103 protein-coding genes, 1 pseudogene and 1 riboswitch (1 of these 105 running past the window's edge) are annotated in these 113,573 nt (G+C 68.5%); of the genes and pseudogenes, 48 read left to right on the top strand and 56 right to left on the bottom strand.

All coding sequences use genetic code 11. The features are described 5' to 3' along the window. A protein-coding gene (dgoD, locus tag WS95_RS06445) for a galactonate dehydratase (RefSeq protein ID WP_059780571.1) crosses the window boundary here: on the top strand, window positions 1-784 show its 3' portion. The gene continues 365 nt to the left of window position 1, outside the view; the window shows 784 of its 1,149 coding nt (coding positions 366-1,149); its start codon lies off the left edge, out of view; it ends in the stop codon at window positions 782-784. 175 nt (window positions 785-959) lie between these two features. Here dgoD and WS95_RS06440 read toward each other — a convergent pair whose 3' ends face one another. Beyond that, window positions 960-1,892 (bottom strand): CopD family protein, encoded by a 933-nt coding sequence (locus WS95_RS06440; RefSeq protein ID WP_059822904.1) that lies wholly within the window; start codon window positions 1,890-1,892, stop codon window positions 960-962. 378 nt (window positions 1,893-2,270) lie between these two features. Here WS95_RS06440 and WS95_RS06435 point away from each other — a divergent pair, with 378 nt between their 5' ends. From WS95_RS06435 to WS95_RS06425, 3 genes are all read left to right on the top strand, one after another. Next, window positions 2,271-3,035: a c-type cytochrome gene (locus WS95_RS06435; RefSeq protein ID WP_034208313.1), complete on the top strand. Its 765-nt coding sequence runs from the start codon at window positions 2,271-2,273 to the stop codon at window positions 3,033-3,035. Between the two features lie 19 nt (window positions 3,036-3,054). Beyond that, on the top strand, window positions 3,055-4,353 hold the full coding sequence (locus WS95_RS06430) for a c-type cytochrome (protein WP_034208314.1): 1,299 nt from the start codon (window positions 3,055-3,057) through the stop codon (window positions 4,351-4,353). 137 nt (window positions 4,354-4,490) lie between these two features. Beyond that, window positions 4,491-5,936, top strand: coding sequence for a DEAD/DEAH box helicase (locus WS95_RS06425; protein ID WP_059822902.1), 1,446 nt, complete (start codon window positions 4,491-4,493; stop codon window positions 5,934-5,936). Here the strand turns inward: WS95_RS06425 and WS95_RS06420 are convergent. The 3 genes from WS95_RS06420 to WS95_RS06410 all read right to left on the bottom strand — a co-directional run bounded on the left by WS95_RS06420 (window position 5,930) and on the right by WS95_RS06410 (window position 9,301). Continuing rightward, the gene (locus tag WS95_RS06420) at window positions 5,930-6,436 is read right to left on the bottom strand and encodes a hypothetical protein (protein ID WP_059822901.1); all 507 of its coding nucleotides are present in this window, start codon (window positions 6,434-6,436) and stop codon (window positions 5,930-5,932) included. The genes WS95_RS06425 and WS95_RS06420 overlap by 7 nt on opposite strands. 70 nt (window positions 6,437-6,506) lie before the next feature. Beyond that, window positions 6,507-7,334 (bottom strand): ferritin-like domain-containing protein, encoded by an 828-nt coding sequence (locus WS95_RS06415; protein ID WP_034208317.1) that lies wholly within the window; start codon window positions 7,332-7,334, stop codon window positions 6,507-6,509. A gap of 326 nt (window positions 7,335-7,660) precedes the next feature. After that, entirely contained in the window at window positions 7,661-9,301 is a 1,641-nt protein-coding gene (locus WS95_RS06410; protein WP_034208318.1) for a gamma-glutamyltransferase family protein, read from the bottom strand. 211 nt (window positions 9,302-9,512) lie between these two features. Here WS95_RS06410 and WS95_RS06405 point away from each other — a divergent pair, with 211 nt between their 5' ends. Continuing rightward, a complete protein-coding gene (locus WS95_RS06405) occupies window positions 9,513-10,292 on the top strand; it encodes a DeoR/GlpR family DNA-binding transcription regulator (RefSeq protein ID WP_034208319.1) in 780 nt (259 codons plus the stop codon). 301 nt (window positions 10,293-10,593) lie between these two features. Further along, window positions 10,594-10,791 (top strand): hypothetical protein, encoded by a 198-nt coding sequence (locus WS95_RS06400; RefSeq protein ID WP_006477892.1) that lies wholly within the window; start codon window positions 10,594-10,596, stop codon window positions 10,789-10,791. A gap of 90 nt (window positions 10,792-10,881) precedes the next feature. Here WS95_RS06400 and WS95_RS06395 read toward each other — a convergent pair whose 3' ends face one another. Then, window positions 10,882-11,250 (bottom strand): hypothetical protein, encoded by a 369-nt coding sequence (locus WS95_RS06395; RefSeq protein ID WP_034208320.1) that lies wholly within the window; start codon window positions 11,248-11,250, stop codon window positions 10,882-10,884. A 162-nt stretch (window positions 11,251-11,412) separates the two neighbouring features. Between WS95_RS06395 and glpD the strand changes: the two genes are divergently transcribed. From glpD to WS95_RS06380, 3 genes are all read left to right on the top strand, one after another. After that, on the top strand, window positions 11,413-12,936 hold the full coding sequence (gene glpD, locus WS95_RS06390) for a glycerol-3-phosphate dehydrogenase (RefSeq protein WP_059822899.1): 1,524 nt from the start codon (window positions 11,413-11,415) through the stop codon (window positions 12,934-12,936). Window positions 12,937-13,040: 104 nt separating this feature from the next. Next, window positions 13,041-14,543: a glycerol kinase GlpK gene (gene glpK / locus WS95_RS06385; RefSeq protein ID WP_034208322.1), complete on the top strand. Its 1,503-nt coding sequence runs from the start codon at window positions 13,041-13,043 to the stop codon at window positions 14,541-14,543. 80 nt (window positions 14,544-14,623) lie between these two features. After that, window positions 14,624-15,340, top strand: a complete 717-nt coding sequence (locus WS95_RS06380) for an MIP/aquaporin family protein (protein ID WP_027785355.1) — start codon at window positions 14,624-14,626, stop codon at window positions 15,338-15,340. 201 nt (window positions 15,341-15,541) lie between these two features. Here the strand turns inward: WS95_RS06380 and WS95_RS06375 are convergent, their stop codons facing one another. From WS95_RS06375 to WS95_RS06365, 3 genes are read right to left on the bottom strand one after another with little or no spacing between them, the layout of a single operon-like run. Further along, on the bottom strand, window positions 15,542-16,795 hold the full coding sequence (locus tag WS95_RS06375; RefSeq protein WP_059822898.1) for an NAD(P)/FAD-dependent oxidoreductase: 1,254 nt from the start codon (window positions 16,793-16,795) through the stop codon (window positions 15,542-15,544). A 4-nt stretch (window positions 16,796-16,799) separates the two neighbouring features. Continuing rightward, window positions 16,800-17,108: a non-heme iron oxygenase ferredoxin subunit gene (locus WS95_RS06370; RefSeq protein WP_059780537.1), complete on the bottom strand. Its 309-nt coding sequence runs from the start codon at window positions 17,106-17,108 to the stop codon at window positions 16,800-16,802. Between the two features lie 34 nt (window positions 17,109-17,142). Then, window positions 17,143-18,225: a fatty acid desaturase family protein gene (locus WS95_RS06365; RefSeq protein WP_059822896.1), complete on the bottom strand. Its 1,083-nt coding sequence runs from the start codon at window positions 18,223-18,225 to the stop codon at window positions 17,143-17,145. 165 nt (window positions 18,226-18,390) lie between these two features. On the opposite strand from WS95_RS06365, the gene WS95_RS06360 reads away from it, so the two are divergent. The 5 genes from WS95_RS06360 to WS95_RS06340 all read left to right on the top strand — a co-directional run bounded on the left by WS95_RS06360 (window position 18,391) and on the right by WS95_RS06340 (window position 23,413). Continuing rightward, complete coding sequence (locus WS95_RS06360) at window positions 18,391-19,455, top strand: LacI family DNA-binding transcriptional regulator (RefSeq protein WP_034208326.1); 1,065 nt, start codon at window positions 18,391-18,393, stop codon at window positions 19,453-19,455. Window positions 19,456-19,598: 143 nt separating this feature from the next. Next, the gene (locus WS95_RS06355) at window positions 19,599-20,654 is read left to right on the top strand and encodes a hypothetical protein (RefSeq protein ID WP_059822895.1); all 1,056 of its coding nucleotides are present in this window, start codon (window positions 19,599-19,601) and stop codon (window positions 20,652-20,654) included. Continuing rightward, window positions 20,651-21,478, top strand: a complete 828-nt coding sequence (locus tag WS95_RS06350; RefSeq protein WP_059822893.1) for a TIM barrel protein — start codon at window positions 20,651-20,653, stop codon at window positions 21,476-21,478. The genes WS95_RS06355 and WS95_RS06350 overlap by 4 nt, the downstream gene beginning before the upstream one ends. A 72-nt stretch (window positions 21,479-21,550) precedes the next feature. Beyond that, window positions 21,551-22,537 (top strand): inositol 2-dehydrogenase, encoded by a 987-nt coding sequence (gene iolG, locus WS95_RS06345; RefSeq protein ID WP_059822892.1) that lies wholly within the window; start codon window positions 21,551-21,553, stop codon window positions 22,535-22,537. Window positions 22,538-22,726: 189 nt separating this feature from the next. Then, window positions 22,727-23,413 carry an HAD family hydrolase gene (locus tag WS95_RS06340; protein ID WP_059822930.1) on the top strand — a complete coding sequence of 229 codons (687 nt, stop codon included), beginning with the start codon at window positions 22,727-22,729 and terminating at the stop codon, window positions 23,411-23,413. Between the two features lie 91 nt (window positions 23,414-23,504). On the opposite strand, the gene WS95_RS06335 is transcribed toward WS95_RS06340, so the two are convergent. From WS95_RS06335 to WS95_RS06320, 4 genes are all read right to left on the bottom strand, one after another. Further along, the gene (locus WS95_RS06335; RefSeq protein ID WP_059780532.1) at window positions 23,505-23,735 is read right to left on the bottom strand and encodes a hypothetical protein; all 231 of its coding nucleotides are present in this window, start codon (window positions 23,733-23,735) and stop codon (window positions 23,505-23,507) included. A 187-nt stretch (window positions 23,736-23,922) separates the two neighbouring features. Then, window positions 23,923-24,633, bottom strand: a complete 711-nt coding sequence (gene ribB, locus WS95_RS06330; protein WP_034208331.1) for a 3,4-dihydroxy-2-butanone-4-phosphate synthase — start codon at window positions 24,631-24,633, stop codon at window positions 23,923-23,925. Between the two features lie 118 nt (window positions 24,634-24,751). Continuing rightward, window positions 24,752-24,900: riboswitch (FMN riboswitch) on the bottom strand. Between the two features lie 184 nt (window positions 24,901-25,084). After that, window positions 25,085-25,771: a helix-turn-helix domain-containing protein gene (locus tag WS95_RS06325; RefSeq protein ID WP_034208332.1), complete on the bottom strand. Its 687-nt coding sequence runs from the start codon at window positions 25,769-25,771 to the stop codon at window positions 25,085-25,087. 212 nt (window positions 25,772-25,983) lie between these two features. Further along, window positions 25,984-27,159: an MFS transporter gene (locus WS95_RS06320; RefSeq protein ID WP_059822928.1), complete on the bottom strand. Its 1,176-nt coding sequence runs from the start codon at window positions 27,157-27,159 to the stop codon at window positions 25,984-25,986. Between the two features lie 147 nt (window positions 27,160-27,306). On the opposite strand from WS95_RS06320, the gene WS95_RS06315 reads away from it, so the two are divergent. The 8 genes from WS95_RS06315 to lnt all read left to right on the top strand — a co-directional run bounded on the left by WS95_RS06315 (window position 27,307) and on the right by lnt (window position 35,638). After that, on the top strand, window positions 27,307-28,239 hold the full coding sequence (locus tag WS95_RS06315; RefSeq protein ID WP_059504496.1) for a LysR family transcriptional regulator: 933 nt from the start codon (window positions 27,307-27,309) through the stop codon (window positions 28,237-28,239). Window positions 28,240-28,453: 214 nt separating this feature from the next. Then, window positions 28,454-29,839, top strand: coding sequence for a tRNA (N6-isopentenyl adenosine(37)-C2)-methylthiotransferase MiaB (gene miaB, locus WS95_RS06310; protein ID WP_034208335.1), 1,386 nt, complete (start codon window positions 28,454-28,456; stop codon window positions 29,837-29,839). A gap of 33 nt (window positions 29,840-29,872) precedes the next feature. Continuing rightward, entirely contained in the window at window positions 29,873-30,919 is a 1,047-nt protein-coding gene (locus WS95_RS06305; RefSeq protein WP_034208336.1) for a PhoH family protein, read from the top strand. A 132-nt stretch (window positions 30,920-31,051) separates the two neighbouring features. After that, window positions 31,052-31,828, top strand: a complete 777-nt coding sequence (ybeY, locus tag WS95_RS06300; protein ID WP_059822890.1) for an rRNA maturation RNase YbeY — start codon at window positions 31,052-31,054, stop codon at window positions 31,826-31,828. Between the two features lie 12 nt (window positions 31,829-31,840). Further along, window positions 31,841-32,473 (top strand): gamma-glutamylcyclotransferase, encoded by a 633-nt coding sequence (locus tag WS95_RS06295; RefSeq protein ID WP_059780529.1) that lies wholly within the window; start codon window positions 31,841-31,843, stop codon window positions 32,471-32,473. A 73-nt stretch (window positions 32,474-32,546) separates the two neighbouring features. Next, entirely contained in the window at window positions 32,547-32,696 is a 150-nt protein-coding gene (locus tag WS95_RS35300; protein ID WP_164728356.1) for a hypothetical protein, read from the top strand. 301 nt (window positions 32,697-32,997) lie between these two features. Next, window positions 32,998-33,885, top strand: coding sequence for an HlyC/CorC family transporter (locus WS95_RS06290; protein WP_034208339.1), 888 nt, complete (start codon window positions 32,998-33,000; stop codon window positions 33,883-33,885). Window positions 33,886-33,937: 52 nt separating this feature from the next. After that, a complete protein-coding gene (gene lnt, locus WS95_RS06285) occupies window positions 33,938-35,638 on the top strand; it encodes an apolipoprotein N-acyltransferase (RefSeq protein ID WP_059822888.1) in 1,701 nt (566 codons plus the stop codon). Between the two features lie 54 nt (window positions 35,639-35,692). On the opposite strand, the gene WS95_RS06280 is transcribed toward lnt, so the two are convergent. After that, window positions 35,693-37,366 carry a hypothetical protein gene (locus WS95_RS06280; protein ID WP_059822887.1) on the bottom strand — a complete coding sequence of 558 codons (1,674 nt, stop codon included), beginning with the start codon at window positions 37,364-37,366 and terminating at the stop codon, window positions 35,693-35,695. A 320-nt stretch (window positions 37,367-37,686) separates the two neighbouring features. On the opposite strand from WS95_RS06280, the gene glyQ reads away from it, so the two are divergent. From glyQ to WS95_RS06255, 5 genes are read left to right on the top strand one after another with little or no spacing between them, the layout of a single operon-like run. Then, on the top strand, window positions 37,687-38,691 hold the full coding sequence (gene glyQ, locus WS95_RS06275; protein WP_006477868.1) for a glycine--tRNA ligase subunit alpha: 1,005 nt from the start codon (window positions 37,687-37,689) through the stop codon (window positions 38,689-38,691). 22 nt (window positions 38,692-38,713) lie between these two features. Beyond that, complete coding sequence (glyS, locus tag WS95_RS06270; protein WP_059822885.1) at window positions 38,714-40,813, top strand: glycine--tRNA ligase subunit beta; 2,100 nt, start codon at window positions 38,714-38,716, stop codon at window positions 40,811-40,813. A gap of 10 nt (window positions 40,814-40,823) precedes the next feature. Then, window positions 40,824-41,387 carry a D-glycero-beta-D-manno-heptose 1,7-bisphosphate 7-phosphatase gene (gene gmhB / locus WS95_RS06265; protein WP_034208343.1) on the top strand — a complete coding sequence of 188 codons (564 nt, stop codon included), beginning with the start codon at window positions 40,824-40,826 and terminating at the stop codon, window positions 41,385-41,387. Window positions 41,388-41,430: 43 nt separating this feature from the next. Continuing rightward, complete coding sequence (locus tag WS95_RS06260; protein WP_034208344.1) at window positions 41,431-42,195, top strand: lysophospholipid acyltransferase family protein; 765 nt, start codon at window positions 41,431-41,433, stop codon at window positions 42,193-42,195. A gap of 45 nt (window positions 42,196-42,240) precedes the next feature. Continuing rightward, window positions 42,241-43,128: a M48 family metallopeptidase gene (locus tag WS95_RS06255; protein ID WP_059822883.1), complete on the top strand. Its 888-nt coding sequence runs from the start codon at window positions 42,241-42,243 to the stop codon at window positions 43,126-43,128. Window positions 43,129-43,236: 108 nt separating this feature from the next. On the opposite strand, the gene gloA is transcribed toward WS95_RS06255, so the two are convergent. Next, window positions 43,237-43,620 carry a lactoylglutathione lyase gene (gene gloA, locus WS95_RS06250; protein ID WP_006477863.1) on the bottom strand — a complete coding sequence of 128 codons (384 nt, stop codon included), beginning with the start codon at window positions 43,618-43,620 and terminating at the stop codon, window positions 43,237-43,239. Window positions 43,621-44,062: 442 nt separating this feature from the next. Here gloA and WS95_RS06245 point away from each other — a divergent pair, with 442 nt between their 5' ends. Beyond that, entirely contained in the window at window positions 44,063-44,998 is a 936-nt protein-coding gene (locus WS95_RS06245; protein WP_034208346.1) for a DMT family transporter, read from the top strand. Between the two features lie 86 nt (window positions 44,999-45,084). Here WS95_RS06245 and rsmA read toward each other — a convergent pair whose 3' ends face one another. The 4 genes from rsmA to WS95_RS06225 are packed head-to-tail and all read right to left on the bottom strand — an operon-like array spanning window position 45,085 to window position 50,730. Beyond that, entirely contained in the window at window positions 45,085-45,912 is an 828-nt protein-coding gene (gene rsmA, locus WS95_RS06240) for a 16S rRNA (adenine(1518)-N(6)/adenine(1519)-N(6))-dimethyltransferase RsmA (protein WP_034208347.1), read from the bottom strand. 46 nt (window positions 45,913-45,958) lie between these two features. Beyond that, window positions 45,959-46,948 carry a 4-hydroxythreonine-4-phosphate dehydrogenase PdxA gene (pdxA, locus tag WS95_RS06235; RefSeq protein ID WP_059822882.1) on the bottom strand — a complete coding sequence of 330 codons (990 nt, stop codon included), beginning with the start codon at window positions 46,946-46,948 and terminating at the stop codon, window positions 45,959-45,961. 11 nt (window positions 46,949-46,959) lie between these two features. Then, window positions 46,960-48,318, bottom strand: a complete 1,359-nt coding sequence (locus WS95_RS06230; RefSeq protein WP_059822880.1) for a peptidylprolyl isomerase — start codon at window positions 48,316-48,318, stop codon at window positions 46,960-46,962. Between the two features lie 51 nt (window positions 48,319-48,369). Continuing rightward, window positions 48,370-50,730 (bottom strand): LPS-assembly protein LptD, encoded by a 2,361-nt coding sequence (locus tag WS95_RS06225; RefSeq protein ID WP_034208350.1) that lies wholly within the window; start codon window positions 50,728-50,730, stop codon window positions 48,370-48,372. Window positions 50,731-50,951: 221 nt separating this feature from the next. Here WS95_RS06225 and WS95_RS06220 point away from each other — a divergent pair, with 221 nt between their 5' ends. Together WS95_RS06220 and murU are read left to right on the top strand one after the other, a co-directional pair. After that, entirely contained in the window at window positions 50,952-52,001 is a 1,050-nt protein-coding gene (locus WS95_RS06220; protein WP_059780520.1) for an aminoglycoside phosphotransferase family protein, read from the top strand. A gap of 22 nt (window positions 52,002-52,023) precedes the next feature. After that, on the top strand, window positions 52,024-52,746 hold the full coding sequence (gene murU / locus WS95_RS06215; RefSeq protein ID WP_059822878.1) for an N-acetylmuramate alpha-1-phosphate uridylyltransferase MurU: 723 nt from the start codon (window positions 52,024-52,026) through the stop codon (window positions 52,744-52,746). A gap of 208 nt (window positions 52,747-52,954) precedes the next feature. Here the strand turns inward: murU and WS95_RS06210 are convergent, their stop codons facing one another. Further along, window positions 52,955-54,826 carry an ABCB family ABC transporter ATP-binding protein/permease gene (locus WS95_RS06210; RefSeq protein ID WP_059822877.1) on the bottom strand — a complete coding sequence of 624 codons (1,872 nt, stop codon included), beginning with the start codon at window positions 54,824-54,826 and terminating at the stop codon, window positions 52,955-52,957. Window positions 54,827-55,000: 174 nt separating this feature from the next. On the opposite strand from WS95_RS06210, the gene WS95_RS06205 reads away from it, so the two are divergent. Further along, on the top strand, window positions 55,001-55,396 hold the full coding sequence (locus tag WS95_RS06205; protein WP_027789162.1) for an acyl-CoA thioesterase: 396 nt from the start codon (window positions 55,001-55,003) through the stop codon (window positions 55,394-55,396). Between the two features lie 36 nt (window positions 55,397-55,432). On the opposite strand, the gene WS95_RS06200 is transcribed toward WS95_RS06205, so the two are convergent. Further along, a complete protein-coding gene (locus WS95_RS06200) occupies window positions 55,433-55,915 on the bottom strand; it encodes a nitrate reductase associated protein (RefSeq protein ID WP_059822875.1) in 483 nt (160 codons plus the stop codon). Window positions 55,916-56,029: 114 nt separating this feature from the next. Here WS95_RS06200 and fdhD point away from each other — a divergent pair, with 114 nt between their 5' ends. After that, complete coding sequence (fdhD, locus tag WS95_RS06195; protein WP_156444441.1) at window positions 56,030-56,884, top strand: formate dehydrogenase accessory sulfurtransferase FdhD; 855 nt, start codon at window positions 56,030-56,032, stop codon at window positions 56,882-56,884. Between the two features lie 51 nt (window positions 56,885-56,935). Here the strand turns inward: fdhD and WS95_RS06190 are convergent, their stop codons facing one another. The 18 genes from WS95_RS06190 to WS95_RS06105 form a co-directional block, all read right to left on the bottom strand. Then, window positions 56,936-57,703, bottom strand: a complete 768-nt coding sequence (locus tag WS95_RS06190; protein ID WP_059780516.1) for an enoyl-CoA hydratase — start codon at window positions 57,701-57,703, stop codon at window positions 56,936-56,938. Window positions 57,704-57,794: 91 nt separating this feature from the next. Beyond that, a complete protein-coding gene (locus tag WS95_RS06185) occupies window positions 57,795-58,994 on the bottom strand; it encodes an acetyl-CoA C-acyltransferase (protein ID WP_059822873.1) in 1,200 nt (399 codons plus the stop codon). Window positions 58,995-59,025: 31 nt separating this feature from the next. Then, window positions 59,026-61,473 carry a 3-hydroxyacyl-CoA dehydrogenase/enoyl-CoA hydratase family protein gene (locus WS95_RS06180; protein ID WP_059822872.1) on the bottom strand — a complete coding sequence of 816 codons (2,448 nt, stop codon included), beginning with the start codon at window positions 61,471-61,473 and terminating at the stop codon, window positions 59,026-59,028. Between the two features lie 113 nt (window positions 61,474-61,586). After that, window positions 61,587-63,374 carry an acyl-CoA dehydrogenase C-terminal domain-containing protein gene (locus tag WS95_RS06175; RefSeq protein WP_059780513.1) on the bottom strand — a complete coding sequence of 596 codons (1,788 nt, stop codon included), beginning with the start codon at window positions 63,372-63,374 and terminating at the stop codon, window positions 61,587-61,589. Between the two features lie 58 nt (window positions 63,375-63,432). Next, window positions 63,433-64,032 (bottom strand): TetR/AcrR family transcriptional regulator, encoded by a 600-nt coding sequence (locus WS95_RS06170; RefSeq protein WP_006485742.1) that lies wholly within the window; start codon window positions 64,030-64,032, stop codon window positions 63,433-63,435. Window positions 64,033-64,231: 199 nt separating this feature from the next. Further along, window positions 64,232-65,506 carry a cardiolipin synthase ClsB gene (clsB, locus tag WS95_RS06165; RefSeq protein ID WP_059822870.1) on the bottom strand — a complete coding sequence of 425 codons (1,275 nt, stop codon included), beginning with the start codon at window positions 65,504-65,506 and terminating at the stop codon, window positions 64,232-64,234. After that, window positions 65,503-65,997 (bottom strand): dihydroneopterin triphosphate diphosphatase, encoded by a 495-nt coding sequence (nudB, locus tag WS95_RS06160; protein WP_034208361.1) that lies wholly within the window; start codon window positions 65,995-65,997, stop codon window positions 65,503-65,505. Before nudB ends, clsB begins: the two co-directional genes overlap by 4 nt. A 157-nt stretch (window positions 65,998-66,154) precedes the next feature. Beyond that, window positions 66,155-67,957, bottom strand: a complete 1,803-nt coding sequence (gene aspS / locus WS95_RS06155) for an aspartate--tRNA ligase (RefSeq protein WP_006485737.1) — start codon at window positions 67,955-67,957, stop codon at window positions 66,155-66,157. A gap of 67 nt (window positions 67,958-68,024) precedes the next feature. Then, window positions 68,025-68,675 carry a DUF502 domain-containing protein gene (locus tag WS95_RS06150; protein ID WP_012329208.1) on the bottom strand — a complete coding sequence of 217 codons (651 nt, stop codon included), beginning with the start codon at window positions 68,673-68,675 and terminating at the stop codon, window positions 68,025-68,027. A gap of 61 nt (window positions 68,676-68,736) precedes the next feature. Then, entirely contained in the window at window positions 68,737-69,087 is a 351-nt protein-coding gene (locus WS95_RS06145; protein ID WP_059822869.1) for an FmdB family zinc ribbon protein, read from the bottom strand. Between the two features lie 95 nt (window positions 69,088-69,182). Next, window positions 69,183-69,809, bottom strand: a complete 627-nt coding sequence (locus tag WS95_RS06140) for an SAM-dependent methyltransferase (RefSeq protein WP_034208363.1) — start codon at window positions 69,807-69,809, stop codon at window positions 69,183-69,185. A 17-nt stretch (window positions 69,810-69,826) separates the two neighbouring features. Further along, the gene (ubiB, locus tag WS95_RS06135) at window positions 69,827-71,404 is read right to left on the bottom strand and encodes a ubiquinone biosynthesis regulatory protein kinase UbiB (RefSeq protein WP_059822867.1); all 1,578 of its coding nucleotides are present in this window, start codon (window positions 71,402-71,404) and stop codon (window positions 69,827-69,829) included. A 12-nt stretch (window positions 71,405-71,416) separates the two neighbouring features. Continuing rightward, window positions 71,417-72,043, bottom strand: coding sequence for a ubiquinone biosynthesis accessory factor UbiJ (locus tag WS95_RS06130; RefSeq protein ID WP_059822865.1), 627 nt, complete (start codon window positions 72,041-72,043; stop codon window positions 71,417-71,419). 163 nt (window positions 72,044-72,206) lie between these two features. Continuing rightward, a complete protein-coding gene (locus WS95_RS06125) occupies window positions 72,207-73,238 on the bottom strand; it encodes a Tim44 domain-containing protein (RefSeq protein ID WP_059822864.1) in 1,032 nt (343 codons plus the stop codon). Between the two features lie 41 nt (window positions 73,239-73,279). Further along, the gene (gene ubiE, locus WS95_RS06120; RefSeq protein ID WP_011546189.1) at window positions 73,280-74,011 is read right to left on the bottom strand and encodes a bifunctional demethylmenaquinone methyltransferase/2-methoxy-6-polyprenyl-1,4-benzoquinol methylase UbiE; all 732 of its coding nucleotides are present in this window, start codon (window positions 74,009-74,011) and stop codon (window positions 73,280-73,282) included. Between the two features lie 52 nt (window positions 74,012-74,063). Beyond that, entirely contained in the window at window positions 74,064-74,477 is a 414-nt protein-coding gene (locus tag WS95_RS06115; RefSeq protein WP_034208367.1) for a gamma-butyrobetaine hydroxylase-like domain-containing protein, read from the bottom strand. Continuing rightward, a complete protein-coding gene (locus tag WS95_RS06110; RefSeq protein ID WP_034208761.1) occupies window positions 74,474-74,917 on the bottom strand; it encodes an HIT family protein in 444 nt (147 codons plus the stop codon). The genes WS95_RS06115 and WS95_RS06110 overlap by 4 nt, the downstream gene beginning before the upstream one ends. Window positions 74,918-75,002: 85 nt before the next feature. Further along, window positions 75,003-79,022: a DUF3683 domain-containing protein gene (locus tag WS95_RS06105; protein WP_059822862.1), complete on the bottom strand. Its 4,020-nt coding sequence runs from the start codon at window positions 79,020-79,022 to the stop codon at window positions 75,003-75,005. A 584-nt stretch (window positions 79,023-79,606) separates the two neighbouring features. On the opposite strand from WS95_RS06105, the gene ilvA reads away from it, so the two are divergent. Continuing rightward, complete coding sequence (ilvA, locus tag WS95_RS06100; protein ID WP_034208369.1) at window positions 79,607-81,130, top strand: threonine ammonia-lyase, biosynthetic; 1,524 nt, start codon at window positions 79,607-79,609, stop codon at window positions 81,128-81,130. Between the two features lie 12 nt (window positions 81,131-81,142). Further along, window positions 81,143-81,967 (top strand): NADPH-dependent 7-cyano-7-deazaguanine reductase QueF, encoded by an 825-nt coding sequence (gene queF, locus WS95_RS06095; RefSeq protein ID WP_059822860.1) that lies wholly within the window; start codon window positions 81,143-81,145, stop codon window positions 81,965-81,967. Window positions 81,968-82,018: 51 nt separating this feature from the next. Here the strand turns inward: queF and WS95_RS06090 are convergent, their stop codons facing one another. From WS95_RS06090 to WS95_RS06075, 4 genes are all read right to left on the bottom strand, one after another. Further along, window positions 82,019-82,438, bottom strand: coding sequence for a bleomycin resistance protein (locus WS95_RS06090; protein ID WP_034208371.1), 420 nt, complete (start codon window positions 82,436-82,438; stop codon window positions 82,019-82,021). A 170-nt stretch (window positions 82,439-82,608) separates the two neighbouring features. Then, complete coding sequence (locus WS95_RS06085; RefSeq protein WP_006497391.1) at window positions 82,609-82,995, bottom strand: RidA family protein; 387 nt, start codon at window positions 82,993-82,995, stop codon at window positions 82,609-82,611. A gap of 125 nt (window positions 82,996-83,120) precedes the next feature. Next, a complete protein-coding gene (locus WS95_RS06080) occupies window positions 83,121-84,602 on the bottom strand; it encodes an N-acyl-D-amino-acid deacylase family protein (RefSeq protein ID WP_059780507.1) in 1,482 nt (493 codons plus the stop codon). Window positions 84,603-84,604: 2 nt separating this feature from the next. Then, window positions 84,605-85,543, bottom strand: coding sequence for a MurR/RpiR family transcriptional regulator (locus WS95_RS06075; RefSeq protein WP_059822859.1), 939 nt, complete (start codon window positions 85,541-85,543; stop codon window positions 84,605-84,607). 119 nt (window positions 85,544-85,662) lie between these two features. Here WS95_RS06075 and WS95_RS06070 point away from each other — a divergent pair, with 119 nt between their 5' ends. Beyond that, on the top strand, window positions 85,663-86,943 hold the full coding sequence (locus tag WS95_RS06070) for an amino acid deaminase (RefSeq protein ID WP_059822857.1): 1,281 nt from the start codon (window positions 85,663-85,665) through the stop codon (window positions 86,941-86,943). A gap of 156 nt (window positions 86,944-87,099) precedes the next feature. Beyond that, window positions 87,100-87,681 carry a DJ-1/PfpI family protein gene (locus WS95_RS06065; protein ID WP_006487930.1) on the top strand — a complete coding sequence of 194 codons (582 nt, stop codon included), beginning with the start codon at window positions 87,100-87,102 and terminating at the stop codon, window positions 87,679-87,681. A 68-nt stretch (window positions 87,682-87,749) separates the two neighbouring features. On the opposite strand, the gene WS95_RS06060 is transcribed toward WS95_RS06065, so the two are convergent. Both WS95_RS06060 and WS95_RS06055 read right to left on the bottom strand, forming a co-directional pair. Further along, window positions 87,750-88,196, bottom strand: a complete 447-nt coding sequence (locus WS95_RS06060) for a MarR family winged helix-turn-helix transcriptional regulator (RefSeq protein ID WP_034208375.1) — start codon at window positions 88,194-88,196, stop codon at window positions 87,750-87,752. Window positions 88,197-88,254: 58 nt separating this feature from the next. After that, window positions 88,255-89,850 carry an MDR family MFS transporter gene (locus WS95_RS06055; protein WP_059822855.1) on the bottom strand — a complete coding sequence of 532 codons (1,596 nt, stop codon included), beginning with the start codon at window positions 89,848-89,850 and terminating at the stop codon, window positions 88,255-88,257. Between the two features lie 107 nt (window positions 89,851-89,957). Between WS95_RS06055 and WS95_RS06050 the strand changes: the two genes are divergently transcribed. Next, complete coding sequence (locus WS95_RS06050) at window positions 89,958-90,800, top strand: EcsC family protein (RefSeq protein WP_034208377.1); 843 nt, start codon at window positions 89,958-89,960, stop codon at window positions 90,798-90,800. Here the strand turns inward: WS95_RS06050 and WS95_RS06045 are convergent. Both WS95_RS06045 and WS95_RS06040 read right to left on the bottom strand, forming a co-directional pair. Then, window positions 90,770-91,732, bottom strand: a complete 963-nt coding sequence (locus tag WS95_RS06045) for an alpha/beta hydrolase (RefSeq protein WP_059822854.1) — start codon at window positions 91,730-91,732, stop codon at window positions 90,770-90,772. The two genes, WS95_RS06050 and WS95_RS06045, sit on opposite strands and share 31 nt — an antisense overlap. 89 nt (window positions 91,733-91,821) lie before the next feature. After that, complete coding sequence (locus WS95_RS06040; RefSeq protein ID WP_059822852.1) at window positions 91,822-92,256, bottom strand: CHRD domain-containing protein; 435 nt, start codon at window positions 92,254-92,256, stop codon at window positions 91,822-91,824. 505 nt (window positions 92,257-92,761) lie between these two features. On the opposite strand from WS95_RS06040, the gene WS95_RS06035 reads away from it, so the two are divergent. Next, the gene (locus WS95_RS06035) at window positions 92,762-93,763 is read left to right on the top strand and encodes a hypothetical protein (RefSeq protein WP_059822850.1); all 1,002 of its coding nucleotides are present in this window, start codon (window positions 92,762-92,764) and stop codon (window positions 93,761-93,763) included. Window positions 93,764-93,796: 33 nt separating this feature from the next. Here WS95_RS06035 and WS95_RS06030 read toward each other — a convergent pair whose 3' ends face one another. The 7 genes from WS95_RS06030 to WS95_RS06000 form a co-directional block, all read right to left on the bottom strand. After that, window positions 93,797-94,570, bottom strand: coding sequence for a class II aldolase/adducin family protein (locus WS95_RS06030; protein ID WP_034208381.1), 774 nt, complete (start codon window positions 94,568-94,570; stop codon window positions 93,797-93,799). Between the two features lie 246 nt (window positions 94,571-94,816). Further along, window positions 94,817-96,439 (bottom strand): phospholipase D family protein, encoded by a 1,623-nt coding sequence (locus tag WS95_RS06025; RefSeq protein WP_059780501.1) that lies wholly within the window; start codon window positions 96,437-96,439, stop codon window positions 94,817-94,819. 352 nt (window positions 96,440-96,791) lie between these two features. Beyond that, window positions 96,792-97,553 (bottom strand): M48 family metalloprotease, encoded by a 762-nt coding sequence (locus WS95_RS06020; protein ID WP_059822848.1) that lies wholly within the window; start codon window positions 97,551-97,553, stop codon window positions 96,792-96,794. 204 nt (window positions 97,554-97,757) lie between these two features. Beyond that, complete coding sequence (locus tag WS95_RS06015) at window positions 97,758-98,540, bottom strand: glycosyltransferase family 2 protein (RefSeq protein WP_034208384.1); 783 nt, start codon at window positions 98,538-98,540, stop codon at window positions 97,758-97,760. A gap of 125 nt (window positions 98,541-98,665) precedes the next feature. Further along, on the bottom strand, window positions 98,666-99,907 hold the full coding sequence (locus tag WS95_RS06010) for a chorismate transformation enzyme, FkbO/Hyg5 family (protein WP_080747816.1): 1,242 nt from the start codon (window positions 99,905-99,907) through the stop codon (window positions 98,666-98,668). A gap of 85 nt (window positions 99,908-99,992) precedes the next feature. After that, a complete protein-coding gene (fabG, locus tag WS95_RS06005; protein ID WP_059780499.1) occupies window positions 99,993-100,709 on the bottom strand; it encodes a 3-oxoacyl-ACP reductase FabG in 717 nt (238 codons plus the stop codon). Window positions 100,710-100,833: 124 nt separating this feature from the next. Continuing rightward, window positions 100,834-101,094: a phosphopantetheine-binding protein gene (locus WS95_RS06000; RefSeq protein ID WP_034174668.1), complete on the bottom strand. Its 261-nt coding sequence runs from the start codon at window positions 101,092-101,094 to the stop codon at window positions 100,834-100,836. A gap of 573 nt (window positions 101,095-101,667) precedes the next feature. On the opposite strand from WS95_RS06000, the gene WS95_RS05995 reads away from it, so the two are divergent. From WS95_RS05995 to WS95_RS05950, 10 genes are all read left to right on the top strand, one after another. Further along, a complete protein-coding gene (locus WS95_RS05995; RefSeq protein WP_034208386.1) occupies window positions 101,668-102,321 on the top strand; it encodes a membrane protein in 654 nt (217 codons plus the stop codon). A gap of 58 nt (window positions 102,322-102,379) precedes the next feature. Continuing rightward, on the top strand, window positions 102,380-104,131 hold the full coding sequence (locus tag WS95_RS05990) for an acyl-CoA synthetase family protein (RefSeq protein WP_059822847.1): 1,752 nt from the start codon (window positions 102,380-102,382) through the stop codon (window positions 104,129-104,131). Further along, window positions 104,128-105,105, top strand: coding sequence for an LpxL/LpxP family acyltransferase (locus WS95_RS05985; protein WP_034208388.1), 978 nt, complete (start codon window positions 104,128-104,130; stop codon window positions 105,103-105,105). The genes WS95_RS05990 and WS95_RS05985 overlap by 4 nt, the downstream gene beginning before the upstream one ends. Continuing rightward, window positions 105,102-105,743: an outer membrane lipoprotein carrier protein LolA gene (locus WS95_RS05980; protein WP_059780495.1), complete on the top strand. Its 642-nt coding sequence runs from the start codon at window positions 105,102-105,104 to the stop codon at window positions 105,741-105,743. Before WS95_RS05985 ends, WS95_RS05980 begins: the two co-directional genes overlap by 4 nt. Next, window positions 105,743-108,214, top strand: a complete 2,472-nt coding sequence (locus WS95_RS05975) for an MMPL family transporter (protein ID WP_059822845.1) — start codon at window positions 105,743-105,745, stop codon at window positions 108,212-108,214. The genes WS95_RS05980 and WS95_RS05975 overlap by 1 nt, the downstream gene beginning before the upstream one ends. After that, window positions 108,211-109,095 (top strand): polysaccharide deacetylase family protein, encoded by an 885-nt coding sequence (locus WS95_RS05970; protein WP_059822843.1) that lies wholly within the window; start codon window positions 108,211-108,213, stop codon window positions 109,093-109,095. The genes WS95_RS05975 and WS95_RS05970 overlap by 4 nt, the downstream gene beginning before the upstream one ends. A 63-nt stretch (window positions 109,096-109,158) precedes the next feature. Continuing rightward, the gene (locus WS95_RS05965) at window positions 109,159-110,370 is read left to right on the top strand and encodes a beta-ketoacyl-[acyl-carrier-protein] synthase family protein (RefSeq protein WP_059822842.1); all 1,212 of its coding nucleotides are present in this window, start codon (window positions 109,159-109,161) and stop codon (window positions 110,368-110,370) included. Between the two features lie 8 nt (window positions 110,371-110,378). Next, window positions 110,379-111,197: a beta-ketoacyl synthase chain length factor gene (locus WS95_RS05960; RefSeq protein WP_059780491.1), complete on the top strand. Its 819-nt coding sequence runs from the start codon at window positions 110,379-110,381 to the stop codon at window positions 111,195-111,197. Then, entirely contained in the window at window positions 111,194-111,697 is a 504-nt protein-coding gene (locus WS95_RS05955; protein ID WP_059822840.1) for a hotdog family protein, read from the top strand. The genes WS95_RS05960 and WS95_RS05955 overlap by 4 nt, the downstream gene beginning before the upstream one ends. Further along, window positions 111,694-112,023, top strand: a complete 330-nt coding sequence (locus WS95_RS05950) for a hypothetical protein (protein WP_034208395.1) — start codon at window positions 111,694-111,696, stop codon at window positions 112,021-112,023. Before WS95_RS05955 ends, WS95_RS05950 begins: the two co-directional genes overlap by 4 nt. Before the next feature lie 140 nt (window positions 112,024-112,163). On the opposite strand, the gene WS95_RS05945 is transcribed toward WS95_RS05950, so the two are convergent. From WS95_RS05945 to WS95_RS32760, 3 genes and pseudogenes are all read right to left on the bottom strand, one after another. Continuing rightward, window positions 112,164-112,370 (bottom strand): hypothetical protein, encoded by a 207-nt coding sequence (locus tag WS95_RS05945; protein WP_059822838.1) that lies wholly within the window; start codon window positions 112,368-112,370, stop codon window positions 112,164-112,166. A 106-nt stretch (window positions 112,371-112,476) separates the two neighbouring features. Next, entirely contained in the window at window positions 112,477-113,220 is a 744-nt protein-coding gene (gene phbB / locus WS95_RS05940) for an acetoacetyl-CoA reductase (protein WP_059504379.1), read from the bottom strand. 219 nt (window positions 113,221-113,439) lie between these two features. Continuing rightward, window positions 113,440-113,573: pseudogene (locus WS95_RS32760) on the bottom strand (acetyl-CoA C-acetyltransferase); the annotation flags it as partial.

The following is a 113,573-nucleotide window of genomic DNA, read 5'->3' as shown; positions in this document are numbered from 1 at the left end:
CGACCGGCCGAGCGACGTCGCGAACAATGCGCGCGCGGTCGTCGAGCGCGGCTTCAAGGCCGTGAAGATGAACGGTTCCGAAGAGCTGCAGATCGTCGACACCTACGACAAGGTCGAGCAGGTGATCGCGAACGTCGCGGCGGTGCGCGACGCGGTCGGCCCGCACGTGGGAATCGGCGTCGACTTCCACGGCCGCGTGCACAAGCCGATGGCGAAGGTGCTCGCGAAGGAGCTCGACCCGTACAAGCTGATGTTCATCGAGGAGCCGGTGCTGTCGGAGAACGCCGAGGCGCTGCGCGACATCGTCAACCAGACCGACACGCCGATCGCGCTCGGCGAACGGCTGTACTCGCGCTGGGACTTCAAGCACATCCTCGCGGGCGGCTACGTCGACATCATCCAGCCGGACGCATCGCACGCGGGCGGCATCACCGAATGCCGCAAGATCGCGACGCTCGCGGAAAGCTACGACGTCGCGCTCGCGCTGCACTGCCCGCTCGGGCCCATCGCGCTCGCCGCGTGCCTGCAGCTCGACGCGGTCAGCTACAACGCGTTCATCCAGGAGCAGAGCCTCGGGATCCACTACAACCAGGGCAACGACCTGCTGGACTACCTGCGCAACCCGGAAGTGTTCCGCTACGAAGACGGCTTCGTCGCGATCCCGCAGGGCCCGGGGCTCGGCATCGACGTGAACGAGGAGAAGGTGCGCGAGATGGCGAAGACCGGCCATCGCTGGCGCAACCCGGTGTGGCGCCACGCGGACGGCAGCGTCGCCGAGTGGTGAGTGCGATGCGCATCGCGCGCGGCTGCGGCCGGCGCGGTACGCATCGACTTGAGTACGGCCGCCCGATGAACTGACAGGCGGCCGTTTTTACATGCGCGGCGAGCATGCCATGCATGGTGCACGCCCTTCGCGTCCCTGCATCGCGCTCTTGCATTGCGCCGCGTAGAAGCTGCCGTCAGCCGAGCGCCGCGAACCCCGGCACGCTGAACGACAGCACGGCCGCCGCGACGAATACGCCGATCATCGTCATCCCTTCGAGATGCAGGATGTTGCGGAACGTGTGCGCGTCTTCGGTCGATGCGGTGCGGCGCAGGCGCGGCAGCGCCGAGAAGCGGTTGAGCCCGCCGAGCACGAGCGCGAGCGCGACGAGCAGCAGCTTCAGCAGCAACACGCGCCCCCACGTGCTGCCGTCGAGCGGCGCGAGCGAGCCGCCGAGCCCGCGGATCGCGTTGAGCACGCCGGTGCCGAGCACGAAGACGACCGCGACGATCGACGTACGCGACAGCTGCTGGCCGATGCGGATCAGCGCGCCGCGCGCGACCGACGATCCCAGCGCCGGCAGCACCGCGAGCCCGCCCGCGAGCACGAGGCCGCCCCATACGGCGGTGGCCAGCAGGTGCAGCGTCTGCACGCCAACCGCCGCGGACAGCACGCCGCTATCGGCCGCATGGCCGAGCGACGCCTTGCCGGCCGCGACCACGATCACCGCGAGCCACAGCACCGCATGCGCGAGCGGTCCGTCCGGCTTCGCGAGCGCGACGATCGCGAGCACCACCGCGCCGGCGAACGCGACGCTCCACGCGAAGCCCGTATGCGTCTGCATCAGCATGACGGGCATCGCGGCGAACGCGCCGCCGAGCCCCGCGCCGCTCATCGCCGCGGCCTCGTAGACGAGCCAGCCGAGATCGGCGAGCACCAGCGCCAGCGCCGCCGCGACCAGCGAATGTTGCGCACGCAGCCATGCGGGGTGCGACGGCGCGACGACCGGCCGCGCGCCGTCCTTGCCGAGCCACGCCTTGAGCAGCGCCGAGCCGACCGCCATCGCGAACGCCGCGTCCATCAGCGCCGCGAGCGCGACCTGACCGATCCACAAGCTGTCGAACTTCATCGCGCATGCCCTCCCGCAAGCGGCAGGCCGGCAGTGCGGCGGCAACGGGACGGACGGCGTGAGGCAGGCAACGGCACGGTAAGAAACGTCATCGATGAATCCGGAAACGGGAGAAATGACTGGACCTGCGGCGGAGGCGGCGCCGCGCGACCCGCGAGTGTACGGTCTTCGAGGGTGAAAGCGCACGCCGGTTCACTCGCGCGCGGCGCAATGCGCGTCAAATTGTCGCAAGTCGCAAACAGACAGGAACCGATGTCCTTTCGTCAAATAGCCGTCATTACCCATCGATGATAGAATGCCGCGTCGCAGCAGCCCGGCTGTCCTGCCGTCCATGCGCCGAGCCGATCGTAGCCCGGACAAGGTCCCCGACGAATAATCATGGAGTCTCGTGTGTCTTCAAGACGCCTCTTCCGTCCGCTGCTCGCCGTTCTGATGATCGGCGGCGCGGGCCTTACGAGCGCTGCCCAAGCGCAGACCAAGCCCACGGAGCAAGCGCACGCCCAGCAGGCGCCGCTCAAGGCACCCGATACCATGGCCGAGCGCGTGCGCGGCTGTACCGCATGCCACGGCGTTCACGGCCAGGGCACGGACAACGACTATTTCCCGCGGCTTGCCGGCAAGCCGGCCGAGTACCTGTACAACCAGCTCGTCAACTTCCGTGACGGCCGGCGCAAGTACCCGCCGATGAATTACCTGCTGACGTACCTGAACGACGACTACCTGCGCGAAATCGCCGAGCACTTCTCGGCCGAGCGTCCGCCGTACCCGACGCCGGCGAAGCCGACGCTGCCGGCCGCGACGCTCGCGCGCGGCAAGCAGCTCGTCACGCAGGGCGACCCGTCCCGCAAGCTGCCGGCCTGCGTGGCCTGCCACGGCGCAGGGCTGACCGGCATGCAGCCGGCGATCCCGGGCCTCGTCGGCCTGCACGCCGATTACCTGAGCGCGCAGCTCGGCGCATGGCGCTCGGGCAACCGCCACGCGAAGGCGCCCGATTGCATGCACGACATCGCCGCGAAGCTTTCCGACGAAGACGTGACGGCCGTGACCGCATGGCTCGCCGCGCAACCGGCGCCCGCCAACCCCGTGCCGGCTCCGGCGCGTTCGATGAAGACTCCGCTCGCCTGCGGCAGCGAACCGCAATAAGGCAAGGGAGACAGACACAATGAAACGCAAGTCCCTGTTTGCACTCTCGGCCGTCGCGATCATCGCGGCCGCCGCCCTCGTGCCGGTTCTGTGGCCGGGCAACGACACGCTGCACGGCGCCGCCGCCGTCGCGGCCACGCCGGCCGACCAGGCCGCGCTGATCAAGAAGGGCGAATACCTCGCGCGCGTCGGCGACTGTATCGCGTGCCACACCGTGCGCGGCGGCAAGCCGTTCGCGGGCGGCCTGCCGATGGCGACGCCGTTCGGCACGATGTACACGCCGAACATCACGCCGGACGACAAGGACGGCATCGGCAAGTGGACGTCGGACGACTTCTACCGCGCGATGCACACCGGCCGTTCGAAGGACGGCAGCCTGCTCTATCCGGGCTTCCCGTTCGCGAGCTACACGAAGGTCACGCGCGCCGATTCGGACGCGATCTACGCGTACCTGCGCTCGGTGGCGCCGGTGTCGGTGCCGAGCCGTCCGCACGAACTGAAGTTCCCGTTCAACAACCGCAACCTGCTGATCGGCTGGCGCACGCTGTTCTTCAAGGAAGGCGAGTACAAGCCGGATCCGACGAAGTCGGTCGAATGGAATCGCGGCGCGTATCTCGTCGAAGGCCTCGGCCACTGCTCGATGTGCCATACGTCGATCAACATGATGGGCGGCCCGGTGAACTCGTCGGCATTCGCCGGCGGCCTGATCCCGCTGCAGAACTGGTATGCGCCGTCGCTGACGAACGACAAGGAACTCGGCCTCGGCGACTGGCACGTGCAGGAGCTGTCCGACCTGCTGCAAGCCGGCGTGTCGCAGAAGGGCGCGGTGTTCGGCCCGATGGCGGACGTGGTCCACAACAGCCTGCAGTACATGACCGACGAAGATACGCGCGCGATGTCGACGTACCTGAAGTCGATCCCGCAGAAGGCCGAAGCGCCGAAGAACATGCAGTACGAGCCGTCGAAGCAGTTCGGCAACGCGCTGTTCGACCAGGGCAAGAAGATCTACGCGGACAACTGCGCGACCTGCCACGCCGAAAACGGCGCCGGCAAGCCGCCGGCCTATCCGCCGCTCGCGGGCAACCACTCGATCATGATGGAATCGGCCGTCAACCCGATCCGCATGGTGCTGAATGGCGGCTACCCGCCGAGCACGTTCAAGAATCCGCGTCCGTATGGGATGCCGCCGTTCGCACAGTCGCTGTCGAACCAGGAAGTCGCGGCGGTCGTCACGTATATCCGGATGTCTTGGGGTAACAACGGTACGCCGATCTCGCCGCAACAGGTGAGCGATCTGCGTTCCGCGCCGCTCGACTAAGAAGCGGCTCACACACACGGGGCGCGGCTGCGGGAAACCGCGGCCGCGCCCTTTTGCTTTTTGGCTGTTTTGCGATGCAGGTTTGCCGCGCGGGCCGCGCGACGCATCGCCGATCATAAAACTCAAGAGTGGTATCTATGTCTTTCGAATCTCTCGGCTTGGCCGAACCGCTGGTCAAGGCGGTCAACGAGCTCGGCTACACGTCGCCGACCCCGATCCAGCAGCAGGCGATCCCGGCCGTCCTCGGCGGCGGCGACCTGCTCGCCGGCGCACAGACCGGCACCGGCAAGACCGCCGGCTTCACGCTGCCGATCCTGCAACGCCTGCACACGTTCTATGCCGAGCACCGCGGCGCGAAGCGCGCGGTGCGCGCACTGATCCTCACGCCGACGCGCGAACTCGCCGCCCAGGTCGAGGAAAGCGTGCGCGCGTACAGCAAGTACCTGAAGCTGCGCTCGACCGTAATGTTCGGCGGCGTCAGCATCAATCCGCAGATCGATGCGCTCAAGCGCGGTGTCGACATCGTCGTCGCGACGCCGGGGCGCCTGCTCGACCACATGCAGCAGAAGACCATCGACCTGTCGGATCTCGACATCCTCGTGCTCGACGAAGCCGACCGGATGCTCGACATGGGCTTCATCCACGACATCAAGCGCGTGCTCGCGAAGCTGCCGCCACAGCGCCAGAACCTGCTGTTCTCGGCCACCTTCTCCGACGAGATCAAGGCGCTTGCCGACAGCCTGCTCGACTCGCCCGCGCTGATCGAGGTCGCCCGCCGCAACACGACCGCCGAGAGCGTCGCGCAGAAGATTCACCCGGTCGACCGCGACCGCAAGCGCGAGCTGCTCACGCACCTGATCCGCGAACACAACTGGTTCCAGGTGCTCGTGTTCACGCGCACCAAGCACGGTGCGAACCGGCTGGCGGAGCAACTGACGAAGGACGGCATCAGCGCGATGGCGATCCACGGCAACAAGAGCCAGTCGGCCCGGACGCGCGCGCTGGCCGAGTTCAAGAACAGCACGCTGCAGGTGCTCGTCGCGACCGATATCGCCGCGCGCGGGATCGACATCGACCAGTTGCCGCACGTCGTCAACTTCGACCTGCCGAACGTGCCCGAGGATTACGTGCACCGGATCGGCCGCACGGGCCGCGCGGGCGCGACCGGCGAAGCCGTGTCGCTCGTGTGCGTCGACGAGAAGCTGCTGCTGCGCGACATCGAGCGGCTGATCAAGCGCGAGATCCCGCAGGAAGTGATCGCGGGCTTCGAACCCGATCCGAACGCGAAGCCGGAGCCGATCCAGCAGCGCCGCGGGCAGCAGCCGCGCGGCGGCAACGGTGGCGGCGGAGGCAATCGCCAGCCGCGCGCAGGCGGCTCAGGCCAGCCGGCCGCGAAACGCGACGGCAACGCGCAACCGAAGGCGGCACCGCAGAAGGCCGCGAAGCCGCGCACGCAAGGCGGCGCCGGTGGTAACGGCGGCGGACGTCCGGCGGGCGGCGGCAACGGCGCCCGGCCGGCGAGCGGCAACGCCGCGCACGCGAACCGCAACCGTTCGTCGCGCAGCGGCCAGCGCGGTCACTGAAGCCGCGCGGCCGCGCGCCGCAGGTGCTCGATCTGGCGCTGCCAGCGTGCGAGCACCGCGACGCGCTCCCCTTCCAGCGTGAACGTGACACCCGTCGCGAGACGCGCATAGCCGACCCGCTGCGCATCGCCGTGCGCGATCGTCGCAGCGAATCCGGCCAGTCCGCCGAAGTCTCCTTCGAGCGGCGCCATCTCCAGTTGCGCCTGAAAGAACGCACCGTCCGCGACGAGCGTCAACGCGGCCGTGCGCCGTTGCGCGATCGCGCGCGCCGCTCGCGACTGCGGCCAGAGCGCGATCAGCAGCGTGCGCGCATCGTGCGCATAGATCTCGCCGACGCCGAGCAGCGTCGTGCGCAACTGGCCGTCGTCGGTCGCGACGATCAGCGACGCGGCGATATCGGCATGACGTTCGAGTGCGGTGCCGTCGAACAACGACACGACGGCGGACGGCCACGCGTCGAACGTCCATTGTTCGAGCGCGTGGCGATGGGTATCGGTCATGATGGCGTGGCCCCGGTGCGGGTCGGATGAGGATGCGCCAGCCTGCGCGCGACGGGCCGCGCCGCGGCGATCAGCGCAGGAAAACGTGCCGCGTGATCTTCGTGAGCGGATAGTGGACGCCCGGCTGGATCTTCGCGGGCAGATCGAGCGGCTTGAGCAGCATCTTCACGCACATGTCGGCCGACAGGTTGCGCCGCACGAGCCTGCTGATGCGCGCGGCGCGCTCGCGGTTGTATTGGCTGTCGCCGACGCGGTCCGGATAGCGGATCGCGAAGACGTGGCGCAGCGCGATCTCGGAATCCTCGTTCTTGATTTCCATCACGCGGCGCGCGAGGGCCCCGAGCACCGCGAGCCGGCCGTTGCCTTCGACCTGGTTGTACTTCTTGAAGAATTTGAAGAAGTGCTTGTAGTGGCGCACTTCGTCCGTGCGGATGTTGTCGGTGATTTCCTTCAGCACCGGCTCGTCCGAGCATTCGTTGATCGCGCGATAGAGCGTGGCCGTGCCCGTCTCGACGACGCAGCGTGCGACCATTTCGAGTGCGCGGGTTTTTTCGAACGCCTCGACCGAGCAGGTCTTCGAATACTCGGCAAAGAAATTCGCGAAGGCGGTATCCCAGTCGAACTCGGGCCACACGTGCGCGATGTACGCTTTCAGCGCGCGGCCGTGCTGCAATTCTTCGTGCTCCCATGCATTGTTGAGCCATGCGGAGACTTCCGGATCGTCATTGAAGAATTCGCTCAGATTGCTCGTATAGAGATCCGAGCCGCTTTCGATGAACGACGATGCGCACAGCAGCAACAACAGATCCTCGTTCGCGGCGGCACGCTGACGATCGATCCGGTTCAGGTCGATGTCCTCGATACGCCACGGCATCACATGCGTCGTTTTGGTGTCCATGGTGGTGCGCTCCCAGTCGTCGCGCGGAGGCCGGCCCATGCCCGGGGCACAGGCGCCAGCCGATCCGCAGGCGGCGTTTTACATGCGTTTATAGTGAGTCGGTCCGGCCGAACCATCCTGGCATCTTAGCCGGACTTTGACGTTCGTGCTCCAAAGCACTGACCATACCCGACAGGCGCAGTTCCACGGCGTCCGTTGCCGTTCGTTAGACGAGGCCTTCGAACCGCTTGCGCGCGTGCGACGGTATCCGTCGCACCAAACGAAACGGGCGGCCGTCGGGCCGCCCGCGATGCATGGAAATTGCCGGTAACGCTGGAAGCGATCCGTCAGAAACCGGCCGCGAGCCCGTCGCGCCGGCTGTCGCTCGCGGCCACGTAGCCGCGCTCCGGATCGTCGGGATCGAGGCGCCAGACGAACTGCCCCGAACCGAAATCCATGTAAGGATCGTCAATCGACTTGATCGTGTGGCCGCGGGCGGCCAGCGCGTCGACCGTCGCGCGGTTCATCGTCGCCTCGACGTCGAGCGTGAAGTCGCGGTTGACCTTCCAGCGCGGCGCGCAACATGCGGCCTGCGGCTGCTGGCCATAGCCGAGCATCCGCACGACGGTCTGCAGGTGGCCCTGCGGCTGCATGTCGCCGCCCATCACGCCGAAGCTCATCACGGCCTCGGTGCGGCCGTTGGCTTCCTCGGTGACGAACGCCGGGATGATCGTGTGGAACGGCCGCTTGCCGCCCGCGACGACGTTCGGCGAAGCCGGGTCCATCGAGAAGCCGTGCCCGCGGTTCTGCAGCGCAATGCCCGTGCCGGGCACGACGAGCCCCGAACCGAAGCCCATGTAGTTCGACTGGATGAAGCTCACCATCATGCCGCGTTCGTCGGCCGCCGACAGGTAGATCGTGCCGCCCGAATGCGGGCGGCCGGCGGCGAAGTGCGTCGCGCGTGCAGGATCGATCAGCTTCGCGCGTTCCGCGAGATAGGCGTCGTCGAGCATCTGTTCGGGCGTGACGTCCATCGCGCGCGGATCGGCGACGTAGCGATAGACGTCCGCGAACGCGAGCTTCATCGCCTCGATCTGCAGATGCTGCGAATCGACCGAGTCGACCGGCCATTCGGTCGCGCCCGCGTGCTCGGCGATGCCGAGCGCGATCAGCGCGGCGATGCCCTGCCCGTTCGGCGGGATCTCGTGAATCGTGTGGCGGCCGAAGCGCTTGCCGATCGGCTCGACCCATTCCGGCCGGTACGCACGCAAGTCGGCTTCGGTCAGCGCCCCGCCGCCTTCGCGCGCGAACGCGGCGATACGCTCGGCGAGCGCGCCTTCGTAGAACGCACGCGCACCGTCCTTCGCGAGCGTGCGCAGCGTCTGCGCATGACCGGGCAGGCACATGCGTTCGCCGACGAGCGGCGCGCGGCCGCGCGGCATGAAGGTGTCCGCGAAGCCGGGCAGGCCCTGCAGTTCCGGAACGGCCGCCGCCCACTTGTGCGCGACGATCGGCGACACCGAATAGCCGCGCTCCGCGATCTCGATCGCCGGCTCGAGCAGGTCCGCGAACGGCAGCGAACCGAACTTCGCGTGCAGCGCTTCCCAGCCCGCGATCACGCCCGGCACGGTGACCGTGTCCCAGCCGCGCGTCGGCTGGTTCGCGATGCCGCGCGCGTTGGCGCCGTGGCGCTTGCGGAAGTAGTCGACGTTCCACGCGGCCGGCGCGACGCCCGATGCATTCAGCCCGGACAGCCGCTCGCCGTCCCACACGAGCGCGAATGCGTCGCCGCCGAGCCCGCACGACACGGGCTCGACGACCGTGATCGCGGCGGCCGCGGCCAGCGCCGCGTCCACCGCGTTGCCGCCCTTCCACAGCATCCGCAACCCGGCCTGCGCGGCAAGCGGGTGCGACGTCGACACGACGTTGCGCGCGAACACCGGGATGCGGGTCGACGGATACGGGTTGTGCCAGTTGAAATCAGTCATCGATACCACCTCGTCGAAAGCCGGTTGAACGCGCCCGCGCGAGCGGGCAATCCGCCATTGCAGCGCGATCGGCGCAATCGCACAAATTCATTTGTCACATGAATCCATGCAATTTCTACATGAATCATGTGCGACGACGGCCGGCTGGCCGGCCGAACGCCGTTGCCGCCCTTACAATACCCGCTCCGTCTCACGACCCGACCATCGAGCCATGACCCGAGATCCCCGCCTCACCCTCAACGCGCGCCAGCAGGAACTGCTCGAATGGGTGCAGCGCGACGGCTTCGTGACCGTCGACGATCTCGCCGCGCACTTCGCGGTGACGCCGCAGACGATCCGCCGCGACGTGAACTGGCTCGCCGACCTGAACCTGCTGCGCCGCTACCACGGCGGCGCGAGCCTGCCGACCAGCTCGGAGAACGTGTCGTATACGGCGCGCCAGCGGATGTTCCACGACGAGAAGCGGCGCATCGCGGCGCTCGCGGCGTCGCACATCCCCGACCAGGCGTCGCTGTTCATCAACCTCGGCACGACGACCGAGGAAGTCGCGCGCGCGCTGAACCGCCATCACGGGCTGCACGTGATCACGAACAACCTGAACGTCGCGTCGATGATGAGCGGCTACCCCGACTGCGAGGTGCTGATCACGGGTGGCATCGTGCGGCCGTGGGACAAGGGTATCGTCGGCGAGCTCGCGATCGACTTCATCCGCCAGTTCAAGGTCGACTACGCGATCATCGGCACGTCGGCGATCGAGGCCGACGGCACGCTGCGCGATTTCGACACGCGCGAGGTGCGCGTCGCCGAGGCGATCATGCAGCACGCACGCACGGTCTACCTCGTGACCGACCATTCGAAGGTCGGCCGCCCGGCGCTGGTGCGCCAGGGCCATCTGAGCCAGGTGCACGCGCTTTTCACCGACAAGCCGCTGCCGCCCGACATGGCCGACACGGTGGCCGCCGCCGGCACCCAGGTGTACGTCGCGGAATGACGCTCGCGATGCTGCAGCGCACCTGAAACTTCAAGTGAAATCAAGAAGTTGACGCCGCGCGCGGACCGCTCGCGGCGGGCCCTTCTGTCAAACGGAAAATTAACGGGGCACGATTTGTCGTTGCCTGCGCACTCGACTAGACTCCAGTTCCCCGGCCCGTTCGCCGATCCGCCTGTGCCAGGGCGGTGCGAATCGCAGGCCGGCGAATGCAGCTTTTCCCCCCAAGCCATACCCTCGCGGGGTATCGCGCGGCGGCGTGTGCGCCGGCCGCGCGGGCAGTCCGATTGCCATGGAGAGAACGATGCTGAGTCCGCATGAATTCGCCACGCTCTTGCTTGTGAAGGACGCGCCTGATCAGCGCGACATGGATCGGGATGAACTGGACATCCTGCTCGAACAACAGCTCGTCCGCCTGGAAGGCCTCGGCTCGGGACGCAAATACTGCGTGACCGAGACCGGCGACGCCGCGCTGCGATCCATCAAGTACCGCTATTCGTAAGCCCCGCCGCTTTGACCCGAACGCGCGGCCGGACTCCGGCCGCGCGTTCGTTCCGGCCTCCCGCCTGCCCGCCGTTCGCCGCCGCCGGCATCAGCCGCCGCGCAGCGTCGGATCGACCGCCGCCCGCCAGCTGATGGCCTGCGCGCGCGCCCCGTTGAAATAGGCGATCCAGCCGGCGCGCGCCGCCGCGTCGGGCGCCACATAGTGAGTCGAAAGTTCGTTTACGAACGCACAATAGTTCGCCTCGGTCAGCCCGCGATACCGTTTCGCGACGTACGCGTCGTACAGCGCCGAGTAGACCGGCTGCGCGTCCGCGCCCCAGTCGCGCGCCGCGCCGCCGCACGACGTCTGCAGGTCGACGAACGACGGCGCCCGCCAGTTGCCGGCGAGCGGCGGCATACCCGCGCTGCACCCCGCCAGAAGGACGGCGCCCACGCCGGCCCACATCCCAATACGCATGATTCACCTCGCGAAACGGTCGATCCCGCCAGTATCGTCCGGGATCGGCGGACGCGCTACTGGCCCCGCTTTTTCGAACTTTACTTTTTCGATTTCGTTCGTTAAATTTCGAATTCGAACATTTCATGTTCGCCCCATTTCAACAGACGATAAGGACAGCAGGTGACCCAACCGAATCGCTACGATCTGCTCGTCGTCGGCGGCGGCATCAACGGCGCGGGGATCGCGCGCGATGCGGCCGGCCGCGGCCTGTCGGTCATGCTCTGCGAGCAGGACGACCTCGCGTCGCACACGTCGTCGTCCAGCACGAAGCTGATTCACGGCGGCCTGCGTTACCTCGAGTACAACGAGTTCGGGCTGGTGCGCAAGGCGCTGCAGGAACGCGAAACGCTGCTGCGCGCGGCGCCGCACATCATGTGGCCGCTGCGCTTCGTGATGCCGCACATGCCGAACCTGCGCCCGGCCTGGCTGATCCGCATCGGCCTGTTCCTCTACGATCACCTCGCGAAACGCGAACTGCTGCCCGGCTCGCGCGGCATCGACATGCGCCGCCATGCGGCCGGCGCGCCGCTGATCGACTCGATCAAGCGCGGCTTCGTGTATTCCGACGGCTGGGTCGACGACGCCCGCCTCGTCGTGCTGAACGCGATGGATGCAAAGGAGCGCGGCGCCGAGATCCTGACGCGCACGAAGCTCGTTTCCGCCGAGCGCCGCGGCGACGCATGGGAAGCGCGGCTGCAGCAGGCCGACGGGTCGATCCGCGTCGTGCATGCCCGCGCGATCGCGAACGCGGCCGGCCCGTGGGTCGGCGAAGTGCTGCACGGCGCGCTCGGCCGCGGCGCGCATCACAGCGTGCGGCTCGTGAAGGGCAGCCACATCATCACGCGCCGCCTGTTCGATCACGACCACGCGTACATCTTCCAGAACCCGGACAAGCGGATCATCTTCGCGATTCCGTACGAGCACGATTTCACGCTGATCGGCACGACCGACGTCGAATACACGAACGATCCCGCGAAGGTCGCGATCGATCGCGACGAAACGCAGTACCTGTGCGATTCGATCAACCGCTACTTCAAGCGCAAGATCTCGCCGGCCGACGTGCACTGGACCTATTCGGGCGTGCGCCCGCTGCTGGAAGACGAGAACGCGGCGAACGCATCGGCCGTCACGCGCGACTATCGCCTCGAGCTCGACGACGGCGCGGGCGCCCCGCTGCTGTCGGTGTTCGGCGGCAAGATCACGACGTTCCGCAAGCTCGCGGAAGAAGCCGGCGACATGCTGTGCCGCGCGCTCGGCCGCGACGCGAAGACCTGGACTGCCGGCGTCGCGCTGCCCGGCGGCGACATCGCGAACGCGAAGTTCGACGAGTTCGCCGGCGCGTTCGCGAAACGCCATCCGTGGCTGCCCGCCGCACTCGCGCGCCGCTATGCGCGTGCGTACGGCACCCGCGCGGAGCGCGTGATCGACGGCGCGAAGTCGCTGGCCGATCTGGGCGCCGAAATCGCGCCGGGCATCCACGACGCGGAACTGCGCTACCTGCGCGACGCCGAATGGGCGACCTGCGCGCAGGACGTGCTGTGGCGACGCTCGAAGCTCGGGCTGCACGTCGCGCCCGGCACGCTCGATGCGGTGACCGCCGCGGTCGACGCATGGTTCGCCGCCGCGCATGCGCCGCACGCCTGATTCGAATGCTGTTGCAGTTGCCTGACCGACGTTGACTCACCGACGCGCCGCCCACATGCGGCGCGCATCACAACTAAGCCAATCCACGGATGGAGATGAGAGACATGCAGGACCAGTACATCCTCGCGCTTGACCAGGGCACCACGAGTTCCCGCGCGATGCTGTTCGATCGCCAGGGCAATATCGTATCGATCGCCCAGAAGGAATTCGAACAGATCTACCCGCAACCCGGCTGGGTCGAGCACGACCCGCAGGAAATCTGGTCGACGCAAGCCGGCGTCGCCGCGGAAGCCGTCACGCGCACGGGCCTGAACGGCACGTCGATCGCCGCGATCGGCATCACGAACCAGCGCGAAACGACGATCGTCTGGGATCGCGAGACGGGCCAGCCCGTCTACAACGCGATCGTCTGGCAGGATCGCCGCACGGCCGACTTCTGCGATTCGCTGAAGCAGCAGGGCCTCGAAGCGAAGGTGCGCGCGAAGACCGGCCTGCCGATCGACGCGTACTTCTCCGCGACGAAGATCCGCTGGATTCTCGACAACGTGCCGGGCGCGCGCGACAAGGCGCGCCAGGGCAAGCTCGCGTTCGGCACCGTCGACAGCTGGCTCGTGTGGAACTTCACGAAGCACGAGCTGCACGTGACCGACGTGACCAACGCGTCGCGCACGATGCTGTTCAACATCCATACGCGCGAGTGGGACGGCGAGCTGCTCGAACTGCTCGACATCCCGCGCAGCATGCTGCCGGAAGTGAAGGCGTCGTCGGAGATCTACGGCCACACGAAGACCACCGTGTTCGCGTCGAAGATCCCGCTCGCCGGGATCGCCGGCGACCAGCACGCCGCGCTGTTCGGCCAGATGTGCACGACCTCGGGCATGGTGAAGAACACCTACGGCACCGGCTGCTTCCTGATGATGAACACCGGCGACAAGCCGATCGAGTCGAAGAACAACCTCGTCACGACGATCGCGTGGCAGATCGGCGACGACGTGCAGTACGCGCTCGAAGGCAGCATCTTCATCGCGGGCGCGGTCGTGCAGTGGCTGCGCGACGGCGTGGGCCTCATCAAGACGGCCGCGGAAATCGAGGCGCTCGCAGCCAGCGTGCCGCATACCGACGGCGTCTACCTCGTGCCCGCCTTCGCCGGCCTCGGCGCGCCGCACTGGAACGCACGGGCGCGCGGCTCGGTGTTCGGCGTCACGCGCGGCACGAGCGCCGCGCATCTCGCCCGCGCGGCGCTCGATGCAATCGCGTACCAGTCGCTCGACGTGCTGGCCGCGATGGAAGCCGACTCGGGCATCAGCATCGGCGAGCTGCGCGTCGACGGCGGCGCGAGCGCAAACAACCTGCTGATGCAGTTCCAGGCCGACCTGCTCGGCGTCGACGCGGTGCGTCCGCAGATCACCGAGACGACCGCGCTCGGCGCGGCCTACCTCGCGGGCCTCGCGATCGGCTACTGGAAGAACCTCGACGAAGTGCGCGACCAGTGGCAGCTCGATCGCCGCTTCGCGCCGTCGATGCCGAAGGAGCAGGTCGAGCAGCGCATGGCCGGCTGGCAGCGTGCGGTGCGCGCCGCGAAGGCATGGGCCGACGACACGCAGTAACCGCAACACCGTCGAACGAAATACAACAACACCGGCGGACCGCGCAGCGCGCGAGTCCGCCGCACTCTACGAGAGACAACATGTCACCTTATATTGCGGAATTCATCGGCACGGCGATCCTCGTGCTGCTCGGCAACGGCGCGGTCGCGAACGTGCTGCTTGCGAAGACCAAGGGCAAAGGCGCGGACCTGATCGTGATCGTGATGGGCTGGGCGATGGCGGTATTCGTCGCCGTCTACGTGACCGCGTCGTTCAGCGGCGCGCACCTGAACCCGATCGTCACGATCAGCCTCGCGCTCGCGGGCAAGTTCGCGTGGTCGAAAGTCGGCGGCTACGTGCTCGCGCAGATGCTCGGCGGGATGGCAGGCGCGTTGCTCGTGTGGCTCGCGTATCGCCAGCACTTCGCGAAGGAAGCGGATGCGGACCTGAAGCTCGCAGTGTTCTGCACGGCGCCGGCGATCCGCAGCGTCACGCACAACGTGCTGACCGAAGCGATCTGCACGTTCGTGCTGATCCTCGGCGTGCTGTACCTCGCGTCGCCGCAGGTCGGCCTCGGCGCACTCGACGCGCTGCCCGTCGGCCTGCTGGTGCTCGGCATCGGCATCTCGCTCGGCGGCCCGACCGGCTATGCGATGAGCCCCGCGCGCGACCTGTCGCCGCGCATCATGCATGCGCTGCTCCCGATTCCCGGCAAGCGCGACAGCGACTGGCGCTATGCGTGGGTGCCGGTCGTCGGCCCGCTGCTCGGCGGCGCCGCGGCAGCCGGCCTGTATCTGCACCTGCACGCGACGATCTGATCGCGGTTTCGCCCGAGCTGGCGCGCGGCAGCGGTTGCCGCGCGCTGCCGCGCTCTCCGCTTCTTCCCCCGCTTCATTCTCACGTCGTCGTCGGCGGCTGTCGCCGCTCGTCGGTCGTCGTCGGATGCCTGTCGTCGGCCATCGCCGTCTTCGTCGCTGTCGACCCGCCTGAGGCCGCGCTCGGGCCGGCACCGCAGCGCGTCACCGCCGATCGCTCGCGGCCGATACCAGCGACTTCAGCTTCACCGCCGCATCCGCGACTGCGCCCGGCGTCACGTCGATCCCGCGCTCGACCAGCATGCGCGCGACGCGCATTTCCTTCGCGAATCCCGCTGCACGGCCGAAGCCGCTCGCCGCGACGAGCCGCTCGCTCGCGTCGAAGTGGAAATGAATCTCGACGTCCTCGCCGAGCATGCGCGCGACCGTGCGCTCGCCGAGTGCCGGTTCGCCGGCCACCTGCAGCTGCGCGTCGTATTGATCGGACCAGAACCACGGCGTGTCGCGATACGGTTCGTCGGCACCCAGCATGTTGAGTGCGGCGACGCGTGCCTGCGTTTCGGCGCCGTGCCAGGTTTCCTGACGCACGAGCCGCCCGGACGACCCGCTCGGGAACACCGCGACATCGCCGGCCGCATAGATGCCGGGCGCCGACGTCTCGAGCCGCGCATTCACGACGATCCCGCGATCGACAGCGAGGCCCGCCGCACGCGCCAGCTCGTCCGCGGGTTCGATCCCGATGCCGGCGACCACGGTATCGGCGATCAGCGTGTCGCCGTCGTCGAGCACGACGGCCAGTGCGCCGTCCGGCCTGCGGGCAATCGCGACGGGCCGGCGGTTCAGGCCGATCGCGACGCCCCGCTGCACATGCAGCGCATGCACGCGTGCCGCGATCGGCTCGGGCACCGCGCGGCCGAGCAGACGCGGCGCCGCATCGAGCACGGTCACGCGGCAGCCGCGCTGCCGCGCCGACGCCGCGACTTCGAGACCGATGAAGCCGCCGCCGATCAGCACGATCCGCGCGTCGGGCACGAGCCGCGCGCCGAGCGCGGCCGCATCGTCGAGCGTGCGCAACGCGACTACGCCGTCGAGCGCCGCGCCCGGCACGCCCAGACGGCGCGCGCGGCCGCCCGTGGCGAGCAGCAGCGCGTCGTAGCCGAACACGTGCCCGCCCGACAAGCGCACTTCGCGTGCGCGCGGATCGATGCGCTCGACGGTCGCGACGATCCGCTCGATACGATCGGCCGCCCATGCGTCGGCATCGCGCAACCGACATTGCGCCGCGCTGCGCTCGCCGGTCAACACGCCCTTCGACAACGGCGGCCGCTCGTACGGCCAATGCGGCTCCGCGCCGATCAGCACGATGCGCCCGCGCCAGCCGGACGCGCGCAGCACCTGCGCCGCGCGGCCGCCCGCATGGCCCGCGCCGACGATCGCCATCACCCGGTCGCCCGTCATCGCGTCATACCTCGATCAGGATGCGGCCGTCTTCGATCTTCGCGCGGTAGGTGCGCAGCTTCTCGCACGCAGGCGCCGACAGCGGCCGGCCGTCGCGCACGTCGAAGCGGCCGTTGTGCTTCGGGCATTCGATCACGTGATCGATCACGAGCCCGTCCGCGAGATGCACGTGCTCGTGCGTGCACAGGCCGTCGCTCGCATAAACCTCGCCGTCGATCCGGTAGATCGCGTACGTGCGGCCGGCATGATCGAAGCGCGCGACGTCTTCGTCGTCGATGTCGTCGAGCGCGCCGGTGTCGATCCATTGCGTCATGGTGTGTCTCCTTCGTCGGGATAGTCGATCACTGCTAGGCGCGCGCGGCACCGGGCACCGGCCGCACGACGTAGTCGGACGGGTCGCGCGTCTGCCGGACCAGCGCCGGCACGATCTCCGCATACGCGGCCAGCGTGCTGCGGTACGGCGGCGGCATGTCGGCCTTCACGGCTTCGTGCAGCTTCGGCAGCGCATGGAACGGCACCATCGGGAACATGTGGTGCTCGACGTGATAGTTCATGTTCCAGTACAGGAAGCGGAACACCGGATTCATCATCACGGTCCGGCAGTTGCGCCGGTGATCGAGCACGTTCTCCGGCATGCCCGCGTGCTGCGTGAGGCCGAAATACAGATACAGCCATGCGCCGTAGAGGCTCGGCAGCCCGATGTAGAGCAGCGGCAGGATCGTGCGCCAGTACACCGCGGCGCCCGTCACGAGCACGTAGATCGCGAGATGAATGCGCGACTCGCGCACGACCTTCGGCCATTCCGATTCGGGCACGTAGGTGCGCTCCTCGTCGTCGAGCCGGCCGGTGACCGACACCGCGAGCATCTTGCGCAGCTCGCCGGCCACGTGCTTCAGCGCGACGACGTTCAGCGCGAGCGCGAGCCAGTCGGTCGGCTTCGGCGCGGCGATTTCCGGATCGCGCCCGACGACCAGCGTGTCGGTGTGATGGCGCGCATGACTCCAGCGCCATGCGGTCGCGCGGCGGAACACCTGGAACGACGCGACCTGGTACAGCACGTCGTTCATCCAGCGCGTGCGGAACGCGGTGCCGTGCCCGCATTCGTGCCAACGCGAATCGGCGGGGCTGCAGTAAAGCGTGCCGTACACGAAGAACGCCGGGATCGCCCACGCCGAATGCGCACGCCACGCCAGCCACGCGAGCGCGCCGCTGATCGCGATCGCCGCGTACCAGATCAGCGTGTCGCGAATCGCACGCGCATCGCCGCGCTGCACCAGCTGCTTCATCAACGGCCGCGGCACCGCGCAGCGGTACCACGCGGCGTTCACGAGCCCGGCCGCGTGCGCGCGCTCGCCGGCGCCGCCGATCATTCGGTATTCCTGACGGCGCGCTGCCGTGCGCGCGCGTGCCGGGTCGTCGGTATGGGCCACTTCTGTCTCCTCGGGTTCTCGTGCGCGGCAAGCGCTTCGCAACAAGACCGAAATTAGGCGAGCGGCCGCCCCGCCTCAATCGAAACGTTGACGAAATTTCGCCATCGCTTTAGCGTTCCCGACAACGCCACGCGATCGATGGCGCCCCCCACGATGGAGACGACCATGGCAGGTGAATCCGGGCCGCGCTGGCGCAAGCGCACCGCGCGCTTCGACGAGATCGCGGCGCTCGCCGGCGTCAGCACGACGACCGTCGACCGCGTGCTGAACGAACGCGGCAGCGTCTCCGCGCAGGCGCGCGAACGCGTGGTGGCGGCCGCTCGGCAGCTCGGCGTGCCGCGGCAACTGCCCGACACGCGGCACGGGCTGATCCACGTCGACGTGCTGCTGCCGGATACCGACGCGCCGTTCTTCCGACGATTGCAGCAGGCGCTGCAGCGCTCGCTGCAGATGCTCGACCGACGCGTGGTCGTGCACCGGACGATCCTGCCCGCCGCCGACGACGAGCGCGCCGCCGCGCTGATCGAACGGCCCGCGTACCGGCGCGCGGCGCTGATCGTCACCGCGCACGACACGGCCCGCATGCGCGACGCGCTCGCCGGCGCGATCGCGCGCGGCGAGACCGTCGTCACGATGGTCACCGACATCGGCGGCATCGACCGCGCGCACTTTGCCGGCATCGACAACTATCGCGCCGGACGCACGGCCGGCTACTACATCGGCCGACTCGCGGCGCGCCCCGGCCGCGTGCTGCTGCTCGGCGGCCGGATGGGCTACCGCGCGCACGCCGACCGGATGGCCGGCTGCCGCGACCAGCTCGCCGACGCGTTCGCCGCCGTGCGCTGCGACGACGCGCCGGTCGAGACGCTCGACCAGGACGACCGTTGCTACCGCGCGGTGTCGAAGGCGCTGCAGGCGCACGACGACGTGGTCGCGATCTACAACAGCGGCGCCGGGTCGGCCGGGATCGAAGCGGCGCTGCGCAAGGCCGGTGCGATCGGGCGCGTCGTGTGGATCGGCCACGAGATGATCGACCTGCACCGCACGTTCATCGAAGCCGGCGCGATGGATCTCGCGATCGATCAGGATCCCGACGGGCAGGCGCTTTCCGCGCTGCAGCACGTGCTGCATGCGTGCGGCATCGTCGAACAGCCGCCACCGGACGACCCGGTCGAATTCCGCGTGTTCTGTCCGGCGAACGTGAGAACGAGCGCGTACCTGCACGCGTGAATCGCGCCGCACGGCGTGCCGCAACCTCGCGACGAAAAAATCGATCGCCGCATTGGCGATATTTCGTCAACGTTTGTCATGCGGCTCGCGCCGCGCATCCGTACAGTGATCAGCCATCAACAGACGACGACGGACAGGAGACGATGGCTGAACCGATCCTCATCGGCGTGAACCTCGACGGCGTGCTCGAGCACGACGGGCTGCCGCCGCCCACGCCCGCCGAGCGCTTCCGGATGGTCGCCGCCGCCGGCGTGTTCGATTACGTCGAAAAGAACCCGGTGCGCGGCGAGGACCTGTCGCCGTATTTCGCGCTGGTCGACCGCCACGCGCTGCCGATTCGCGTGATCGGCGGCATCTGGCGCGCGGGCCGCGACGAAGCGCATGTCGCCGAGATCGTCGCGGCAGGCGCCCGCTTCGGCAGCACGGTGCTCAACTGCCAGTTGTTCGCGCACCACGCGGACGGCCATCCGCTGTCGGATCGCGAAGTCGCCGATTTCTACCTGCGCGCCTACGCATGGGGCGAGCCGGTCGGCTGCCTGCCGAGCCTCGAAGTGCACGTCGACATGTGGAGCGAGCATTTCGCGCGCGTGGCGCGCGTCGCACGGCACGTCGAGCAAGCCGGCGCACCGTTCCGGATCACGCTCGATCATTCGCACCTGCTGTTCAAGATCGGCAATCGCGCCGAACTCGACGCGGCGGGCCTGCGCGAGTCGGCCGACGGCGGCCGCGCGATGCTCGACCCGGCATCGCCCGCCGCGATCTACGCCGACTGGATCGCGCGCGGCTGGGTCGGGCACGCGCATGCGCGCAGCGTGACGCCGAACAACCCCGACAACCGCTGGATGCGCCGCGCGGACGGTAGGCCCGGCCGCGGCATCCAGTATCCGTTCGTCGCACCCGCGCCGGGCGCCTATCACGGCGAATGGCGTGCAGAGGAGCTCGATCCGTGGAAGACCGCGCTGCATCAGTTGCTGCAAGCGCAAGCGCAGGCTCCCGCTGGCGCCCAGCCGGCACGACTCGAACAGATCAGTTGCGAATTCATTCCGTTTCCCGACTACGGAGGCGGTGCACGCTATTCGATCTTCGACAACAACGTCGCGTGCGCGCAATGGCTGCGCGACGCCTGGCAAGCGCTTGCCGCGCATGCCGACACCCGATCCGGACCCTGCCCCACTCGAGCCCCAAGGACAGAACGATGACGCAAGCCTTCCACTTTTCGCTGAACCGGATGAGCGCGCCGCGCTTGCCGCTCGACCGCTACGTCGCGCTGTGCCGCCGCCTCGGCGTCGATGCCATCGAGATCCGCAACGATCTCGATGGCGTCGAGCTCGCCGACGGCACGCCGGCGGCCGCCGTACGCGCAACGGCCGAAGCTGGCGGCGTGACGATTCTGACGATCAACGCGCTGCAGCGCTTCGAGCAATGGAACGCCGAGCGCGCGGACGAGGCGACCGCGCTGGCCGACTACGCCGCACAATGCGGCGCGCGTGCGCTGGTACTGTGCCCGACCAACAGCCGCGGCGACACGCGCGGCGCGGACGCGCGCCATGCGGATCTCGTGACGGCGCTGCAGGGGTTGAAGCCGATCCTTGCGGCCCGCGGCCTGCTCGGCTTCATCGAGCCGCTCGGTTTCGAGGAATGCGCGCTGCGCCGCAAGTCGGACGCGGTGAAGGGCATCTACGCGGCGGCGGGCGAATCGGTGTTCCGGCTCGTGCACGACACGTTCCATCATCACCTCGCCGGCGAAGACATTTTCTTCCCGAACCTGACGGGCCTCGTGCACCTCTCGGGCGTCGAGGAAACCGACCTGCCGGTCGACCGCATGCGCGACGGCCACCGCGTGCTGGTCGGCGGCGCCGACCGGCTCGGCAACATCCGGCAACTGCGCGCGCTGCTCGCGCGCGGCTACCGCGGCGCGTTGTCGTTCGAGCCGTTCGCGAGCGAGATCGCCGAAGCCGGCGACATCGAGGACCGGCTGCGGGCGAGCATCGACTATGTGCGCGACGCGCTGGCGGATCGCTGAGCGGACGGTCGTGACGGTGCGCGGCCCACGCCGGCGCGTATCGTGAAAAAGCATCATCCCAAGGAGCACGAAATGATCGAATTCGCTTTGTTCGGCGCGGGCAGAATCGGCAAGATCCACGCGGCGAACCTCGCGCGCCATCCGGGCGCGACACTGAAGTACGTGATCGACCGGCATGCGCCGTCGGCGGAAGCCCTCGCCCGCACGCATGGCGCTCGAGCCGCCGACATCGAGCGCGCGCTCGGCGATGCGTCGGTGCGGGCCGTCGTGATCGCGTCGAGCACCGACACGCACGCGGACCTGATCGTCGCGGCCGCGAACGCGGGCAAGGCGGTGTTCTGCGAGAAGCCGGTCGACCTCGCCGTCGAACGCGCGCGTGCGTGCGCGGACGTCGTGCGGCGCACCGGCGTGACCTGCATGATCGGCTTCCAGCGCCGCTTCGATCCGACCTTCGCGGCACTGAAGGCGCGCGTCGAGCGCGGCGAAATCGGCGCGCCGGAAATGCTGGTCGTCACGAGCCGCGATCCGGGCGCGCCGCCGGCCGACTACATCCGCAGTTCGGGCGGCATTTTCAAGGACATGCTGATCCACGACTTCGACGTGTTCCGCTGGCTCCTCGGCGACGAAGCGCAGATGCTGCACGCGACGGGCAGTTGCCTGACCGATCCGGCCGTGCGCGACGCCGGCGACATCGATTCGACCGCCGTGACGATCCGCACGCGGCGCGGCTTGCTGTGCCAGATCAACACGTCGCGGCGCGCGGCCTACGGCTACGACCAGCGCTTCGAGCTGCTCGGCAGCCACGGGATGCTGCAGGCCGGCAACGTGCGGCCGACCGAGGTCAGCGCATGGCTCGCGGGCGGCATCGCGACGGACGTGCCGGAGCCGTTCTTCCTCGAACGCTACCGGCACGCATACGCGGCCGAGATCGCGCATTTCGTCGACGCGCTGCGCGACGGCACACCGGTCCGGACGACGATCGACGACGGGCTCGCCGCGCTCGAACTGGCCGAAGCCGCGACGACGTCGTGGAAAACGGGGCACGCGATCGAGCTGTGACGCGGCACACGACGGCGGCGATCCGGGCAAGCGGGCCGCCGCCACGCGATCGGCGGCACGACCGGCACGGCGTGCCGCACCGGCACGGCCGCATCGGGCAAATTTGCCGCTACGTCGCGCGGCCTGCGCGCGAAAGCACGTATGATGGCGAATCGATCGGCGTCGCCGATCTCCCGCGTTTTCATCACCATGCTCGATCACCTCATCTGCGACTGCGACGGCGTGCTCGTCGACAGCGAAGTCATCGCCGACCGCGTGCTGCTCGACACGCTATCCGCCACGTTCCCGAACCTCGATTTCGAAGCCGCCGCGAAGTCGGCATTCGGCCAGCAGACGTCGCGCTTCCTCGCCGGCATCGAATCCCGCTTCGGGATCGAGATGCCCGCCAACTTCATCGAGACCGTCGAGCACAACATCGAAGTCGCGCTCGCGCAATCGCTCGCGCCGATCAGCGGCGTGCGTGACGCGCTGCTGAAGGTCGCGCTGCCGGCCGCCGTCGTGTCGAACAGCCGGCTCGTGCGCGTGCGCAGCTCGCTGAAGCGCGCATCGCTCACCGAGATCTTCGGCGAGCGCGTGTTCAGCTCCGAACAGGTCGCGCGGCCGAAGCCCTACCCCGACGTCTACCTGCATGCGGCGCACACGCTCGGCGTCGCGCCGGCGCGCTGCATCGTCGTCGAGGACAGCATTTCGGGGTTGAATGCCGCGCGGGCGGCCGGGATGAAGACGATCGCGTTCGTCGGCGCGAGCCACATCCCCGACAACTACGCGGACGCGCTGCGCGCGATGGGCATCACGCGGATCATGCGCAGGATGGACGAACTGCCGGCGCTCGTCGAAGCCGGCATGCGCGGCGAATTCGGCGACGTGCCGTGGTGACGGGCGGCGCAGCCGCGGGAATGGCGACCGCGCCGTAATGTAAAGGCGATGGGCGGAACGCGGCAGCGCATTCCGCGTGCTGTGCCGATGGCTATTGGCCGAACGGACGCAGCCAGTGCTCCGGCACCCCGTCCCATTCGGTCACGAACGGCATCGGCGTCGGACGGGCATTCTCGCGCCAGCCCCCCAGCCAGTTGGCAAGCAGGTTCAGGAGCGTGCCGGGCTTGCAAGCGGGCAGGCTCGGCATCGGCATCGGCTTCCCGTTCGACCAATCGAAACCGCCGCTCACGTGACCGCATTCGACCGCATTGATTTCACGCATCTGGTATTTCCTCCGTTGATTGACTGACCGCCCCGCCCGGATAGGGCGCCGGGCGGATCCAGGCCCGAAGCAGGCCGGACAATCGACGGCCGGCATGCTTCGGAGTCCGGTAGTCTAGGAGGTCGCCCTCATGCCGGACATCGGAGAACGTCCATTTCCGCAGGGTCGCGTGCGCGGTGCGGCGTCGTCACGCCGGCTCGCAGCAGCGTTCGCGCGCCGCCGCCAGCGCCTCGCGGAACTCGACGAGTTCCGCGATCGTCAGCATCGGCAGCCCGTGCCGTTGCGCGAAGCGCTCGACGTCGTCGCCGCGCGTCATCGTGCCGTCCGGATTCATCAGCTCGCACAGCACGCCGGCCGGTTTCAGTCCCGCGAGAATCGACAGGTCGACCGTGCCTTCGGTGTGACCGCGGCGCGCCAGCACGCCGCCCGGTTGCGCACGCAACGGAAACACGTGGCCGGGGCGCACGATGTCGTACGGCTTCGCATCGTCGGCGATCGCCGCGCGGATCGTCGTCACGCGATCGGCCGCCGACACGCCGGTATGCACGCCTTCGCGCGCCTCGATCGACACGGTGAACGCGGTGCCGTTGCGGCTTTCGTTGGTCTGCACCATCGGCGGCAGCTCGAGCGCGCGCACCGTGTCGTCGGTCAGGCACAGGCACACGATGCCGCTGCACTCGCGAATCAGCAGCGCCATCGTCTCGGGCGTGATGCGCTCGGCGGCGACGATCAGGTCGGCTTCGTTCTCGCGGTCGTGGTCGTCCTGCAGCACGACCGCGCGGCCGGCGCGCATCGCGTCGAGCGCAGCGGCGATGCGCGGCGGCACCGGTTCGGAATCCAGCAACGGGAGATCGGCAAAGGCGTCGGCAGGCGCCGACGAAACGGACATCAAGGACATGTGAAACGCTCCTCGCAAATACGATTTGGGCGAAAAACGTTTCAGGGCATTGCAAACAGACAGAACGACAACCCGCTTCGCATGCAGCGCGAAGCGGCCCTGACGGACATGACTATCTGCACATCTTCTCTCATCCGGACTGTGACCGTCGGCTCTGGCATTCGACCAGATCTGCTGACCCCGCGCGGATGCGCGGGCGCTCGCGGGCTCGCCGGCTTACGCCGGCCTACCGCCGGTGGGGAATTTCGCCCCGCCCTGAAGACGCACTGATTGCCGGACGGGAACGCCCCGTCATCGGCGGGCCAAGCATACAACAGCCGCGCGCGACGCGCAGCGAACGACCGGTAAAACCTTACTGACGACTCCGTCTAACGGCCTCGTCCGAACGGCCGGCGGACCCACCCGCGACGCCGCGACGGCGGGAAACGCAGTCGCGCCGCGCGGCGCGCGATCAGTTGGCGGCGGCGTGCGCCGCGTCCGGCACGAGCCAGCGCGGCGGCACCTCGGGGCTCACCGTCACGCGGAACGCACGCGCTTCGCTGTCGCCCGGGTTGCGCAGGCTGTACGGCTGGTCGGCATCGAACACGATCGCATCGCCGGTCGCGAGCAACTGGCGGCGGTCGTGCACGCTGACCTCGAGCGTGCCTTCGCTGACGACGAGGTTGACCGTCGTGCCGGGTGCGCGGCGCGTGCCGGGCTCCGTATGCAGCGGCGCGATCCGCAGCTCGTGGAATTCGGCCGCGGCCGGCTCGCCTTCCGGGTACAGCGCACGTGCCGAGAAGCGGCCGTTCGAGCTGACCACGCGCGACGCGCGCTCGGCCGCCAGATGCTCGAAACCGTTCACCGCATGGCGCCGCAGGAACGCGGCGACCGACACCTTCAGCGCCGCCGCGATCTTGCAGAGCACCTTGATCGACGGCACGCTGCGCGCCGATTCGATCTGCGCGAGCATCGCGCGCGACACGCCGGACAGCCGCGCGAGCGCATCGAGCGACAGTTGCCGCTCGGCGCGCAAGCGCGCCAGGTTCACGCCGACGACCTGCTCGAGCGCGTCGAGCGACGCGGACGCGCGCAGGTCGGCGGCATTGCCGGACTCGAAGGAAGACACGTCGCGCACGAGCGCCAGGGATGAAGACATAGCATGGCCTCCGGGCCGCCGCGCGGCCCTGCATAGGGGGTAAGCCGGAATCGGGTTGCGCCGGTCGTGGCGCGTATCGAGACGCTATCACCCGCCCTTGCACGGGCAAACGAAGTTATCTTCACACCGTTATCAGCATCGCGGAGGAATGCGTTTCTCGCGAACCTTTTCCTGCCGCCATGGCGTCGCCGCGCAAGGCGCCGCGGCGCCGCTCACTGCGCCGCCTGCGCCGCGCCGCGCGCCGGGCCGCGCGCATCGAGCCGCATCGCGAGCCACGTGACGACGAGCGCCGCGAACGTCACCGCGACCGCGACCCACGGCAGCGCATCGAGCGCGAAGCCGTGTTCCAGCGCGAGGCCGCCGAGCCATGCACCGCCCGCATTGCCGACGTTGAACGCGCCGATGTTCAGCGTCGACGCGAGATGCGGCGCGCTCGCGGCCTTCTCGACCACGCGCGCCTGCAGCGGCGGCACCGTCGCGAACGCGGCGATCCCCCAGACGAATACGGTGACGGCGGCCGCGACCGGCAGGTGGCTCGTCTTCGCGAACACGGCCATCACGGCCATCAGCGCGACGAGGATCGCGATCAGCGACGGCATCAGCGCGCGGTCGGCGAGCTTGCCGCCGATCGTATTGCCGATCGTCAGCCCCGCGCCGAACAGCACGAGGATCAGCGCGACCGCGCGCGGCGAATAGCCCGACACGGTCTCGAGAATCGGCGCGATGTAGGTGAACACGACGAACACGCCGCCGAAGCCGAGCACGGTCATCAGCAGCGCGAGCCATACCTGCGGCTCCTTCAGCACGCGCACTTCGTGGCCGAGGCCGACCGGCCCGCTGTCGTGGCGGTTCGGCACGAGCGCGGCCACGCCGCCGAGCGCGAGCACGCCGAGCGCGGCGACGATCCAGAACGACGCGCGCCAGCCGAGCAACTGGCCGACGAACGTGCCGAACGGCACGCCGAGCACGTTCGACAGCGTGAGCCCGGTGAACATCAGCGCGATCGCGCTCGCGCGCTTGTCGGCCGGCACGAGCGACGCGGCGACCACCGCGCCGATGCCGAAGAACGAGCCGTGCGCGAACGACGTGACGACGCGCGCGACCATCAGCATCGCGTAGCCGGACGCGGTCGCGCACAGCACGTTGCCGACGATGAAGATCGCCATCAGCACCTGCAGCGCGGCCTTGCGCGGCATGCGGCTCGTCAGCACCGCGAGCAGCGGCGCGCCGACCGCGACGCCGAGCGCGTAGCCGGTGACGAGCAGGCCGGCAGACGGCAGCGACACGGCCAGGTCGTGCGCGACGTCGGGCAGGAGGCCCATGATGATGAATTCGGTGGTGCCGATGGCGAAGGCGCTGATCGCGAGCGCCAGTAACGGAAGGGGCATGACGTTCTCCGGAAGGCGGCGGCCGCGGCGCCGGTTCGGTGCCGCACCGCACAAGAAAGCGGGATGTGCGCGCATTGTCCCGAAGACGCCTATATTTGATAATTGGCGTGGCATTTGAACCATTTTCAAATATCTCTGGAAAATCGCATGGACCGACTGGGCGACATCCGGCTGTTCGTCGAGGCGGCGGAACTGGGCAGCCTGTCCGCCGCCGGGCGCAAGCTGAACCTCACGCCGGCTGCCGCGAGCGCGCGGCTCGCGAAGCTGGAGGCGAAGATCGCGACGCGGCTGTTCGAACGCTCGACGCGGCAATTGCGGCTCACCGACGAAGGCAAGCTGTACCTGAACTGCTGCCGCCAGGCGCTGCAGGCGCTCGACGACGCGGACGCGATGCTGCAGGAAGGCCGCAACGTCGTGAGCGGCAAGGTGCGGCTGTCGTCGACGTCCGATTTCGGCCGCCACCAGCTGCTCGACTGGCTTCACGAATTCACGACGCTGCATCCGGGCGTCACGTTCTCGCTGACGGCGTCCGATTCGTCGTCGAACCTGTGGCAGGACGAGATCGACCTCGCGATCCGCTTCGCCGCCCCGCCCGACGGCGCGCTGATCGCCCGCCGGCTCGCGACCAACCGGCGCGTGCTGTGCGCGGCGCCGTCGTTCGTCGAACGTCATGGCGTGCCGGCCGATCCGCACGATCTGGCCCGCTTTCCGTGCAACGTGATCACGATCGCGTCCGGTCCGATGAACACCTGGCACTTCACGCGCGGCGACGAAGTGCAGATCCACACGGTGCCCGTGTCGACCGCGTTCGAGACCAACGACGGCGGCCTCACGCGCGAATGGACGCTGCGCGGCCACGGCATTGCGCTGAAGTCGCTGTGGGACATCGCCGACGACGTCCGCGCGGGCCGGCTGCGCGTGCTGCTGCCCGACTGGCGGCACCAGGATGCGCCGCTGCACGCGATCTATCACAGCAAGCGCTACATGGCGCCGCGCGTGCGCGTGCTGCTCGATTTTCTCGCCGAACGCTTCGCGCGCGAGGAAGCGGCGCTCGACGACTTGCTGAACGCGTGCCGCTGACGGCCGTCCCGTCGCTATGTAGGGGTCGGAACCCCCGAGCCGGCGTCGCGCGCCCGCAACCGGGCGGCCGTCCGTCGCGGCGTGAAAAGCTATAATGGAAGGCTTTCCCGACGGCCTTTCCTGCTCGCAGCGCGCGGTTCGCGTGCCGCGCACGGCCGTCCCGACTCACTCTTGACGACGCCCCCAGGTCAACCACTGCGAACGGCGAATCCCCATGACTAAGAAAGTTTACGTAAAGACCTTCGGCTGCCAGATGAACGAGTACGACTCGGACAAGATGGTGGACGTGCTCAACGCGGCCGAAGGCCTCGAAAAGACCGACACGCCGGAAGACGCGGACATCATCCTGTTCAACACGTGCTCGGTGCGCGAGAAGGCGCAGGAGAAGGTGTTCTCCGATCTCGGCCGCGTGCGCGAGCTGAAGGAAGCGAAGCCGGGCCTGCTGATCGGCGTCGGCGGCTGCGTCGCGAGCCAGGAAGGCGCGTCGATCGTGTCGCGCGCGCCGTACGTCGACCTCGTGTTCGGCCCGCAAACCCTGCACCGCCTGCCGCAGATGATCGACGCGCGCCGCGCGAGCGGCCGCGCGCAGGTCGACATCACGTTCCCCGAAATCGAGAAGTTCGACCACCTGCCGCCCGCGCGCGTCGAGGGGCCGAGCGCGTTCGTGTCGATCATGGAAGGCTGCTCGAAGTACTGCAGCTACTGCGTGGTGCCGTACACGCGCGGCGATGAAGTGTCGCGCCCGCTCGACGACGTGCTGACCGAAATCGCCGGCCTCGCCGACCAGGGCGTGCGCGAAGTCACGCTGCTCGGCCAGAACGTGAACGCTTATCGTGGAAAATTCGGCGGCGCGCTGACGGCCGGCTCGTCGGACATCGCCGATTTCGCGACGCTGATCGAATACGTCGCCGACATCCCCGGCATCGAGCGGATCCGCTACACGACGTCGCACCCGAAGGAATTCACGCAGCGCCTGATCGACACCTACGCGAAGGTGCCGAAGCTCGTGAGCCACCTGCACCTGCCGGTCCAGCACGGCTCCGACCGCATCCTGATGGCGATGAAGCGTGGCTACACGGTGCTCGAATACAAGTCGGTGATCCGCAAGCTGCGCGCGATCCGCCCCGATTTGTCGCTGTCGACCGACATGATCGTCGGCTTCCCCGGCGAGACCGAGGAAGATTTCGACAAGATGATGGCGCTCGTGCACGAGATGAGCTACGACACCAGCTTCTCGTTCATCTACAGCCCGCGCCCGGGCACGCCGGCCGCGAACCTCGCCGACGACACGCCGCGCGAGGTGAAGCTCAAACGCCTGCAACATCTGCAGGCGACGATCGAGGAGAACGTCGCGCGCATCAGCCGGTCGATGGTCGGGAAGGTCGAGCGGATCCTCGTCGAGGGCCCGTCGCGCAAGGACCCGAACGAACTCGCGGGCCGCACCGAGAACAACCGGGTCGTGAATTTCCCGGCGCCGCTCGCGTCGCACCCGCGCCTGATCGGTCAGATGATCGACGTGAAGATCAACCATGCGTACCCGCACTCGCTGCGCGGCGAGCTCGTGCTCGTCAGCGACGACGCGAGCGCGGCCACCCACTGACCGACCGACGCCCGACAGGAGCCCGACGCTACTTTGAAGACCGTCCAAGCACTGGAATTCACGGCCCCGCGCGACGACAACGCGCGCCTCGCCAACCTCTGCGGCCCGCTCGACGAAAACCTGCGGCAGATCGAACAGGCGCTCGACGTCACGCTCGCGCGGCGCGGCCACCGGATCACGATCCGCGGGCGCGGCGCCAAGCTCGCGCTCGCCGCGCTCGAAAACTTCTACAACCGCGCGCGCGATCCGCTGTCGGTCGACGACATCCAGCTCGCGCTGGTCGAAGTGCGCCACACGGCCGGCAACGGCCGCCAGGAACCGCTCGACGTGCGCTTTCGCGGCGACCCCGACCATCCGTTCGACGAACCCGTCGTGCAGATCGACGCGGACGAGCCGGACGAAGAACCGGCGCCGAAGCTCTACACGCGGCGCGCCGACCTGCGCGGCCGCACGCCCGCCCAGCGCGAATACCTGAAGCAGATCCTGTCGCACGACGTGACGTTCGGCATCGGGCCGGCCGGCACCGGCAAGACCTATCTCGCGGTCGCGTGCGCGGTCGACGCGCTCGAGCGCGACCAGGTCAAGCGGATCGTGCTGACGCGCCCGGCCGTCGAGGCCGGCGAGCGGCTCGGCTTCCTGCCGGGCGATCTCGCGCAGAAGGTCGACCCGTACCTGCGGCCGCTGTACGACGCGCTGTACGACCTGCTCGGCTTCGACAAGACGGCCAAGATGTTCGAGCGCCAGATGATCGAGATCGCACCGCTCGCGTACATGCGCGGCCGCACGCTGAACCACGCGTTCATCATCCTCGACGAGGCGCAGAACACGACGCCCGAGCAGATGAAGATGTTCCTCACGCGGATCGGCTTCGGCTCGAAGGCGGTCGTGACCGGCGACACGAGCCAGGTCGACCTGCCGCGCGGCCACAAGAGCGGCCTCGTCGAGGCGCAGCAGGTACTCGGCGGCGTGCGCGGCATCGCGCTCACGCGCTTCACGAGCGCGGACGTGGTGCGCCATCCGCTCGTCGCGCGCATCGTCGAGGCGTACGACGAATTCCACGCGCAGCACCAGGACGGCTGAGCGGCGGCGCGCTGCCCCGGCCTGCCGGCCCGGCCCGCCAGACGGCGCGCCGGGCTTTTTTTCGCCCGGGCGAATTCGGGCGCGATCGGCCGTTTGGTGTATCCTCAACGCGTCCCAATCGCCGCACGCGTCATGAAATCCTCTCGTTCCCGCAAATCCGGCCGCACCTCGTCCGCCGCGTCCGACTCCCCCCGCCTTTCGCTGTTCGACGCGAAGGGCAAGGCCCGGACCGTCAACGCACAAGGGCTGCGGATCGACTTCCCGGACGGCCGCAGTCTGATGTTCGACCTGTCGGGCAGCTCCGGCGACGCGGCGGTCGCGATCGTCGCGCAGCACAACGATCCGGCGATGCGCGCGAAGCTCGCGCTGCAGCCCGAGCACTACGACAGCGTGACGCTGCACGTCGGCGCCGAATTCGCTCCGCGCGAGGACGACCCCGAAGACGAGCCGCGCGCGCTGGAATTCGACCTGTCCGTGCAGTACGGCGACGAGATCACGAGCGAGCTGCGCAAGACGCTGCCCAAGCGCAAGCTGATCGCCGAATGGATCGAGCCGGCGCTGTTCGCGAGCGCGCAGTTCACCGTGCGCTTCGTCGGCGAAAACGAAGGCCGTACGCTGAACGCCGGCTACCGCCACAAGGACTACCCGACCAACGTGCTGACCTTCGCGTACGACCCGGCGCCCGACGGCACCGTGATCGGCGATCTCGTGCTGTGCTGCCCGGTGGTCGAGAAGGAAGCGCACGACCAGGGCAAGCCGCTCATGGCCCATTACGCGCACCTGCTGGTGCACGGCGCGCTGCACGCGCAGGGCTACGATCACGAGACGAGCGACGAGGACGCGGCCGAAATGGAAGCGCTCGAAGTCGACATCCTCGCGAAACTGGGTTTCCCGAACCCGTACCAGTAAGCGTTCCGCCCGATGCGTCACGCCGCGATGCTGCCGCCCGCCTACCCGCCGTCGATCGGCGAAGGCCGTCTGCTGACGGAAGACGAGCTCGCGGCGTCGCTCGCGCATACGATGCGCGACTGGGACGGCCGGCAGGATCTCTGGCTGTTCGGCTATGGCTCGCTGATCTGGAACCCCGGGCTGCCGACCGTCGCCGCCGTGCGCGGCAAGGTGCACGGCTATCACCGCGGGCTCTACCTGTGGTCGCGCGTGAACCGCGGCACCCCCGAACGGCCGGGCCTCGTGCTCGCGCTCGATCGCGGCGGCTCGTGCGCGGGCATCGCATTCCGGCTCTCTGGGCCGACCGCGCAGCCGCACCTCGAGACATTGTGGAAGCGCGAGATGCCGATGGGCTCGTACCGGCCCGCGTGGCTGCCGTGCTCGCTCGAGACCGGCGAACGCGTGACCGCGCTCGCGTTCGTGATGCGCCGCGACGCACCGACCTATACGGGCAAGCTGACCGACTCCGTCGTGAAGGAAGTGTTCGGCTGCGCGGCCGGCCGCTACGGCACGACGCTCGACTACGTGAGCCGCACGGTCGACGCGCTGCGCGCGAGCGGCATCCCCGACCGCGCGCTGGAAGGGTTGCTGGCGCGATGCCGATGATTCGACCCGACATCCGGGCTGCCGCGTGCATGCGACACCGCGCCGCCCACGCTTTCGCACGAGGACACTGCCGATGAAACCGTCACGCCGGTCACGTTGCAGGATCGCCGCGCTGCTCGTCGCCGCGAGCGTCGCGCTGTCCGGCTGCGGAATACTCGGTTGCGGCGGCGCCGCGACCAACGGCGCGGCCGCCGGCGGCTGCTCGGCCGGCATGCGGTTCTGAACCGCGCGCCGGCGGCGCCCGTCTGCGGCGGAATGCCGCCGTCACGGCCGTTTCCAGCGTCGGGCCGCGTCGCCCTTCCCGCCGCCGTTTTTTGGCCGCCGCGCCCCGCCGGCTCTTTCTGCGATAGGATGAGCCCGAGGACGCCGCCGCGCCCGGCGCGGCCGGCGCGACCGTCCGCGAGCGGGGCAGCGCGAGCCGCCCGTCCTGGCCGTGCGGCCGGGTGACACGGCCGCGTCGTGCCCTTGGTGTATCCTTGCCTACTCCGTGACCGCGCGCCCCGGCATGACCCGGGCGCACCACCATGAACGATTCGTATCCCAGTCGTAAGCCAACCGACAAACCGCAAGAAAAGCGCTCGCTGCTCGAGCGCCTGACCGACTTCATCTCGCCCGAGCCCGAATCCCGCGGCGAGTTGCTGGAAATCCTCCAGGACGCCCACGAACGCAACCTGATCGACGCCGATTCGCTGTCGATGATCGAAGGCGTGTTCCAGGTATCCGATCTGTGCGCGCGCGACATCATGGTGCCGCGCGCGCAAATGGACGCGATCAACATCGCCGACAAGCCCGAGGATTTCATCCCGTTCGTCCTCGAAAAGGCGCACTCGCGCTATCCCGTGTACGAGGAGAACCGCGACAACGTGATCGGCGTGCTGCTCGCGAAGGATCTGCTGCGCTTCTACGCCGAGGAAGAGTTCGACGTGCGCGGGATGCTGCGCCCGGCCGTGTTCATTCCGGAATCGAAGCGCCTGAACGTGCTGCTGCACGACTTCCGCGTGAACCGCAATCACCTGGCGATCGTCGTCGACGAATACGGCGGCGTCGCGGGCCTGATCACGATCGAGGACGTGCTCGAACAGATCGTCGGCGACATCGAGGACGAGTACGACTTCGACGAGGAAGCCGGCAACATCATCTCGGGGCCGGACGGCCGCTACCGCGTGCGCGCGCTCACCGAGATCGAGCAGTTCAACGAGGTGTTCGGCACCGATTTCTCCGACGACGAAGTCGACACGATCGGCGGGCTGATCACCCATCATTTCGGACGCGTGCCGCACCGCGGCGAGAAGCTGCAGCTCGGCAACCTCGTGTTCGAAATCCAGCGCGGCGATGCGCGCCAGGTTCATGTGCTGCTGGTGCGCCGCAACCCGCTCGCCAGCCGTCGCGCCGAAACCTCGCACGAAGACTGACCGCCCCGCGCCAGCCGCGCTTCCTTCAACCGCTCGCCCTCTTCCGCTTCACATGGACGATCCGATCCCGTCCCGCCCGGCTGGCGGCCTTCTCGCGCCGGCGCCCGGCCGCGCGCTGCCGCGCTGGCACTATCCGGCCGCGCTGCTCGCCGGTGCGGCCAATACGCTCAGCTTTGCACCCACGCCGCACGGCGGCTGGCTGCAGCTCGTCGTATTCGTCTGGTTTTTCGCGCAACTGACGCGCACGTCGAGCTGGCGCGGCGCCGCGCTCACCGGCGGCGCGTTCGGCTTCGGCAACTTCATCAGCGGCGTCTGGTGGCTCTACATCAGCATGCACGTGTACGGCGAGATGGCCGCGCCGCTCGCGGGCGGCGCACTCGTGCTGTTCTCGCTGTACCTGTCGCTGTACCCGGCGTTCTCGGCCGGGCTGTGGTCGTTCTGCGCGGGCCATGCGTGGCAGCGCCGCGAGCCCGACCCGCGGCCGTTCTCGCCGACCTGGCACGGCGCATTCGCGTTCGCGAGCGCGTGGGCGCTCGGCGAATGGCTGCGCGGCACCGTGTTCACCGGCTTTCCGTGGCTCGGCAGCGGCTACCCGCAGGTCGACGGCCCGTTCGCGGGCTTTGCGCCGGTGGTCGGCGTGTACGGGATCGCGTGGGTGCTCGCGCTGTTCGCCGCCCTGGTCGTGCAGGCGCTCGCCGCCGCGCGCCCGTCGCCGCTGCGCGTCGGCGGCGACGGCGCATCGAACGGCAACGCGCGCGTGCGCATCGCCGCGCCGGCCGGCATCGCCGTCGCGCTCGTCGCGGCCGGCCTCGCGCTGTCGCAGGTCACGTGGACCGTACCCGCGAACGCGCCGCTCACCGTGCGGCTGCTGCAAGGCAACGTGAAGCAGGACATCAAGTTCGAGCAGGAAGGCATCGACGCGGCGATCAAGATGTACCAGCAGATGATCGTCGAGAAGCCGGCCGACCTGATCGTCACGCCCGAGACCGCGATCGCGGTGATGATCCAGGAACTGCCCGAACCGTTCGCCGTCGCGATCCGCAAGTTCAGCGACACGACCGGTTCGGCGGTGCTGTTCGGCGCGGTCGGCGCGTCGGTGACCGAGGACGGCCGCTACGTCGATTACACGAACAGCCTGTACGGCGTGACGCCGAACTCGCGCGACATCTATCACTACGACAAGCATCACCTCGTGCCCTTCGGCGAATTCATTCCGTGGGGCTTCCGGTGGTTCGTCAATCTGATGAAGATGCCGCTCGGCGACTTCGCGCGCGGCGCACCCGTGCAGAAGCCGTTCCTCGTGCACAACCAGCCGGTGATGGCCGACATCTGCTACGAGGATTTGTTCGGCGAGGAAATCGCCGCGACGATCCGCGACAATCCGCAGCCGCCCGGCGTGCTCGTCAACGTGACGAATCTCGCGTGGTTCGGCGACACGATCGCGCTCGACCAGCATCTGCAGATCGCGCGGATGCGCTCGCTCGAAACGGGCCGGCCGATGCTGCGCTCGACCAATACGGGGATGACGGCCGCGATCGACGCGCACGGCCGCGTGCTCGGTCAGTTGAAGCCGTTCACGATCGGCTCGCTCGACGTGCGGATCGAAGGCACGAGCGGCTTCACGCCGTACGTGACGAGCGGCAACAACATCGTGCTCGCGGTGTCGTTCGTGCTGCTCGCGTTCGGCTTCACGTTCGGGCCGGGGCTGCGCCGGCGCAACGGCCGACGCCACGGCGACGACGAAGCGCAATGACGCAATGGGCCGCCGTCGAGCGCGGCGGCCCGTGAGCGCGAGCGGGCCGTCGGGTCAGGCCCGCCGGGCCGACTGGTCCGATTGGTCCGATCGATCCGATGGTTCCCATTGCGCGGCGACGCGCCGAAGGTCGCGGCTCACTTCCTCCATCACCGGCGCCCACGCGCCGAACGTCGGTTGCCGGTACAACGTCGCGGTCGGATACCACGGGCTGTCCCGGCGATCGAGCAGCCACGGCCAGTGCGGATTCACGTCGAGCAGCACCCAGGTCCGCGCGCCGAGCGCGCCGGCCAGGTGCGCGACCGACGTGCACACGGTGATCACGAGATCCAGCGCGCCGATGAACGCCGCCGTATCGTCGAAGCTCTTCAGTTCTGCCGTGTAGTCTTCGATCGCGAAACCCGTCGCGCGCGCGGCGGCGACATCCGCGTCCGCGCCCGGCTGCAGCGAATAGAACGCGACGCCGTCGATGTCGCGAAACGCGTCGGCATAGCGCTCGAGCCCGACGCGCCGGAACGGATTGCGCTGATGGCCCGCGCTGCCCGTCCACACGAGCCCGACCTTCGGCCGGCCGTCGCCCGCGAGCCGCGCACGCCATGCGTCGCATGCGCCCGGCTCGGCGCGCAGGTACGGCACCGACTCGGCGAGCGTCGCTGCCTCCATGCCGAGCATCAGTGGCAGGCCGATCAGCGGCACTTCGTAATCGAATGCCGGCAGCGCGTCGACGCCGCCGCCCGCGCTGAACGTGTCCGCGTGCGCGCCGAGGCTGCGCTGCATCAGCGTGCCGAGCGCCGGGAACGTATTCCACGCGAGCCGACCGCCCTCGCGATGCACGCGTTCGGCGAGCGGCGCGACGAAGCGGCAGAACTGCAGCACGTCGCCGAGCCCCTGCTCGCCCCACACCAGCAGCGTCTTGCCGGCGAGCGGCTCGCCCTGCCAGCGCGGGCCCGGCAACGCCGGCCGGCGGCCGCGCAACTCGCCCGCGCCGTCCCAGCGCGCCTCGTGGCCGCGCCAGCCCGCCGCGTGGTTGCCGCGCACCAGCTGGATGATCGCGAGGTTGAAGCGGAACGACGCATCGTCGGGCGCCAGCTCGCACGCCCGCGCCGCATGGCGCTCGGCATCGTCCCAGCGCTGCGCCTCCTTCATCGCCATCGCGACGTTGTTCATCGCGAGCGCGTTGTCGGGCGCGAGCTCGGCGAGCCGCGCGGCGCACGCGAGCGCACCGTCCAGATCGTGCGTCGCGATCCGCGCGACGACGAGGTTGGTCCACGCCTGCACGTCCTGCGGATCGTGCTTCACGGCCGCGTCGAGCAGCGCGATCTCGTCCGCGCGGTCGCCGCCCGACAGCCGCAGCGCGATCGCGAGGTTGTTGCGCAGCGACGGCAGGCCGGCATCGAGCGCGAGCGCCGCGCGGTACGGCGCGACGGCGTCCGCGTGACGGCCGGCCATCTGCAGCGCGTAGCCGTGGTTGAAGTACGCGTGCGCGCCCGGCTGCGCACGCGCCGCGCATTCGGCAAGCGCAACCGCATCGTCCATGCGCTGCCGCGCGGCGAGCGCGGCCGTGAGCTGCGCGATCGCCGCCGCATCGACCGCGTGCAGATGGGCGGCGGCGGCGAGCCACAGATCGTGCGCGGGGCGCTCGCCGCGCGCCTGCGCGTCGGCGGCGCGCTCGAGCAGCGCGAGGAACGGCGGAAGCAGCGGAATCAGGATGTCGGTCGGTTCGTCCATGCAGTGAGCGTCGGCAAGCGGTGACGCGGCACGCATGGCGCGCGCCGCAATACGCGCATCTTACCCCCCGCGCGACGCGCGGCGGCACGCCCGTCGCAAAGGTCCGCACGCGGCCGCGCGGCGCATGCGGGCCGTGGACGCGCAGGCCGCCGGAAACGGCCCGACAGTGCCCGCATCCGCCTTCCGGCCGCATCCGGTCGCCGATCCGGTAAAATTACGCGTTTCAGCACACTAACAAGCCGCGCCGCCGCGCGAGCCGACCCTCCGGGCCCGCCCGGAGCGCCGTCCGCAACGGAGCGCCAGCGCCACGAAGGCTCTTCATGCTTACGTTTCAGCAAATCATCCTGACGCTGCAGTCCTACTGGGACAAGCAGGGTTGCGCCCTGCTCCAGCCCATCGACATGGAAGTCGGCGCGGGCACGTCGCACGTCCACACGTTCCTGCGCGCGGTCGGCCCCGAGCCGTGGCGCGCCGCGTACGTGCAGCCGTCGCGCCGCCCGAAGGACGGCCGCTACGGCGAAAACCCGAACCGCCTGCAGCACTACTACCAGTACCAGGTCGTGCTCAAGCCGGCGCCCGAAAACATCCTCGACCTGTACCTCGGCTCGCTCGAAGCGCTCGGCTTCGACCTGAAGCAGAACGACGTGCGCTTCGTCGAGGACGACTGGGAGAACCCGACGCTCGGCGCGTGGGGGCTCGGCTGGGAAGTGTGGCTGAACGGGATGGAAGTCACGCAGTTCACGTATTTCCAGGAAGTCGGCGGCCTCGAATGCAAGCCGGTGCTGGGCGAGATCACGTACGGCCTCGAGCGCCTCGCGATGTACCTGCAGAAGGTCGAGAACGTGTACGACCTCGTGTGGACCGAGTGGGAGGAGCAAGGCCCGAACGGCCCCGAGCTGCGCCGCCTGTCGTACGGCGACGTGTACCACCAGAACGAGGTCGAGCAGTCGACCTACAACTTCGAGCACGCGAACGTCGACCTGCTGTTCACGTTCTTCAACAGCTACGAAGCCGAAGCGAAGAAGATGATCGACGCGCAGCTCGCGCTGCCCGCGTACGAGCTCGTGCTGAAGGCCGGCCACACGTTCAACCTGCTCGACGCGCGCGGCGCGATCTCGGTCACCGAGCGGGCGGCGTACATCGGCCGCATCCGCGCGCTGTCGCGTCTCGTCGCGCAGGCTTACTACGACTCGCGCGAGAAGCTCGGCTTCCCGATGCTCGGCAACCCGCCGGGCGTGCCGGGCCTCACCACCGACGCCCAGGACGCCGCGCAGCCGGCATGGGCGCCGCCGCTCAAGGTCGAACGCAAGATCGATCAGGACTGACGAGACGAGATTCATTCCAACCATGACGCATAATCATCCCGCCCCCCTGCTCGTCGAACTGCTGACCGAAGAGCTGCCGCCGAAGGCCCTCGCGCGCCTCGGCGACGCATTCGCCGAAGGTCTCGCGCAACGCCTCGCGGCGCGCGACCTCGTCGAAGGCGAACTCGTGTTCGAACGCTACGCCACGCCGCGCCGCCTCGCGGTCGTCGTGCAGAACGTGCGCGCCGTCGCGCCCGACCGGCAGGTCCGCGAAAAGGTCCTGCCCGTGTCGGTCGCGCTCGACGCCGAAGGCAAGCCGACGGCCCCGCTCGCGAAGAAGCTCGCGGCGCTCGGCCACCCGAACCTGTCGATCGCCGATCTCGAGCGCGCGCAGGACGGCAAGGCCGAAGCGTTCTTCATCAACTATTCGGCGGCCGGCGTCACGCTCGCCGACGGCCTGCAGGCCGCGCTCGACGAAGCGCTCGCGAAGCTGCCGATCCCGAAATTCATGACGTACCAGCGCCCGGACGGCTCGGACGTGAAGTTCGTGCGCCCGGTGCATCGCCTGACGGTGCTGCACGACGACCGCGTCGTGCCCGTCACCGCGTTCGGCGTCGACGCCGGCGACACCACGCTCGGCCACCGCTTCCTGTCCGACGGTCTCGTCGCGATCCAGCATGCGCGCGCGTACGCCGACACGCTGCGCGACAAGGGCCGCGTGATCGCGCACTTCGCCGATCGCCGCGAAACGATCCGCACGCAGCTGAACGAACATGCGAACGGCGACACGGTCGTGATGCCCGAATCGCTGCTCGACGAAGTGACGTCGCTGGTCGAATGGCCGGTGGTCTACCCGTGCCGTTTCGAGGACGAATTCCTGCAGGTGCCGCAGGAATGCCTGATCCTCACGATGCAGACGAACCAGAAGTATTTCGCGCTGACCGACGTTAGCGGCAAGCTGCGCTCGCGCTTCCTGATCGTGTCGAACATCGAGACGAAGACGCCGGGCGAGATCATCGAAGGCAACGAGCGCGTCGTGCGCCCGCGCCTCGCCGATGCGAAGTTCTTCTTCGAGCAGGACAAGAAGAAGCCGCTCGCCGAGCGCGTGCCGCAGCTCGCGAACGTCGTCTATCACAACAAGCTCGGTTCGGCGCTCGCACGCGTCGAGCGCCTCGAGGCGCTGGCCGGCGAGATCGCCCCGGCGATCGGCGCCGACACCGCGCACGCGAAGCGCGCCGCCCGTCTCGCGAAGGCCGACCTGCTGACCGACATGGTCGGCGAGTTCCCCGAACTGCAGGGCACGATGGGCACGTACTACGCGCGCCACGACGGCGAAGCCGACGACGTCGCGCTCGCCTGCGCCGAGCACTACCAGCCGCGCTTCTCCGGCGATGCGCTGCCGACCACGCCCGTGTCGACCGCCGTCGCGCTCGCCGACAAGCTCGAGACGATCGTCGGCATCTGGGGCATCGGCCTCGCGCCGACCGGCGAGAAGGATCCGTTCGCGCTGCGCCGCCACGCGCTCGGCGTGCTGCGCCTGCTGCTCGAAAAGCAGCTGCCGCTCGATCTCGTGGCGCTGCTGCGCACGGCCCACGCACGCTTTGACGACGTGCCGGGCGTCGCCGAATCGACCGACGCGATCTTCGCGTTCTTCATGGATCGCCTGCGCGGCCTGCTGCGCGAGCGCGGCTATTCGGCCGGCGAAATCGACGCGGTGCTGAGCCTGAACCCGACGCGCATCGACGATCTCGTCGCGCGCCTCGACGCGGTGCGCGAATTCACGCGCCTCGCGGAAGCCGAAGCGCTCGCGGCCGCGAACAAGCGGATCTCGAACATCCTGAAGAAGTCGGAAGGCGTCGCGAACGGCGCGGTGCAGTCGACGCTGCTCGTCGAGGCCGCCGAGAAGGCGCTGCACGAACAGCTCGCGGCCGTCACGCCGCGCGTGCAGTCGCAGCTCGAGGCGCGTGCGTACACGGGCGCGCTGTCGGCGCTCGCCGCGCTGCGCGCGCCGGTCGACACGTTCTTCAACGACGTGATGGTCAACGCGGAAGATCCGGCACTGCGCGCGAACCGTCTCGCGCTGCTGTCCGCGCTGCACCAGCAGATGAACTGCGTCGCCGACATCTCGAAGCTCGCCGCATAAGGGCCGCACGATGCCGATCAGCCCCAACCGAAAGCTCGTCGTCCTCGACCGGGACGGCGTGATCAACGTCGATTCGGACGCGTTCATCAAGACGCCCGACGAATGGATCGCGCTGCCCGGCAGCTTCGAGGCGATTGCGCGGCTCAACCACGCGGGCTACCGCGTGGTCGTCGCGACCAACCAGTCCGGCATCGGTCGAGGGCTGTTCGACATGGCCGCGCTCAACGAGATGCACCTGAAAATGCATCGCGCGGCGGCCGCGGTCGGCGCGCGCATCGACGCGGTGTTCTTCTGCCCGCACACGGCCGAGGATCGCTGCGACTGCCGCAAGCCGAAACCCGGCATGATGCAGATGATCGCCGAGCGCTTCGAGATCGATCCCGCCAACACGCCGGTCGTCGGCGATTCGCTGCGCGACCTGCAGGCCGGCGTCGCGGTCGGCTTCCAGCCGCACCTCGTGCTGACCGGCAAGGGCAAGAAGACGCTCGCCGCCGGCAATCTGCCGGACGGCACGAAAGTCCACGACGACCTGCGCGCCTTCGCGCTCGATTTTCTTTCACACGAACACGAGTGATGCGGCTGCCGCGCGCATCCTCCCCAACGCCAGACTCACGCCGATGCGCTTCGTCCGCTCCCTGCTGCTGCTGATCTACTTCATCCTGTACACGGTGCCGTACGCCACCGCGTGCTTCATCGCGTTTCCGTTCATGCGCCCCGACGCGCGCTACTGGATGGCGGCCGGCTGGTGCAAGTCGACGCTGTGGGTCGTGCGCTGGCTGAACGGCATCCGCTACCGGATCGAAGGGATGGAGAACCTGCCCGACGGCCCGGCCGTGCTGCTGTCGAAGCACCAGTCCGCGTGGGAGACGCTCGCGTTTCCGGCGCTGATGCCCAAGCCGCTCTGCTACGTGTTCAAGCGCGAGCTGCTGTACGTGCCGTTCTTCGGCTGGGCGCTCGGGCTGCTGCACATGGTCAACATCAACCGCAAGGAAGGCAAGAACGCGTTCGCGTCGGTGATCCGCCAGGGCAAGAAGCGCCTGTCGGAAGGCGCATGGATGATCATGTTCCCCGAAGGCACGCGCACGCCGGTCGGCAAGCAGGGCAAGTACAAGACGGGCGGCGCGCGTTTCGCGATCGAAACCGGCACGCCGGTCGTGCCGATCGCGCACAATGCAGGCCATGTGTGGCCGCGCAATTCGTTTACGAAATTCCCGGGCGTCGTCACCGTGTCGATCGGCAAGCCGATTCCGGTAGAAGGCAAGACGCCCGATGCATTGAACTCGCAGGTCGAAGCATGGATCGAAGCGGAAATGCGCCGCATTGATCCCGATGCGTATCGTCCGGCGGGCAACGCCGGCACCCGCGATGCCGCACGCGCCTGAAGCCCCGGATTGCAGCCGTTGCGTACGACAAAAAGAAGCGAACTGATGAAACAGCGTCCGCGGCCACGGCCTGCCGTCGTGGCCCTCGATCATCGCCAGATGGATCTGCCGCTCTTCGACGGGCCGGCCGCCGCCCCGTCGGCGCCTGCCGCGCCGCCGGCGCCGCCCGAAGCCGCGCCCGCCGCGCCGCTCGATCCGGGCCCGGTGCGCGATCGCTCGCGCGTACGCACGTTCGCGCTCGACAGTCGCGTGCTCGAATACCGGCTGAAGCGCTCGGCGCGCCGCACGATCGGCTTCACGATCGACGGTAGCGGGCTGTCGATCACCGCGCCGCGCTGGGTCACGCTCGCCGACATCGAAGCGGCGATCGCCGAGAAACAACGCTGGATCTTCGCGAAGCTCGCGGAGTGGAAGACACGCGCCGAGCAGCGCGCGCTGCCGCAGATCGACTGGCGCGACGGTGCGCAACTGCCGTATCTCGGCAAGACGGTGACGATCGCGCTCGGCGCGGGCGCCGTCGGCTTCGATGCCGATGCGCTGCGGCTGTCGCTGCCACTGCCCGTGCAGGCCGACATGCAGCAGATCAAGGATCGCGTGCAGGGCTGGCTGCAAGGCGAAGCGAAACGCATCTTCGGCGAGCGCCTCGCGGTCTACGCGGAAAGGCTCGGCGTCACGTATTCGATGTACGCGCTGTCGTCGGCCGCGACGCGGTGGGGCAGTTGCTCGAGCGACGGCAAGATCCGCCTGAACTGGCGGCTGATCCATTTTCCGATGTCGATCATCGACTACGTCGTCGCGCACGAACTGTCGCACCTGCGCGAGATGAACCACAGCCCGGCCTTCTGGCAGACCGTCGAATCGATCTTCCCCGAGTTCCGCGAAGCCCGGCACACGCTCAAGCATCACCCGCCCGAGCTGCTGCCGTCGCTTTGACGCGCACGGCTTCGCCGCCAACGAAACAGGGCGGTGCGGGTTACCCCGCACCGCCCTGTTTCGCTGCTGCGGCAGGCATCGCATGCCGCAGCGCCGCTCATCGCGCGCTTACTTCTTCTGGATGAACTCGATCTTGTAGCCGTCCGGATCCTCGACGAACGCGATCACGGTCGTGCCGTGCTTCATCGGGCCCGCCTCGCGCGTGACCTTGCCGCCTTGCGCCTTGATCTTCTCGCAGGCCGCGTACGCATCGTCGACCGCCACCGCCAGATGGCCGAAGCCGTTGCCGAGATCGTAGGACGGCGTCTCCCAGTTGTGGGTCAGCTCGATCACGGTGCCCGTGCTCTCGTCTTCGTAGCCGACGAACGCGAGCGTGAACTTGCCTTCCGGATAATCCTCGCGACGCAGCAGCTTCATGCCGAGCAATTCGGTGTAGAACTTGATCGAGCGGTCGAGATCGCCGACTCGCAGCATCGTATGCAGCAAACGCATGTGTTGTACTCCTGTGGGGACTTTCCAGAGCCGGAAATTCTACCGGAGTCGGGTGAATTTCGCCGGGGACGCCTAGTCGGGGACGCCTAGTCGGGGACGCCTAGTCGGGGGCGCCTAGTCGGGGGCGTCCGGTCGGGGACACCTAGCCGCGAGCGCCTGGCCCGATGCACCTGGCCGGGGCGCGGCCGACGCGGTGCATCGGTTGCCCGCTCGCGAGCACGAGCGCCGCGGCGAAAAACGGTACGATCCGGCTCACCGGCCACCGCGCCGATCGGGTAACATCCTTCCACTTCGCACCAAAATCGGGCATGCATCCTGCCCCGACCGCGACCACCTACTCTTCCGTACGCCCCACTGCCGTGCGAAACCGCCGATTCGAGCGCGCCGGGCGCGCCGCCCACCCGAGCGCGCCGCTACCGTACCGCCTCCGCGAGGTGCGCCGATGACCGCGCTCGCCGCCGCCCCCGTGCGCCGCGCACTCGATACGCGCGCCGTCGGCCTGATGCTGCTGCTGTGCGCGATCTGGGGTTTCCAGCAAGTCGCGATCAAGAGCACGAACGCCGCGATCGCGCCGATGTTCCAGGCCGGGCTGCGCTCGGTGATCGCCGCGCTGCTGCTATGGGGCTGGGCGCGCACGCGCGGCACGCCGCTGTTTCGGGCGGACGGCACGTTCGGCGCGGGGCTCGCGGCCGGCGCACTGTTCGCCGGCGAATTCGTTTGCGTGTTCTTCGGATTGACGCTGACGAGCGCGTCGCACATGGCGATCTTCCTGTACACGGCGCCGTGCTTCACCGCGCTCGGCCTGCACCTGTTCGCCCCGGGCGAGCGGCTGCAGCGCACGCAATGGGCCGGCGTCGGCCTCGCATTCGCCGGCATCGCGCTCGCGTTCGCCGACGGCTTCCTGAAGCCGCGCGCGCCCGGCGCGTCCGTGCTGGCCGGGCTCGCCGGCGACGCGCTCGGGATCCTCGGCGGCGCGATGTGGGCCGCGACGACGGTCGTCGTGCGTTCGACGACGCTCGCGCGGGCGAGCGCAAGCAAAACGCTGTTCTACCAGCTCGCGGTATCGGCGGTCGTCCTGGTCGCGCTCGCCGCGCTGCTCGGGCAGATGTCGTTCGCGCAGGTCACGCCGCTCGCGATCGCGAGCCTCGCGTACCAGTCGGTGATCGTCGCGTTCGTCAGCTACCTGTCGTGGTTCTGGCTGCTGACGCGCTACAGCGCGTCCCGGCTGTCGGTCTTCACGTTCCTGTCGCCGCTGTTCGGCGTCGCGTTCGGCGTGCTGCTGCTCGGCGAAACGGTCGGCTGGCGCTTCCTGTCCGCGGCCGCGCTCGTGCTGACCGGCATCGCGCTCGTCAACGCGCCGCCGCGCCGGCGGTCGTGACGACCGGCGCAGGACGCGCGGGCAACAAAAAAGCTGCCGGTCGGGCAGCCTCTTCGATACGGCCGGCGGGGCTTGCGCCACGCGCGTCATCCGGCCTGGCGCCGCGCCGCGAGCGCCTGCGCGACGCCGACGTATTCGGCCACGCTCACGTCCTCCGCACGGCGCGCGAGATCGAAGCCGAGCGCATCGAAATCGATCGTCTCGCGATAATCGCCGAGCGTATTGCGCAGCATCTTGCGGCGCTGCGAGAACGCGGCCGTGACGATTTCGCCGAGCAGCACCGGATCGACGTCCGGCAGTTCGTGCGGCTCGTACGGGATCATCCGGACGATCGCCGAATCGACCTTCGGCGGCGGCTGGAACGATTCCGGCGGCACGTCGAGCATCTTTTCCATCACGTAGCGGTACTGCAGCATCACCGACAGCCGCGAGAACGCCTTCGTGCCCGGCTCCGCGACCATCCGCTCCACGACTTCGTTCTGCAGCATGAAATGCTGGTCGATGACCGCATCGGCGAACGTCATCAGGTGAAACAGCAGCGGGCTGGAAATGTTGTACGGCAGGTTGCCGACGATCCGCAGCGATGGCTTGTCGCCGGGCGCCGCGAGCGAACGGAAGTCGAACGCGAGCGCGTCGCCCGCGTGCAGCTCCAGCAGCGCGCCGAAGCGTTGCTGCAGGCGCCCGATCAGGTCGCGATCGAGCTCCACCGCATGCAGCGGCGACTCGGGCGTCGCGAGGCGCTCGATCAGCGGCTCGGTCAGCGCGCCGAGCCCGGGGCCGATCTCGACCATCCGCTGGCCGCGCGCGGGGCCGATCGTCGCGACGATCGAGTCGATCACGCCGTGATCGACGAGGAAGTTCTGCCCGAAGCGCTTGCGCGCGAAATGGCCTTGGTGCTGTCTGCTGTTCGACATCGACTGAGTAAAACGAAAAATACGACGAATGGGGTAAGCCGCAGCGTCAGGCTGCGCGACGATGGCACGCCATCGTGACGGCCGTATCGAGCGCGGCGATCATGCTGCCCGGATCCGCGCGGCCCGTGCCGGCCAGATCGAGCGCGGTGCCGTGATCGACCGACGTGCGGATGATCGGCAGCCCGAGCGTCACGTTGATGCCCTCGCCGAACGTCGCGTACTTCAGCACGGGCAGGCCCTGATCATGGAACATCGCGAGCACGCAGTCGGCATCGGCCAGATGGCGCGGCTGGAACAGCGTGTCGGCCGGATACGGGCCGCGCGCGTCGATGCGTTGCGCGTTCGCGCGGGCCAGCGCCGGCGAGATCACGTCGATCTCCTCGCGGCCGAGATAGCCGTTCTCGCCCGCATGCGGGTTCAGGCCCGTCACGAGGATGCGCGGCGCGGCGAGACCGAAGTCGCGCCGCAGATCGCGATCGACGATCGCGAGCGTCTCGACGAGCCCGTCGATCGTCAGCGCGGCCGATACGTCCTTCAGCGGCAGGTGCGTGGTCGCGAGCGCGACGCGCAACGGCCGGTCGCCGATGCCCGCCAGCATCATCACGACGCGCGGCGTATGCGTGCGTTCGGCCAGGTATTCGGTATGGCCGGTGAACGGCACGCCCGCGTCGTTGATCGTGCTCTTCTGCAGCGGCGCGGTGACGATCGCGTCGTACCGGCCCGCCAGCGCGCCGTCGATCGCCGCATCGAGCAGCCCGAGCACGTAACGGCCGTTCGCCGCGTCCAGCTTGCCCGCCTGCGCCGGCACCGCCAGCGCATGATGCGCGACCGACACCTGCGTGCCGCCGGCCCACGCGGCCGGGTCGGCGCCGACCGCCGCCGCCCGCGCGTCGAGCAGCGCTGCATCGCCGAGCACGGTGAAATGCGCGTCGGGCCAGCGCTGCGCGGCGTCACGCAGCGCCTGCACGGTCAGTTCCGGGCCGACCCCCGCGGGTTCGCCGGTCGTGATCGCGATCTGCAGCGCGGGCGTGGTCATTCGATGCTCGCTCAGTTCGCCGGGCCGACGCCGCCGATCTTGTACTGCACGTACGACGAATCGCGCAGCTCGCGCAGCCAGTCGGCATATGCCTGTTCCGCCTTGCGCTGGCCGATCGCCTGACGCGCGATGTCCATCTGCTGCTGCACCGACCCTTCCGCCTCGCGGCGGTTCAGCACCTGAATCAGGTGGTAGCCGTACTCGGTACGAATCGGCTGGCTGATCTGGCCGTCCTGCAGGTTGTTCATCGCGCGCTCGAATTCCGGCACGGTCTCGCCCGGGCTGATCCAGCCGAGGTCGCCGCCCTGCGATGCGGAACCGTCCTGCGAGTAGGTGCGCGCGAACTTCGCGAAATCGCCGCCGGCCTCGACCTGGTTGCGGATGTCGATCAGTTGCTGACGCGCCTGGCCTTCCGACTTGCCTTCGCCGACACGCAGCAGGATGTGGCGCACGTGCGTCTGCACGATCTTCGGCGCGGCGGCGCTCGCGCCCTGGCTCTGGCGGCGATCGACCAGGCGCACGATCTCGAAGCCGTCCGGCACGCGGATCAGCGTCGGGTTGACCTGGCCCGGGCGCAGCTTCGACGCGGCGTCGACGACGTCGGCCGGCAGCGCGCTCGGCGCCTTGAAGCCGAGATCGCCGCCCTTCTTCGCGTCGTTCGCTTCGGAGTTGTTCTTCGCGAGCCGCTCGAAATCGGCGCCCGACTTCGCCTGCTGCAGCAGCGCCTCGGCCTTCTTCTGCGCGGCTTCGATGTCGGCCTGCGGCGCGTTGGTGGGCGCCTTGATGAAGATGTGCTGGAAGCGCAGGTCCTGCTGCTGCGACGCGTTCGGCCCGCGCTGGCTCGCGATGTAGTTCGCGACTTCGGCGTCCGACACCGTGATCTTGCCGTCGACCTCGCGCTCGCGCAGCTTCGACAACATCAGTTCGGTGCGTGCGTCGTTCGTGAAGATGCTCCAGGGCACGCCCTGCGCCTCGAGACGCGCGCGGTACTGGTCGAGCGTCATCCCGTTCGCCTGCGCGAGCCGCTGCAGCGTGGCCTGCACGGTCGCGTCGTCGATGCGGATCCCGTCGTCCTTGGCCTTCTGCACCTGGATACGTTCGAGCACCATCTGGTTCAGCACTTGCGCGCGCAACTGGTCGGCCGGCGGCACCGGCGCGTTCTGCTGCTGCAGCCGGCGAGCGATCAGGCCCACGCGCTGGTCGAGTTCGCGGCCCGTGATCACGTCGTTGTTGACGACCGCGACGACTTCGTCGGCGAGCTGCGCACCTTGCGAACCGAGTGCCTGCGCCGCGGCCGGCGCGGCGGCGAGCAGCGCGGCGGACGCGGCGAGGCTGGACACGACTGCCGCGAAACGAAGGGTTTTCTTCATTGCCACTGAAACTCCATTGAAATCGTGCTGACCGGTGCAGACATGCCGGCGTTACTCGTAGTTGCTGAAGCGGGACATCGGCGGCGGCGGCGGCGGCAACGGCGTATAGCCCGGCACCCCGGCGCGGAATGCGGACACGAGGCCGTTGTCGATGGTCGACAAGCCCTTGAGCGTCAGCTGCATCATGAATCGCGTCGACGAGTTCTGCTGTCCCGACGAATTGATGCCGTTCGCGGCCCGCTGCACCCCGACCCCGAGCGCCCAGCAATCCGCGTCGTATTGTAAGCCGACCAGACCGTCGACCACGCGATCTCCGGCGAGGTCGTAGTTGAAACGGCCGATCGCATACAGGCGGCGCGTGAGCGGCCATTGCGCGGACACCAGGAACTGGTTGATCGGCTGGTTGTCGAGCGTGGTGTTCGCGCGCGTATAGCGGTAGCCGACGTTGATCACGCGGCGCTCGCCCGGGCTGTAGCCGAAACCGACGCTCGACTTCACGAGCTGGTTGTTGTTCTGGTTGTACTGGAACGCCGTTTCCGACATGAAGCCCGAGCCGAGCTTCAGCGCGGCGCCGACGATCAGGTCCGAGTGGCGCGCCAGCACGGCGCTCTGCCCGGGGTTCAGCGTGACGCGCTGATCGGCGAAGTAATACTGCTGCGCGATCACGAAGCGCGCGCGCTCGTCGCCGGTGCGCGGATCGATGAAGCGCGACGTGAGGCCGGCCGTGATCCGGTTCGCATCGGCGATCCGGTCGTTGCCGACGAACGTGTTCGGCTGGTAGATCTCCGCGAGGCCGAAGTCCGATTCCGCGGTGTCGAACAGCGGCGCGTTCGACTGATCGCGATACGGCGTGTACACGTAGTACAGGCGCGGCTCGAGGGTCTGGATGAAGTCCTGGCCGAACAGGCGCACCGAACGATCGAAGATCAGGCCCGAATCGAAGCTCACGGTCGGGATCGACTCGGTGAAGCGCTTCGGGTTGTTCGGCGTGGTCGACGACAGGTAGTTCAGGTCGTACGACGCGAAGTGATACTGGACCTTCGGCACGACGAAGTAGCCGGGGCCGTACACGCCGTACGCGATGTACGGGTTGAAGACGATCCGGTCGCCTTGAGTCGCATCGGCGGTCGTGATGCGGAACCGCGAATAGTCGGCTTCCGCGCCGAAGTCGAAGCCGCCGACGTTGTACTTCGTGTACTTCACGTTCAACTGCGGCTCGCGGCTGTACGGCGCGATCGACGGCGGCAGCGTCTGCCAGTGCTGGTAGCGCGCGAGCACCGACCATGGGCCGTTGTTGTACGTGAGGCCGGCTTCCTGCTGGTACAGCGTCTGCGTGCCGTTGATGAACTGGTTCGACGACCCGAGGTCTTCGGGATACGTGTTGTCCGAGACCTTGTTGAAGTAGACGTAACCGCCGAAACCGCCGCCGAAGTTCTGCTGGTGCTGCCAGTAGATCGCGTAGCGGTTGCGGTGCGCGAGCCGGTCGTCCGGCAGGTAATTGGCCGTAAACGTGCCCGAATACGACGGCGACAGGTAGCGGAACGTCGCTTCGGTCATCACGCCGCGCCGCGAGATGATGCGCGGCGTGAGCGTGAGATCGCGATTCGGCGCGATGTTGAAATAGTACGGCAGCGTCAGCTCGAAGCCGTTGCTCGAGTTCATCGAGAACGTCGGCGGCAGCAGGCCGCTGCGCCGCTCGCCCGACAGCGGGAACGTCATCCACGGGCTCGCGAAGATCGGCACGCCCTGGAAGAAAAGCACGCCGTTGCGCGCGGTGCCCTCGTCGGCGCCCGTGTCGAAATCGAAGCGGCTGCCCTTGATGTACCACGCGGGGTTCGTCGAGCACTGGCACGCCGTATACGTGCCGTTGACGAACACCGAGCGCTCGTTGTCGACCATGTCGACCCGCTCCGCGCTGCCCGACCCGCCCGTCACGTTGAAGTGATACTTCGGCGCGGTCATGAAGCCCTGGTTCGCCTCGATCTTCAGGTGCGCCTCGGGGCCCGCGAACGACGTACCGCCGTTGATCACCTTGACCTGGCCGTACGCATCGGCCATGTCGGTATCCTGATCGTAGTGGATCGCGTCGGCCTTCACGACGGCGTCGCCGCGCCGCAGCTCGGCCGAACCCTTCGCGGCGAGGTCCTGCTCGGCGGTGCCGCTCGTGTGGTCGGCGATCACGAAAGCGGCCGGCTTCGCGCCGTCCTTCAGCGGATGATCCTCGAGCTGGGGCGCGAGACGCAGATCCCACGGCGAGTCGAGCGGCTGCGGCTGCGCAGCCGCACCCGTCAGCTGCGCGTACGACACGGCCGGCACGAGGCCGGGCACGGCCAGGAGCGCGAGCGCGAGCCGCCGTTTGCGCGGCGCCCCGTCACCGGGGAAAACATTCGGGAATAGCGGTTTGGGCGGCATCTATCGTTTGGCGAATCGCCCCTTGTCAACCGCGCCTGCGCGGCACCGTCGCGCGGCGGGCCGCGCCGTCGAGCCGCGACTGCGGCTCTTCGCAAACCGGGGAGGCGATCGCACGGGCGGCGCGACAGGCGGCGAGCCTGCACGGCGGAAGCTGACGCGGGGCGCGTCAAAAAAGTCGTGGGGTATTATATGGCAAGACGTTCCCCCCTCCGCCGAGTTTCATGACGCCCCCATCCGCCGCATCCCAGCCCGACGCCCGCCTCGAAGCGCTCACCGCGTGGCTGCGCCCGCTCGCCGAGCGCTACGCGCTCGATCTGTCGACCCTCGCGCCCGCGTCGTCGGACGCCAGTTTCCGCCGCTATTTCCGCGTCGCATCGGCCGCCAGCGCCGGCGGCACGCTGATCGCGGTCGATGCGCCGCCGCCCGAGAAGTGCCGCGAGTTCGTCCAGGTCGCGCAGTTGCTCGCCGCGGCCGGCGACCACGTGCCGGACGTGCTGGCCCACGATTTCGACGCGGGCTTCATGCTCGTGACCGACCTCGGCCGCACGTCGTACATCTCGGTGCTCGATCCGGCCGATCCGGCCGCCGCGCGAACGCTGATGCGCGCCGCGCTCGATGCGCTGATCCGCTTCCAGCTCACGTCGAAGCCGGACGTGCTGCCGCCGTTCGACGAAGCGTTCCTGCGCCGCGAAATGGAGCTGCTGCCCGAATGGTTCGTCGGCCGCCACCTCGGCAAGCCCGTCACCGACGCGATGCGCGGCACGCTCGACCGCACGTTCGCGCTGCTGGTCGCGAGCGCGCATGCGCAGCCGCAAGGCTTCATGCTGCGCGACTTCATGCCGCGCAACCTGATGGTGTGCGAGCCGAACCCGGGCGTGCTCGACTTCCAGGACGCCGTGTACGGGCCGCTGACGTACGACGTCGTGTCGCTGCTGCGCGACGCGTTCATCAGCTGGGACGAGGAATTCGAGCTCGACTGCTTCGCGTACTACTGGGAAAAGGCGAAAAAGGCCGGCTTGCCGGTCGATCCCGACTTCGGCGAGTTCTACCGCCAGCTCGAATGGATGGGGCTGCAGCGCCATATCAAGATCCTCGGCCTGTTCGCGCGCATCAACTACCGCGACGGCAAGCCGCACTATCTGAACGACCTGCCGCGCTTTCTCGCGTATGCGCGCAAGGTCGCGCTGCGCTATCGCCCGCTCGTGCCGTTCGCGAAGCTGCTCGACGAGCTCGAGGGCAACGCGCCGGCCGACGTCGGCTATACGTTCTGACCGTCCTCACGCCTCGTCGAACATGAGCCCTACCCTGACCACGGCGATGATCTTCGCCGCCGGACGCGGCGAGCGGATGCGCCCGCTGACCGACACCTGCCCGAAGCCGCTGCTCGAAGCCGGCGGCAAGCCGCTGATCGTCTGGCAGATCGAGGCGCTTGCGCATGCGGGCATCGAGACGATCGTGATCAACCACGCGTGGCTCGGCGAGCAGATCGAGGCCGCGCTCGGCGACGGTTCGCGCTGGGGCGTGCGGCTCGCGTATTCGGCCGAGGGCGACGCGCTGGAAACCGCCGGCGGCATCGCGCAAGCGCTGCCGCTGCTCGAGCGCGACGGGCAGCCGGCCGTGTTCGCGGCCGTCAGCGGCGACGTGTACTGCGCGTTCGATTACCGGACGCTCGCGCCGCGCGCCGCCCGGATGGCCGCGCTCGACACGCCGGCGATGCACCTCGTGATGGTGCCGAACCCGCCGTTCCATCCGGCCGGCGACTTCGCGCTCGGCGACGACGGCCGTCTCGCGCTCGACGGCGCCGCGCGCTTCACGTTCGGCAACATCGGCCTGTACGACACGCGGATGTTCCGCGACCTCGCGCCCGGCACGCGGCGCGCGCTGACGCCGTACTATCGCGCGGCGATCGAAGCCGGCCGCGCGAGCGGCGAGCTGTACGAAGGGATCTGGGAGAACGTCGGCACGCCCGCGCAGCTCGGCGAACTCGACGCGCGGCTGCGCACCGCCGCCGGTTGATCGTTTCGCGGCCGGCTACCGGCTTGCCGGCGCGGCGGCCGATGAGGTGACGGGCCGATGTGGCGGCCGGTCGACCGACCGCGAACCGGTCCGGGATCGAATGTCGGGAACGCCCCGCCGGCTCACCCGGTGGTGACAACCCCACGCTGCCCGACAGCCGGCACACAGCCCGGCTCCCGCCGTACGCCGCGTCGTGCGACACCCGCGCTCACGCGGCCTCGGCCTCTTCCCCGCCTGCCGCCGCGCGTTGCTGCTGCAACGCCCACATCTGCGCATACAGCCCGTCGGCGCGCACGAGTTCGTCGTGCGTGCCGCGCTCGACGATCCGCCCGTGGTCCATCACGAGAATCTGCTGCGCGTGCACGACCGTCGACAGCCGGTGCGCGATCACGAGCGTCGTGCGATGCCGCGCGATCTGGTCGAGTTCGTGCTGGATCGCGCGTTCCGAGCGCGAATCGAGCGCCGACGTCGCTTCGTCGAACAGCAGCACCGGCGGATCCTTCAGCAGCGTACGCGCGATCGCGACGCGCTGCTTTTCGCCGCCCGACAGCTTCAGCCCGCGCTCGCCGACCGGCGTGTCATAGCCCTTCGGCAACCCCTCGATGAAATCGTGGATGTGCGCGGCGCGCGCGGCCGCGATCACTTCGTCGCGGCTCGCCGTCGGCCGGCCGTACGCGATGTTGTAATAGATCGAATCGTTGAACAGCACGGTGTCCTGCGGCACGATCCCGATCGATGCGCGCAGCGATTCCTGCGTGACGTCGCGGATGTCCTGGCCGTCGATGCGGATCGCGCCGCCCGCCTGCCGGTCGAGATCGTAGAAGCGGAACAGCAGCCGCGACAACGTCGACTTCCCCGAACCGCTGTGGCCGACCACCGCGGTCGTCGTGCCGGCCTCGATCGTAAACGTCACGTCGTGCAGGATCTGCCGCGACGGCTCGTACGCGAAGTTCACGTGCTCGAAGCGCACCTGCGCGCCGGCCACTGCGAGCGGCGGCGCATCGGGCCGGTCGGCCACTTCCTTCGGCGCCGACAGCAGCCCGAACATCCGGTCCATGTCGGTCAGGCTCTGCTTCAGCTCGCGATAGACGACGCCGAGGAAGTTCAGCGGAATGTACAGCTGCAGCATGAACGTGTTGATCAGCACGAGATCGCCGAGCGTCAGCTTGCCCGCGAGCACGCCCTGGGTTGCGCGCCACAGGATGAACACGAGCCCCGTGCCGATGATCGCCTGCTGGCCGAAGTTCAGCACCGACAGCGAGTTCTGCGAACGGATCGCGGCCTTCCGGTAGCGCTTCAGGTTTTCGTCGTAGCGTTGCGCCTCCCACTCCTCGTTGCCGAAGTACTTCACCGTCTCGTAGTTGATCAGCGAGTCGATCGCCCGCGAGTTCGCGCGCGAATCGAGTTCGTTCATCGTGCGGCGGAAATGCGTGCGCCAGTTGGTGACCTTCACGGTGAACACGATGTACGTGACGAGCGCCGCGAACGTCACGTACGCGTAGTAGGCCTCGTACTTGACCACGAAGAAGCCGAGCACGAGCCCGACTTCGACGAGCGTCGGCAGGATGCTGTACAGCGAATACGAAATCAGCTGCTGGATGCCGCGCGTGCCGCGCTCGATGTCGCGCGACATGCCGCCCGTCTGGCGTTCGAGGTGAAACCGCAGCGACAGCCCGTGCAGATGCCGGAACACCTGCAGCGCGAGCTGGCGCACCGCGCTCTCGGTGACTTTCGAGAACAGGATTTCGCGCAGCTCGGTGAACAGCGACGTCGACAGCCGCACGAGCGCATACGCGACGACCAGCAGCCCGACGCCGCCCGCGAGCACGATCCCGGCCGACTGCTCGGCGCGGCCGAGCGCGGTGAGCTGCTGCACGGCGGACAGATGATCGACGATGCGTTTCATCACGACCGGCACGCCGAGGTTCGCGACCTTCGCACCGATCAGGCAGCCGAGTGCGAGCGCGACGCGCCATTTGTAGGTGGTCAGGTACGGCAGCAGCGACCGGATGGTCTGCCAGTCGTTGCGAGGCCCGGTCGAAGCCGGCGCGGGCTCGCCGGAAGCGGGAAATCGGCGCATGGGGGAAGGGTTGTGCGGCGGTACGGGACGCGCGTATCGGCGGCCGGCTCGCGCGCTTTCTCGTACAATTTGCGAACGTTGTATTGTCGCAGAAGCCGCTTCGCGCCGCTGCCGGCGCCCTCGCCGGCCACGCTGCGCGCGGCGGCCCATTTATTACAGGATGAAAGCCCCGCCATGACCGATTCGACCCTCGAACTCCCGCAGAAGCAGCCCGCGCTGCGCGTCGTCCCGCAACCGCACGACGCGAACGTCCACGGCGACGTGTTCGGCGGCTGGATCATGTCGCAGGTCGACATCGCCGGCTCGATCCCCGCGAGCCAGCGCGCGAACGGCCGCGTCGCGACGGTCGCGGTCAATTCGTTCGTGTTCAAGCAGCCGGTGTTCGTCGGCGATCTGCTGAGCTTCTACGCGACCATCATGCGCACCGGCAACACGTCGATCACGGTCGACGTCGAGGTGTATGCGCAGCGCATGCGCCTGATGGGCGAAATCGTGAAGGTCACCGAAGCGACGCTCACGTACGTCGCGACCGGCCCCGACCGCAAGCCGCGGCAACTGCCGCCGCTCTGACGGGCACGCGCCGCGCCGCAGCGCGGCAGACGGCCGTCAATGCGCGGCCGTCAGCCCGAACTCCCGCATCGCGGGCACGAAATCGTGATTCAGCGTCGGCTTGCGCGACAGCTTGACGAGCACGTAGCGCTGGAACGGCGCGAGCCGCTGCCACTGCGCGAGCGCGGGCGCCGGCAGCCCGGCCAGCGCGCTTTGCTGCACGAGCGACTCCGGCACCGTGTCGACGGCGCGCCAGGCCGGCTGCTCGTCCGGCTGGAACCATGACGGCTCCAGATCGGCGTGCGTGCGCAGCATTTCGAACAGCGCGTGATCGAAGTTGGGCTCGATCGCGGTGTCGTCGTCGGCCGGAAAGCGCGCGAGCAGCTTGCGGTCCTCGAGCGGCAGCAGCTGCCACTGTTCGAGCGAAATCCGCAGCCCGAAGCGGTCGAGATTGAAACGCACGATCATCGGGATGTACGTGAAGTTTTCCGACGAATCGTGTTCGAAGTTGAAGAGCAACGGAGCGTCGCTGAGTCCCATGGTCGTTACCTGACGTGGCGGATGCCGGCGCGGCCGGCTTGCCTGGGGTATTTTAGAACCTCTGCGCGCGGGCGGCGGCACGATCGTCGCCGGCCGTGCTTCGAATCAACGGGAGTGCTCGTGAATCCGACCCAATCAGACACACCGCGCGACGAACTTCGCGACGAACCGCGCGGCGCGATCGAGCTGCCCGTGAGCCGCACGCGCGGCGGCGCGGTCGAGGCCGCGCACGACTTCGTCGGCCAGGAGTGGCCGGTCGCCCTCGTCTTCAACGGCATCTCGCACGCGGTGATGATGTGTACGCCGTGCGATCTCGAAGCGTTCGCGGTCGGCTTCGCGATCTCGGAAGGGATCGTCGCGCGCGGCAGCGACATCAAGGACATCGAGGTGATCCTGCACGCCGACGCGCCGCTGCCGCATGCGGAAGTCCACCTGGAAGTCGTCCAGCAGGCGTTCGCCGCGCTGAAGGACCGGCGCCGCGCGCTCGCGGGGCGCACCGGCTGCGGCGTCTGCGGAATCGAAAGCATCGACCTGCTCGACCTTGCGCCCGAACGCGTGCCCGATACCGGCTTTCTCGCGCGCCTCGCGCCCGACGCGCTGGCGCGTGCAGCGCATGCGCTGCCGGCACACCAAGCGCTCACGAAACTGACCGGCGGCCTGCATGCGGCCGCATGGTGCGACGCAACAGGCGCGATCCGGACGGCATTCGAGGACGTCGGCCGCCACAATGCGCTCGACAAGCTGATCGGCTCGCTCGTGCTGTCGCGTGCCGATCCCGCCGACGGCTTCGTATTCCTGTCGAGCCGCGCGAGCTACGAGCTCGTACGCAAGGCCGCGCGGGTCGGCATCCCGCTGGTCGCGACCATCTCCGCGCCGTCGTCGCTCGCGATCGAGATCGCGAAGGCGGCCGGCTTGCGGCTCGTCAGCTTCTGCCGCGAAACGGGTTACGTCGACTACGGCACGGCCTGATCGCGGTCGCGGCCGCGCAACGGCGATGCACCGCCGCGCGGCCTGCTCCGTTCAGTCGAACTGACGGAAATCCGGCTTGCGCTTCTCGAAGAACGCCGTCATCGCCTCGCGTGCCTCCGGCGCGCGCAGCATCTCGGCGAAGTGGCGCGCTTCCTCGGCCATCCGCGCGGGCGTCGCCACGCCGCCCGTCTCCTTCAACAGCGCCTTCGTCACACGCAGCGAAGCCGCCGGCAACGCCGCCAGCTTCGCCGCCTGCTTCGCCGCGAATGCGTCGAGTTCGGCCGCCGGCAGCACGCGATTGACGATGCCGATCCGGTGCGCTTCCAGCGCGTCGAACGCCTCGCCGAGCAACAGCTTCTCGGCGGCGACCTGATGGCCGGCCAGGCGCGGCAGCAACGCGCTCGAGGCCGCTTCCGGACACAGCCCGAGCTGCACGAACGGCAGCGAGAACGTTGCGGTGTCGGCCGCGTAGACCAGATCGCAGTGCAGCAGCATCGTCACGCCGACCCCGACCGCGATGCCCGGCACCGCCGCCACGATCGGCTTGCTCGCGCCGCTGATCCGCGCCAGAAACTGGAAGACCGATGCGGTGTCGTCCTTCGGCGGCGACTTCAGGAAGTCCTCGAGATCGTTCCCCGAGCTGAAATTGCCGTCGCTGCCGCGCAGCAGGATCGCGCGGACCGCCTTGTCTTCCTGCGCGTCGGCGAGCGCATCGGCCATCGTCTGGTACATCGCCGCCGTCAGCGCATTCTTCTTCGCCGGGCGCGCGATCGTGATCGTCATCACGCCGTCGGCGCGTTCCACTTGAATGTCCGCCACAACCGTCTCCTTGAACTGTCCTCTACCGGAATGAAAAACGGTGCGCGAGCTCGTGGCCCGCGCACCGTCGTCGTTTTTCGTCGCGTCCCGCTTACAGGCGTTCGATGATGCCCGCCGCGCCCATGCCGGTGCCGACGCACATCGTGACCATCCCGTATTTCAGGTTGCGGCGGCGCAGGCCGTGCACGACGGTCGCCGCGCGGATCGCGCCGGTCGCGCCGAGCGGGTGGCCCAGCGCGATCGCGCCGCCGACCGGGTTGACCTTCGACGGATCGAGGCCGAGATCGCGGATCACCGCCAGCGACTGCGCGGCGAACGCCTCGTTCAGCTCGATCCAGTCGAGATCGTCCTGCTTCAGGCCGGCGGCCTTCAGCGCGGCCGGAATCGCTTCCTTCGGGCCAATGCCCATGATTTCCGGCGGCACGCCGCGTACCGCGAAGCTCACGAAGCGCGCGAGCGGCGTCAGGTTGAATTCCTTGAGCACCTTCTCCGACACGACGAGCAGCGCACCCGCGCCGTCCGACGTCTGCGAGCTGTTGCCGGCCGTGACCGAACCCTTGTTCGCGAACACCGTGCGCAGCTTCGCGAGGCCTTCGAGCGACGTATCCGCGCGCGGGCCTTCGTCGAGCTTGATCTCGCGCGTCTTCACGTCGACTTCGCCGGTCGCGAGATTCGGGAAGCGCTCGGTGATCGTGTACGCGGCGATTTCGTCGCCGAACTCGCCGGCCTGCTGCGCGGCGAGCGCCTTGCGGTGCGACTCGACCGAGAACGCGTCCTGGTCCTCGCGGCTCACCTTCCACTGTTCCGCCACGCGCTCGGCCGTCAGGCCCATCCCGTATGCGATGCCGAAGTCTTCGCTACGATCGAAGATGTGCGGCGACATCGACGGCTTGTTGCCCATCATCGGCACCATGCTCATCGATTCGCAGCCGCCCGCGAAGATCGCGTCCGCTTCGCCGACGCGGATGCGGTCGGCCGCCATCGCGAGCGCGGTGATGCCCGACGCGCAGAAGCGGTTGACCGTCACGCCGCCGACCGTCTGCGGCAGGCCGGCGAGCAGCGCGCCCATGCGCGCGACGTTCAGGCCCTGCTCGGCTTCGGGAATCGCGCAGCCGATGATCGCGTCCTCGATCACCTTCGTGTCGAGACCGGGCACCTGCGCGACCGCCGACTTGATCGCGTGGACCAGCAGCTCATCCGGCCGCGTGTTCTTGAAGACACCGCGCGGGGCCTTGCCGATCGGCGTGCGGCTGGCGGCGACGATGTATGCGTCTTGCAATTGTTTGCTCATTTCAGACTCCTTGTCCGCTCTGTCCGCTCGCTCAGTTACGCACCGGCTTGCCGGTCTGCAACATGCCCATGATCCGTTCCTGCGTCTTCTGCGTGCCGAGCAGCTCGACGAACGCGCGGCGCTCGAGCGCGAGCAGCCACTCTTCGTCGACGAGGCTGCCGGCTTCGACGTCGCCGCCGCACACGGCTTCGGCGATGCGGCTCGCGATCAGGAAGTCGTGGTCGCTGATGAAGCGGCCGTCGCGCATGTTGACGAGCTGCGCCTTGATCGTCGCGATCGCCGAGCGGCCCGCGACCGGCACGTCCTTCGCGCGCAGCGGCGCGCGGTAGCCGGTGTCGGCCAGCGCACGGGCTTCCTTCTTCGCGGTGTCGAGCAGTTCGAACACGTTGAAAACGATCGTGTCGGACGGCTTCACGTAGCCCATCGCACGTGCGTCGTGCGCGGACGACGACACCTTCGCCATCGCCGCGTTCTCGAACGACTTCGTGACGAACTTCAGGATGTCGGTGGTCGCATTCGCGGCCGTCGCCGCTTCCGCCGCGCGCAGCGCCGCTTCCTTCAGGCCGCCGCCCGCCGGCACGAGGCCGACGCCCACTTCGACGAGACCGATGTAGCTCTCGACGTGCACGACGCGCTTCGCGCTGTGCAGCATCAGCTCGCACCCGCCGCCGAGCGCGATGCCCGATACGGCCGCCACGACCGGCACGTTCGCGTACTTCACGCGCAGCATGCCTTCCTGGAACTTCTTCACGAACGGCTCGATGCCCTTCGCGCCGCCCATCATGAACGCAGGCATCGCCTCCTCGAGGTTCGCGCCGGCCGAGAACGGGCCGCCCGGCGTGCCGAGCTTCAGCGAAGTCGGCTGCCAGATCACCACGCCCTTGTAGTCCTTCTCCGCGAGTTCGATGGCCTGCACGAGGCCGTCGATCACGCTCGGTCCGATCGTGTTCATCTTCGACTTGAACGACACGATCACGACGTCGTCCTCACCCGCACGGTCGTCGACCCATGCACGCACCGCGTCGGTTTCGAACAGCGTCTTGCCGTACGTCTTCGGGTCGGCTCCCGCTGACGGGCCGGCTTCGCCGAGCAGCGGCGCACGGAACACCTGCTTGTCGTAGACCGCGAGGTCCGAACGCGGCACGAAGCGCTTCGACGCCGGCGCCCACGAGCCTTCGGCCGTGTGCACGCCGCCCTTCTCGGCGACCGGGCCTTCGAGCACCCACGACGGCAGCGGCACGTTCGCGAGCGCCTTGCCGGCCGCGATGTCTTCCTGCACCCATTCGGCGACCTGCTTCCAGCCGGCGGCCTGCCAGCCTTCGAACGGGCCTTCGTTCCAGCCGAAGCCCCAGCGGATCGCGAGGTCGACGTCGCGCGCGTTGTCGGCGATCGACTCGAGATGCACGCCGATGTAGTGGAACACGTCGCGGAAGATCGACCACAGGAATTGCGCATGCGGATGATCCGTCTCGCGCAGCAGCTTCAGGCGCTCCGCCGGCGGACGCTTCAGGATGCGGCCGACCGTTTCGTCCGCCTTCGCGCCCGAATCGACGTAGGTGCCCGTCTTCGCGTCGAGCACCTTGATCGCCTTGCCTTCCTTCTTGTAGAAGCCGCCGCCCGTCTTCTGGCCGAGCGCGCCCTGCTTCACCAGCTCGGCGAGCACGGCGGGCGTCTGGTAGACCGGGAAGAACGGATCGTCGGCGAGGTTGTCCTGCATCGTCTTGATCACGTGCGCCATCGTGTCGAGGCCGACCACGTCCGCGGTGCGGAACGTCGCCGACTTCGCGCGGCCGAGGCGGCTGCCCGTCAGATCGTCGACTTCGTCGAAGCGCAGGCCGAATTTCGCGGCTTCGGTGATCACCGCGAGGATCGAGAAGATGCCGACGCGGTTCGCGATGAAGTTCGGCGTGTCCTTCGCGCGCACGACGCCCTTGCCGACGACGCTCGTCAGGAAGGTTTCGAGCTGGTCGAGGATCTCCGGACGCGTGTGCGCGGTCGGGATCAGCTCGACGAGGTGCATGTAGCGCGGCGGATTGAAGAAGTGCACGCCGCAGAAGCGCGACTTCAGCTCGTCCGAGAAACCTTCGGACAACTTCGTGATCGACAGGCCCGACGTGTTGGTCGCGAAGATCGCGTTCGGAGCGATGTGCGGCGCGACCTTCTTGTACAGGTCGTGCTTCCAGTCCATCCGCTCGGCGATCGCCTCGATCACGACGTCGCATTCGGCCAGCTTCGCGATGTCGTCTTCATAGTTGGCCGCTTCGAGGTACTTCGCATCGTCCTTCACGCCGAACGGCGCGGGCGACAGCTTCTTCAGGTTCTCGATCGCCTTCAGCGCGATCGCGTTTTTCGGGCCTTCCTTGGCCGGCAGGTCGAACAGCAGCACCGGCACGCGCGCGTTGACGAGGTGCGCGGCGATCTGCGCGCCCATCACGCCGGCGCCCAGCACGGCGACCTTGCGAATCAGGAAATTGCTCACGGGATGTCTCCGGATAGTGTCGTGCAGCGCGGAATGTGAGAGCTGCACGGCGAAGTGAGTACCAGGAACCGTTGCGTTCGGGCGGCGCGCGGCGCGCCCCGCCCGGACTCGCGTCAGAACAGCGATTCGTCGACTTCCATCAGCGTCTTCGAACCCGCGCGCGCGGCGCGGATCGTCGCGGCCGTCTCGGGCAGCAGGCGCGCGAAGTAGAAGCGGGCCGTCGCGAGCTTCGACTTGTAGAACGGGTCGCCCGACGCTTCCTTGTCGAGCGCGAGACGCGCCATGCGTGCCCAGAAGTACGAGAACACCAGGTGGCCGACGGTACGCAGGTACGGCACGGCCGCAGCACCGACTTCGTCGGGGTTCTGCATCGCCTTCATGCCGATTTCCATCGTCAGCTTCTGCACCTTGTCGCCGATGTCGGCGAGCGGGTTGATGAACTCGGCCATCTCCGGCTTCACGCCTTCGGCTTCCGCGAATTCCGTCACGAGCTTGCCGAACTTCTTCAGCTTCGCGCCCATGTCGCCGAGCACCTTGCGGCCCAGCAGGTCAAGCGACTGGATCGAGTTCGTGCCTTCGTAGATCATGTTGATCCGCGCGTCGCGCACGTACTGCTCCATGCCCCACTCGGAGATGAAGCCGTGGCCGCCGTAGATCTGCATCGCGTGGTTGGTCGACTCGAACGCGTTGTCGGTCAGGAACGCCTTGATGATCGGCGTGAGCAGCGCGACGAGGTCGGCCGCTTCCTTGCGCACGGCTTCGTCGGCGTGCGACAGCTCCTTGTCGATCTGCAGCGCGGACCAGTACGTGAACGCGCGCGCGCCTTCCGCGTAGGCCTTCTGCGTGAGCAGCATGCGGCGCACGTCCGGATGCACGATGATCGGGTCGGCCGGTTTGTCCGGCGCCTTCGGGCCCGTCAGCGAGCGCATCTGCAGGCGTTCCTTCGCATACGCCAGCGAGTTCTGGTACGCGACTTCCGTGAGGCCGAGGCCCTGCATGCCGACGCCGAGGCGCGCGGCATTCATCATCACGAACATCGCGTTCAAGCCCTTGTTCGGCTCGCCGACCATCCAGCCCTTCGCGCCGTCGAGGTTCATCACGCACGTCGAGTTGCCGTGGATGCCCATCTTGTGCTCGATCGAGCCGCACTTGATGCCGTTGCGTTCGCCCGGCTCGCCCGAAGCGTCCGGAATGAACTTCGGCACGATGAACAGCGAGATCCCCTTCGTGCCTTGCGGCGCGTCCGGCAGGCGCGCGAGCACGAGGTGGACGATGTTCTTCGACATGTCGTGCTCGCCGCTCGAGATGAAGATCTTCGTGCCGCTGATCGAGTACGAGCCGTCGCCGTTCGGTTCGGCCTTGGTGCGCAGGATGCCGAGGTCGGTGCCGCAGTGCGGCTCGGTCAGGCACATCGTGCCCGTCCATTCGCCCGACACGAGCTTCGGCAGGTATTGCTGCTGCAGTTCCGGCGCGCCGTGCGCGTGCAGGCATTCGTACGCGCCGTGCGACAGGCCCGGATACATCGTCCATGCCTGGTTCGCCGAGTTCAGCATTTCGTAGAGCGCGTTGTTCACGAACGCGGGCAGGCCCTGGCCGCCGTAGTCCGGATCGCAGCCGAGCGCCGGCCAGCCGGCCTCGACGTACTGCCGATACGCTTCCTTGAAGCCGGTCGGGGTCTTCACGACGCCGTCGCCTTCATACGTGCAGCCTTCGCGGTCGCCGACCTGGTTCAGCGGGAACAGCACCTCGGAGCAGAACTTGCCCGCTTCCTCGAGGACCTGGTTGATCGTGTCGGCGTCGAGGTCCGCATGCCTGGGCATTTGCTTGACTTCGGCTTCGACGTTCAGAAGCTCGTGCAACACGAATTGCATGTCGCGCAGCGGCGCGGCGTACTGTCCCATGACTCTCTCCAAAGGTGGGCAAAACGGCTCGAGCTCCTGGCGGGCGGATCACGCGCCGCTAACGGCTCTCGCTCTGATACGAAACGATCGTCTTTTCCAGCGCGGCCCACGTGAGGCGCACCGCATCCGGCGAATGCAGGAAGCGTGCGTCGTGATGCAGGCCGAGCGTGAAGCTGTACAACTCGAAGAGCATCAGTTCCGGATCCGTGTCCGTGCGCAGATGCCCTTCTTCCATCGCCTGCGAAATGGCGCGCAGCAACGCGGCACGCCAGGCGGTCACGCTCGCGATCAACTGCTCGCGCACGGGGCTGTCCGGCCGGTCGTCGTACTCCACTGCGCCGCTGATGTAGATGCACCCGGTCGTCACCTCCTGGATGCGCTTCTCGATCCAGCGCGCCAGCATCGCCCGAAGACGCGGCAGACCGCGCGACTCGCGCAGACTCGGAAAGAACACCTCGTTCTCGAAACGATGGTGATACTCGCGGACGACCTCGACCTGCAGGTCTTCGCGCGAACCGAAGTGCGCGAACACGCCGCTCTTGCTCATCTGCATGCGCTCGGCCAGCAGGCCGATCGTCAGCCCCTCCAGCCCGTCACGGCTGGCGAGATCCAAAGCAGCTTCGAGTATCGCGGCACGCGTCTGTTCGCCTTTTCGCATAGCTTTTTCTGTAACCGTTCGGGGGTTCGAATAAAATCGAACGGCCGTACTATTATTGAGTGCGGCCGCTCGCGAAACAAGGAAATTATTAGAAACCGGTGTCTAACCGAGCCGCTATTTTGCGCGATTCCGGCGGGACCGGAGCGGCTTTTCCGCACGAACGTGCGGACGGATTTTTGAAGCGAATGCTTAGTCTGCGTCAGTCGTAACCGCCGACCGTCAGCGCCTTCATCACGACACGATACGCGGTGTACGCGAGCCAGTTCAGCAGCCGCTCGACGCGCGGGCGCGCGGCGTAGCGCGCGGCGTCGATCTCGCGGCCTTCGGCGAACGCAGCGGCGATCGCGTCGCGCAACTGGTTCGTGACTGCATCGTAGCGCACCAGCACGACGTTCGCTTCATTGTTCAGCATCAGGCTCAGCGCGTCCAGATTCGACGAGCCGACCGTCGCCCAGTTGTCGTCGATCACCGCGACCTTGCCGTGCAGGATCGTCTTGTCGTATTCGGCGACGCGCACGCCCGCGCGCAGCAGCGTGTGATAGAGGAACGGCACGGCCGTATCGAGCGCCGCGAACTCCTTGCGGCCGATCAGCACCTGCACGTCGACGCCACGTCGCGCCGCGCCCGTCAGCGCGCGACGCAGCTTGCGGCCCGGCATGAAATACGGATTCGCGAGCAGGATCCGCTGGCGGGCCTGGCCGATCGCCGCGAGATAGGCCTTCTCGATCGCGCGGCGATTCACGACGTTGTCGCGCGCGACGAACGCGACGCTCGGCTCGGTCACGACCCGCAGCGCGCCGGCCTTGATCCACCGGTGGCTGCGCATCCAGCGCCGGAACATGTCCGGGAACGCTTCGCCGCCGTGCAGCCCGGCCGCGTACTGCGCATACGGCTTGTGGCCGAACTGGATCCGGTGCCACTGCAGCTCGAATGCGGCGCGCACGTCGGACACCGCGGGCCCGGCCATCTCGACCGCGAAATCCCAGCGCGGGAACGGCAGCGTCGCGCTGCCCTGCGTGTAGTCGTCGACGATGTTGATGCCGCCGCAGAACGCGACCGCATGATCGATCACCGCGAGCTTGCGGTGCGTGCGCGAGAAGCCGAAGCGGCCGAACAGGTAGCGGTTGTAGATGCAGTGCTCGACGCCGGACTCGGCCCACGTGTCGAACAGCGGCAGGCGCGCGGTGCCGATGCCGTCGGTGATCACGCGCACGCGCACGCCGCGCTGCGCCGCGCGAATCAGCGCGTCCGACACCGGGCGACCGGCCTCGTCGTCGCAGAAGATGTAGGTTTCGAGCATCACCTGCTCGCGGGCGGCGTCGATCCGTTCGATGAGCGCCCGGAAGAATTCGCCGCCGGTTTCGCACAGCCGCACCGTATTGCCGGCCGTAAACGCGAGCCGCGACGCGGAGCCGCGCTCCTGCAGAAACATCTGCCGCAATTGCGCGAAGCGCTTGCGGGTCTCCGCATTCATGCGGACGAGCCGTGCGGCGCGCGCGCGAGCGCCACGCGCGCGGGCAATTGCAGGATCGCTTCGGCGTTCGACGGCGAGAAGCAACGCGCGGCCGCTTCGCGGAACGGCAGCCACGCATGATCGACATGCTCGCGCGGCGACAGCGTCACGTCGACGCGATGCGGCACGCACAGGCCGAACCAGTGCTCGACGTTGCGCGTGACGCCCGGCGCATAGCGGTGCAGGTATTGCGGATAGATCGTGTATTCGATCCGGTGATGCCAGTCGACGAGCGCGGTGGCCGGCACGTCCGGCGTGCCGATCGCGATGCCGGTCTCCTCCGCCACTTCGCGCGCGGCGGTGAGCGCGAGCGGCTCGTCGAGCGCGTCCTTCGAGCCGGTGACCGATTGCCAGAAATCGGGCTGGTCGGCACGCTTGATCACGAGCACATCGAGGTCGGGCGTGTAGATCACGACGAGAACGGATTCGGGGATTTTCGGCGGCTTCGTCATCTTTGTTTCATGCGGCACGGGGCCGTGCATGGGCCCGTGCTCCGAACGTGCGGCAAGTGCTGCGACTGTACCGCAAAAAATGAAAAAGGCGCATCGCTGCGCCTTTTTCATGGGTGTCGTGTGGGCGTCACCGCACACACGACCTGCGAGGAGCGCGTTACGCCTTCGGCTGCTCCGGCTGACGCAGACGGATGTGCAGCTCGCGCAGTTGACGCTCGTCGACCGGGCTCGGCGCCTGCGTGAGCAGATCCTGCGCACGCTGCGTCTTCGGGAACGCGATCACGTCGCGGATCGAATCGGCGCCGGCCATCATCGTGACGATGCGGTCGAGACCGAATGCGATACCGCCATGCGGCGGCGCGCCGTACTGCAGCGCGTCCAGCAGGAAGCCGAACTTCGCCTGCGCTTCCTCGGCGCCGATCTTCAGCGCGCGGAACACCTTGCTCTGCACTTCCTCGCGATGGATACGCACCGAGCCGCCGCCGATTTCCCAACCGTTCAGCACCATGTCGTACGCCTTCGCGAGGCAGCGGCCCGGGTCGGTCTCGAGGTACTCGAGGTGCTCGTCCTTCGGGCTCGTGAACGGATGGTGCGCGGCGACGTAGCGCGCGTCTTCGTCGTCGTACTCGAACATCGGGAAGTCCACGACCCACAGCGGCTTCCAGCCGGCCTGGACGAGACCGTTCGCCTTGCCGAATTCCGAATGACCGATCTTCAGGCGCAGTGCGCCGAGGCTGTCGTTGACGACCTTCGCGCGGTCGGCCGCGAAGAAGATGATGTCGCCGTCTTCGGCGCCGGTGCGCTCGAGGATCGCCGCGATCGATGCGTCGTGCAGGTTCTTGACGATCGGGCTCTGCAGGCCGTCGCGGCCCTTCGCCTTCTCGTTGACCTTGATCCATGCGAGGCCCTTCGCGCCGTAGATGCGCACGAATTCCGTGTAGCCGTCGATGTCGCCGCGCGACAGCTCGCCGCCCTTCGGCACGCGCAGCGCCGCGACCCGGCCGTCCTTCGCGTTGGCCGGCGTGCTGAACACCTTGAAGTCGACGTCCTTCATCGCGTCGGTCAACTCGGTGAATTCGAGCTGCACGCGCAGGTCCGGCTTGTCCGAACCGAAACGCGCCATCGCTTCCGAGTACGGCATCACCGGGAATTTCGCGTCGAGTTCGACGTCGATCGTCGTCTTGAAGATGTGACGGATCATGTCCTCGAACAGGTCGCGGATTTCCTGCTCGCCGAGGAACGACGTTTCGCAGTCGATCTGCGTGAATTCCGGCTGACGGTCGGCGCGGAGGTCCTCGTCGCGGAAGCACTTGGTGATCTGGTAGTAACGGTCGAAGTTCGCGACCATCAGCAGCTGCTTGAACAGCTGCGGCGACTGCGGCAGCGCGAAGAACTGGCCTGCGTTCACGCGCGACGGCACGAGGTAGTCGCGCGCGCCTTCCGGCGTGCTCTTCGTCAGCATCGGCGTTTCGATGTCGATGAAGCCCTGCTCGTCGAGGTACTTGCGCGCCTCGATCGCGACGCGGTAGCGCAGGCGCAGGTTGTGCTGCATCTGCGGGCGGCGCAGGTCGAGCACGCGATGCGTGAGACGCGTCGTTTCGGACAGGTTGTCGTCGTCGAGCTGGAACGGCGGCGTGACCGACGCGTTCAGCACGTTCAGTTCGTGGCACAGCACTTCGATCTTCCCGCTCTTCAGGCCGGCGTTGACCGTGCCCTCCGGACGATTGCGCACGAGACCCTTGATCTGCACGCAGAACTCGTTGCGCACGCCTTCGGCGGTCGCGAACATCTCGGCGCGATCCGGATCGCACACCACCTGCACGAGGCCTTCACGATCGCGCAGGTCGATGAAGATCACACCGCCGTGATCGCGGCGGCGCTGCACCCAGCCGCACAGCGACACGGTTTGGCCCAGCAGGTGTTCGGTCACGAGACCGCAGTATTCAGTACGCATCGACATGATGTTTGCTTTCGTTCGGTTTGATCAACGGGCGCCGCAACGCGCGGCCCGGGCGATGATTCTTTACTTACAGCGGCGGCTCGACGGGACGGCGGGCGGGCGCCGGAACCGGCGCCGAAGGCGCCACGACGCCCATCGAGACGATGTACTTGAGCGCGGCATCGACCGACATGTCGAGTTCGATGACTTCGCTCTTCGGCAGCATCAGGAAGAAGCCCGACGTCGGGTTCGGCGTCGTGGGCACGTACACGCTCACGTACTCTTCCGTCAGATGGTTGACCACGTCGCCGCCGGGCGTGCCGGTCAGAAACGCGATCGTATACGAGCCGCGGCGCGGGTATTCGATCAGCAGCGCCTTGCGGAACGCATTGCCGCTGCTCGACAGCAGCGTGTCCGATACCTGCTTGACGCTCGTGTAGATCGGCCCGACGACCGGGATGTGACGCACGACCGCGTTCCACCACGTGACGAGCTTCTGGCCGATGAAGTTCTGCGTGGCCAGCCCGACCACGAAGATGAACGCGAGCGTCAGCACCGCGCCGATTCCCGGCAGATGGAAGCCGAGCATCCGCTCGGGCTGCCACGATTCGGGCAGCAGGAGCAGCGTCTGGTCCATCGTGCCGATGATGAGGCCGAGCACCCACAGCGTGATCGCGAGCGGGACGAGAACCAGCAGGCCGGTCAGGAACACCGTTTTCAGGGTCGTCTTTTTCATCATCTGCCGTCAATGAACCGCGCCGGAAGCGCGGGTTGGTCGCGGCCCGGCCGGGCCGCGACGGTCAACTGCCGGCGGCGGGCGTCGCGGCCGGAGCCGGCGCGGCGCTCGTCGTCGTGCTGCCCGAACCGCTCGCCGCAGCCGGCGCGGCCGCGGCGGGTGCGGCTTGCGCCGCGGGCGCTGCCGGCGCCGCGTCGCCCGACGCCATCGCCGGTGCGCTGGCGCCGCCCGAACCGCCGCGGAAATCGGTGACATACCACCCCGAACCCTTCAGCTGGAAACCGGCGGCGGTCACCTGTTTGCGGAAAGCATCCTTCCCGCATTCAGGGCATTGCGACAGCGGCGCGTCGCTCATCTTCTGGAGCACGTCCTTCGCGAAACCGCACGCTTCGCATCGATAGGCGTAGATCGGCATGATATTTTTCCCGCAGAAACTGGAAACGGCTTGCAAAACCTTGAATTATAGCCGAAACCCCGGCGCGCTCCGGCAATGGTCGCGGCGCCCGTGCATCAGCGGCGACGCCACGTGAGCCAGCGCTCGTGCCCGTCGAACACGGCCAGCGAATCGGTCACCGGCAAATCCTCGACCAGCTCGAAGTGCGGCGCGAGCAACGCGTCGAGTTCCGCCCGCTCGATCCCGAACGGCGGCCCCTTCGGTTTCGCCACCAGGAAGAAATAGCCGGCCAGCAATCCGTCCGCGGGCAGCAGCTCGGCCATCCGCGCCGCATAGCCGGCGCGCTGGCTCGGCGGCAATGCGCACAGGAACGCCCGCTCGTACACCCACTGCACGTCGAACGGCGGACGGTACTGAAAGAAATCGGCCTGCTCGACGACGCCCGCATGCGCGCCGAGCTGCGCCTTCGCAGCAGCGACCGCCTGCGCGGCGAAATCGATCGCACGCACCGGCCAGCCGGCCTGCGCGAGCCATCCGGCCTCCTGCGCGCTGCCGCAGCCGGGAATCAGCACCGCGCACGGCTCGAGCCGATGCGCGAACACGCGAAACCCGTCCGGCACGCCGCCGAACTCCCACGGCGTCACGCCGCGTTCGAAGCGCTCGTCCCAGAACGACGCGCTGCCCGGGTCGCGCGTCGCGAAATCGGCGGCCGACGGTGCGGCCGGTTGCTTCGGATCGGACATCACCGTGCTCCTTTCGATCAAGCGCCGTACGCGAGCGCGAGCAGCACGCGCGCGACGAGCGCGCCGACGCCGACGGCCAGGCCGAAGACCAGCAACGCCTGCAGCAGCCGGTTCGTCCGCTTCTGCTCGACGAGAATCTGACGCATCAACTCCTCGCTCGCGGCGCGCGGCGCGTCGTGGCGGGCGGCCATCGCATGGTGGATCAGGCGCGGCAGTTGCGGCAGCGTCTTGCTCCACTGCGGCGCCTCGACCTTGAACCGCTCGTACCAGCCGCGCAGGCCGATCTGCTCGGTCATCCAGCGCTCGAGATACGGCTTCGCGGTCTTCCACAGGTCGAGCTCGGGGTCGAGCGAGCGGCCGAGCCCTTCGACGTTCAGCATCGTCTTCTGCAGCAGGACGAGCTGCGGCTGGATCTCGACGTTGAAGCGGCGCGACGTCGAGAACAGCCGCATCAGCACCTGGCCGAGCGAGATGTCCTTCAGCGCGCGGTCGAAATACGGCTCGCACACCGCGCGGATCGCACTTTCGAGCTCCTCGACGCGCGTCTCGGGCGGCACCCACCCCGATTCGAGGTGGAGCGTCGCGACGCGATGGTAGTCGCGCTTGAAGAACGCGAGGAAGTTCTGCGCGAGGTAATTCTTGTCGAAATCGGACAGCGCGCCGACGATCCCGAAATCGAGCGCGATATAGCGGCCGAACGTATTCGGATCGAGGCTCACCTGGATGTTGCCGGGGTGCATGTCCGCGTGGAAAAAGCCGTCGCGGAACACCTGCGTGAAGAAGATCTCGACGCCTTCGCGCGCGAGCTTCTTGATGTCGACGCCGGCCGAGCGCAGCGTCTCGACCTGGCTGATCGGCACGCCCGTCATGCGCTCCATCACGAGCACCTGCGACGTCGAGAAATCCCAGAACATCTCGGGCACGAGCAGCAGGTCGAGGCCCGCGAAGTTGCGGCGCAGCTGGCTGCCGTTGGCGGCCTCGCGCATCAGGTCGAGCTCGTCGTGCAGGTACTTGTCGAATTCGGCGACGACCTCGCGCGGCTTCAGGCGCCGGCCGTCGGCCCACATGCGCTCGGTCCACGTCGCGATGTCGCGCATCAGCGCGAGGTCGGAATCGATCACCGGCAGCATGTTCGGGCGCAGCACCTTGACGGCGACGGCCTTGCCCGCATGCGCGCCCTGCTTCAGCTTCGCGAAATGCACCTGCGCGATCGATGCGCTCGCGATCGGCTCGCGCTCGAATTCGTCGAACAGCTCGTCGACCGGCGCACCGAGCGACTTCTCGATGATCGCGATCGCGACCGCCGAATCGAACGGCGGCACCTGGTCCTGCAGCCTCGCGAGCTCGTTCGCGAAATCGACCGACAGCAGGTCGCGGCGCGTGGACAGCACCTGGCCGAACTTCACGAAGATCGGGCCGAGGCTTTCGAGCGCGTGGCGCAACCGCACGGCGGGCGGATCGGAGTAGCGGCGGCCGATCGTCGTGATCCGCAACAGCAGCTTCACGCGCCGGTCGTCGATCCGGGACAGCATCACTTCGTCGAGACCAAAGCGGATGACGGTGTAGACGATCTTGATGAAACGGAAAATGCGCATGCCCTGCGGCCCTCAGTGCGCGCCGCGCGGGCCGGAACCCGTGCGCGCGCCGATTTTTTGTTCGAGTCGCTCGACCCGCTTTTCGACCCGCGCGAGCGCATCGCGCGCGCGCGCCAGTTCGGCGTCGAAGCCGCCGAGCGACGCGCGCCGGACGACTTGCGGGTTCTCGTCGAGCCAGTATTCGGCGACGGAATCGAGCACGTTGCGGCCGGCGCGGCGTGCGCGCGCGCCGGCGTCGCGCACGACCGTCGCGATCCGGTGCGCCGCCGCGTCGCCGACCAGCTTCGCGAGATCTTCTTCCGGTTCCCAGCGCAGGTGCTCGGCCAGCTTCGCGATCTGCGTCGCGAATTCCGCGTCGCCTTCGATCTTCACGTGCTTCATCACGGCCGCCTGGCCGCCCTGCAGGAACGCGGCGACCGTGTCGCCGGCAAGCGCGATCGACACGTCGACCCGTTGCGCATCGTGCGCGTCGACGGCCGACAGATAGCCGTCGGGCTGCACCAGCAGCGTAAGCGTGACGGGAGACACGTCGATCCGGGCAGTCTTGCCCGCATAGGGAATCAGGCGATCGCGCGCCCATGATTCGCGCGCGAGCAGGTGATTGACGGCAGCAGCAAAAGGCTTGGCGGCAAAGGTCATCGGGCTGGGAAAGAAAAAACCCGCGCAGGCCGGGCGCCCACGCGGGTTTCTATTGTAACGTCGGATCGGCGGCGGACCGTGCCTGACCGTACACCCGGGCGGCAAGCGGTCGCAGTGCGGCGGCCGTCGCCCGGGTACCGGCGGCGCGGGCCGCCGGCCACGCTCAGTGCGTGTTGATCTGCTGGATACCCGCGAGCAGCCAGCCCTGACCGCCCGACTTCGACAGGTTCCACACCTCGTCGAACGGCGCGGCCGACGTATTCGCCGATTCGCGGATCAGGCCGTGGAAGCGCACGCTCGCCGACTGCTCGATGCCGCGATCCTCGATCGCGACCAATTCCGCGTCGAGCTGCACGACATCGGTCTGGTTCGCGTCGTTGCCGCGCGAATCGAGGTCGATCTTGATCTCGGCGAACATTTCGGGCGTCGTGAACTCGCGGATGTCGGCCAGGTTGCCCTGGTCCCATGCCGCCTGCAGGCGCACGAAATAGACTTTCGCGCTGCGCAGGAACGCTTCGGTGTCGAAGCCGGCCGGCACCTGCAGCGGTGCCGCTGCCGCCGCGGCCGCGCCTGCGGCGGCCGCACCGCCGCCGAACACGCCCTGCGCTTCGTTCGCGTAGCTGCTGCCGCTACCTGCGTAGTTGCTGCCGGTGTTGCCCTGCTGGAACGACGGGCTTTGCGCGTAGCCGCCGGACGACGACGCGGCACCGCCGACCGAATACGCCGGCTCCTGCGGGCGACGGCGGTTCATGAACTTGCGGATCAGCCAGATGCCGACCATCGCGAGCAACGCGATCACGATGACGTTCGCCATCATGCTCGCGAATGCGCCGCCGAGGCCGAAGTGCGACAGCAGCGCCGCGATGCCGAGGCCGGCCGCGAGACCGGCGATCGGCCCGAGCCAGCGCGAGCGGTTGGGCTGCGCGGCCGGTGCGGGCGCAGCCGGGTTCGCGCGCTGCGCCTGCGACGGCGCGGCCTGCTGCATCGGCTGCTGCGCGGGCGGCGTGGCCTGGCGCTGCGTGACGGTGGAATTCTGGCGGCCGATGCTGCGCCCGCCGCCCATGCGCCGGGCTTCGGCGTCGAGCGATGCGAACGTGCCGGCCGTGAGCAGGCCGACCATCAGCAGCGTGCCGACCCGTCGAGCCCACGGCTTCGACGGCTTGCTACGGTTGAACAGCGAACGCGATTCGGACATCAGCTTCTCCAGATGTAAGGCGAATGTATGGAAAGAACCCCTTAGTACTTGGTTCCGAGGTGTAAAGCTACCACGCCACCTGACAAATTGTAATATTTGACGGCGTCGAGGCCCGCTTGTTCCATCATCGTCTTCAGCGTGTCCTGATCGGGGTGCATCCGGATAGATTCAGCAAGATACCGATAACTTTCAGCATCTTTCGCGAACTTGTCGCCAAGCCACGGTAATACTTTGAAAGAATACAGATCGTACGCTTTTTTCAGCGGATCCCAGACTTTCGAGAATTCCAGCACCATCACGCGGCCGCCGGGCTTCGTCACGCGGCGCATCTCGGCCAGCGCGGCATCCTTGTGCGTCATGTTGCGCAGCCCGAACGCGACGGTGACCACGTCGAAGTAGTTGTCCGGAAAGGGAATTTTCTCGGCGTCGCACAGCAGCGACGGCGTCACGATACCCTTGTCGAGCAGCCGGTCGCGGCCCACGCGCAGCATCGATTCGTTGATGTCGGTATGCCAGACCTCGCCCGTCGGCCCGGCCGCCTTCGCGAACGACTTGGTCAGGTCGCCGGTGCCGGCCGCGATGTCGAGCACCTTGAAGCCGGGGCGCACGTTCGCCTGCGCGATCGTGAACGCCTTCCACGCGCGGTGCATGCCCGCCGACATCAGGTCGTTCATCAGATCGTAGTTGCTCGCGACCGAATGAAACACGCCCGCCACTTTCTTCGCTTTTTCGTTTTCCTCGACGCTTTCGAAGCCGAAGTGGGTTTTGCTCATCGCGTTGATCCTCAGTAAATGCCAAGACGGCGCCGAGCGGGCGCCGTCGATTTCAGTGGCAGTGGCCGTGCGGCGCGCCGGCCGCCTGCATCGGCGCGTCGCGCTCGACGCCCGCCGCCTTCAGTTTGTCGAAATAGTCGCGCCACAGCGCGTCCTGCCGCGTCGCCAGTTCGTACAGCAGGTCCCACGAGTAGATGCCGGTCGAATGGCCGTCGGAGAACGTCGGCTGCAGCGCGTAGTTGCCCACGCCCTCGAGCGCGGTGATCGTTACCTCGCGCTTGCCGGTCTGCAGCGTCTCCTGGCCGGGCCCGTGGCCGCGCACCTCGGCCGACGGCGAATAGACGCGCATCAGCTCGAACGGAATCCGGTAACTCTCGCCGTTCGGGTACTGCAATTCGAGCACGCGCGATACCGCGTGCACGACGACGCCGGACGGAATGGGCGTCGTGGAAGTCAAACCGCTCATGGCTGCCTCGAATCGGTCATGCGTTGAATTTCCTCGCGCACCGCATTGTGCAGCAGCGAGGCCTGCGCCGCGCGCGAGCGCAGCAGCGCCTCGGACACGCTGCGCTGGCGCGGCGCCCACACGGGCTGCGGGAAATGGGCATCGTTGGAAAAGCGCGGAATCACGTGCCAGTGCACGTGCGGCACCATGTTGCCGAGGCTCGCGAGATTCACCTTGTTCGGCTGCATCACGCGGCGCACGGCCCGCTCGACCGCGTAGACCACGCGCATCAGGTGTGCCCGCTCGGGCTCGCCGAGATCCGAGAACTCGGCCACGTGCGCGCCCCAGATCACCCGGCAGAAACCCGGGTAGTCGTGCTCGCCCGTCGCGAGCACGACGCGCAGCGCCTCGTCCTGCCAGAGCACCTCGCCGCCGTCTTCACGGCAAAACACGCATTCCATCGTCGCTCCCATGTGGACCGGCGCCGGCATGGCTGCGCCGGCGCCCGCTCATTTCCGGCCCGGTCGGGCGGTCGTCATGCCCGCATTAGACCAGCACGCGCTCGATCCCGCCATGGTTCGCCCGTGCGACGTAGTCGGCCATCCAGTTCTCGCCGAGCACCTGGCGGGCGATTTCGACCACGATGTAGTCGGCTTCGAGGTTCGCGTCCTCGTTGTAGCGCGACAGGCCCTGCAGGCACGACGGGCAGCTCGTCAGGATCTTCACGTCCGGCCCGTTCGCCCCCGCGGCCGCCGGCGCGTCGCCCGCCACCACCGGGATCGCGCGCAGCTTCGCGGCGCCCTTGCGGATCTCTTCTTCCTTGCGGAAGCGAACCTGCGTGGACACGTCCGGTCGCGTGACCGCGAGCGTGCCCGATTCGCCGCAGCAGCGGTCGTTCTTCTCGATCCTGTAGCCGTCCTTCTCCGAGCCCATCAGCTCGTTGACCAGCTTGACCGGATCCATCGTCTTGATCGGCGTGTGGCACGGGTCGTGATACATGTAGCGCGTGCCCGTCACGCCGTCGAGCTTCATCCCCTTCTCCAGCAGGAACTCGTGGATGTCGATGATCCGGCAGCCCGGGAAGATCTTGTCGAATTCATACCCGGCGAGTTGGTCGTAGCACGTGCCGCACGACACGACCACCGTCTTGATGTCCAGGTAGTTCAGCGTGTTCGCGACCCGGTGGAACAGCACGCGGTTGTCCGTGACGATCTTCTCGGCCTTGTCGTACTGGCCCGAGCCGCGCTGCGGATAACCGCAGCACAGGTAGCCCGGCGGCAGCACCGTCTGCACGCCGGCTTCCCACAGCATCGCCTGCGTAGCCAGCCCGACCTGCGAGAACAGCCGCTCCGAGCCGCAGCCCGGGAAGTAGAACACCGCTTCCGAATCGACGGTCGTCGACTTCGGGTTGCGGATGATCGGCACGATCTTGTTGTCCTCGATGTCCAGCAGCGCGCGCGCCGTCTTCTTCGGCAGGTTGCCCGGCATCTTCTTGTTCACGAAGTGGATCACCTGCTCGACCGCGGGCGGCTTGCCGGTCGTCGCCGGCGGGTGCTGCGTCTGCTTCGTCACGACCTTCTTCAGCATGTCGTTCGCGAAGCGCTGCACCTTGTAGCCCACGCCCATCATCACGCCGCGCGCGAGGTTGATCGTCTGCGGATTGGTCGCGTTCAGGAAGAACATGCCCGCCGCATTGCCGGCGTTGAACTTCTTCTTGCCCATCTTGCGCAACAGGTTGCGCATGTTCATCGTGACGTCGCCGAAGTCGATCTTCACCGGGCACGGCGTCGCGCACTTGTGGCACACCGTGCAGTGGTCGGCCACGTCGTTGAACTCGTCCCAGTGCTTGATCGACACGCCGCGGCGCGTCTGTTCCTCGTACAGGAACGCCTCGACCAGCAGCGACGTCGCGAGGATCTTGTTGCGCGGGCTGTACAGCAGGTTCGCGCGCGGCACGTGGGTCGCGCACACCGGCTTGCACTTGCCGCAGCGCAGGCAGTCCTTCACCGAATCGGCGATCGCGCCGATGTCGGACTGCTGCATGATCAGCGACTCGTAGCCCATCAGCCCGAAGCTGGGCGTGTACGCGTTGCGCAAATCGGCGCCGTCGAGCAGCTTGCCCTTGTTGAAGCGGCCGTTCGGGTCGACGCGCTGCTTGTACGCGCGGAATTCGGCGATCTCGTCGTCGGTCAGGAACTCGAGCTTCGTGATGCCGATCCCGTGCTCGCCGGAAATCACGCCGTCGAGCGAGCGCGCGAGCGTCATGATGCGTGCGACGGCCGCATGCGCGTCCTGCAGCATCTCGTAATTGTCGGAGTTGACCGGGATGTTCGTGTGGACGTTGCCGTCGCCCGCGTGCATGTGCAGCGCGACGAACACGCGCCCGCGCAGCACGCGCTTGTGGATCGCCTGCGCTTCGTCGAGGATCGGCTTGAACGCGCCGCCGTTGAAGATCGCGCGCAGTTCCGCGCGGATCTCCTGCTTCCACGAGATGCGGACCGTGCGGTCCTGCGTGACGTGGAACACGGTCGCGCCCGGCTGTTCGTCCGCGCGATCCGCGAATTTCTCGGCGAGCGCCTCGTAGCCGAGCTGCACCAGGTAGTGCTGCGCCTCGCGCAGCGGCTGGTCGAGCCGGTCGCGCACGAACTCCCAGCGCGCCCGCACGCGCTTGAGCAGCTCGAGCGCCTGCTGCACGCGGTCTTCCAGCAGCTCCGCGCTCGGGATCTCGTTCGCGTCGTCGGTCTTGCCGAGCGGCAGGTTGCCGCCGCGGAAGAACGCCTCGAGCGCGTCGACGAGCTGCAGCTTGTTCTTCAGCGACAGCTCGATGTTGATCCGCTCGATGCCGTCGGTGTACTCGCCCATCCGGTTCAGCGGGATGACGACGTCCTCGTTGATCTTGAACGCGTTCGTATGCTTCGCGATCGCGGCCGTGCGGCTGCGATCGAGCCAGAAGCGCTTGCGCGCCTCCGCGCTGACCGCGACGAAGCCTTCGCCGCTCTTGCCGTTCGCCATCCGGATCACTTCGGACGTCGCCTGTGCGACCGCATCGGCATCGTCGCCGACGATATCGCCGATCAGCACCATCTTCGGGAATGCATTGCGCTTGCTCTTGGTCGCATAGCCGACCGCGCGCAGGTAGCGCTCGTCGAGGTGCTCGAGGCCCGCGAGGATCGCGCCGCCCTGCTTCGACGTCTCGAACAGGTAGTCCTTGATCTCGACGATGCTCGGAATCGCCTCGCGCGCCTGGCCGAAGAATTCGAGGCAGACGGTGCGCGTGTGCGCGGGCATCTTGTGCAGCACCCAGCGCGCGGACGTAATGAGCCCGTCGCAGCCTTCCTTCTGCACGCCCGGCAGGCCGGCGAGGAACTTGTCGGTCACGTCCTTGCCGAGCCCTTCCTTGCGAAAGCGCCGGCCTTCGATCTCGAGCATCTCGGTCTTCAGCAGCTTCTCGCCCGGCGCGTACGCGCCGTCGAACCACTTCAGCTCGAAGCGCGCGACCGCGATGTCGTGGATCTTGCCCTGGTTGTGCTCGTGGCGCGTGACTTCCAGCCAGTTGCCGTCCGGGTCGACCATTCGCCACCACGCCAGGTTGTCGAGCGCGGTGCCCCACAGCACGGCCTTCTTGCCGCCCGCGTTCATCGCGACGTTGCCGCCGATGCACGATGCGTCGAGCGAGGTCGGATCGACCGCGAACACGTAGCCGGCCGCTTCGGCCGCCTCGGTCACGCGGCGCGTGACGACGCCCGCGCCGGAGAAGATCGTCGGCACCTTGTGCGCGACGCCCGGCAGTTCGGTCAGCTCGACCGCGCCGAGCTGTTCGAGCTTTTCGGTGTTGATCACCGCGGAGAACGGCGTGAGCGGCACCGCGCCGCCCGTGTAGCCGGTGCCGCCGCCGCGCGGGATCACCGTCAGGCCGAGCTCGAAGCACGCCTTGACCAGCGCGGCGATCTCGGCTTCGGTATCGGGGGTCAGCACGACGAACGGGTATTCGACGCGCCAGTCGGTCGCGTCGGTCACGTGCGACACGCGCGACAGCCCGTCAAAGCGGATGTTGTCCTTCTGCGTGCAGCGGCCGAGCGCCTTGGTCGCGCGGCGGCGCAGCTCGGCCATCTTGTCGAATTCGTCCGCGAACTCGTCGACCGCGCGCTGCGCGGCGCTCTCGAGCATCTCGACGCGCGATGCGCGTTCGCGGCCGGCGTCGTCGCGGTGCTCGGTGAGATCCGCGCTGCGGCGCTTGCCGATCTCGGTCAGGCGGTGGTTCAGCGCCTCGATCAGCAGCGCGCGGCGCTTCGGGTTGTCGAGCAGGTCGTCCTGCAGGTACGGGTTGCGACGCACGACCCAGATGTCGCCGAGCACTTCATACAGCATCCGTGCCGAGCGGCCCGTGCGGCGCTCGGCGCGCAGCTCGTCGAGCACCGACCACGCCTCCTCGCCGAGCAGGCGGATCACGATCTCGCGATCCGAGAAGGACGTGTAGTTGTAGGGAATCTCGCGCAAGCGGGGCGCGGGGTCGGCGGCGACGGCGGCGGCCGCGCCATGCGGATCGAAAACTTGTGGTGCGTTCATGTTCGGACGACTCGGAGGGCCGATACCCCGTGCACGGGCGTCGGCAAGCGCGTGGGCGCAATCTTGGGGAAATCTGTTCTGTTACCAGGCGTGCGGCTGTCCTTCATGGGGCCGGAGCGGGCGACTCGCCCCTCCTGGCCGGCGACAGGGCCTGGCGGCACTCGGAACCATCAGCACGATCGCGCGCGGCGCGCGTGCCGTTCGGCCGCGGGGCTGGCTGCGCGCGGCGTCGGCTTCAACGGTGCGATCCGAGGGTGCCTCTGCATCTTCCGAATCCTTGATTCAAAACGGAATTCTAACCCATGATCGGGCCGCCCGTGACACGCCGGACAGGTCGTGGGGCTATCGCCGCGCGCCGCGCCGGGCGGGGTTCGGCGCGGTTTCGTGCGACCATTCGCCGTCCGTCCGGTCGGTAACCATGCGGTTAAGCCGATAAAAAATCTCGCCCGGCGACGCCCCCCCCTGCCGGCACGCGCGCACGGTCGCCCGCAATCGCCCGCCCGGCATGCCGCTTGCGTGCGGGCGGACCCTTGGCGCTATCATTGACCCTTTACCGTCTGCATCCGCACTGCACGCGAGCGCCCATGGCATCCCACGATTACCTGAAGAAAATCCTCACCGCGCGCGTCTACGACGTCGCGATCGAGACGGAACTCGAACCGGCCCGCAACCTGTCGGCCCGGCTGCGCAACGCCGTTTACCTGAAGCGCGAGGACAACCAGCCGGTGTTCTCGTTCAAGCTGCGCGGCGCGTACAACAAGATGGCGCACATTCCGGCGGACGCGCTCGCGCGCGGCGTGATTACCGCGTCGGCCGGCAACCACGCGCAGGGCGTCGCGTTCTCGGCGGCGCGGATGGGCGTCAAGGCCGTGATCGTCGTGCCCGTCACGACGCCGCAGGTGAAGGTCGACGCGGTGCGCGCGCACGGCGGGCCGAGCGTCGAGGTGATCCAGGCGGGCGAATCGTACAGCGATGCGTACGCGCACGCGGTCAAGGTCCAGCAGGAGCGCGACCTCACGTTCGTCCACCCGTTCGACGATCCGTACGTGATCGCCGGCCAGGGCACGATCGCGATGGAGATCCTGCGCCAGCACCAGGGCCCGATCCACGCGATCTTCGTGCCGATCGGCGGCGGCGGGCTCGCCTCCGGCGTCGCCGCGTACGTGAAGGCGGTGCGCCCGGAGATCAAGGTGATCGGCGTGCAGGCCGAGGATTCGTGCGCGATGGCGCAGTCGATCGACGCGGGCGAGCGCATCGAGCTGAGCGAAGTGGGCCTGTTCGCGGACGGCACCGCGGTGAAGCTCGTCGGCGAGGAAACCTTCCGGCTGTGCCGCGAGCTCCTCGACGGCGTCGTGACGGTCAACACCGACGCGCTGTGCGCGGCGATCAAGGACGTGTTCCAGGACACGCGCAGCGTGCTCGAGCCGTCCGGCGCGCTCGCGGTCGCGGGCGCGAAGCTGTACGCGGAACGCGAAGGCATCGAGAACCGGACGCTCGTCGCGGTCACGTCCGGCGCGAACATGAACTTCGACCGGATGCGCTTCGTCGCCGAACGCGCGGAAGTGGGCGAGGCACGCGAAGCCGTGTTCGCGGTCACGATCCCCGAGGAACGCGGCAGCTTCAAGCGCTTCTGCTCGTTGGTCGGCGATCGCAACGTCACCGAGTTCAACTACCGGATCGCCGATGCGCAATCCGCGCACATCTTCGTCGGCGTGCAGATCCGCCGTCGCGACGAATCGGCGGAGATCGCCGCGAACTTCGAATCGCACGGCTTCAAGAGCGTCGACCTGACGCACGACGAGCTGTCGAAGGAACACATCCGCTACATGGTCGGCGGCCGCTCGCCGCTCGCGCTCGACGAGCGCCTGTTCCGCTTCGAATTCCCGGAACGGCCGGGCGCGCTGATGAAGTTCCTGTCGTCGATGGCGCCGGACTGGAACATCAGCCTGTTCCACTACCGCAACCAGGGCGCGGACTACAGCTCGATCCTCGTCGGGCTGCAGGTGCCGCAGGCCGATCGCGCCGAGTTCGAACGCTTCCTCGCGGCGCTCGGCTATCCGTATGTCGAAGAGAGCGCCAACCCGGCTTACCGCCTCTTCCTGTCGTAAAGGCGTCACACGATGAATCCCGAACATTCCCCGCTCGGCAAGGCCACCGTCTACGCGACGCAGTACGACGCGTCGCTGCTGTTCCCGATCCCGCGCGCCGGCGCGCGCGAGCAGCTCGGCATCACGTCGGCGCTGCCGTTCTTCGGCACCGACATCTGGAACGCGTACGAACTGTCGTGGCTCAACGCGCGCGGCAAGCCGCAAGTCGCGATCGCGACGTTCTACGTGCCGGCCGAATCGCCGAACATCGTCGAATCGAAGTCGTTCAAGCTGTATCTCGGTTCGTTCGCGCAGTCGAAGTTCGACTCGGTCGACGCGGTGCGCGACGTGCTGAAGCGCGACGTGTCGGCCGCGTGCGGCGCGAGCGTCTCGGTGCAACTGGTGTCGGCGCACGATTTCCGCAAGCTGGAAATGGACGAGCTCGACGGGCTGTCGCTCGACCGGCTCGATCTCGACACCGACGTGTACGAACCCGATCCGTCGCTGCTGTCGGCCGCCGAGGACGAAGCGCCGGTCGAGGAGACGCTCGTGTCCGACCTGCTGCGCTCGAACTGCCCGGTCACGGGCCAGCCCGACTGGGGCAGCGTGCAGATCCACTACGTCGGGCCGCAGATCGACCACGCGGGGCTGCTGCGCTACATCATCTCGTTCCGCAATCACACGGGCTTCCACGAGCAGTGCGTCGAGCGGATCTTCCTCGACATCCTGCATGCGTGCAAACCGGTGAAGCTCGCGGTGTATGCGCGCTATACGCGCCGCGGCGGGCTCGACATCAATCCGTTTCGCACCAATTACAACCAGCCGATGCCGGATAACGCGCGGACCGCGCGGCAGTGAAGCCCGCCGGGACCGTTCGCCCGCCCCTTCCGGGCGGCGGACGGCCCGGGTTCATCGTTGCGCCGGGCGCTGCGGGAGGATTTCCACCAAGCGCAGCAGGTAGCCGTCGGGGTCTTGCACCAGCATCTCGATCTGGCCGTGCTCGATGTCGTCCTGCCGATACCAGGATGTTCGCGGTCCGACGAACAGCGCCACGCCCGCGGCGACGATCCGGTCATGGATCGGGCCGATCGAATCGACCTCGATCTGCAGGTTGATCCCTCGCCCGAACGGCGGCTCCATCGGGCCTGTCAGCCAGCTTTCCGGGCGCTGCTGCTCGAGCATCAGCTGAGCCCCTCCGAGCTCGAGGTACGCGAATCCATCTTCCGGACGCTCGAAGCGGATCCCGAACCCCAGCACGTCACGATAGAAGCGCACGCTTGCGGCAAGGTCCGAGCAGATCAGCTCCGGCACCAGCGCAGCCCATTCCATACATGTCCTTTCGGTCGTCCATGCCGCACGTTACACGAACGAGCTGCATGCGTTGCAACGGTTGCAGCCGCGCGACGGCCCGGAGTCCGTCGGACCGCGCCCGGAAATGACGAAACGGGCTCGTTGCCACTCGCACCGAGCCCGTTGCGTATCGATTCGCCGCGGCGGGATTACTTCGCCGGCGCCTTGTAAGCGATGCAATCGACCTCGACCTTGCAGTCGATGACCATGCTCGACTGCACGCACGCGCGAGCCGGCGGGTTCTCGCCGAAGTACGAAATGAACACCTTGTTGAACGACGCGAAATCGCGCGCGTCGTCGAGCCACACGCCGCAGCGCACGACGTGCTCGAGGCCGTAGCCGGCTTCCTTCAGGATCGCGATCACGTTCTCGATCGCCTGCTTCGACTGCGTGACGATTCCGCCTTCGACGACCTCGCCGTTCACCATCGGCGTCTGGCCCGACACGTACAGCCAGCCGTCCGCCTCGACCGCCCGCGCGAACGGCATCACCTGGCCGCCGGTCCCCTTCGCTTCGCCTACGCCATATCGCTTCATCGTTTCACTCCTCGTGTGTCGACCCGAGTTGGCGCTGCGGCGCTGACTCCGGTCCCATGCAACGCTCGGTTGCGGATACGCGCGCCGGCTGCTGCGGCGCGCATGGAAGATCGGGATGCGCGCGTTCAGAACGCCGCATCGGCACTGGCCGGCACGCGCTCGCCGCGCGCGACGAAACCGCCGGCGCGCTCGCCGGTCGGCTGGCCGTTTTCATAAGTCAGCACGCCGTTCACCCACACGGCGTCGATCCCGTGCGCGGGCTGCTGCGGCTTGTCGAACGTCGCGGCGTCGATCACGCGCGCCGGATCGAACAGCACGAGATCGGCGTGGTAGCCGACGTGCACCTCGCCGCGGCGCGCGAGCCCGAAGCGGCGCGCGGACAACGACGTCATCTTGCGGATCGCCTCCTCGAGCGGCAGCAGGTTCGTGTCGCGCACGTAGTGGCCGAGCACGCGCGGAAACGCGCCCCACAACCGCGGATGCGGCAGCGGATCGTTCGGCAGCCCGTCGGAGCCGACCATCGTCGCCGGATGCGACAGGATGCGGCGCACGTCGTCCTCGGACATGTTGTGGTACACGGCGCCCGCCGGGCGAATGCGCTGCGCGGCCTCCTGCTCGGTCACGCCCCAGTCGGCGGCGATCGCCTTCAGCAGCTTGCCCGCGACTTCCGGGTGCGGCTCCGACCACGTGATCGTGATGTCGATGTCGCCCGTCACCTGTTTCAGGTCGAGCGTCGACGAACTGCGGCTGTACGGATAGCAGTCGCAGCCGACCGGCTGATAACGGCGCGCGCCTTCGAGCGACGCGAGCACCTCGGTGCTGCGCCCCCAGTTCGACGGGCCCGCGCATTTCAGGTGCGAGATCACGACCGGCACCTGCGCGTGGCGGCCGACGCGATAGGCCTCGTCCATCGCATCGAGGATCGCGTCGAATTCGGTGCGCATGTGCGTCGTGTACAGCGCGCCGGCTTTGGCGAGCGGCTCGGCGAGCGCCATCACTTCCTCGGTCGGCGCGGCGAACGCGGAGCCGTATGCGAGACCCGACGACAGGCCGAGCGCGCCGTTCGCGAGCGCCTCCTCGAGCTGCGCGCGCATGCCGGCGATCTCGCCATCGGTCGCCGCGCGGTCGAGGCGGTCCATCTGGTTGTTGCGCAGCGCCGTATGGCCGACGAGCGCCGCGACGTTCACGGCCGGGCGCGCATCGTTCACGGCCGCGACGTAAGCGGCGAAGCTCGGGTACCGGAACGCGCCGCGCTCGCCGAGCAGGTTCATCGGGTCGGGCGGATCGCCCGCGAGCGTCACCGGCGATGCGCTGATCCCGCAGTTGCCGACGATCACGGTCGTCACGCCCTGCGAGATCTTCGGGATCATCTCCGGCGCACGGATCACGTGCGTGTCGTCGTGCGTGTGCACGTCGACGAAACCCGGCGCCAGCGCACGGCCGTTCGCGTCGACGACGGTCTCGGCGAGCCAGTTCGACAGGTTGCCGATCGCCGCGATCAGGCCGTTGCGGATCGCGACGTCGCGCGTGACGGGCGGCGCGCCGGTGCCGTCGTACAGTTGCGCGCCGACGATCAGCGTATCGGCCGCTTCGGGATGCGAATGCATGGTCAGTCTCCTACCGGTTGACGGTCTCCGCCGCCGCGGTGCGCATCGAGCGCGTGCTTGATGCGGCGCAGCGATTCCCGGCCCGCATCGCCGAGCCGCAATGCGACGCCGGTGACGAGCACGTCGATCGCCATCATCATCGCGTAGCGCGATGTCGAAGGCTTGTAAATGAAATCGGTTTCGAAGGCGACGACGGGAATCAGATGATCGGCGAGCGTCGCGAGCGGCGACGCCGGCGCGGTGATCGCGATCAGCTTCGCGCCGTAGCGCTTCGCGAGCCGGCAGCTCTCGAGCAGCTCGGGCACGCGCCCGCTCACCGACAACGCGACGACGACGGTGTCGCTCGCCAGCGTCGCGGCCACCATCCGCTGCAGCAGGCTGTCCTGGTAGCTCGCGACCGGCCGGCCGAACCGCACGAGCCGGAAGCGCAGCTCGTCGGCAAGGGCGGTCGAGCCGCCGCCCTGCCCGTACACGTAGGTCATTTTCGCGCCGGCGAGCAAGTCGGCCGCCGCGTCGAACGACGTGTTGCGCAGCAGTTGGTGGTTGTGCGCGAGCGCCACGCGAATCTCGTCGTAGACCATCGACGCGGGGCTCGTGTCGTCGGCCGGCGCGTCGTCGGACGGCATCAGAAAGCGCTGGCCGACGGCCGCCGCCTGCGCGACGAGCACCTTCAACTCGCGCACGTCGCGGCAGCCGACGGCCTTCGCGAAACGCGTGACCGTCGCGACGCTGACCTCCGCGTCGCGCGCGAGCGCGCCGATGCTCGCATGCGCGGCGCGCGCCAGATCGGCGAGGATGAACGCGGCGACCTTGCGCTCGGCTTCGCGCAGCTCGGGCGCGCATTCGGCGATCCGCGCGACGATGTCGAGGACCGGCGGCGCGGCCTGAGCCGAATGGGGCTCGGCGGCAGGCGAAGCGGGCGGGGAGGCGGGCGTATTCATCGGCGGAAAAGGGTGCGAAGCTGGATGTTATTAAATAACATCACCGCGCCGATGCTACTTTCTGTACCATCTGCATGTCAACTTCAGTGCAATGCATAGTGATGATGGAGCGGGATGACATGAAAGTTACAAACTATCAGGAAGCGACGATCGATCCGTTCGGCAAGGGCCTGGGCAATCTGCCGAGCGCGAGCGTGCCGCTCGGCGACGCGGGCCGGCTCGAATGGAACCTGCTCGCGGAAGACGTCAGCCTGCCGGCCGCCGTGCTTTACGCGGATCGCGTCGAGCACAACCTGAACTGGATGCAGGCGTTCGTGCAGAAATACGGCGTCAAGTTCGCGCCGCACGGCAAGACGACGATGGCGCCGCAACTGTTCCGCCGCCAGCTCGACGCCGGCGCGTGGGGCATCACGCTCGCGACCGCGCACCAGACGCAGGCCGCGTATCACGGCGGCGTGCGGCGCGTGCTGCTCGCGAATCAGCTGGTCGGCCGCCAGAACATGACGATCGTCGCGGGGCTGCTGTCCGATCCCGATTTCGAGTTCTTCTGTCTCGTCGATTCCGCGGACAGCGTCGATCAGCTCGGCCGCTTCTTCGGCGACGCGAAGAAATCGCTGAACGTGCTGATCGAGCTCGGCGTGCCGGGCGGCCGCGCGGGCGTGCGCGACGCCGCGCAACGCGAGGCGGTGCTGGCCGCGATCGCGCGCTATCCGGACACGCTGAAGCTGGCCGGCATCGAGCTCTATGAAGGCGTGCTGAAAGAGGAAGGCGAGATTCGCGCGTTCCTGCAGCAGGCGGTCGCGCTCACGCGCGAGCTGGCCGAAGCCGGCCGCTTCGCGCGCACGCCGGCGATCCTGTCCGGCGCCGGTTCGGCGTGGTACGACGTGGTCGCGGAAGAATTCAAGAAGGCGTCCGACGCGGGCTTCGCGGAAGTCGTGCTGCGTCCGGGCTGCTACCTGACGCACGATGTCGGCATCTACAAGAAGGCGCAGACCGACGTGTTCGCGCGCAATCCGATCGCCCGCTCGATGGGCGAAGGGCTGCTGCCGGCGCTGCAGCTGTGGGCGTACGTGCAGTCGGTGCCGGAGCAGGATCGCGCGATCGTCGCGCTCGGCAAGCGCGATGCGGCGTTCGACGCGGGCCTGCCGGAGCCGGCGCGCCACTTTCGTCCGGGCCGCGACACCGCGCCGCGCGACGTCGCCGCCGCCGAAGGCTGGGCCGTCACCGGGATGATGGACCAGCACGCGTACCTGCAGATCCCGCCGGGCGCGGACGTGAAGGTCGGCGACATGGTCGCGTTCGACATCTCGCATCCGTGCCTGACGTTCGACAAGTGGCGCCAGGTGCTCGTGCTCGATCCGCAATTCCGCGTGACGGAAGTCATCGAAACCTTCTTCTGACGCACGCCGCGCGCGGCGCCGCCCCGCCGCTCGCGCGGGCGGCCGTCACGCGCGCTTCAATCTGCCGGAGTACACTGCGCTTTCGTCCTCGGGCCCCGTCGTCGCCGTCGTGCACGGCGCGACCGGGCCTTCAACGCTGCTTCACTGGAGAAAGCCATGGCCGCGAAGAAGATCCTGTTCCTGACCGGCGATTTCGCCGAAGACTACGAAACGATGGTACCGTTCCAGGCGCTGCAGGCCGTCGGCCACCACGTCGACGCAGTCTGTCCGGGCAAGCGCGCGGGCGACAAGATCAAGACCGCGATCCACGATTTCGAAGGCGACCAGACCTACACCGAGAAACCCGGCCACCAGTTCACGCTGAATGCGGCGTTCGACGACGTCGACGCGGCGCGCTACGACGCGCTCGCGATCGCGGGCGGCCGTGCGCCGGAGTACCTGCGACTCGATCCGAAGGTGATTTCGCTCGTGCGCGAGTTCGCCGAAGCCGGCAAGCCGATCGCGGCGATCTGCCACGCGGCGCAACTGCTTGCGGCCGCCGACGTGATCCGCGGCAAGCGCATTTCTGCGTACCCGGCCTGCGCGCCGGAAGTGAAGCTCGCGGGCGGCGAATACGCGGACATCCCGGTCGACGCGGCCGTGACCGACGCGCCGTTCGTCACCGCGCCCGCGTGGCCCGCGCATCCGGCGTGGCTTGCGCAGTTCCTCGCGCTGCTCGGCACGCGCATCGAGCTGTAAACCCGCATTCGATCGGAAGGAAATGAAGCGGCGGCCGGCGGCGCCGACGTACCGCCCGGCGCCGCACGTCAACGCGCGTCCGGCGTCGACCCGACGTCCGCGATCCGCGATTCCAGCATCGCGAGCGCACCCGACAGCGCATTCAGCACGTCGTCCGGCAGTTGCGCCATCGTCTGTTCGAGAAACGCCTTGCGGCGCGGCAGGCATGCATCGAACGCCGCGCGGCCTGCGTCCGTCAGCGTGACGTTGGTCACGCGGTTGTCGCGCGCGTCCGATTCGCGTTCGATCCAGCCGAGCGCGTCGAGCGACTTCAACTGGCGCGTGAGCGCGCCCGGATCGATGCGCAGCACTTCGACGAGCTTCTTCTGCGACGAATGCCCGTCCATCGTGTGCAGCGCGACCATGATGCGCCAGCGCGGCATCGGCTGCCCGACGTGCGCTTCGAACGCGGTCATGAACGCGCGATACGTGCGTCCGAATTGCTGCAATATCGCGACGCGGTCCTGTTCTTCCATGCGCTGATTTCGTTCCGGTGAATCGTTGAGTCGTCGAATCGCCCGATCGCCCGATCGGTCAATCGGCCGCGACGTGCGGTTCGATCTTGCGCCGCAGCGCGATCGGCGGCACGCGGCGGCACTGCCATACCGACACCACGGCGACGAGCGCCGCCATCGCGACACCCAGGTGAATCGCGCCGACCAGCGATTCGCGGGCCGCTTCCAGCAGCAGCGCGCCATTATGCCCGGCACGCGTCAACTCCGCGACGAGACCGCCCTGCGCCGCGCGATCGATCAGGATCTGCGGATCGGCGAGCCGCGCGTGCCACTGCATCGCGTGGTCGGCCGACAGCGCGCTGCGCACGCCGCTCGAATACATCTGGTTGACGAGCGTGCCCGTGAGCGCGGTGCCGAGCATCCCGCCGACCATCCGTAGCGACTGCAGCAGCGCCGTCGCGATGCCGAGGTGTTCGCGGCCGGCCGTCTGCTGCGCGAACACGGTGAGGTTCGGCAGCACGAAGCCGAGCCCGATGCCGCCCGCGACCATCAGCGCCATCAGCATCCAGGTCGGCGTCGTGTGGGTCGCCACGACGATGCCCGCGCACGCGGTCGCGAACAGCACGAAGCCGACGTGCAGCATCGCGTTCGGATGGCGGATGCGCGTGACGACGCGGCCGTTCATGATGCTGCCGATCGTGATGAACACGACGAGCGGCGTGATCACGAGCCCGGCCTCCTTCGGCGACATCCCGAAGCCGCCCTGGAACAGCAGCGGCGCGTAGAACAGCAGCGAGAACATCGAGAAACCGGCGAGGATCGCCAGCACGAACAGCGCCGACAGCGCGCGATTGCCGAACATGTCGAACGGCAGGATCGGCTGCGCGCAGCGTTTCTCCCAGTGCCACAGGGCGACGCCGGCCGCGACCGCGACGACGAGCAGCAGCGACGCCCAGCTCGCGACGCCGTACTTCGGCAGCCATTCGACGAACAGTTGCAGCGAGCCGAGCGACAGCGCGATCAGCAGCGCGCCCGGCCAGTCGAGCCGCATCTTGCGATCGTGCTCGACGTGGCGCAGGTGCGGCAGGTAGCGCCACACGAAGATCAGCGACAGGATGCCGATCGGCAGGTTCACGTAGAACACGGAGCGCCAGCCGAACGACTGGGTCAGAAACCCGCCGAGCGACGGCCCGACCGCGTTCGCGATGCCGAACGCGGAACTCATCAGCACCTGCCAGCGCAGCCGCACGACGGAATCGGGGAACAGGTCGGGAATGCACGCGAACGCGGTGCCGACCAGCATCCCGCCGCCGATCCCCTGCAGCCCGCGCGCGAGCACGAGGTACAGCATGTCGTTGGCCATCCCGCACAGCACCGACGCGCCGGTGAACACGACGATCGACGCGATCACGAACGGCTTGCGGCCGTAATAGTCGCCGAGCCGGCCGAAGATCGGCACCGTGATCACGGAACTGAGCAGGTACGAGGTCGCGACCCACGCGTACAGGTCGAAGCCGCGCAGTTCGGCGACGATGGTCGGCAGCGCGGTGCCGACGACCGTCTGGTCCAGCGCGACCAGCATGGTGACGAACGAGATCCCGATCATCGCCAGCAGCGATTCGCGGAACGGCAGGACTTGCCCGCTCGAATGGTGGGCGGCAGTATGGACGGCCATTTTTTGTCGATGCAACGTTTGCCGGGTCAAAGAATCTCAAAATTCTAGCATGCCGGAGTAATCTAGGTCGGCGATGGTTCAGGGCCTCGTTCACGCAAAGGAGAAAGATGGAACCGATTTCAATCACCCCCGCCGCGACGCTGTCGCCGGAGGATCGGGACGCGCTGCGGCGCGCGAAGCAGGTACTGGAAAGCCCGTCGCTGACGATGAAGCTGACGGGTGTGCTCGGCGCGCCGGTCGAGAAAATGATCGCGCGGCTGCCGGATTTCGCGACCGGCAAGATCAACGATGCGACGCAGCTTGCGCTGCGCAAGTGCCTGAACATCGCGCTGCGCACGCTCGGCAAGCCGCCGTCGCCGGACGCCGAGCCCGAGAAGCCGAGCAACCTGCTGCACAAGCTCGCAGTCGCGACGACCGGCGCGGCGGGCGGCGCGTTCGGCTTTCTCGCGCTGCCGGTCGAGCTGCCGGTGACGACCACGCTGATCTTCCGCTCGGTGTGCGACATCGCGCGCAGCGAGGGCGAGAACCTGACGTCGGTCGATACGCAGTTGCAATGCCTGGCCGTGCTCGGCATGGGCGGCAATCCGGACAAGCAGGAGGAGGACGCCGATCTCGGCTATTTCGTGCTGCGCGGCGCGCTCGCGCAGGCGATCTCGAAGGCGTCGTCGGACATCACCGCGAAAGGCATCGCCGCGCACAGCTCGGCGGCCGTGTTCAAGCTCGTGCAGACGGTGGCGTCGCGCTTCTCGGTGCAGGTGACCGAGCAGATGGCCGCGAAGTCGATCCCGGCGATCGGCGCCGTGCTCGGCGCGACCGTCAACACGCTGTTCATCGACCACTTCCAGCAGATGGCGCACGGCCACTTCACCGTGCGCCGGCTCGAACGCAAGTACGGCTCGGTGGCCATCAAGGCCGCCTATCAGGCGATCGACGCCTCGCCGACGCGCTGAACCGCGCGCTCGACCGCGACGCGGCGCAGAAATGCGGCCGCGCGATCGAGCGCGTCGCGCGCTTCCGGCACCATCGGCGCGTACAGCTGCCACACGTGCGGCATGTCGGGCCACACCTCGATCTCCACCGCCACGCCGGCCGCCTTCGCCTTCTCGGCGACGCGGCGCGAATCGTCGAGCAGCACCTCGGTGCTGCCGACCTGGATGTACAGCGGCGGCAGGCCCGCCAGATCCGCATAGAGCGGCGATGCGTACGGATGGGTCGCCGGCTCGTCGCCGAGATACAGCTTCGCGGCCTTCGGCAGCGCCGCGGCCGCGAACATCGGATCGCGGCCGTCGTTGCCGCGCATCGTGTCGCCGGTACCGGCCAGGTCGGTCCACGGCGAGAACAGGATCGCGCCGGCCGGCAGCGGCTCGCCGCGATCGCGCAACGCGACGAGCGTCGCGAGCGCGAGGCCGCCGCCCGCCGAATCGCCGCCGAACACGATCGACTCGGGCGGCGTACCGAGCGCCAGCAGTTGCCGGTACGCGGCGAGCGCATCGTCGAGCGCGGCCGGGAAGCGGTTCTCGGGCGCGAGCCGGTAGTCGAGCGAGAACGAACGCACGCCCGCGCGCTTCGTCAGGCCGAACACCAGCGGCCGGTGAGTTTTCGTCGAACAGAAGTAGTAACCGCCGCCGTGGAAATACAGCAGCGTGCGGCCGGGCCCGCGCGCCGCGCCCGCGTCGGTGCGTTCGAGCCATTCGCCGCGCAGCGGCGCGTCGCCGGCGCCGTAGCACGGGCGCAGCCGGTAGCCCGACGGCGCGCGGCGCGGCACGATCATCCGCAGGTCGGTAAAGCGCCGGGCACGCGCGGGGTCGAGCACCTCGCGCGTGGTTTCCGGACGAAACTGCCAGCGCAGCAGCCAGCACGCGAACTTGCTTTGCCAACTCATCGGGCGCACTCCGTCATCGCAATGTGACGATGGTACGTGCGAACGCTCCCGCCTCGCTCGACAAGTGCCTCTATATCAAACGTCGGCGCTCAGTTCGCCGGCATCACCTGGCCGCGGATCTCGCCGGACGGGTGTTCCTTCGTGTGAATATTGAAGTACCACTTGCCGCCCATCAGGTCGGTGACCTGCGCGTCGGTGAGTTCCTTCGACCCCTTGATCGGGCTCGTCAGCTCGTCCTTCGGAACCGGCACCTGCACGCCGGCGTTCTGGCCGACCGGCGCGGGCCCGTGGAAATGCGCGGCGGTGGCCGGCCCCGTGAGGTGTTCGTAAGTGACCGTCCACCGCAGCATGTGCGTGGCCGTGTCGTAGGTGGCGGCGACGGTACCCGAACCCTTGGTCGCCGTCGGCGGAACTTCGCTCGACGGCTGCAGACTGGCGGACAGGCGCACCGTTTCGGCGGCGGCGCTACCGGCGGCCAGCACGCCCGCGCACAACGCGACCTGGAGCAAACGCAGCTTGAGCATGGATTCTCCTCGTACGACGTGGTACGCCGCCCGGGCGGCGGCGCGTCACTGGATGGTAGTCGATTGCGGTCGATCCGGGCAGCCTGCCGAAACCTGGAAGACACCTTTGCAGCATGCCCGCTCAATCCGTGCGCGGCCTTTCGCTACACTTCGTTTCACAGTTGCTTGTTTCCTTCGTCCGAAGGAGTCTGCGAGTATTCACGCGGCCGCCCGGCCGCGTTTTTTTTGCGCGCGTCCGGCGGCAAGCGGCATGCCGCGCACGAATGCGTCGCCTCCATAACTCTCCCTTCCCGCAATGCCAAGCAGAACGAATCGTTTTTCGTCCCACGCGCGTCGCGATCGGCGCGCGTGCGGACGGTTGCCGAAATCGGACCGCGTACCGTGCAGGTTGTCACGATACGTGGAATACGTTATTGCGCGAACCCGGGTCGACACGTGTTTTCCCGCGCAGGAAAATGCCGCATGTCGTCGTGACTGGAAGTGAACCGTGCCGGCCCGTCCCCCGATGCCCTGCCCGCCCCGCCCCGTCCGTGTCCGCCCGCTGCTGGCGGGTCTCTGCTCCGTCGCCGCCTTCTACGGCGCGCCCGTCGACGCGCAGGAATTCTCGCTGTTCGCCGGCCAACTGTGGGGCGGTGGCCAACGCACGTATTCGTGGGCGTTCGATTACCAGGAAGGCTTGAGCACGCACACCGCGCTCGGCTTCACGTGGTACAACGAAGGGCACATTCCGAATCACCACCGCGATGGCCAGGCGGTGCAGTTCTGGGGCCGCGTGCCGCTCGAGAACCGCCGCCTCGTGCTGTCGGCCGGCGCGGGCCCGTATCGCTACTTCGACACGGTGCCGGCCGCCGAAGGCCGCGGTTACTCGAATACCCATGGCTGGGGCGTGCTGATGAGCGTGCGGGCCGCGTACTACACGTCGCACCGCTGGATCGCGCAGCTTCAGGTCAATCGCGCACAGGTGTTCAGCGGGCCCGACACGACGTCGGTGATGTTCGGCGTCGGCTATCAACTCGATGCGCCCGACACGCCGGGCCCGCGCGACACCGCGCTGCCGCGCACGCGCAAGGTCACGAACAACGAAGTCACCGCGATGCTCGGCGAAACGATTCTCAACAGCCGCTCGTCGCCGTCGACGCTCGGCGGCAGCGTCGAATACCGGCGCGGCCTCACGCGTTCGATCGACTGGACCGCGACGTGGATGTACGAGGGCGCGAAGCAGGCGGTCCGCCGCAACGGGATCGCGTCCGAGCTGTGGCTCACGCGCGCGTTCCTGAACGACAGGGCCACGCTGTCGGCAGGCGCCGGCGCGTATTTCACCGTCAACCAGCGCAACCGCGAAGGCCAGCCGGGCCCGGGCGACGGCCGGCTCTCCGGCATCGTCTCGATCTCGGCGAGTTACCGGATCTCGCAGCGCTGGCTCACCCGCATCACGTGGAACCGCGTGGTCACGCGCTACGATCGCGACACCGACGTGATCCAGGCCGGCCTCGGCTACCGGTTCTAGCCGGGCGCACGCGTCGGGCGCGCGCCGCCCGCGTCACGCGCGATAGCCCGGATCGATCCGGTCGACGATACGCTGCAGCGCGTCGAACGCGTCCTGTCCCGCGCCATGCTTCGGATCGAAATTCAGCGAATCGCGCACGCACCCTTCGAGCACGGACGGCGCAATCGGCAGCGCATCGCCGATCGCATGCGTCGCGATCTGCACCTCGCACGCGCGATTGAGCAGCCACATCAGCGAGAACGTCTGCGCGAGCGTTGCGCCGATCGTCACGGGCCCGTGGTTGCGCAGCAGCAGCACGGGCCGTCCGCCCGCGCTCTCGACGATGCGCCGGCCCTCCTCGAGATGCACGGTGATGCCTTCGAAGTCGTGATACGCGATCTTCCCGTACAGCTGCGCCGAATAGAAATTCGAGAACGACAGGCCGTCGCGCGAACAGCACACGGCCATCGTCGGCGTCGTATGCACGTGCATCACGCAGTGCGCATCGGGCAGCGCCGCATGGATCGCGCTGTGGAACGTGAAGCCGGCCGGATTGATCGGCCAGTCGGCATGGCCGATCACGTTGCCGTCGATGTCGATCTTCACGAGGTTCGACGCGCACACCTCGCGGTAATGCAGCCCGAACGGGTTGATCAGGAAATGGCCGTCCTCGCCCGGCACGCGCAGCGAGATATGGTTGTAGATAAGCTCGGTCCAGCCGAGGATGTCGAAGATGCGGTAGGCGGCCGCGAGCTGCACACGCGCCTGCCATTCGGCTTCGGAGCAGCGCGCGGGACGCGTGAACGGCTGGTTCGGTACACGTTGCATGGGGAACTCCGGTTGCGGGGGGCGCGCGGCCCCGGGCGAGTGGCGGTGCGCATCGTCCATCGTCCGCCGGCGCCGCGCGCCGTGCGTGTCGCGCACGTGCGGCGGTACGTCGTCCGGCGCGTTCCGGCCCGCATTGTTCGACGGGGTCCGCGGCGCCTTTCACGATCGACATATCGTTGCGCACACAACCATATCACCTTTCCCCGCGCACCGGTATCGCGGGTTTTGCCGGAGCCGTTCCCGCCCTTACAACTGGTCGTCGACCGGCAGCAGCGTGAAGATGCCCGTCATCACGTTGCGCAGCAGCCCGGCATGCGGGTCGACGTGATAGGTGGTGAGCTGACCGCCTTCGGTGCCCGTCCATTCGAGCGCCGGCGGGCTGCCGTCGGTCCGCGTCGCGAGCGTGACGCGATAGCTTTCGTCCGGCTGCGTCACGCGCGCGAAGATCGCCGCGGCCTGCTGCGCGAGCACCGGGCTGTGGATCACGAGTGCGAGTTCGGTGTTCAGGTGCGCGGAACGCGGGTCGAGGTTCAGCGAGCCGATCACGAGAATCTGCCGGTCGATCACGTACGCCTTCGCATGCAGGCTCGCGCGCGAGCGCGAGCCGAACAGCCGCGCGGGCTGCTGGTCCGGCTGCGACTTGAATTCGTACAGCTCGACGCCGCGCTGCAGCAACGGCACGCGATACGGCGCATAGCCAGCCTGCACCGCGACCGCGTCGGTCGCCGCGAGCGAATTCGTCACGATCGCGACGCGCACGCCGCGCGCGGCCGTGTCGCCGAGGATTTTCACGCCGGCGTCGTGCGGCACGAAGTACGGCGAAAACGCGAGGAATTCCTTCTGCGCGCCGCGCGTCAGCTCGGCCAGCCGCTGCATCGGCGGGCTCACGTACGTGCCGGTCGGCTGCGCGACCTTGGTCGGCGCATCGACCTTGAATTCGGCCGGCGCCCATACGAGCTCGAGCTCGTCGCGCGCGATCTGCCGTGCAAGCGGCGTCGCGTTCAGCGGCTTCGCGTTGTACGGATCGGCATTCTTGCGCCAGTGATCGCGCAGCTCGTCGCGCATCGCGTCGAGATCCTTCGGATCGAACGTCTGATGATTGAGCGCACGCAACGGATAGCTGCTCGCGCTCGCCCAGTAGTCGTCGAAGCTCTTCGAGATGTCGTGCGTCACGGGGCCGGCGGCCAGCACGTCGAGATCGCGGAACTGCAGCGTCGGGCTCGCACTGAAGTATTCGTCGCCGAGATTGCGGCCGCCGACGATTGCGAGCTGGTTGTCGGCGATCATCGCCTTGTTGTGCATCCGTCGCGTGAAGCTGTCGATCCGCGTGAAGAAGTTGGCCGTGCGCTCCATCACGCCGCGCTGCGATGCGCCGAACGGGTTGAACACGCGGATCTCGATGTTCGGGTGCGTGTTCAACGCGGCCATCACGCGGTCGATATCCTTGAAGTTCAGGTCGTCGACCAGCATCCGCACGCGCACGCCGCGATCGGCCGCGTACAGCGCCGCGGCGAGCAGCAGCTTGCCGGTCGTGTCCTCGGTCGCGATGTAGTACTGCATGTCGAGCGTCTTCGTCGCCGCACGCGCGAGCGCGATGCGCATCTGCAACGCGGTGGCGCCGTCGGCCAACAGCCGGAAGCCCGACTGCCCCGGATGCGCGGCTGCCGGCGCGGCCAGCGCATCGCGCAGCGGCGTCGCGGTATCGGCCGGCAACGCGTGGGACGCGGGACGATCGAGCGAAGTGGCGGGCGGATGCGTCGCGCACGCAGCGAGCGGCAGCAGCGCGCAGACGATCAGCGCGCGGGCCTGGCGGCATGCGGCGCGCCACGATAGCGCGGCCGGTGCGCGCCGGATCAAGGACGTGAGCACGGAAGCTTCCTCGACAGTCGGATCAATGGGCACGTCATCGCCGCGGCGCGCGGCTGACAGGCGGTTCCGGTCGATTCTAGTGGGCGCCCGACGAACCGGTCAATTGGGCCGGGCCGCGCAGGCCGGGCCGCGTAGGCCGGGCCGTGAACCCTACAGTTTCGCGTCGGTCGCGGCCTCGACGGCCGCGTCGTCGTTCGCATGCGCGGAGATGGTGCCGCAAGCGGCAACGTGCATGCCGAAAAAACAAAAAACCCACGCCCGAACGAGCGTGGGTTTTTCATTTCGCGTGCCGATCGCCTGCGTCGACGACCGGCGATCCGTTGCGCAATCGGCCGCGGGATCGGTTGCGGAATCAACTGCCTTTTGCGATGCGATCCTGGATGTGCTGCGCGCGGCTCGCCGACGACGGATGCGAACTCATCATCGAGCTCTGGCCGCCGTCCATCTGCGCGAGCTTCTGGAAGCCGGTGACGAGGCCCTTCTGGCTCATGCCCTTCTGCTTCATCAGGTCGAACGAGTAGTCGTCCGCCGCGCTTTCCTGCGACTGCGAGAACTGCGCGTTGATGAACTTCTCGGTGATGTCGCCGAGCTGCGAGCTCGACAGCGCCGCCACGCCCGGCGATGCGGCGCCGGCCGCGCTGCGCGCCGCGCTCACGGCGTACGCCGTCTGCATCGCCTTCTTCGAGTGACCGAGTGCGACGTGGCCCATTTCATGGCCGATCACGCCGCGCAGCTCGTCGTCGTTCATCATGTCCATCAGGCCGCTGTACACGCGCACGCAGCCGTTGCCCATCGCCCACGCGTTGACGTCCTTGGTCAGGTAGACCTTGTAGTTGATCTTCTGGCCGTTCAGCGTCATGTCGCCGAAGCCCTTCATCACCTTCGTCAGGCGCTTCGCGTATGCGCTGTTCGGCGGCGCGATCTTCGATTCGGCGTCGCTCGACTTGCACGATTCGTTCGACAGCGCGGCGATGTCGCTGTCCGACAGCGTCGCCGCCTTGTACAGGTTGGTCCCCGCCGACGCCAGGCTGTTCGCGTCGAGGCTCTGTACCCCGCCGCAGGCGCTCAACAGAAACGTCACGCCACACGCCGCCACCGCTTTCTTGAGTTGCATCCCGGAATCCCTCGATAGTTGTATTTGGGAGCGGCGATTTTGCATAATCCGGCAGAAAATTACCAGATGTTTACATCATATGACACGTTCATTACGCAGCGGATCGAAACGACACGGCGATCCGACACCGTATTGACGACAAAAAGCGCGGCAATCGCCGCACGCCGGGGCGGCGAACGGGACCGAAAACGGGCGGGCCTTCGCTCAGGCCGTCTGGTCGCGGCGCCGCGTCAGACGGCGCGCGACCAGCATCGGTAGCCGCATCGCGAAGCCGGTGAAAAGACGCAAGTGCATCCACGCGAGCAGCGCGTTGTCGCGGCCGTAGTGAAAGTGCGACACGCCGCCTTCGTGGCGGCCGAAATAGCGCACCGGCGCGTCGATGCGGATCGGGCGCACGCCGGCCCAGCACAGCCGCACGGCCGCTTCGGGATCGAAGTCGAAGCCGCGCATCCACGGCTGGCGCCGCATGATCGCCGCCAGCGGCGCGACCGGATAGACCCGAAAGCCGTACAGCGAATCGCCGATCCCGGCCCACAGCGTCTCGAGGTCGGCCCACGCGTTCGACAGCCGGCGCCCCTGCACGCGCAACTGCGGCGCGCTCGCATCGAACTTCGGCACGCCGAGCACCATCGCGTCGGGCGCGGCCTGCGATGCCGCCATGAAAGCGGGGATCAGGTCGGCCGGATGCTGGCCGTCGGAATCCATCGTCAGCACGTGCGTGAAGCCGCTCGCGGCGGCCGCGTCGAGCCCCGCGAGCACCGCGGCGCCCTTGCCGCGATTCTCCGGCAGCACGATCACGCGCAAGCCGGGATCGCGCTCGGCCATCGCCTGCAGCCGTTCGGCGCTGCCGTCGGTGCTGCCGTCGACGACGACCCATACCGGATTCCACTGCTCGCGTGCTTGGCGCACGGTCGTGTCGACCTTGGCGCCCGGGTTGTAGCTGGGAATCAGGACGAGATGAGTGGACGACGCGTGCAGCTTGGACATGGGAACAGCCGAGGGCGAAGACGGGGATCCTGACAAAAATGTATGACGTGCCGACGACCGCCGACACGCGTCGTCGACACCGGCCGCATGCCGGACCGGCTGCCGGATCGTGAGGCTCTCGCGCTTCATGACAGCCACTCCGCGGCATGGCCGGCGCTGGCCTCGATCTCGACCAGCAGGTCGTCGCGACATACGTCCGCGTGAACGAACAGCGGCCGCACGTGAGGACCGGCCGCCTCGCGCAGCACTTGGCCGATCGCGGCGAGCGCCGCGGTATCGCCGGCATCGCGCACGTAGACGCGATAGCTCAGGTCGGCGAGCGAGAACGGGCCGTGCCCCTGCCGCGCGGCCTGCTCGAGCACCGCCGCGAGGTTCGCGACCGTCTCGCGCGTCTGCGCGACGACGTCGCCGCGATGCACGGTGCGGTGCCCGACGATGCTCGCGGTGCCCGATACGAACAGCAGCGGCGTCGCGTCGCCGTCCGCCCACGCGGCGGCGCGCGCGAACGTCGGCGCACGCGGGCCGTACTGCGCCGGATAGTGATACGCGCTGACCTGGCGCGGATTCTCGACGGAATCGGCCGGCGTTCGGCTCGCGAGGAAGTAGATCGCGAGCGGCGCGGCCGGCGACGCGTCACCCGCGACCGGCACGACCGAGCCGAGCGCGCACGCGGCCGGCACGCTGCCCGTCAATGCACGGCGGCACGCGTCGAACGCACGCTGACGGCCGATGTTGAACTGACGGTAGCGCTCGATCCCGTCCTGCACCGCATTGATCGCCGGCACGGTATTCCAGATCCGCAGCGGATGCGGCATGCCGAGCGTATCGAGCAGGTCGAACAGCGCGCGGTACGCGTCGAACGTCGCGCGTTCGAGCGGCGTGCCGCCGTCGCGCGGTGCGTCGCATGCTGCGTCCGTCTCGTGCACGACGAGGCTGCCGAACACGAGCCCCGCCGCTTCGCTGTAGCGATAGCGCAGCGCACCGCGCCGCGCGCTGCGCAGGTCGTGCGCAGTGCATTGCCACAGTTCGCAGACGGCATCGCCCGGCGCGACCTCGGCGCCGAGCAGCGCCATCTGCACCGGCGCGACCGGCAGGCCGGGCGCGGCATCGGTCAGCATCCGTGCCATCGCCTCCGCGCGCGACTCGTCCGGCGTTCCGGTTGCGCCGATACACACCGCGCCCAGTATGCCGGGAAACGCGCGCTCGAGTCCGTCGCCGCCGCGGTGCGCTTCGTGCAGCAGCGCGACGAGCCGCGCGTGGCTCATCCGGACGAACCGCAGCGCGTGGCCGTCGCCGTGCGCGAACGGCGCGGCGGCGGGCAACGGGGAACACGGGCGCCGTTCGGCGTGGACTGGATGCACGGACACTTCGATTTCCTCACTACTAGATGGCGCCGCCCGACACCGCGGCCCTGCACCGCGTTGCGCTACGTCAGGCCGACGCGGCGCTTCGTCATGCGAGCCCGCCGTTGACGGACAACACCTGCCCCGTCACATAGGCCGCGGCGTCGGACACCAGATACGCGACCATCGCCGCGACTTCGTCGGGCCGGCCCGCGCGTTGCGCGGGCACGAGCTGCTTGATCCGTTCGGCGGGAAACGCCTGTTCGGCCATCGGCGACGCGATGATGCCGGGCGCCACCGCGTTCACGGTGATGCCGCGCGACGCGAGCTCCAGCGACAGCGACTTCGTCGCGCCGATCAGCCCCGCCTTCGCGGCCGCGTAGTTGGCCTGCCCGCGATTGCCGGTCACGCCGGCCACCGATGCGATGTTGACGATCCGTCCGCACCGCGTGCGGATCATCGGCAGCAGCAGCGGCTGCGTGACGTTGAAAAAACCGTTGAGCGTCACGTCGATCACGCTGTGCCATTGCCGGCGCGACATGCCGGCCATTGGCGCGTCGTCGTGAATGCCCGCGTTGTTGACGAGGATCTGCACCGGCGCATCGTCGACGAACGGCTGCAGCGCGGCGAGCGTCGCATCGGCGTCGGTCACGTCGAACGCGATCGCGTGCGCGGCGCCGCCGGCCGCGACGATCTGCTGCGCGACGGCCTGCGCCTGCGCGAGATGGCGGTTCGCATGCACCCATACTTCATGGCCGGCTTGCGCGAGCGCCGTGCAGATCGCCTGCCCGAGCGCGCCGCTGCCGCCCGTCACGAGCGCCCGCATCGAATGGCTCCGTTCATTGCGTTGTCACCTCGATCGACGCGGCCGCGCATCGTCCTTCGCGCGTCGCCGCATGCCGTCTTCGCCGTTGCGCCGCGCCCGTGCGCGACGCCCGTGCGCAACGCCGTCACTTCGTGCGATGCGCGGCGACGTAGGCAGCCAGCGCACCGAGCGTCGCAAAGATCGTCTGGTTGTCCGGATTGTCCGAGCGCAGTTCGAAGCCGTATTTCTTCGAAATCAGCAGCGCGATTTCCAGGATGTCGATGGAATCGAGCCCGAAACCTTCGCCATACAGCGGGGTATCGGCCGTCACCGTGTCGAGCGGGACGTCTTCGAGATTCAGTTCGCCGATGATCAGCGTGGCGAGCTCTTGTTCCAGTGCGTTCATCATGCGTGCGTGCAGGCGGCCCGCGGCAGCGGGAGGCGCCCGGAAACGGCAAGCCGTCGTGCACGCCCGGCGCGTGCGAATCTCCGTCCCTCCGGCCTCTGCCGGCTTCCCCGCCTGCGTCGTTTGGGGATCGTTTGTAAAAGTTACGCGGATTCTAGACGAAGGGTATCGGGCCGTATACCGCGAATGGTTACAAGACTGGCGAGCCGCCGCAGCGGCCCGTTTCGAACGCGAATGCACGAGACGCTTGAGCCGCTTTGGACGGAAATGGACCGACCCCGCAAAATCGTTCGTCCGGTGCCATACAATCGGTTACAAAACCCGGTCGCGGCCGCCCCGAACCCGCGCTGCCGCGGCCCTAAAATGAGCGTGCCCGACCACCGGCCCGGACCCGCGTCCCGGCCACCATTCATATGATGTTTCGACGGCCCGCCCGCGCGTTCCGTCCACGATTCGCCCGATGTCTCCAGTGATACCGCGTCCGCCCTTGCGCTCCGTTCCGGTTCGCCCGCCCGTCAGCCGCCGCAGCCCGGCCGCCGGCCGACGTGCGCGCCGCGCCGCCGGAGGCCGCCGATGAGCCGGCTGCTGCCCGTCGTGCGCGGCGTCGCGGCGATCGGCGCCGTGGCCGCCTACCAGGCCGGCGCGCATTACGCGAGCGCAACGCCCGGCGCGCACGGCTTCGGCCTCGCGATGGCGCTCGTGCCGCCGCTGCTGCTCGCGCTGGGCGCGGCGTGGCGCTCGCCGCGGCGCGCCTGGCTCGTACCGGCATGGCTGCTGGCCGCCGCCGCGCTGTGGGCCGCGCGCGCCCCGCTCGCGCGGCACTTCGAATGGGGCCTGTATCTGGAGCACGTGAGCTTCAACGTCGCGATGGCGCTGCTGTTCGGCCGCACGCTCGCGGCCGGCGACGTGCCGCTGTGCACGCGCTTCGCGGCGATGATCCACGGCACGGTCACGCCGGCCGTCGCGCGCTACACGCGGCGGATCACGCTCGCATGGGCGTTGTTCTTCGTCGCGATCGCCGCCGTGTCGACGCTGCTGTTCGCGACCGCGCCGATCGTGACGTGGTCGACCTTCGCGAACTACCTGTCGCTGCCGCTCGTCGCCGTGATGTTCGCCGCCGAGCATGCGTGCCGGCGTGTCGCGCTGCCGCACGAGCCGCGGCCGCGCATGATCGACGCGGTGCGCGCGTATCGCGCGTCCGCCCACGCCACGCAGGCCTCGCAATGAATTCATGACCGGCGCGGCCCCACGGCCGCGCGGCCTTCGTCCCCGTCTTGACCGATTTATGCCGACTCACCCGCTGGTATTCCATGCCTCGCCCGACCAGACGATCGCCTGGCGCGACGGCTCGCCCGTCACCGTGCGCGCATTCGTCGCCGACGTCGCGCGCGTAGCCGCCGCGCTGCCCGCGGGCGGCCACGTGTTCAACGTGTGCCGCGACCGCTATCGCTTCGCGGTCAGCCTGTGCGCAGCGCTCGTCGCCGGCAAGATCAGCCTGCTGCCGTCGACGCACACGCCGGAAATGGTCCGCCAGCTTGCGTCGTTCGCGCCCGATGCGTTCTGCCTGCACGATGCGCCCGATTGCACGATCGACCTGCCGCGCTTCGCGTATCCCGATGCCGCGCCCGGCGAACGCGCGAGCGACGCGCCGTTCGCCGTCCCGCAGATCGACGCGGCGCGGATCATGGCCTACGTGTTCACGTCCGGCTCGACCGGCGCGCCGGTGCCGCACCGCAAGACCTGGGGCTTCCTGGTCGGCTGCGTGCACGCGGCGGCCGATCGCCTCGGGCTGCTCGATGGCCGCGCGGCCACGCTGATCGGCACGGTGCCCGCGCAGCACATGTACGGCTTCGAATCGACGGTGCTGCTCGCGCTGATCGGCGGCCTCGCGTTCAGCAATCGCCAGCCGTTCTACCCGGGCGACATTCGCGACGAACTCGACGCGATCCCGCAGCCGCGCGTGCTCGTCACGTCGCCGATCCACCTGCGGGCGCTGCTGTCGGCCGGCCATGCGCTGCCGCGCGCGGCGCTGGTGCTGTCGGCCACCGCACCGCTGTCGGAGAAGCTCGCGTGCGAGGCCGAGGCCGCGCTCGACGCGCCGCTCGTCGAGATCTACGGCAGCACCGAGACCGGCCAGATCGCGACCCGTCGCACGTCGCAAGGCGCGGCGTGGGAACCGTTCCCGGATATCCGGCTCGACGCCCGCGACGCCCCGGACGGCGACGACAGCGGGCCGACGGTCTGGGTATCGGGCGGACACGTCGAGGCGCCCGTGCCGATGGGCGATGCGCTCGAACTGCTCGGCGGCGGCCGGTTCCTGCTGCACGGCCGCAAAGCCGATCTCGTCAACATCGCCGGCAAGCGCACGTCGCTCGCGTACCTGAACCATCAGCTCAACGCGATTCCCCAGGTGGTCGACGGCGTGTTCTTCATGCCCGACGAAGCTGCGCCCGCACAGGGCGACACCGCCGTCGAGCCGGTCACGCGCCTCGTCGCGCTGGTCGTCGCGCCGACGCTCGCGGCCGCCGATCTGCAACGCGCGCTGCGCGAGCGGATCGATCCCGCGTTCATGCCGCGCCCGCTCGTGTTCGTCGATGCGCTGCCGCGCAATGAAACGGGCAAGCTGCCGCGCGACGTACTGGCCGCGCTCGTGGCGCAACATGCGCGTGGCGCGGGCACGACGGCCGCGCCGCCGGCCGAACACGACCCGGCCGGCACGCCCGTGCTCGCGTTCACGATCGCCGCCGACCATCCCGCGCTGCCCGGTCACTTCCCCGGCCATCCGGTCGTGCCCGGAGTCGTGCTGCTCGATCACGCGATCCACGCGATCGGCGCGGCGCTGAACCGTCCGCTGCATGCGTGGCGGCTCGGATCCGCGAAATTCCTGAGCCCGGTCGCGCCCGGCGAAGCGCTCGCGCTCGCGTACGACGCCGCGGCCAGCGGCGCGATCCGCTTCACGGTGCGCGCCGGGTCGCGCGAGGTCGCGACCGGCGTGCTGTCCGCACCGCCGCCCGCGCAGGAAGGCGCGCAACCATGAAGCGCACCGCGTGGGCCGAGCGCCAGGAGCGCAGCAACGCGGGCTTGCTGCGCGCGATGACGTGGATTTCGCTGCGCTTCGGCCGGCAGCGCGCGCGCATCGTGCTGCACCTGATCGCGACGTATTTCGTGCTGTTCTCGCCGGTCGCGTGCGCGGCGTCGCGCGACTATCTGCGCCGCGTGCTCGGCCGCCCCGCGCGCTGGCGCGACGTGTACCGGCACGTGTTCACGTTCGCGGCGACGATCCACGATCGCATCTACCTGATGAACGGGCGCTTCGACCTGTTCGACATCCGGTTGCACGGCGAGACGCTCGTCGACGACGCGCTCGCGGGCGGTCGCGGCGCGTTCCTGATGGGCGCGCACCTCGGCAGCTTCGAGGTCGTGCGCGCGATCGGCCGCACGCATCCGGACCTGCGCGTGGTCGTCACGATGTACGAGAAGAACGCGCGCAAGATCAACGCGACGCTCGCCGCGGTGAACCCGGCCGCGCAGCCGGAAGTGATTCCGCTCGGGCAGGTCGACTCGATGCTGAAGGTGCGCGAGCGCCTCGACGCGAACTGCATGGTCGGCATGCTCGCCGATCGCACGCTGCTCGACGACGCGGCCGCGTCACTGCGACGCTTGCCGCTGCTCGGCGCGCCGGCCGCGTTCCCGCTCGGCCCGCTTTACATGGCCGCGATGCTGAAGCGCCCGGTGATCTTCATGACGGGCCTTTATCGCGACGACAACCGCTACGACGTGCATTTCGAGACGCTCGCCGATTTCTCCGACGTGCGGCGCGACGCGCGTGCGGCGGCGGTCGATGCGGCACTCGCGCGCTACGTCGCGCTGCTCGACAAATACTGCCGCATGGCGCCGTACAACTGGTTCAACTATTTCGATTTCTGGCAAGACGGCGATGCCGCGGCCGCGCGCCGCGACGCGGTGCGCACCGGCGCCGACCTGCCCGCCACGAGGGATTCCGACGCATGACCGCCGTTCGCCGCCGCCCGTTCCCGTTCTCGTTTTCGTTGCCCCACGTCGCCCGCGTGCTCGTCGCCGGCGCCGCCGCGATTGCGCTGGCCGCGCCCGCGCACGCGGCCGACGCCGGACCGGCGTGGAGCCTCGACCGGCTGATGTCGACGCTCGCGCAGCACAAGTCGGGCCGCGCGACCTTCACCGAGACGAAGACCTTGTCGATCGCCGCGCAGCCGATCGAATCGTCGGGCGAGCTGGTGTTCGTCGCGCCCGACCACCTTGAAAAACACACGCTGAGCCCGAAGCCCGAACACCTCGTCGTCGACGGCGACATGCTCACCGTCGAGCGCAACAACCGCAAGTACACGCTCGCGCTCGCGCGCTATCCGGAGCTCGGCGCGTTCATCGACAGCATCCGCGCGACGCTCGCCGGCAACCGCTTCGCGCTCGAGCAGGTGTACAAGGTCGCGCTTTCCGGACGCGGCGACGACTGGACGCTGACGCTCACGCCGCTCGACTCGCGGATGCTGAAGGTCGTCAGCACGATCACGCTCGACGGCACGCGCGACGTGTTGCGCAGCGTCGCGATCCGGCAGGCCGACGGCGATCGTTCGGTGATGCGCCTGCACCCCATCGCGGCGGACGCGAACTGATGGACGATCGCACGCGCCCCTCTCCCGTCGCGCGCCGCGTGCCCGCGTGGCGGCAGCGCGCGGTGCTCGTGTGGCTGCTCGCGCTCGTCGTGTGCGGCGTCGCGATCGGGCGCGCGCACTTCACGGCCGACCTGTCCGCGTTCCTGCCGAATGCGCCGAGCGCCGGGCAACGCGTGCTCGTCGACCAGTTGCGCGACGGCATCGTGTCGCGCCTGATCCTCGTCGCGATCGACGGCGGCGATGCGAGCACGCGCGCCGCGCTGTCGCGGCGCGTCGCCGACACGCTGCGCGCCGATCCGCAGTTCGCGGCCGTGCACAACGGCGCAGCCGCGAACGACGCGCGCGACCGGCAATTCATCTTCGATCACCGCTATCTGTTGAGCCCGGCCGTCACGCCGCAGCGCTTCAGCGCCGACGGCCTGCACCGGGCGCTCGGCGACAGCCTCGACCTTTTGAGTTCGTCGGCCGGCCTCGTCGCGAAAGCGATGCTGCCGCGCGACCCGACCGGCGAAGTCGCCGCGCTCGTCGACGGCCTCGACCGCGCGGCCGAACCGGCGAGCCGCGACGGCGTGTGGGCGTCGCGCGACGGCACGCGCGCGGTGCTGGTCGTCCAGACGGCCGCCGCCGGCTCCGATACCGATGCGCAGGCACGCGCGATCGACACGGTGCGTCGCGCGTTCGCCGCCGCGAAACGGGCCATCCCGAATGCAGCGGCCACCACGCTCGCCATGACGGGCCCCGGCGTGTTCTCGGTCGACACGCGCGACACGATCCGGCACGACGTCGAACGGTTGTCGACGGCAAGCGTCGTGCTGATCGTCGCGCTGCTGCTCACGCTGTACCGTTCGCCGCGCACGCTCGCGCTCGGCCTGCTGCCGGTGCTGACGGGCGTCGCGGCCGGGATCGCGGCGGTCGGCGTCACGTTCGGCACGGTCCACGGGCTGACGCTCGGGTTCGGCACGACGCTGATCGGCGAAGCCGTCGACTATTCGATCTATCTGTTCGTGCAATCGGCGCAGGCCGGCACGCGCGGCGCCGCCGCGCGCTCGGCCGACGCGACGCGCGCGTGGGTCGCCGCGTACTGGCCGACGATCCGGCTCGGCGTGCTGACGTCGGTGTGCGGATTCGCGTCGATGCTGTTCTCCGGATTCCCGGGCCTCGTGCAGCTCGGGCTCTATTCGATCGTCGGGCTGACGGCCGCCGCGCTCGTCACGCGCTTCGTGCTGCCGCACCTGCGCGGCGAGCATGTCGCGATCCGCGACGTCTCGCGCGTCGGCGCCGTGCTCGCGCGCGCGGCCGACGCCGCGCCGCGGCTGCGCTGGCCGCTCGCGGTGCTCGCGGTCGCCGCATGCGCGACCCTCGCGCTGCATCGCGACAACCTGTGGAGCCGCGAGCTCGCCGCGCTCAGCCCGGTTCCGGCGGCAGCGCAGGCGCTCGACGCACGGCTGCGCGCGGATGTCGGCGCGCCCGACGTGCGCTACCTCGTCGTGATTGCCGCGCCGACCGAACAGGCCGCACTCGAAGGCGCGGAAAAAGTCGCCGCGCAATTGCAACCGCTCGTCGACCGGGGCGCGCTCGGCGGTTTCGAAAACCCCGCCCGCTACCTGCCGAGCGACGCCGCGCAGCGCGCGCGCCGGGCGAGCCTGCCGGATGCGGACGCGCTTGCCGCACGGATGCGCGACGCCGTCGCGCACCAGCCGATCGCGGTCAAGCCCGACCTGTTCGCGCCGTTCCTCGCCGACGTCGACGCCGCGCGTCACGCACCGCTGCTGACGCGCGCGGACCTGCGCGGCACGTCGATGGCGCTCGCCGTCGATGCGCTGCTGACCGAACGCGACGGCCGCTGGAGCGCGATGCTGCCGCTGCGCGCGCCGGACGCGGCCCGCACCGCGCAGCCGGCGTCGGGCCTCGACGCCGCGCCGATTCGCGCCGCCGTCGCGCGCGCGGGCGTGCCCGATGCGCTGTTCGTCGACATGAAAACCGAAGCCGATCGGCTGTACGTGAGCTATGTGCACGAGGACATCCGGTTGTCGCTCGCCGGGTTCGCCGCGATCGCCGTGCTGCTGCTGATCGCGCTGCGCTCGCCGCGCCGCGCGGTGCGCGCCCTCGCGCCGCTCGTCGCGGCCGTGCTGGTCGTGACGGCCGGCTTCGCGCTCGCCGGCGTACAGCTGACGATCCTGCACCTCGTCGGGATGCTGCTGATCGTCGCGGTCGGCTCGAACTACGCGCTGTTCTTCTGCCGGCGCGACGACACGCAGCCCGTCACGCCGTACACGCTGGTGTCGCTGCTGATCGCGAACCTCGCGACGGTCGCCGGCTTCGGGCTGCTCGCGCTGTCGCGCGTGCCGCTGCTCGAAACCTTCGGGCTGACCGTCGGCCCCGGCGCGATGCTCGCGCTCGCGTTCGCGGCGATTCTCGCGCCGCGCACCGCACCGGCGCTCGGCCATCGCGAACGAGGAGGCCGCGCATGAATGCGCCGTCGTCGACTCCACCGCACCCCGCCGGCGACGCGCGGCGCTGGAAACCCACGCCGCTGATCGCGGGCGCCGCCGCGCTGCACGCCGGCGCGGCCGCCGCCGCGATCGCGCAACCGGCCACGTGGCCGTGGGCCGTCGGCAGCGTGGTCGCGTCGCATCTCGCGCTGACCGCGGCCGGCCTGTGGCCGCGCAGCACGCTGCTCGGTCCGAACTGGACGCGCCTGCCGCCCGGCGCGGGCCGCCGCATCGCGCTGACGATCGACGACGGCCCGGACCCGGACGTGACGCCGCGCGTGCTCGACCTGCTCGACCGTTACGACGCGCGCGCGACGTTCTTCTGCATCGGCGATCTCGCGCGCCGCCATCCGCGCTGGATCGAGGCGATCGTCGCGCGCGGCCATGCGGTCGAGAACCACAGCCAGCGGCATCGCCATACGTTCTCGCTGTCGGGGCCGGCCGCGCTGCGACGCGAAATCGCGGCCGCGCAGCAGACACTGACCGACGTCGCCGGCACGCGACCGCTGTTCTTCCGCGCGCCGGCCGGCCTGCGCAATCCGTTTCTCGAACCGGTGCTGTGCGAACTCGGCCTGCAACTCGCGAGCTGGACGCGACGCGGCTTCGACACGCGTGCGCACGACGCCGCGACCGTCACGCGCCGCCTGCTGCACGGCCTCGATGCGCGCGACATCCTGCTGGTCCACGACGGTCATGCGGCGCGCGACGCGCGCGGCGAACCGATCGTGCTCGACGTGCTGCACGAAGTGCTGCGCGCGGCCGCCGATGCGCAGCTGCACTGGACCACCTTGCGCGCGGCGCTCGCGCCCGAACCGTCCGGCCAGCCGGGCGTTCCGGCACCCCCGTTTGATAAAATCTGACCTCGAACGGCGCGCCCGCCAGCCCTGCTGCGGCGCCCGTTCCGGCCACCGGAAGCGACCCTCGTGAAACCTCTCCTGCTCTCGCACTTCACCGCCACCAGCTGCATCGGGCGCGGCCTCGACGCGACCCTCGATGCGCTGCGCCACGCCCGCGGCGGACTCGTGCCGTGCAACTTCGAGCGTGCAGACCTCGACACGTGGATCGGCGCGGTGGACGGCGTCGATGCGCACCCCGTGCGCGCCGATCTCGCCGACTTCGAATGCCGCAACAACCGCCTCGCGCAACTCGGCCTGACGCAGGACGGCTTCGGCGCACGCGTCGCGGCGGCCGTCGCGCGCTACGGCGCCGCACGCGTCGGCGTGTTCGTCGGCACGAGCACGGCCGGCATCCTCGAAACCGAACGCGCGTACCGGCGCCGCGACCCGGCGAGCGGCGCGCTGCCGGCCGATTTCCGCTACGCACACACGCACAATCCGTATTCGCCGGCCGCGTTCGTGCGCGCGTATTTCGCGCTGCGCGGGCCGGCGATGGCGATCTCGTCCGCGTGCTCGTCGGGCGCGAAGGTGTTCGGCTCCGCGCGCCGCATGATCGAAGCCGGGCTGATCGACGCGGCCGTCGTCGGCGGCGTCGATTCGCTGTGCCTGACCACGCTGTACGGCTTCAATTCGCTCGAACTGCTGTCGCGCCGGCCGTGCCGGCCGTTCGACGTCGCGCGCGACGGCATCTCGATCGGCGAGGCCGCCGCGTTCGCGCTCGTCGAGCGCGTCTCCGCCCCGCCCGCCGCGCTCGACGGCGACGCGATCCTGCTGCTCGGCGTCGGCGAATCGAGCGACGCGCACCACATGTCGTCGCCGCATCCGGAAGGGCGCGGCGCGCGCGCCGCGATCGAGCAGGCGCTCGCGTCCGCCGGCCTCGGCCCGGACGATATCGACTACGTGAACCTGCACGGCACCGCGACGCCGAGCAACGACGCAGCGGAAAGCCGTGCGGTCGGCGCGCTGTTCGCGCGCACGCCGTGCAGCTCGACGAAAGGGGCGACCGGCCACACGCTCGGCGCGGCCGGCGCGCTGGAGGCGATCGTCGCCGCGCTCGCGCTGCGCGAGCAGTTCGTGCCGGCCGGCGTCAACACGACGCAGCCCGACCCGGCGCTCGCAGCCGATTACGTGCTCGCGAGCCGCGACACGCGCGTGCGCGCCGTCCTCTCCAACTCGTTCGGCTTCGGCGGCACGAACTGCAGCCTGATCCTCGGCCGCGCCGATCACGCCCGCCGTTGAGGCCCGCCATGACCCTGACCGCCTTCATCGAAAGCATCGGCCTCGTCGGGCCGGGATTGAACGACTGGCCGCACGCGGCCGACGTGCTCGCAGGCCGCGCGCCCTATGCGCCCGCCCGCACCGAGCTGCCGCCGCCGGCCGGCCTGCCGTCCGCCGAACGGCGTCGCACGGGCCCCGTCGTGCGCGCCGCGCTCGCGGTCGGCCACGAAGCGGTGGCCGCGAGCGGCCGCGACGCCGCGACGCTCGCGACCGTATTCAGCGCATCCGGCGGCGACGGCCAGAACTGCCACGCGATCTGCGAAACGCTGGCCGGCGACGATCGCCAGCTGTCGCCGACCCGCTTCCACAACTCGGTGCACAATGCCCCGGCCGGCTACTGGAGCATCGCGACCCGCTCGACGGCGACGTCGAACGTCCTGTGCGCGCACGACGGCAGCTTTGCCGCCGGCCTGCTCGAAAGCCTGTGTCAGGTCGTCGTCGATCGCGTGCCGAGCCTGCTGATCGCGTACGACACCGACTATCCGGAACCGCTGCGCACGGTGCGGCCGATCGACGACGCGTTCGGCGTCGCGCTCGTGCTCTCGCCGCACGCAAGCGAGCGCACGCTCGCCCGCATCGACGTGCAGCTCACCGATGCCCCCGCGACCACGCTCGCCGATACCGGACTCGACGCACTGCGCGCCGGCAATCCGGCCGCCCGCGTGCTGCCACTGCTCGATGCGCTCGCCGCGCGGCGGTCGACGCGCGTCGTGCTCGACTATCTGGCCGATACGCGCGTGCAGGTCGACGTCGCGATGCCCGAACCCGTCGCGGAGCACGCGTCATGACCGCAACGGCCCTCTTGACCCCGCCGCTCGACCATGCGTGGATTGCCGCGCACATTCCGCACGCCGGCACGATGTGCGTGCTCGATTCGGTCGATGCGTGGGACGCCGAACGAATCCGCTGCACCGCGACGAGCCACCGCGATCCGCACAACCCGCTGCGCGCGCACGGGCGGCTCGCGTCGGTCTGCGGCATCGAATACGCCGCGCAGGCGATGGCCGTGCACGGCGCGCTGCTCGGCGCGCACGAAGCGCGCCCGCGGGTCGGCTATCTCGCGAGCGTGCGCAACGTCGACGCGTTCGTCGACCGGCTCGACACCGTCGAGCAGCCGCTCACCGTCGACGCGCAACGCGTGAGCGGCGACGGCCGCTCGGTCCTGTACGGCTTCGCGCTGCGCTGCGGCGAGCGCGTGCTGCTGTCCGGCCGCGCGACGGTGATGCTCGACGCATCGGCCGCCGGCGCGTTTCAACCGGCGCCCGCCGGCCACACGAATCCTCGATGAAGAGGCTTACCTCAAGGAAACCGGTCGTGAAAGTTCGTCAGTTCATTGGCGCCGCGCTCGTTTCGGCGCTGCTCAGCCCGCTCGCGCACGCGGACATGTCGGAAGTGAAGCAGGACATCAAGCGCGATTCGAAGGAAGCCGCGCACAAGACCGGCGACGCGGCGCGCAGCTTCGGCCACGCGACCGCGAGCGCCGCGAAGGCGGTCGGGCACGGCGTCGCCCATGCGTCGCGCGAAGGCTGGGAAGCCACCAAGCGCACGACGAAGCGGATCTTCCACAAGAACGACGCGGGCGAGTCGGCGGGAAAAAGCCAGAAGAACGACTGATCGCGCGTCCCGCGCGCGTTGCCGACGGCATGCGCGCGGGACTCGGCCACTCACCGGTCGCTCGCCGGTCGCTCGCCGGTCGCTCGCCGATCGCTTACCGGCCCCGGTCGCTCGCCGATCGCGACGCGCCAGCACCGCCGTCAGCGTGCGCCGCGCATGCGGCGCAGCGGCCTCGCCGGCCTGCGCGCGAGGCACTTGCCGTACGCGACCAGCCAGCAATCGCGATGATCGAAGTTCCGCAGCAGCCGCGCGCGGCGCCGCTCGAGCCAGTAGAGCGAGATCGCCATCGCCAGCGCGACGGCCAGCGCCGCGCCGCCGATCACGAGTCCCATCCAGGTGTCGCCCATGCGTTCTCCGGAATGCAAGGCCGAAGCGGCGCCTGCCGCCGCTCCGGCGCGGGATAGTGGGGAACGCGGCCTGCACGGCTTCGAACGCCGTGCGGGCCGCCGCGCGTCAATGCATGTGCTGACCGCCGTTGATCGCGATGTTGGAGCCCGTCACGAAGCCGGCCTCCTCCGAGCACAGGTAGGCCACCAGCGCCGCGACTTCCTCGGGCTTGCCGAGCCGACCCGCCGGAATCTGCGGGAGGATCTTCGTGTCGAGGATGTCCTGCGGGATCGCGGTGACCATCTTCGTCGCGAGATAGCCCGGCGACACCGTGTTCACCGTCACGCCCTTGCGCGCGACCTCGAGCGCAAGCGACTTCGTGAAGCCGTGCATGCCGGCTTTCGCGGCCGCGTAGTTGGTCTGGCCGACCGAACCCTTCGAGCCGTTCACCGACGAAATGTTGACGATGCGGCCCCAGCCGCGCTCGACCATGCCGTCGCACACCGGCTTCGTCATGTTGAACACGGAGTCGAGGTTCGTGCGGATCACCGCGTCCCAATTGACCTTGTCGAGCTTGCGCAGCGTCATGTCGCGCGTGATGCCTGCGTTGTTCACGAGAATGTCGACCGGGCCGACGTCCCGCACGATCTTCTCGATGCATTGCCGGCACGAGTCGTGATCGGCCACGTCCACCGGGTACGCATGGAACGCGCGGCCGGCCGCATGCATCTCGGTCAGCCAGCGGTCCGCGTTGGCGTTGTTCGGCGAATACGTGACGACTACCCGGTGACCCGCGTCGTTCAACCGGATGCTGACCGCTTCGCCGAGGCCGCCCATTCCACCTGTCACAACTGCAATTCGCTTAGTCATCCTATTAATTACCGACAAAAAAATGTAATCGATGAAAGGCCGGGCGACGGCATCGCACATGCTGCCGCCCCGCCGCTTCAATGCGCATCCGCCCGCGTCGCGGGCGCGGCACGCACCGGCACCTCGCGCGTATCGTCGACTGCCTGTCTTGCGCGAAAACCGCCCGGCTCACCCCGCGGCGCCCACCTGCGCCGCAAGCGAACCGTACCGTCACCCCGCTCAGGCGCGCTCGACCGCGAGCGCGACGCCCATCCCGCCGCCGATGCACAGCGACGCCAGCCCGCGCTTCGCATCGCGCTTGACCATCTCGTGCAGCAGCGTCACCAGGATCCGGCAGCCCGACGCGCCGATCG

Source organism: Burkholderia sp. MSMB1826 (genome assembly GCF_001526325.1).
Lineage (GTDB): Bacteria > Pseudomonadota > Gammaproteobacteria > Burkholderiales > Burkholderiaceae > Burkholderia.
The sequence above is the reverse complement of the archived record's forward strand: the minus strand, read 5'-3'. Positions and strand labels throughout refer to the sequence as shown.

Excerpts from the sequence above, each read along its gene's own strand:
- WS95_RS06340 (WP_059822930.1), top strand. The coding sequence starts at position 22,727 with ATGCTCGATCACCTCATCTGCGACTGCGACGGCGTGCTCGTCGACAGC.
- WS95_RS06105 (WP_059822862.1), bottom strand. The coding sequence starts at position 79,022 with ATGAACGCACCACAAGTTTTCGATCCGCATGGCGCGGCCGCCGCCGTC.
- WS95_RS06370 (WP_059780537.1), bottom strand. The coding sequence starts at position 17,108 with ATGACGCAATGGATCGACACCGGCGCGCTCGACGACATCGACGACGAA.
- WS95_RS05960 (WP_059780491.1), top strand. The coding sequence starts at position 110,379 with ATGACCCTGACCGCCTTCATCGAAAGCATCGGCCTCGTCGGGCCGGGA.
- WS95_RS06295 (WP_059780529.1), top strand. The coding sequence starts at position 31,841 with ATGCGTCACGCCGCGATGCTGCCGCCCGCCTACCCGCCGTCGATCGGC.
- lnt (WP_059822888.1), top strand. The coding sequence starts at position 33,938 with ATGGACGATCCGATCCCGTCCCGCCCGGCTGGCGGCCTTCTCGCGCCG.
- WS95_RS06320 (WP_059822928.1), bottom strand. The coding sequence starts at position 27,159 with ATGCCCCTTCCGTTACTGGCGCTCGCGATCAGCGCCTTCGCCATCGGC.
- WS95_RS06405 (WP_034208319.1), top strand. The coding sequence starts at position 9,513 with ATGACCCGAGATCCCCGCCTCACCCTCAACGCGCGCCAGCAGGAACTG.
- WS95_RS06200 (WP_059822875.1), bottom strand. The coding sequence starts at position 55,915 with ATGGGACTCAGCGACGCTCCGTTGCTCTTCAACTTCGAACACGATTCG.
- iolG (WP_059822892.1), top strand. The coding sequence starts at position 21,551 with ATGATCGAATTCGCTTTGTTCGGCGCGGGCAGAATCGGCAAGATCCAC.
- WS95_RS06090 (WP_034208371.1), bottom strand. The coding sequence starts at position 82,438 with ATGGAATGGGCTGCGCTGGTGCCGGAGCTGATCTGCTCGGACCTTGCC.
- WS95_RS06415 (WP_034208317.1), bottom strand. The coding sequence starts at position 7,334 with ATGGACACCAAAACGACGCATGTGATGCCGTGGCGTATCGAGGACATC.
- WS95_RS06035 (WP_059822850.1), top strand. The coding sequence starts at position 92,762 with ATGCCCTGCCCGCCCCGCCCCGTCCGTGTCCGCCCGCTGCTGGCGGGT.
- WS95_RS06230 (WP_059822880.1), bottom strand. The coding sequence starts at position 48,318 with ATGAAGAAAACCCTTCGTTTCGCGGCAGTCGTGTCCAGCCTCGCCGCG.
- ubiE (WP_011546189.1), bottom strand. The coding sequence starts at position 74,011 with ATGAGCAAAACCCACTTCGGCTTCGAAAGCGTCGAGGAAAACGAAAAA.
- WS95_RS06315 (WP_059504496.1), top strand. The coding sequence starts at position 27,307 with ATGGACCGACTGGGCGACATCCGGCTGTTCGTCGAGGCGGCGGAACTG.
- WS95_RS06210 (WP_059822877.1), bottom strand. The coding sequence starts at position 54,826 with ATGCGCCGATTTCCCGCTTCCGGCGAGCCCGCGCCGGCTTCGACCGGG.
- WS95_RS06220 (WP_059780520.1), top strand. The coding sequence starts at position 50,952 with ATGACGCCCCCATCCGCCGCATCCCAGCCCGACGCCCGCCTCGAAGCG.
- WS95_RS06150 (WP_012329208.1), bottom strand. The coding sequence starts at position 68,675 with ATGATGAAAAAGACGACCCTGAAAACGGTGTTCCTGACCGGCCTGCTG.
- WS95_RS06255 (WP_059822883.1), top strand. The coding sequence starts at position 42,241 with ATGAAACAGCGTCCGCGGCCACGGCCTGCCGTCGTGGCCCTCGATCAT.
- glyQ (WP_006477868.1), top strand. The coding sequence starts at position 37,687 with ATGCTTACGTTTCAGCAAATCATCCTGACGCTGCAGTCCTACTGGGAC.
- WS95_RS06280 (WP_059822887.1), bottom strand. The coding sequence starts at position 37,366 with ATGGACGAACCGACCGACATCCTGATTCCGCTGCTTCCGCCGTTCCTC.
- WS95_RS06070 (WP_059822857.1), top strand. The coding sequence starts at position 85,663 with ATGAAAGTTACAAACTATCAGGAAGCGACGATCGATCCGTTCGGCAAG.
- WS95_RS06140 (WP_034208363.1), bottom strand. The coding sequence starts at position 69,809 with ATGTCCGATCCGAAGCAACCGGCCGCACCGTCGGCCGCCGATTTCGCG.
- WS95_RS06080 (WP_059780507.1), bottom strand. The coding sequence starts at position 84,602 with ATGCATTCGCATCCCGAAGCGGCCGATACGCTGATCGTCGGCGCGCAA.
- ybeY (WP_059822890.1), top strand. The coding sequence starts at position 31,052 with ATGAAATCCTCTCGTTCCCGCAAATCCGGCCGCACCTCGTCCGCCGCG.
- WS95_RS05950 (WP_034208395.1), top strand. The coding sequence starts at position 111,694 with ATGAAGAGGCTTACCTCAAGGAAACCGGTCGTGAAAGTTCGTCAGTTC.
- WS95_RS06125 (WP_059822864.1), bottom strand. The coding sequence starts at position 73,238 with ATGTCCGAATCGCGTTCGCTGTTCAACCGTAGCAAGCCGTCGAAGCCG.
- WS95_RS06435 (WP_034208313.1), top strand. The coding sequence starts at position 2,271 with ATGGAGTCTCGTGTGTCTTCAAGACGCCTCTTCCGTCCGCTGCTCGCC.
- miaB (WP_034208335.1), top strand. The coding sequence starts at position 28,454 with ATGACTAAGAAAGTTTACGTAAAGACCTTCGGCTGCCAGATGAACGAG.
- gloA (WP_006477863.1), bottom strand. The coding sequence starts at position 43,620 with ATGCGTTTGCTGCATACGATGCTGCGAGTCGGCGATCTCGACCGCTCG.
- rsmA (WP_034208347.1), bottom strand. The coding sequence starts at position 45,912 with ATGTCGAACAGCAGACAGCACCAAGGCCATTTCGCGCGCAAGCGCTTC.
- WS95_RS06170 (WP_006485742.1), bottom strand. The coding sequence starts at position 64,032 with ATGCGAAAAGGCGAACAGACGCGTGCCGCGATACTCGAAGCTGCTTTG.
- WS95_RS06380 (WP_027785355.1), top strand. The coding sequence starts at position 14,624 with ATGTCACCTTATATTGCGGAATTCATCGGCACGGCGATCCTCGTGCTG.
- ribB (WP_034208331.1), bottom strand. The coding sequence starts at position 24,633 with ATGTCCTTGATGTCCGTTTCGTCGGCGCCTGCCGACGCCTTTGCCGAT.
- WS95_RS06045 (WP_059822854.1), bottom strand. The coding sequence starts at position 91,732 with ATGAGTTGGCAAAGCAAGTTCGCGTGCTGGCTGCTGCGCTGGCAGTTT.
- WS95_RS06375 (WP_059822898.1), bottom strand. The coding sequence starts at position 16,795 with ATGACGGGCGACCGGGTGATGGCGATCGTCGGCGCGGGCCATGCGGGC.
- WS95_RS06425 (WP_059822902.1), top strand. The coding sequence starts at position 4,491 with ATGTCTTTCGAATCTCTCGGCTTGGCCGAACCGCTGGTCAAGGCGGTC.
- WS95_RS06355 (WP_059822895.1), top strand. The coding sequence starts at position 19,599 with ATGGCTGAACCGATCCTCATCGGCGTGAACCTCGACGGCGTGCTCGAG.
- WS95_RS06065 (WP_006487930.1), top strand. The coding sequence starts at position 87,100 with ATGGCCGCGAAGAAGATCCTGTTCCTGACCGGCGATTTCGCCGAAGAC.
- gmhB (WP_034208343.1), top strand. The coding sequence starts at position 40,824 with ATGCCGATCAGCCCCAACCGAAAGCTCGTCGTCCTCGACCGGGACGGC.
- WS95_RS05990 (WP_059822847.1), top strand. The coding sequence starts at position 102,380 with ATGCCGACTCACCCGCTGGTATTCCATGCCTCGCCCGACCAGACGATC.
- WS95_RS05955 (WP_059822840.1), top strand. The coding sequence starts at position 111,194 with ATGACCGCAACGGCCCTCTTGACCCCGCCGCTCGACCATGCGTGGATT.
- WS95_RS06410 (WP_034208318.1), bottom strand. The coding sequence starts at position 9,301 with ATGACTGATTTCAACTGGCACAACCCGTATCCGTCGACCCGCATCCCG.
- fabG (WP_059780499.1), bottom strand. The coding sequence starts at position 100,709 with ATGCGGGCGCTCGTGACGGGCGGCAGCGGCGCGCTCGGGCAGGCGATC.
- WS95_RS06420 (WP_059822901.1), bottom strand. The coding sequence starts at position 6,436 with ATGACCGATACCCATCGCCACGCGCTCGAACAATGGACGTTCGACGCG.
- WS95_RS06000 (WP_034174668.1), bottom strand. The coding sequence starts at position 101,094 with ATGAACGCACTGGAACAAGAGCTCGCCACGCTGATCATCGGCGAACTG.
- WS95_RS06400 (WP_006477892.1), top strand. The coding sequence starts at position 10,594 with ATGCTGAGTCCGCATGAATTCGCCACGCTCTTGCTTGTGAAGGACGCG.
- phbB (WP_059504379.1), bottom strand. The coding sequence starts at position 113,220 with ATGACTAAGCGAATTGCAGTTGTGACAGGTGGAATGGGCGGCCTCGGC.
- WS95_RS06075 (WP_059822859.1), bottom strand. The coding sequence starts at position 85,543 with ATGAATACGCCCGCCTCCCCGCCCGCTTCGCCTGCCGCCGAGCCCCAT.
- glyS (WP_059822885.1), top strand. The coding sequence starts at position 38,714 with ATGACGCATAATCATCCCGCCCCCCTGCTCGTCGAACTGCTGACCGAA.
- WS95_RS06060 (WP_034208375.1), bottom strand. The coding sequence starts at position 88,196 with ATGGAAGAACAGGACCGCGTCGCGATATTGCAGCAATTCGGACGCACG.
- WS95_RS06245 (WP_034208346.1), top strand. The coding sequence starts at position 44,063 with ATGACCGCGCTCGCCGCCGCCCCCGTGCGCCGCGCACTCGATACGCGC.
- queF (WP_059822860.1), top strand. The coding sequence starts at position 81,143 with ATGAATCCCGAACATTCCCCGCTCGGCAAGGCCACCGTCTACGCGACG.
- WS95_RS05945 (WP_059822838.1), bottom strand. The coding sequence starts at position 112,370 with ATGGGCGACACCTGGATGGGACTCGTGATCGGCGGCGCGGCGCTGGCC.
- ubiB (WP_059822867.1), bottom strand. The coding sequence starts at position 71,404 with ATGCGCATTTTCCGTTTCATCAAGATCGTCTACACCGTCATCCGCTTT.
- WS95_RS05975 (WP_059822845.1), top strand. The coding sequence starts at position 105,743 with ATGGACGATCGCACGCGCCCCTCTCCCGTCGCGCGCCGCGTGCCCGCG.
- WS95_RS06040 (WP_059822852.1), bottom strand. The coding sequence starts at position 92,256 with ATGCTCAAGCTGCGTTTGCTCCAGGTCGCGTTGTGCGCGGGCGTGCTG.
- WS95_RS06395 (WP_034208320.1), bottom strand. The coding sequence starts at position 11,250 with ATGCGTATTGGGATGTGGGCCGGCGTGGGCGCCGTCCTTCTGGCGGGG.
- aspS (WP_006485737.1), bottom strand. The coding sequence starts at position 67,957 with ATGTCGATGCGTACTGAATACTGCGGTCTCGTGACCGAACACCTGCTG.
- WS95_RS06030 (WP_034208381.1), bottom strand. The coding sequence starts at position 94,570 with ATGCAACGTGTACCGAACCAGCCGTTCACGCGTCCCGCGCGCTGCTCC.
- WS95_RS06145 (WP_059822869.1), bottom strand. The coding sequence starts at position 69,087 with ATGCCGATCTACGCCTATCGATGCGAAGCGTGCGGTTTCGCGAAGGAC.
- clsB (WP_059822870.1), bottom strand. The coding sequence starts at position 65,506 with ATGAATGCGGAGACCCGCAAGCGCTTCGCGCAATTGCGGCAGATGTTT.
- WS95_RS05995 (WP_034208386.1), top strand. The coding sequence starts at position 101,668 with ATGAGCCGGCTGCTGCCCGTCGTGCGCGGCGTCGCGGCGATCGGCGCC.
- glpK (WP_034208322.1), top strand. The coding sequence starts at position 13,041 with ATGCAGGACCAGTACATCCTCGCGCTTGACCAGGGCACCACGAGTTCC.
- WS95_RS06260 (WP_034208344.1), top strand. The coding sequence starts at position 41,431 with ATGCGCTTCGTCCGCTCCCTGCTGCTGCTGATCTACTTCATCCTGTAC.
- WS95_RS06050 (WP_034208377.1), top strand. The coding sequence starts at position 89,958 with ATGGAACCGATTTCAATCACCCCCGCCGCGACGCTGTCGCCGGAGGAT.
- WS95_RS06440 (WP_059822904.1), bottom strand. The coding sequence starts at position 1,892 with ATGAAGTTCGACAGCTTGTGGATCGGTCAGGTCGCGCTCGCGGCGCTG.
- WS95_RS06205 (WP_027789162.1), top strand. The coding sequence starts at position 55,001 with ATGACCGATTCGACCCTCGAACTCCCGCAGAAGCAGCCCGCGCTGCGC.
- murU (WP_059822878.1), top strand. The coding sequence starts at position 52,024 with ATGAGCCCTACCCTGACCACGGCGATGATCTTCGCCGCCGGACGCGGC.
- WS95_RS06130 (WP_059822865.1), bottom strand. The coding sequence starts at position 72,043 with ATGACCTTTGCCGCCAAGCCTTTTGCTGCTGCCGTCAATCACCTGCTC.
- WS95_RS05985 (WP_034208388.1), top strand. The coding sequence starts at position 104,128 with ATGAAGCGCACCGCGTGGGCCGAGCGCCAGGAGCGCAGCAACGCGGGC.
- WS95_RS05980 (WP_059780495.1), top strand. The coding sequence starts at position 105,102 with ATGACCGCCGTTCGCCGCCGCCCGTTCCCGTTCTCGTTTTCGTTGCCC.
- WS95_RS06290 (WP_034208339.1), top strand. The coding sequence starts at position 32,998 with ATGAACGATTCGTATCCCAGTCGTAAGCCAACCGACAAACCGCAAGAA.
- WS95_RS06185 (WP_059822873.1), bottom strand. The coding sequence starts at position 58,994 with ATGAGCAAACAATTGCAAGACGCATACATCGTCGCCGCCAGCCGCACG.
- WS95_RS06225 (WP_034208350.1), bottom strand. The coding sequence starts at position 50,730 with ATGCCGCCCAAACCGCTATTCCCGAATGTTTTCCCCGGTGACGGGGCG.
- WS95_RS06360 (WP_034208326.1), top strand. The coding sequence starts at position 18,391 with ATGGCAGGTGAATCCGGGCCGCGCTGGCGCAAGCGCACCGCGCGCTTC.
- pdxA (WP_059822882.1), bottom strand. The coding sequence starts at position 46,948 with ATGACCACGCCCGCGCTGCAGATCGCGATCACGACCGGCGAACCCGCG.
- WS95_RS06085 (WP_006497391.1), bottom strand. The coding sequence starts at position 82,995 with ATGAAGCGATATGGCGTAGGCGAAGCGAAGGGGACCGGCGGCCAGGTG.
- WS95_RS06335 (WP_059780532.1), bottom strand. The coding sequence starts at position 23,735 with ATGCGTGAAATCAATGCGGTCGAATGCGGTCACGTGAGCGGCGGTTTC.
- nudB (WP_034208361.1), bottom strand. The coding sequence starts at position 65,997 with ATGACGAAGCCGCCGAAAATCCCCGAATCCGTTCTCGTCGTGATCTAC.
- WS95_RS35300 (WP_164728356.1), top strand. The coding sequence starts at position 32,547 with ATGAAACCGTCACGCCGGTCACGTTGCAGGATCGCCGCGCTGCTCGTC.
- WS95_RS06115 (WP_034208367.1), bottom strand. The coding sequence starts at position 74,477 with ATGAGCGGTTTGACTTCCACGACGCCCATTCCGTCCGGCGTCGTCGTG.
- WS95_RS06110 (WP_034208761.1), bottom strand. The coding sequence starts at position 74,917 with ATGGAATGCGTGTTTTGCCGTGAAGACGGCGGCGAGGTGCTCTGGCAG.
- WS95_RS06325 (WP_034208332.1), bottom strand. The coding sequence starts at position 25,771 with ATGTCTTCATCCCTGGCGCTCGTGCGCGACGTGTCTTCCTTCGAGTCC.
- WS95_RS06175 (WP_059780513.1), bottom strand. The coding sequence starts at position 63,374 with ATGGGACAGTACGCCGCGCCGCTGCGCGACATGCAATTCGTGTTGCAC.
- WS95_RS06020 (WP_059822848.1), bottom strand. The coding sequence starts at position 97,553 with ATGCAACTCAAGAAAGCGGTGGCGGCGTGTGGCGTGACGTTTCTGTTG.
- ilvA (WP_034208369.1), top strand. The coding sequence starts at position 79,607 with ATGGCATCCCACGATTACCTGAAGAAAATCCTCACCGCGCGCGTCTAC.
- WS95_RS06350 (WP_059822893.1), top strand. The coding sequence starts at position 20,651 with ATGACGCAAGCCTTCCACTTTTCGCTGAACCGGATGAGCGCGCCGCGC.
- WS95_RS06015 (WP_034208384.1), bottom strand. The coding sequence starts at position 98,540 with ATGTCCAAGCTGCACGCGTCGTCCACTCATCTCGTCCTGATTCCCAGC.
- WS95_RS06430 (WP_034208314.1), top strand. The coding sequence starts at position 3,055 with ATGAAACGCAAGTCCCTGTTTGCACTCTCGGCCGTCGCGATCATCGCG.
- WS95_RS06055 (WP_059822855.1), bottom strand. The coding sequence starts at position 89,850 with ATGGCCGTCCATACTGCCGCCCACCATTCGAGCGGGCAAGTCCTGCCG.
- WS95_RS05970 (WP_059822843.1), top strand. The coding sequence starts at position 108,211 with ATGAATGCGCCGTCGTCGACTCCACCGCACCCCGCCGGCGACGCGCGG.